The organism is Variovorax sp. FW305-3-2-15-B-LB1 (assembly GCF_058787635.1).
In genome coordinates this window covers 57672-173014 of the sequence record NZ_JBYSZY010000005.1, presented here as the reverse complement: position 1 = coordinate 173014, position 115343 = coordinate 57672, and the positions used below count along the sequence as shown (strand labels likewise).

The window sequence follows — 115343 nt, the reverse complement described above, 5'->3', positions numbered from 1 at the left end:
GCTTCATGATCAGCGCGCCCTACCAGCCGGGCGGGTTCGAAGACTTCGTGCGGCTGGTGGTGCCTGAATTGCAGCGGCGTGGGCTCTACCGCACGGCGTACGAAGGCGGGACCCTGCGCGAGAACCTGGGCCTGGAGCGGCCGGCTGCCGGCGCATGGAAGGAGCGTGCTGCATCGGGCGCCGCTGCGTCCGCAAGGAGGACTGCATGAGACCGAGCGCCGATCAACCGCTCGAAGCCCCGGTGGCGCCTGGCGAGATCGTGACCGTGAGCGCACGAGGCGTCGACGTCTTCGGCCGCTTCCTCGTGAGCGCACGTCACCATCATTTCGTTTCCGACACCAAGGTGGCGGCCGGCGGGCCGGGGGATGCGGTGCAGGCGGGCGAACTGCTACTGGCGTCGCTCGCTTCGTGCGGGCTGGGGTTGGTGCAGAAGACAGCGCGCGAGCGCGACGTGTCGCTCACCGGCGCGGAGGCGACTGTTTCCTTTGAGCGCGACCCGAACGATGGCACCCGCTACACAGCCATCCGGCTGGGGTTCGTACTGGACGGTGTCGACCTGGACACCGCACGCTCGCTGGTAGATGCGTTTACCAGCGCCTGTCCGATCTATAACACCTTAGGAAGGGGTGGCCCGATCGAGACCACCGTCGCGATTCGCTGAAAAATTTGAACGTAGAGGGGCTTCATCGAAATGCCAAGAATGAAGACCGAGGAAGCCTTCGGTGGAATTGCCAGGGTGCTTTTGGCTGCTTCTCCCCTTACTTTAGGGCCGAGATCTCCCGGCTCTTGATGAGGCGCGAACGCAGCACGTTGCGGCTGATGCCCAACAGCTTGGCCGCCTGCACCTGGTTGCGGTGGCAGAATTCGAAGGCGGTGCGCATCACGGCCTCCTCGATTTGCTCGAACAACTGTTCATTCGGTTCGTTGAAGAGGTCGCGCAGCACGGTTTCCAGCGCCTGTTGCGGCGTGGCGCTGCCTCGGGGCTCGGGGGCCGGCGAACGGCGCTGGATGTTCAGCGACGACAGGTGCAGGTGCTCGGCGCCCAGCACGCTGTGCTGGCAGATCAGCAACGCGTGGTGGATGACGTTCTCCAATTCGCGGATGTTGCCGGGCCAGGCATGCTCGGAGAGCTTGTGTTCGGCGTTCGCATCGAGGCGCACGGCGCCATAGCCCAGCCGCTGGCGGTACTCCTCAATGAAATGCCGTGCCAGCGGAAGAATGTCGCCAGGCCGCTCGCGCAGCGTGGGCAGCGCCAGATGCACCACGTGCAGCCGGTAGAACAGGTCTTCGCGGAAATGGCCGGCGGCCACTGCGTCCTGCAGCCGCACGTTGGTCGCGGCCACCACGCGCACGTCGATCGGCACGCTCTTGCGCGAGCCCAGGCGCACCACTTCTCTCTCCTGCAGCACGCGCAGCAGCTTCACCTGGATCGACAGTGGCAGGTCGCCGATCTCATCGAGGAACAGCGTGCCGCCGTTGGCCGCCTCGAACCAGCCCGTCTTGGCGGAGAACGCGCCGGTGAAGGCGCCTTTCTCGTGGCCGAAGAGCTCGCTCTCGACCAGGCTCTCGGAGAAGGCGCCGCAGTTCACGGCCACGAAAGGCTTGCCGCTGCGGTGGCTGAGGTCGTGCACATGCCGCGCGATCAGCTCCTTGCCGGTGCCGGTCTCTCCGATGATGAGTACGTTGGCGTCGCTGGGCGCCACCATGCGGATGCGTTCGAGCAGTGCGGCCGAGCGCGGGTCCTGGAACACCTGGGCGGTGGCGCGGATCGAGGTGGTGAGCTTGCGCGGGTTGGACAGCGTGAGCAGTGTGGACGGCGCGGGGGCATCCCAGTCCTCGTCCGTTGCGGTGGTGGACGCATCGGCCGGCGGCGGCACAGCGAGAGGGCGGGTGTAGGCGGTCATGAGTAGAAGGTCGGTACGGGGTATTGCTGCTTGAGGGCCCATTCGCCGAGCTCGCGCAGCTTGTAGGCCACCGGGTCGTGCAGGGTCTGGGTGCGCAGGTTGCGCCAGTGGCGGTCCAGCCGCAGGCCGCCGTGCGTGGCGCGCGCGCCGGCCACGTCGAACATGCGCGTACAGATGTCCAGCCCCGTGTTCGTGGCCGCGACCTTGGCGGTGGCCACGGCCACGGCCACGTCGCCGCGCTCGTGCTCGGTGAGCGCCGGGCCGCGCCGCCATGCCGCGTCGAGCCGGTCGGCCGCGCGGTCGGCCAGCACCCGCACGCTCTCCAGGCCCACCCAGAAGTCGCCGTAGTGTCCCAGTACGTAAGGGTCATCGTGCATCTGCGCCACATGGGCCGCATGCCAGGGGCGCGACTCGTGCTGCGTGTAGTGCCGTGCATCGTCGAAGGCCGCCTCGGCAATGCCTAAGTAGATATTGGCCAGCACAAGCTGCGACACCAGCGGGCGCAGGCACGCGAACGGGGTCGAGAGCGGCCCCGGGTCGGCCAGCACCTCGTGCTGCTCTACGCGCACCTTCTCGAAGGTCACGCTGCCGCTGTCGGTCTGGCGCTGGCCGATGTTGTTCCAGTCGGGCGCGACGAAGATGCCCGAGCGGGCGGTGGGCACCGCCGCGACGATGAAGGCGCCGCTGCCCGCTTCGCGCGCCGAGGCGATGAGCATCTCGGAGTCGAGCGCGCCCGAGCAGAAGCTCTTCTGCCCGGTGAACTCGCGCCAGCCTTCGTGTGCGCTGGCAACCGTGCGGTCGTCCAGCGGGTTGAGCGCATTGCCCCAGAACCAGCGGCGGCGCGCGGTCTGCTCGAACCACGGTTGCCATTGCGCGGGCCGCGCGAACAGCCGCACGGTGGCCAGCATCAGGTGATGAAAGCCGAACACGTGCGCGATCGAGCTGTCGGCCTGCGCGAGCAGGCGCACGACGTCGAGTGTCTCGCGCCAGTCGGCGCCGCCGCCGCCGAACTCGTGCGGAATGCTCAGCGCCAGCAGGCCACTGTCGCGCAGCGCATCGCGCTCGGCTTTCGGCGTGCCGCCGCGCTCGTCGCGTTCGACCGCGGTCGCGGCGAAGCCTTTCATGAGTTCGCGTGCGATGTCGCGGTGCGATTCGGAAACCGGAATGGAAAGAACGGAACTCACGCAGCCTCTCGGTGATGTGCAGGCAGCACAGTTGCTGCGCCAGCAGCATGTTCGTGGCGAAGGCTTGCCCGACCAACGATGCGATCCGTCTATCGATCCTCGTTTTGCTTCCATGGCAGCAATGCGCTGAGGCCGATGTGTCGCGTGCAGCAGATGTGGTGCTTGGCTGCTGCTGGAGCAGCAGAAATCGCGCGTTTCGGTATGTTCCCGCAGGCAGGGCGACTGGCACGCTAACTGCTGAACTGATGCATGCAACTTTTCTGGTTCCTCCCCACGCACGGCGACAGCCGCTACCTCGGCACCTCGCGCGGCGCGCGCACCGTGAGTCATCGCTATCTGCGGCAAGTGGCGCAGGCCGCCGACGAACTGGGCTACGAAGGCGTGCTGATTCCGACGGGGCGCTCCTGCGAAGACTCGTGGGTGGTGGCCTCGTCGCTCGCGGCGCAGACCGAGCGCCTCAAGTTCCTGGTGGCGATCCGCCCCGGCATCATTTCACCGACGGTCTCGGCGCGGCAGGCCGCGACGCTCGATCGTTTCTCCGATGGCCGGCTGCTTATCAACGTGGTGACTGGCGGCGACCCTGACGAGCAGCACGGGGACGGCAGCTTCCTCACGCATGCCGAGCGCTACGAAGTCACCGACGAGTTCCTGCGCATCTGGCGCGGCGTGGCGGCGGGCGAAACGGTCAACTTCTCGGGCAAGCACCTGCGCGTGGAAAACGCGAAGACGCTCTATCCACCGGTGCAGAAGCCGTATCCGCCGCTGTGGTTCGGCGGCTCGTCGGACGCCGCCATTGCGCTCGCGGGCGAGCAGGTCGACGTGTACCTCACCTGGGGCGAGCCGCCGGCGGACGTGGCCGACAAGATCGCGAAGGCCCGCGCTGCGGCAGCGAAGCATGGCCGCACGCTGCGCTTCGGCATCCGGCTGCATGTGATCGTGCGCGAGACCAGCGAAGCCGCATGGCGCGCCGCCGACGAGCTCATCTCCTATGTGACCGACGACACCATCGCGGCCGCGCAGAAGGCCTTCTCGCGCTTCGACTCGGTGGGCCAGCAGCGCATGGCGGCGTTGCACGGCGGGCGGCGCGACAAGCTGGAGGTGTCGCCCAACCTGTGGGCCGGCGTGGGGCTGGTGCGCGGCGGTGCGGGCACGGCGCTCGTGGGCAGCCCCGAAGAGGTGGCGGCGCGCATCCAGGAGTACGCCGCGCTCGGCGTGGAGACCTTCATCTTCTCGGGCTACCCGCACCTCGAAGAAGCGTACCGCGTGGCCGAACTGCTGTTCCCGCTGCTGCCGCTCGACCATGTGCGCCCGGCGGGGCAGGCCAACATCACGGGCCCCTTCGGCGAAGTGATCGCCAACGACATCGTGCCGTCGTCGTCGAATGAAGCCGTGCGCGAGAAGGCCGCCGCATGAAGCACTTCTCTGCAGAGGCTGGCGACGAAGTCGTGCCGTGGCACGCGACCGCGGAGCGCATCACGCAGACATTGGCACAGACCGCCGTCGAGCGTGACCAGCGCGGCGGCACGCCCAAGGCCGAGCGCGACCTGCTGCGGGCCAGCGGCCTGCTCATGCTCAGCGTTCCGACCGAACTCGGCGGTCTCGGTGCAAGCTGGCAGCAGACGCTCGACGTGGTGCGCGGCTTTGCGCGCGTCGACAGTTCGGTGGCGCACCTGTTCGCCTTTCATCACCTGCTGCTCGCGACCACGCAGCTCTTCGCGCAACGCGCGCAGTGGCAGCCGTGGATCGAGCAGACCCGCGCGCACCGATGGTTCTGGGGCAATGCGCTGAACCCGCTCGAAAAGTCCACGCGCGCGCAGGCGGTCGATGGCGGCTATGTGTTCTCGGGCCGCAAGAGCTTCTGCTCCGGCGCGAGCGACTCCGACATGCTGCTCGCCTCGGCGTTCGATGCAAACGACCGCCTGCTGATCGGCGTCGTGCCCACACAGCGCGCAGGCATTGCGGTGCAGGGCGACTGGGACAATATGGGCCAGCGCCAGACCGATAGCGGCAGCGTGTTGTTCGACAACGTTCGCGTCGACGCGAACGAACTGCTGCTCGACCCCGGCCCGCTCTCGACGCCGTTCGCCTGCCTGCGCCCGCTGCTGGCGCAGCTGATCCTGGCGAACATCTACCTCGGGCTGGGCGAAGGCGCGCTCGAAGAGGCGAAGTCTTTCACGCTGCAGCAAGGCCGTCCCTGGCTGTTCTCGACAGCCTCGTCCGCGAACGAAGATCCCTACGTGCTCACGCACTACGGCGACTTCTGGCTCGCGCTGCAGGGCGCTCGCCTGCTGCTCGACCAGGCGGCTGCGGCCTTCGACCAGGCCTGGCTGCGTGGCACTTCGCTCGACGAGCGCGAGCGCGGCCAGGTGGCTGTGGCGGTCGCTGCTGCCAAGGTCGCGAGCACGCGCGCGAGCCTCGAGGTGGCGCACCGCATGTTCGAAGTGACGGGCGCGCGCGCCACCACCGCGGCACTGCGCCTCGACCGCTACTGGCGCAACCTGCGCGTCCACACGCTGCACGATCCGGTGGATTACAAGCTGCGAGAGCTCGGCGACTGGGCACTCAATGCGCGCGTGCCGCAGCCCAGCTTCTATTCCTGAGCTTCGTCCGTCCGGCTGAAAAACGAAGGGCTTGCGACTTGAGGTCGCAGGCCCTTTGTACTTTCAGGCAGCCGCGGCGGCTGCTGCGTGACAAGCAGTTTCTCCCCTGGGTTGCTGCCTGGCGTTCATTTGGTGTGCGCATACCTATGCGCGCCAAACAACTATGGAGTACGCGCTGCTGCCCCATCAGCAATCCAACCGCAGCCTGCTGCCGATTCAGCATGCGCACAAGCCGTCATCTCGTTCTAACTTGTTGATTCATAAGGAAAAAGAAGGTGGCACGCCATTCGCTTATATCCATTGCCCTGCGAATTGATCGCAGCTTCCAAACAGAGGTCATATCAACATGAGTCGAAAACTGAAAGTCGTTGCCGTTTCCGGCAGCCTGCAACGTCCCTCGCGCACGCTGGTGCTGGTCGATGAGCTGCTGGCCGCGCTCGGCGATGGATTCGCCATCGATGCGCGCGTGATCTCGCTCGGCGAGATTGGTCCGCAGTTCGCGGGCGTGCTGTACCGCAACCAGTTGCCTGCGGTCGTCGAGGAAAGCATTGCGGCCATCGAGTCGGCTGACCTGCTGCTGGTCGCGAGCCCGGTCTATCGCGGTTCCTACACCGGCCTCTTCAAGCACCTGTTCGACTTCGTTCACCACGAGGCGCTGACCGACAAGCCCGTGCTGCTTGCGGCCACCGGCGGCAGCGACCGGCATGCGCTGGTCATCGACCACCAACTGCGCCCGCTCTTCAGCTTCTTCCAGGCGCGCACGCTGCCCATCGGCGTCTACGCGGTCGAGAAGGATTTCGAAGGCTACGAGATCGCCAACCCGGCGCTGCGCGAACGCATCGCGCTGGCCGTGGCGCGTGCCGTGCCGCAACTGCGCGACGCCTCCCCGGCCATCCCGGCCACGACGCCCGCAGCCGCTCGTCGCAGGGCCGTGCCCGTGGCGCTGCCCGCCTGAAGCCCCTTCGACCTTTACAGAGAAAGAGCCTTGCCATGAGCCAAACGCCTTCCACCCCCGCCCCCGTCAAGTTCGCCTACTGGGTGCCCAACGTCAGCGGCGGCCTCGTGGTCAGCACCATCGAGCAGCGCACCGACTGGAGCCTTGAATACAACCAGCGCCTGGCGCTCGCGGCCGAGACGGCCGGCTTCGAATATGCGCTGAGCCAGATCCGCTTCACCGCGGGCTACGGCGCGGAGTACCAGCACGAGTCGGTGTCGTTCAGCCAGGCGCTGCTGCATGCGACCACCAAGCTCAAGGTGCTGGCCGCGATCCTGCCCGGCCCGTGGAACCCGGCCGTGGTGGCCAAGCAGATCGCCACCATCGACCACATCTCTAACGGCCGTATCGCCATCAACGTGGTGAGCGGCTGGTTCAAGGGCGAATTCCAGGCCATCGGCGAGCCATGGCTGGAGCACGACGAGCGCTACCGCCGTTCCAACGAATTCATCCGCGCGCTCAAGGGTATCTGGACGCAGGACAACTTCACCTTCAAGGGCGACTTCTATCGCTTCAGCGACTACACGTTGAGCCCGAAGCCGGTGCAAAAGCCGCACCCCGAAATCTTCCAGGGCGGCAGCTCGCGTGCCGCGCGCGACAACGCGGCCAGCGTGTCGGACTGGTACTTCACCAATGGCAACACGCCCGAAGGCCTGAAGGCACAAATCGACGACATCCAGGCCAAGGCCGCACAGAACGGCCACATGGTGCGCATCGGCGTGAACGCCTTCGTGATCGCCCGCGATACCGAAGAGGAAGCGAAGGCCGTGCTGGCCGACATCATCAAGCACGCGCACGTGGAGGCGGTGCATGCCTTCGGCGACGCGGTGAAACAGGCCGGCAAGGCATCGCCGGAAGGCGAGGGCAACTGGGCCAAGTCGACCTTCGAAGACCTCGTGCAATACAACGACGGCTTCCGAACCAACCTCATCGGCACGCCACTGCAGATTGCCGAGCGCATCGTGGCGCTCAAGGCCATCGGTGTCGACCTGATCTTGACCGGCTTCCTGCACTTCATCGAAGAGGTGGAGTATTTCGGCGAGAAGGTGCTGCCGCTGGTGCGCAAGCTCGAAGCCGAGCAGGGCGCTAATGCCGGCAAGCACAGCAAGCCGGCGCTGGAAGCGGTTGCGTGAGTCTTGTGATGCGCGACGTTCTCTTCGAGGCGGGTCCGGTTTCGCTGGGTGTCGATCCGGTGGCCTTCATGCCGGCGGGCCGCACGGCGCCGGCCGGGGAAGACACCGCGACCTCGGCCGTGCTGCGGCTGGAGGGCATCGACCTGTCATTCGGCGGCGTCACCGCGCTGTCGGGCGTGGACCTCGCGATCGCCAAGGGAGAGATCCGCGCCGTCATCGGGCCCAATGGTGCCGGCAAGAGCTCGCTGGTCAATGTCATCAGCGGGCTGTACCGGCCCGACCGCGGGCGCGTGTGGATCGGTGGGCGCAGCTTCGGCCATGTGCCGACGGCGCGGCTGGCCCGGCTGGGCATCGCGCGCACCTTCCAGAACCTTGCGCTCTTCAAGGGCTTGAGCGTGCGTGACAACATCGTGCTCGGCTGCGTCGATGCGGGGCGCTCCACCTTCATCGAGCAACTGATCGGACTCGGCCGCGCACGCCGTGAACGCGAGGATGCGCGCGCACGGGCCGACGCGATCATCGGCTTTCTCGGGCTGGGCGCCGTGAGCGAGCGGCTGGCCGGCACGCTGGCCTACGGTTTGCAGAAGCGCGTCGAGCTGGCGCGTGCGCTGGTCGCCTCGCCGCAACTGTTGCTGCTGGACGAGCCGATGGCGGGCATGACCGTCACCGAGAAGCGCGAGATGGCGCATTTCGTACGCGCCGCGCGCGACGAGTTCGGCACCACCATCCTGCTCATCGAGCACGACATCGGCGTGGTGCTGGGTTTGTCGGACCGCGTGGCCGTGCTCGACTACGGCCGCAAGATCGCCGACGGAACGCCGGCCGAAGTGCGTAGCGACCCGGCGGTGATCGACGCCTACCTGGGCGTGGCCCACGACGATGCAGAGGGGCAGGGCTGATGGACAGCGCTGACTTCAGCTTCTTCACCGAGGTGCTCATCGGCGGCCTGCTCTCGGGTGTGATGTATTCGCTCGTGGCCATCGGCTTCGTGCTGATCTACAAGACATCGGGCGTGCTCAATTTCGCGCAGGGTGCGCAGCTGCTGTTCGCCGCGCTCACCTTCGTGAGCCTGGTGGAGCGCAACGTGCCTTTTGCACTGGCGCTCGCGCTGACCTTCGCACTCATGGTGCTGCTGGGCCTTGCCATCGAGCGCACCGTGCTGCGCCCGCTGGTCAACCAGCCGCCGATCACGCTGTTCATGGCGACGCTGGGCCTCTCGTACGTGATCGAGGGCGTGGCGCAGCTGGTGTGGGGCACGCAGGTGCATGCGCTGGAACTGGGCATCGCTGACGAGCCGCTGCAGTTTCTCGGCATCATGGTCTCGACCTTCGACCTGTTCGCAGCCGCAACAGCCGGCGTGATGGTCGCGCTGCTCTCGGCGTTCTTCCGCTACACCCGCGTGGGCCTCGCGTTCCGCGCGGTGGCGGACGACACCTATGCAGCGATTGCAGTGGGCCTGCGCCTGCCGCGCATCTGGGCCACGGTGTGGGCTGCGGCTGGTGTCATCGCGTTGGTGGCCGGGTTGCTGTGGGGCGCGCGGCTGGGCGTGCAGTTCTCGCTGTCGCTGGTGGTGCTGAAGGCGTTGCCGGTGCTGGTGCTGGGCGGCTTCGATTCGATCCTTGGCGCCATCGTCGGCGGGCTGGTGATCGGCGCACTCGAGAAGCTGGCCGAGGTGTACATCGGGCCTTTCGTGGGCGGCGGCATCGAGAGCTGGTTCGCGTATGTGGCGGCGCTGGCGTTCCTGCTGATCCGGCCGAACGGGTTGTTCGGGCAGAAGCTGGTCGAGCGTGCCTGAGCCATGCGTACCGTTTACGTGCCTCCATGGACCTTGCCGCTGGTCGTTCTGGTCATCGCTTTCGGTGTCGTGCCATTCGTCGCGTCCGGCTATGTGTTCGACGCGTTGCTGATCCCGTTCCTCGCGTTATCGCTCGCGGCGGTCGGGCTCAACCTGCTGACCGGCTACGCGGGCCAGTTGTCGCTGGGCACGGCGGCTTTCATGGCGGTTGGCGCTTTCGCCGCCTACAACTTCAACCTGCGGGTGGAAGGGCTTCCGCTGCTCGTGAGCATCAGCCTCGCGGGTCTGGCCGCCACGGCCGTCGGGCTGGTGTTCGGGCTGCCGAGCCTGCGGCTGCGCGGCTTCTACCTGGCGGTGTCGACACTGGCCGCGCAGTTCTTCGTGCAATGGGCGCTGACCAAGTTCAGCTGGTTCAGCAACGACAACGCCTCGGGCGTGATCGATGCGCCTGCGCTCGAAGTGGCCGGCGTCGTGTTCGACACGCCGGTGGGCCGCTACCTTTTCTCGCTGAGCATCGTCACCGTGCTGACGCTGCTCGCTTGGCGTCTCGTGCGCACGCAGACGGGCCACCACTTCATTGCCGTGCGCGACAACGAACTGGCCGCGCGCGTCATCGGCGTGCCGGTGCTGCGCACCAAGCTGCTGGCGTTCGCGGTGTCGTCGTTCATCGTCGGCGTGGCGGGCGTGCTGTGGGGCTTCGTGTACCTGCGCACGGTGGAGCCCGCGGGCTTCAACCTCGACCGCTCGTTTCAGATCCTCTTCATCGTGATCATCGGCGGGCTCGCGACGATCCGAGGCGCCTTCTTCGGCGCGGCGCTGATCGTGGTGTTCCCGCTGCTTCTCTCGCGCGTGGGCAGCTTTCTCTTCGGCGGCTGGTTCGATTCGGGCGTGCTCGACATGAGCCAGCGCATCGTGCTGGGCGCACTGATCATTTTCTTTCTCTCCGCGGAGCCGCAGGGGCTGGTCGCCCTGTGGGACCGAGCACGAAAGCGGCTCGCGCCCGCCTGAGCGCACACCACTTCCGATTCCATTTCCTTCTTCCTTCACATCCCAAGAGCCTTCATCACCATGTCCTTCATCAAGCACCTGAAAACCGCGGCCCTGGCCGCCACTCTGTCCTTGGTCGGCCTGCAGTTCGCGCATGCCGACGGCAATGAGCAATTCTTCCCGCTGCAGAGCTACCGCGTCGGCCCCTACGCGGCCGGCGGCACAGGCTTCTTTGGCGGCTTCATCGACTACCTGAACCTGGTGAACACACGGGACGGCGGCGTGGGCGGCGTCAAGCTGACCTGGGAGGAGGGCGAGACGCAATATGAAGTGGAGCGCGGCGTAGAGGTATATGAGCGCCTGAAGCAACGCCCCGGCATCGCGACCTGGAACCCCTTGTCGGTTGGCATCGCCTATGCGCTCATCGACCGCGTGACGGCCGACAAGGTGCCGCTGCTCACCATCAACCACGGCCGCACCGATACCACCGACGGGCGCGTGTTCAAGTACATCTTTCCGCTGCTGCTCAACCCGTACAGCGAAACCTCGGGCATCGTGAACTACATCGCAGGCAAGGAGGGCGGCGCTGACAAGCTCAAGGGCAAGAAGATCGTGGTGCTGTACCACGGCTCGCCCTACGGCAAGGAAACGATCCCGGTCTATGAGCTGCTCGCGAAGAAGTACGGCTTCACGCTGCAGCAGATCGAGGTGCCGCATCCGGGCAACGAGCAGCAGTCGCAGTGGCTCACCATCCGCCGCACCAAGCCCGACTACGTGGTGCTGCGCGGCTGGGGCGTGATGAATCCGGTGGCGCTCAAGACGGCGCAGAAGACCGGCTTTCCGGTCGACCACATCGTGGGCAACGTGTGGTCCAACTCGGAGGAAGACGTGATCCCCGCGGGCGATGCGGCCAAGGGCTATGTGGCGATCACCACCGTGGCGGCGGGCGCGCAGTACCCCGTGCTGCAGGACATCGCGAAGGTCGTGTACGGCGCGGGCAAGGGCAACCTGCAGGACCCCAAGCGCATCGGCAGTGTCTATCACAACCTGGGCGTGCTCAATGGCATCCTGAACGTCGAGGCCATCCGCATCGCGCAAGCGAAATTCGGCAAGCGCACGCTCACCGGCGACGAGATCCGCTGGGGCCTGGAGAACCTGAAGATCGACGAAGCGCGCGCCGCCGCACTCGGCGCCAAGGGCCTTTTCCATTCGATCAACGTGACCTGGGACAACCACGAAGGCGACGGCCGCGTGGCCTTCCAGCAGTGGGACGGCAGCAAGTGGAACGTGGTGTCCGACTGGATCGCGCCCGACTGGAAGCTGCTGCGTCCGATCATCGAGAAGTCTTCGCTGGCTTATGCGAAAGAGAAGAACGTGAAGGTGCGCAAGAGCATCGACGACTGATCCGCAAGCCCACCCGCATCTGAAAGGAAAGCTCATTCCATGTCCGCCGTTCTCCAACCCCCTGCACCCGCACTAGCCGCCGCCAACGATCCCGTGCCCGGCCTGCCACTGTCCGACACGCCCGCGCATGTGATCCGCGACGACGCCGAGGCCATCGCCGTGGCGCACGCGCTGGCCGCCCGGCTGATCGTCGGCGCCTCCGAGCGCGACCGTCTGCGCCGCTGGCCGGTCGAGGAGATCGATGCCTACTCGCAAAGCGGGCTCTGGGCTATCAACGTGCCCAAGGCCTTCGGTGGCGCGGAGGTGTCGTACGCCACGCTGGCCGAGGTGATCGCGATCATCTCGGCGGCCGACCCGTCACTCGGGCAGATCACGCAGAACCACCTGGGTTTCGTTGCCGCGGTGCGCACGGTGTCTGATGCCGCGCAGCAGACACTGTTCTTCGCCGACTTTCTTCGCGGCGTGCGCTGGGGCAATGCGTTCTCGGAGTCGGGTTCGAAGCGCGCGGCCGATTTTGAGACGCGCTTCACCGACGCGGGCGACCACGTGGTGGTGACCGGCAAGAAGTTCTATTCGACCGGTGCGCTGCTCGCGCACTATGTGCCCATCGTGGCCAACGACGAAGCGGGCAACACCTGGTACGTGGTGGCCGATCGCAATGCGCCGGGCCTCACGGTGATCGACGACTGGTCGGCCTTCGGCCAGCGCACCACGCTCAGCGGCACGGTGGTCATCGACCATGTGAAGGTGCCCAAGTCGCACCTGATCCCGGCGTTCAAGGGCTACGACACGCCTTCGGCTGATGGCGCGATCTTCCAGATCATCCAGGCGGCGGTCGATGTGGGTATTGCGCGTGGCACTATTGCCGAGACGGTCGATTTCATCCGCACCAAGACGCGTCCGTGGATCGACAGCCAGCGTGAGCATGCATGGGAAGACCCGTATTCGATCCAGGCCGTGGGCGACCTGCAGATCCGCCTGCATGCGAGCGAAGCGCTGCTGGAGCGCGCGGGCCGCGCCATAGACCGCGCGGTGGCCGCACCCGGTGCCGACAGCGTGGCCGCAGCGCAGATCGCGACGGCCGAGGCCAAGGTGCTCTCCACCGAAATCGCGATCCTGGCGACCAACAAGCTTTTCGAGCTGGCTGGCACGCGCTCGACGTTGGGCCAGTACAACCTGGACCGCCACTGGCGCAATGCGCGCACGCACACGCTGCACGACCCGGTGCGCTGGAAGTACGCCATCGTGGGCAACTACTTCCTCAATGGCGTGAATCCACCGTTCCACGCGTGGAGCTGAGGTGACGGCCCCCTTGTTGCGCATCGAGGCGGTAGCGGCCGTGTATCAGCGCTCGATCGTCGCGCTGCACGGCGTGAGCCTGGAGGTGCGCGTCGGCGAGATCCACGCGCTGCTCGGCGCCAACGGGGTGGGCAAGTCGACCACGCTCAAGGCGGTGTCGAACCTGCTGCCGGCCGAGCGCGGTGAGGTGACGGCCGGGCGCATCGTCTTCGACGGGCGCGACACCGGCCGCACGAGCCCGGCCGACCTCGTGAGGCTGGGCCTGGTGCAGGTGCTGGAGGGCCGCCACTGCTTTCGCACGCTGACGGTGGAGGAAAACCTGCTGACCGGCGCGCTCGGGCGCAGCGCGCGACGCGCGGAAGTCGCCGAAGACCTTGCGCGGGCCTACACGATCTTTCCGAAGCTCAAGGACCGGCGAAAGACCCTGGCGGGCCTAAGCTCCGGCGGCGAGCAGCAGATGACGGCCATCGGTCGCGCGCTGATGTCGCGGCCCCGGCTACTGGTGCTCGACGAGCCGTCGATGGGCCTCGCGCCGCTCGTGGTGCGCGACATCTTCGAGCAGCTGCGGCGACTCAACCGCGAGGAGGGCCTGTCGATCCTCGTGGCCGAGCAGAACTCCACCGTGGCGCTGCAGTACGCGGACCGCGCGACCGTGCTCGATGCCGGCGTGGCGGTCTTGAGCGGTGACGCGCAGGCGTTGCGCCAGCGCGCCGACATCCAGTCTTTCTATTTCGGCGAAGGCGATGTAGCCGGCGCTGTTTCCCACGCCGCGGTCTGAAGGCCCGGCACCTTGTCCCATCCGTTTTATCAGGAGTTCGCACCATGAGCCTCACGCTCGAGCAAGCGCTCAAGACCTCGCCCTGGCAAGGCAAGCCGCGTCCGGCCGACGCACCCCAGTGGCTGGCCCGCGCCGCCGAGGTGGCCGCCATCCTCGCGGTCGACCAGGTCGCGCGCGACCGCCAGCAGGCGGTGCCCACGGCCGAAGTGCAGCTGCTCAAGGACGCGGGCCTTACCACGCTGCTCGGCCCGGTACAGCATGGCGGGGCGGGGCAGTCCTGGGACACGGCCTATAAGGTGATCCGCATCGTGGCCTCGGGCGACGGCTCTATCGGCCAGCTGCTGGGCTATCACTACCTCTGGGCCTGGGCGGTGCACCTGGTGGGTACGTCGGAACAGATCGACGCGGTGGAGGCGCTCTACACGGCCAACGACCTGTTCTTCGGCGGCGCGGTGAATCCGCGCGACGGTGATCTGGTGATCACCGAGGTCGACGGACAGCTGGCCTACAACGGCCGCAAGTCGTTCTCGACCGGCTCGAAGGTCTCGGACCTCACCGTGCTCGAAGGCGTGCTGCAAGGCACCGACAAGCACATCTTCGCGATCGTGCCGTCGAAGCAGGACGGCATCCGTTACCTCGACGATTGGGACCACCTGGGCCAGCGCCTGTCCGAATCGGGCGGCGTGATCATCGAGGACGTGCGCATCGACTGGGCGAGCGCCGCGGGCTATGTCGACAAGGTCTACCAGAGCCGCACCTACGAGACGCTGAACCTGCCGGCGATCCAGCTCGTGTTCGCGAACTTCTACCTGGGCATCGCCGAGGGCGCGCTGAAGACGGCCGCGGGCTACACGCGCGAGAAGACGCGCGCCTGGCCCTACGGCGGGGACAACAAGGAGGCTGCGAGCGATGAGTGGTACATCCTGGAGGCCTACGGCACGCTGCAATCGCGCCTGTGGGCGGCGGAAGAACTCGCCAACTCGGCCGGCGCGGAAATCTCCGCGCTGCTGCACGCCGAGCGCGATGCCCTGACACCCGAGGCCCGCGGGCGCGTGGCGGTGCGCATTGCGGCGGCCAAGCAGGCGGCGGTCGACATCGGGCTGGAGATCGGCACCAAGGTGTTCGAGGTCACTGGCGCGCGCGCCACCTCGAACGCGGTGGGCCTGGACATCTTCTGGCGCAACATCCGCACGCATTCGCTGCATGACCCCATCGCCTACAAGCGGCGCGAGGTGGGTGCCTATGCGCTGAGGGGGCAGATCCCGGAGCCAAGCTGGTATACCTGAGAAGTAGTCATCACCGAGGAGAAGGATGCAAGCGCGTTGTTTGCATGCGAACCAAACGCCGGTTCAACCGGCGATAGCCTGGGATTTCGGCCACTTGTGGGCCGACCAACGAATGGCAACTGGGTGTTTGCGTGCCTGTGGTTATCGCCGGTTGGGCAACAGGCTCATCGTTGGAGCGGACGTGGGTTGCATCAGCGACGCTTCGTTGGGGCAGGGCATGGTCCCACAAGCCGACATACGGTACGTCGCGCGTGTTGGACGGCTGCTTCAGACTGTTCTCGGTCGTTGGCAACGATCCCATCGAACGACAGCTTCGGCGCTGAAAACGGCCAGTCGCGATGACGTCGCAATGGACTGGCTCAATCTGAAGCGCTCGTCGAAACGCTGCCCTCGGATTGCCAGCGGCCTTTTCCAACTTAGACCAAGTACAGGTCCGCGACCAAACTGTCTTGATTGCATTTGCTTAAGCGATCAAGCCCTGATTGAAGACGCCCAAGGCGTACCAGTCCGTCTGAAGATGCGCCATCTTGGTAAAAGAAAGCAATGTTTCCCCACGGAGCGTAGAAGCAAATGTCCCCCGATGACGGCGTATACGAAATCGGGGCGCCTTCAGTTGAAAGCTTGCGCGGCAGATCTGCGATCTTCTCTGTTGCCTCGTAGTCTTGGAAATGCAGCGTCATGGGAAGAAGCGAGGCGAAATCCGCTGCACTTGGACTGGTGTCAAGCTCTCCAGTTGCAACGACAGCACCGTCAACGACGATGTTGAGCTTCATTCCGCTCTTTTGTCTCGTCGAGCCAGAAGAATTAATTGCATCAGGTGGTCTGTCGCTCGGCGTAGTCAAATCAGTTTCTCCGGTGTGATCGGAAGATCGCGCACACGCCTGCCAGTGGCATGAAAGATCGCGTTGGCGATGGCGGCGGGAATCCCCACCATGCCCAGCTCGCCCATGCCCTTCACGCCCAGCGGATTGACGATGGTGTCTTCTTCCTCGACGAAGATGGTTTCGATGGAATGGATGTCGGCGTTCACCGGCACGTGGTAGTGCTGCAGGTTGGCATTCATGATTCGGCCGTAGCGGTGGTCGATCTCGGTCGCTTCTTCCAGTGCCATGCCGATGCCCCAGACCACGCCACCGATCTCCTGGCTGTGGGAGGCGAGCGGATTCAGGATCTTGCCGCAGGCCGTGACCTCGATGACGCGAGTGACCTTTACCGTACCCAGGTCCGGATCGACCTTCACCTCGACGAACTGCGCGCCGTGCGCGAGCGAGGCGTACTTCGCGCGCTCGGGCGACGGTGACGAGTCGTAGGTCTCGGCGATCTCGCTCGTGCCGGTGTGGCGCATGACCTCCGCGATGACGACCGAGCGCGACGGATCGCTCTTGAGGCGCAAGACGCCATCGAGCATTTCCACGTCCGCTGCGTTCGCGCCCTTCAGCGGCGACGCTGCATCCCGGTTCGCAAGATCCAGCAGCTTCGCGACGATGGTGAGCGCCGCACCTCGCACCGCCGAACCCACGCTGGATGTTGTCCACGAGCCGCCCTGCGCCGGCGCCTTCGGCTGCCGCGTGTCGCCTAGCTCGAAATGCACCTGGTCTAGCCGAAGACCGAGGAACTCGGCCGCGATCATGGTCATCACCGTGTAGGTGCCCGGCCCGATGTCGCTGGTCGCGCTGGTCACGCTCGCGGTCCCATCGGCACGGAAGATGACGCGTGCGCTGGCGGGCATCTGCATCGCACCCCACACGCTGGAGGCCATGCCCCATCCCACCAGCAGGCGGCCGTCGCGCATCGAGCGTGGCTCGGCCTTGCGGTTCTTCCAGCCGAACTTCTCGGCACCCAGGCGATAGCACTCGCGCAACGCCTTGCTGGAGAAGGGCTTGCCGCTTTCAGGATCGACTTCGGCGTAGTTGACGAGCCGCAATTCCATCGGATCGATCTTGAGCGTGTAGGCCAGTTCGTCCATGGCGCATTCCAGCGCGAACATGCCGCTCACCGCGCCGGGCGCGCGCATCCACGTCGGCGTGGCCAGATCCGTTGCCGCGACCTTCAGCGGCGCATGAAGATTGGGGCAGGCGTAGAGCTGCCGCGTGAAGCCGGTGGTCGAATCCGAGAACGCCTCGAACGACGAGGTGTTGTGAAACGCCTCGTGGATCATCGATGTCAGCTTGCCGTTGCGGTCGGCGCCCAGCGCGATCTTCTGGATGGTGTTTGGCCGGTAACCGTGTCCGGTGAACATCTGGGTGCGTGTGTAGACCACCTTGACCGGGCGCTTGAGTTCACGCGCCGCCATCGCCGTCAACGACGGGTAGTAGTTCGGCTTGAGCGATGCACCGAAGGCACCACCGACAAATGGCGACACCACGCGAATGTTCTCCGCCGGCACGCCCAAGCTTTCTGCCAGATGCTTCTGCACGCCGAAGACTTCTTGCGTCTTGTCGAAGATCGTGAGCTGATCGCCCTGCCAGAGCGCGATGGCCGCGTGCGGCTCGATCGGGTTGTGGTGGTTGATCGGAATGCGGTACTCCGCCTCGACCTTGACCGCCGCGGCCTGCATCGCGGCGACCGGGTTGCCGCGGGGCGTGCCCTTTGCCGTGGCGGGGTCCGGCTGCGCGCGGTCCAGCACCGTCGAGAAGTCGGTGTTGTGCGACTCGGTCTGGTAGGTCGTTTTGACGAGCCGCGCCGCATACCTTGCCTGTTCGTAGCTCTCGGCCACGACCAGCGCGATCGGCTGGCCGTTGAAGAAAACGCGGTCCGATTGCAGCGGCCACGACCACGCTGGTGCTGCACCGGCCGCGGGTGCCGGACCGAGCCTGCCCGCGTTCAGATGCGTGAAGACACGGATCACGCCGCTCGCCTGTTCGGCTTGGCGCGTGTCGATGGCGGTGATGCGGCCCTTGGCCACCGTGCTCAGCACGATGAAGCCGTAGCTGACATTCGGGATCTGGAACTCTGCCGTGTACTTCGCCTTGCCGGTGACCTTGGCGAGCCCGTCGACGCGGGTCGTTTCCTTGCCTAGATAGCGTGCCATGTGATTTCCCTTCTTCACGCCAGGCGCGAAGCGCGCATCAGCGCCCGCACCACAGAACGGCGACCCAGTTCCACTTTGTGGGCGTTGTGCGCCAGCGGACGCGCATCGCGCAGCGCGGCTTCGGCAGCGCGTTGGAATGTGGCCTCGTCGGCACGCTGGCCCACGAGCACCGCTTCGGCCTCGGCACTGCGCCAGGGCTTGTGCGCGACGCTGCCCAGCACCACGCGCGCCTGCCTGATCCTGCTGCCGTCCATGTCCAGCGCGGCGGCCACGGAGACCATCGCGAAAGCGTACGAGGCGCGGTCGCGCACCTTCAGGTAGTGCGAGTTGCGCGCGAAGTCTCCCGCGGACACGGGTAGCTCGATCGCGACGATCAACTCTCCATGCTCCAGGTTGTTGTCGCGCTGCGGCGTGTCGCCCGGCAGCCGATGGAAGTCGGTGATGGCGATCAGCCGCTCGCGGCCGTCCGGCGCGCGCACACGCACCCTGGCATCGAGTGCGTACAACGCCGTGGCCATGTCGCCGGGATAGGTCGCGACGCAGGCTTCGCTCCAGCCGAGGATCGCGCCGATCTTGTTGAGGCCCTCGCGCGCGCCGCAGCCACTGCCGACCTCGCGCTTGTTGCACGGCATGGATGTGTCGTAGAAGTAGTTGCAGCGCGTGCGCTGCAACAGGTTGCCGCCGTTGGTGGCCATGTTGCGCAGCTGACCCGAGGCGCCCGCGACGATCGCCTGCGTGAGCAGCGGGTAGTTCTCGCGGATCAGCGGGTGGTTGGCCGTTTCTGTGTTGGTGGCCAGGGCCCCGATAGAGAGGCCGGCGCGCGTGCGCTGGATGTCGCGCAGCGGCAGGCGGGTGATGTCGACCAGGCGCGTCGGGCGCTCGACGTCTTCTTTCATCAGGTCCAGCAGATTGCTTCCGCCCGCGAGGTATTTGGCTTGCGGCAGGGCCGACATGGCGGCGGTCGCGGACGTGGCATCCGTTGCCCGCACGTACTCAAACGGTCGCATGGCCGTCCTCCTTGCTGGGTGTCGTGGTCATCGCCAGCTGCGTCTCGGTGGCGAAGCCCCAGGTCTGTGCGGCCTGCCGGCCCGAATGCACCTCCTGAATCGCCGCGACGATGCCCGGATAGGCACCGCAGCGGCAGATGTTGCCGCTCATGCGCTCCTTGATCTCGTCGTGGGTCAGGCGCGTGGTGGTCTTGCCGACGTTCTCGGTGACGTGGCTGACCTGGCCGCGTTGCGCTTCGCCCAGCATGCCGACTGCGGAGCAGATCTGGCCCGACGTGCAGTAGCCGCACTGGAAGCCGTCGTGCTTGATGAAGGCCGCCTGCATAGGATGCAGCTGGTCTCCCTTCGCCAGTCCTTCGATGGTCGTGACCTCCCGGCCCTGCAGCGTAGCGGCCAGCGTCAGGCAGGAGAGGACGCGTTGTCCGTCCACCAGCACGGTGCAGGCGCCGCACTGGCCCTGGTCGCACCCCTTCTTGGAGCCTGTCAGCGCAAGGCGCTCGCGAAGCGCGTCGAGCAGCACGACGCGTGAGTCGATGTCCAGCGCATGCGGTGTGCCGTTGACCAGGAAGCTGACCTTCACGACGTTCTGCGCGACGACGGGCGCGGAGGCCGCGCCGGGCACAGGCGGCATCTGCGCGAGCGCAGATTCGGTCGCCAGCAGGTTGGCGGCGAAGAGGCCGACGCCACCGCCGCCGGTCTGCATCATGAACGTGCGTCGCGCTTGACCCACGTCGTTGAGTGCGGGCATCTCTCGAAGCAGTGCCGCTTCGTCCGCATTGAGTTCGGACGGGAGATCATTCTTGATTTCGTGGGGCATGGACGGTGTCCTTTCAAAATGGGATGCGGTGGCAGTTCGCCAGCTCATCGCGGTGCGTGTTGGCCGGGCCGTGCTTGACCGTGCGCTGCGAAGCCGTCTGCGGGCTTTTTTGGTTGTTCTTTGCCGCGTTCGACTGTGTCAAACACGCCGCGCGTCGACTACGTGACAAATGCTTAATGCCTTTATTACTTCAGCTAATGAATTTCAGGCCGCGGGCTGCGTTGAGTCTTCATTGCCTTGAGAATCCGACCTTGACGCTGCCCTGTCCAAGCGCTTGCGCCAACCCGGCCGGGTCGTCCACCCGACCCAGACGCGTGTACGAATACTGCGAATCGAAGGTCAGATAGAAGACGACTACGGTGCTCGTGCCGTACAGCATGAGGTCGCCGTTGCGGATCGTTCCCGGTCGCCTAGCGTTCGCGGGCAACTCCTTCGCCAAGTCGAACTTCTTTTCGTTGGCGTTGAGATCGGTCATGTCGAGCGTCATCGGCAGTCGCGCAGCGAACGCACGGGCGGCCTCCGTATCGGCCAGGGTCACGGCCATGCGACGTTCGCCGACGGTCATCCACATGCGTGACTCGGCGTGACTGGCACCGACAGCGAGCAGGCCGATGCACAGGCCCGCGAGGTGCAGGCGCCACCGTCTGCGAGGTTTGACCGTCGTGGCGAAAGGAACGAGGCTTTGGGTCATGTCGATTTCGTGCGGTCAGCACGCGCTGTCAAGACAACCAGAAACGCGCCGATCAGCAACAAGCCGGCGCTGAAAACAAAGGTGCTCCGGTAGCCACTGCCGTCGAACAGCAGGCCACCCACCGTGGAGCCGAGCGCGATGGAGAGTTGCACCACCGCCACCATGAGCCCGCCGCCGGCTTCGGCGTCTTGCGGCAGCGTGCGTGCGATCCACAGCCACCAGCCGACCGGCGCTGCGGTTGCCACCAGGCCCCAGACGCCCAGCAGGACCGTCGTGGCAGACACCGAGCCTCCCACGGCGATAAGCGTTACCGCGATCGCGGCCATCAGCACCGGAATGATCGTCAGCGTGCCGTAGAACCCGAGCTTCAGAAACCGGCCGACGACCGTGGTGCCGACGAAGCCAGCGACACCCAGCGTCAGCAGCACCAGCGGCAGCGCTGACACATCGACCTGCGTCACTGTCTCCAGGAACGGCCGCAGGTAAGTGAACAGCGCGAACTGCCCCATGAAGAAGATGCCAACTGCCAACATGCCGAGCACGACCAGCCGGTTCTTGAAGAGCCTGAAGACATTGCCCGAGCCACGCGAACGTGGCTGTACCTTCATGGCCGGCAGGCTGAACCACTGCCAGACGAATGCGATCGCCGCGACTGGCACCAGGCAGAAGAACGCGCCGCGCCACCCGATGACCGAGGAGAGGAAGGAGCCCAGCGGCGCCGCCACGACCGTGGCCAGCGCATTGCCGCTGTTGAAGATCGCGAGTGCACGCGGCACCTTGGACGGTGGCACGAGTTGCATGGCGGTGGCCGCCGACATGGACCAGAAGCCACCGACCACGACACCGATCAGCGCTCTGCCCGCCATGTAGGTCAGGTAGTTGGGTGCGAGCGCGACGATGGCCCCCGAGAGGCACATCAGCGCGGTCAGCGACAGCAGCAGTGCCTTGCGGTCGATCCTCGTGGCGATTGCCGAGATCGACAGGCTGGTGAGCACCGCGAAGGCGCCGGAGATGGCGATGCCCTGCCCCGCCATGCCTTCGGTGACCTTGAGGTCGGTCGCCAACGGCGTCAGCAGGCTGACGGGCATGAACTCCGAGGCGATCAGTGCGAAGACGCACAGCGTCATCGCGAAGACTCCGCCCCAGTGGGCTGGCTGCGCTTCGCTTCGTTCGTCCAAAACGGCGCTGCCGGCCGACGCACCAATGGCTTGTGCCGTCATCAGGCGCTCGCCCCAACGAGGTGCTTGTTGAAGAACGAGGTCAGCTTGTCGAAAGGGATCAGCGTGACGCGGTCGTACAGATCCACATGGCCGGCGCCCGGAACGATGAGCAGTTCCTTCGGTTCGGCGGCGCGCTTGTAGGCGTCTTCGCTGAACTCCCTGGAATGCGCCTGGTCACCAGTGATGAACAGCATCGGCCGAGGCGAGATCGTCTCGATGTCGTTGAACGGGTAGAAGTTCATGAACTTCACGTTGCTGGTCAACGTCGGCATCGTGGTGGTGCGCGCCGATGCGCCCTTGGGGGTGAACTCGCCGCGCGGCGTGCGATAAAAATCGAAGAACTCGCGTTGGATGGGATGCGTGTCGGCTGCCAGCGCGAGCACCGTTCCGCCGGTGTATTGGACAGCGCCGCCGTTGAACTCCGCCTGCCGTTGCTCGGCGGCCGCAGCGATGATCTGCTTGCGCTGAGCGACCGTCTGCGAGTGGTTCAGCGCATCGCGGTTGGCCGAGCCCATGTCGTACATGCTCACCGTAGCGATGGCCTTCATCCGCGGATCGATCTTGGCTGCACTGATGACGAAGCTGCCGCTGCCGCACACGCCGATGGCGCCGATCTGCTGCCTGTCGACGAGCGCCTGGCTGCCAAGGTAATCGACTGCAGCGCTGAAGCTCTCGGCATACATGTCGGGCGAGACTGCATTGCGCGGCTGTCCGTCACTGCCGCCCCAGAACGCGAGGTCCAGCGAAATCGTCACGAAGCCCTGTTCCGCCATCTTGGTCGCGTACAGGTTCGCGCTCTGCTCCTTCACCGCCCCCATGGGATGACCGACGACGATCGCCGGGCTGCGCTTCTTGCGGTCCAGCTTTTTGGGAAGGAAGAGGTTTCCTGCGATGGTCATCTGGTACTGGTTCTTGAAGCTGACCTTTTGCACGGTGACTTCGTCGCTCGTGTAGAAATTGTCTGCGCCGTTTGACAACCGGGTCCTCTTCTTCGGCGCCGCTGCCAATGTGGCGCCAGTCGTCGACAACATGCCGGCGGCAGCGGCGCCGGTGCCAGCCATCTTCAAAAATTCGCGGCGATCGGAAGGGGTGTCTGTTTGGGTTTTCATGGTCGATGTTCCTTTACGGCAAGTCTGCCGATCGACGAGGAAATTGACTAGGTAATGAATGCTTAATACATTTATTACCCTCACTAATCAGTGCACGCCTCGCGAAGACCAACATGCCAAGACGCAATCTCAACGACCTCCTGGCCTTTGTGACGGTGGCCCGCGAAGGCAGCTTCACCAAAGCGGCCGGCACATTGGGCGTTACGCAATCGGCGCTCAGCCAGGCGATCCGCGGCCTGGAAGAAGGCCTGCAGATCCGCCTGCTCACACGCACCACACGCAGCGTCGCACCTACATCGGCTGGAGAGCGACTCATGAAGGCGATCGGCCACCGCTTCGACGAGATCGAGGCCGAACTCGACGCGCTTACCGAATTGCGCGACAAGCCCGCCGGCACCGTGCGCATCACCTGCGGCGACAACGTGCTGCACACGGTGCTGCTGCCCAAGCTCACGCCGCTGCTGCGCGAGTACCCGGAGATCAAGCTGGAGTTCGACATGAACTACAGCTTTCGGGACATCGTGGCCGATCGCTTCGATGCGGGCGTGCGCATGGGCAACACGATCGACAACGACATGATCGCGGTGCCGATCGGGCCACCGTTGCAGATGGCGGTGGTGGCATCGCCCGAATACTTCGCCGTCCATTCCATCCCCAAGACGCCGGCCGATCTGACGAAGCACGCCTGCATCAACCAGCGCATGCCAACATCGGGCGGACTCTATGTGTGGGACTTCGAGAAGCGTGGCCGAAAGGTCAACGTCCGCGTGGATGGGCCGCTGATCTTCAACACCGCGCCTCCGCAGATCGACGCATCGCTGGCCGGGCTCGGCATCTCGCTGCTGCCGGAAGACGAGCTGATGGCGCACATCGACTCGGGGCGGCTGGTTCGCGTGTTGCAGGACTGGTGCCCCAAGTTCGCCGGCTACCACCTGTACTACCCCAGCAAGCGGCAGCCGTCGCCGGCCTTTTCGCTGGTGGTAAAGGCATTGCGCTTCAGCGCTTCGCGGTAAAAGCAGTTCGCTCGGGTTTGCGATACCTGAGCGCCTCGATCACCAGCGCCAACGCCGGCGCGATCTGGCGCCGGTTCGCATAGTAGAGGTGATAGCCCGGAAAGGTCGGCCACCAATCTTCCAGCACCGGAATCAGTCGGCCTGCATCAATGTGTGGCTTCATCAGGTCGTAAGGAACATAGGCAAAGCCCAGGCCGTCGAGCGCTGCCTGCAGCATCAGGGCCGTGCTGTTGAAGATGGTCTGCCCGTCGACCTTTACGTTGACCGACTTTCTACCCTTCTCGAAATCCCACGCGTACAGGTTGCCGCGCGTCGACAGGCGCAGGTTCACGCACCGGTGTTCGGTCAGGTCCTGCGGCGTCTTCGGCGATGTCTTGCCTGCCAAGTACTCAGGGGAGGCAGCCACCGACATCCGCATGTCGGGCGAAATTCGCACGGCCACCATGTCCTTGTCGATGCGGTCGCCGACTCGCACGCCGGCGTCGAAGCGCTGCGCCTCGATGTCGGTGAAGCCGTAGTCGACGCTGAACTCAATCTGGATGTCGGGGTACTGCTTGAGCAAGGGCATCAAGCGAGGCCAGAGCGCGGTGCCGATGGCGTGGTCGTGTGCGGTGATGCGCACCGTGCCGGCCGGTTTGTCGCGCATCGCGCTGAGCTGACCTAGTTCGGCCTCGATCTCCTGCAGACGCGGCGCCACCGTGTCGAGCAGACGCGCGCCGGCTTCCGTGGTCGAAACGCTTCGGGTGGTTCGCGTTAGAAGCCGCACGCCCAGCCGCGCTTCCAGCCCCAACATCGCGTGGCTCAACGCCGAGCGCGAAAGACCAATTTGCGCTGCCGCTCGGGTGAAACTCCGCTCGCGAGCGACCACCACAAATGCTTGCAGATCGTTCAGGTTTTCTTTGGCCATTGGTGATTGTTTTGCACAGGTGCATGCTGATTTTGCAGTCTTCTCAGAAAACCGGCGCAGAAATACAGTGGGGCGAATGCAAAGGCACCTCCTATGAAACTCATCCGTCCCGGCACTCGAGCATCCGCCAAGGGCCCTGCTGAATGCTTCACTGGCTCCGTCCGCATCGACTTGCTGAACAACCCGCCGCCGCCTGCGCGCACGTCGTGCGCCAGCGTCACCTTCGAGCCCGGTGCGCGTTCAGCTTGGCATACCCATCCACTGGGCCAGACACTGATCGTCACAGCGGGCTGCGGGTGGACCCAATGCGAAGGCGAGCCGATCGTCGAGATTCGTGCGGGAGATGTCATCTGGTGCCCGCCCGGCCACAAGCACTGGCACGGCGCGACCGCCACAACTGCGATGACGCACATTGCCGTGCAGGAAGCGCTCGACGGCAAGAACGTTGAATGGCTGACGCACGTTACCGATGCAGAGTATTTCGCAGGCCCGGCGGCCACTGCCACAACGCATGGCTGAGCTATTTCTTTGAGCTGGTTTCAGATCAACAAGGAGTCCCATTTGAACCACCATCTTCGCGCCTTGGGCGCATGTCTTTGGATGGCGCAGGCCTGCGCGGCTTACGCCGTGGAACCCGCCGTGCCCATCACAGCCCAGCAGATTTTTCGCGCGGGAACCACGCCATCCGTGGCTGGTCCTGAGGCGGCCTTCACCGGTCGCGTCAGGGTCGATCAGCTCTGGCCCGCCACCAGCGGGATTACCGCAAGCGGCGGCTACGTTACTTTTGAGCCGGGTGCACGTTCTGCGTGGCACACCCATCCTGCCGGACAGCGGCTGGTCGTCATTTCAGGTGTAGGGCGCACACAGGAGTGGGGCAAGCCCGTTCAGGAACTACGAGCCGGGGATGTCGTCTGGTGCCCGCCGGGTGTGAAGCATTGGCACGGTGCATCGCCTGCAGTGGCGATGACACATCTTGCGGTGACAGGAATGCTCGATGGAAAGAACGTCGAATGGATGGAGAAAGTCAGCGATGAACAGTACACAACACGTTAAGCGCTTCTCGAAGCTTGCCCTCGGCCTGGCAATCGGCGCTGTGGCCATGATGGAGCATGCGCCCTCGCATGGACAGACCTCAGCGGCGACGCAGCGGGAGTCTGCGTCCGATACCCTCTCCATGCGCCAGCAGGCCATCGTTCCGATCGCGGCGTTCGGCGCTTCTGGTGACATGGCCCGGCTCGCTACCGCGCTCAATCAGGGCCTGGACGCCGGATTGACCGTCAACGATGCGAAGGAAGTGCTCATCCAGCTCTACGCCTACGCAGGATTTCCGCGCAGCTTGAACGCTTTGAACGAACTGATGAAGGTCGTCGAAGCACGCAAGCAACGCGGCATACAGGATGCACAAGGGCAGCTGCCTGGAAGGCCCATTCCAACCGGCGAAGCGCTGCTCGCGGCAGGCACCGCGAACCAGACCAAGCTGCTGGGCGGTCCCGCAAAGGGCGCCATCTATGACTTCGCGCCAGTGGTGGATCAGTACCTGAAGAGCCATCTGTTTGGTGCCATCTTTGAGCGCGATAACTTCGATTGGCAAAGTCGCGAACTCGCAACCGTCGGGATGTTGTCGGCGTTGCCGGGGGCTGACGCGCAACTGCAGGCACACATGGGCTTCAGCATGAATGTGGGCATCACGGCGGGCCAGCTGGATCAGTTAACGAAGGTATTGGCCACGAAGGTGGATGGGCAAGCTGCAACGCGGGCTCACGATGCGCTTGCGCGCCAACTGGCGTCGCGGACAAAGAGCTGAGTGAATCGTTGAGGTTGTTTGTAGCAAGGATGGAAATCCTCGCTCTGCGTGCACTACCCCGAGCAGACCGTCATCCACCTTAAAAAGTATCTATCGCGCTTCCCTTTCGCCGGGCGCGTGCAAAGCGTTTAGCTGCAACGGCTGCGTTGCAGGGCGGAGCAGCCTTTCGCTGGCGGACTCCGGACGGTCGCAATCGCTGCGAAGCCGCCATTCGGGTCGGGGTACGACGTTCGTACTCGATGACGGTATGGAGGTCAGCTTGGTGGCGTGGGAGCCGGTGTTTGAGCACCGCCTAGCCTCGCTGAGGCGGCCATTTGGTCCTTTGATCCGAAGACGCGGAGCGATCGGGGTCGCCTTGGCGAATCAACAGCTATTAGTCGCGGTGAGACCATCTCTGCACGCTAGGAAATGACGGATATCGATTCCGTCAACTAGTCGACAGATTCCTCGACACTGGCTCGACCGAATGCGAGACGGCTAAGGAGCACCTTTGGGTCTTCTAAACAAGTGATGCGGCCGTGCCGGATTTCCCGCTACGCACCGAACAATCGAGCACGTGAATCGTGATCGATCGCTTCTCTTCGTCCGACAAACCCGCCTCCAGCATGGCCTGTAGTTCTTCGGGCGTCTGCGGTCGCACTCCCGTCGAGGGCAGTGGAATTCGCTTGGTCTCGCCGAGCCAGAGCACGACGTAGATGCCGTAGCCCTTGGCCCGGGGATCGGCCGCATAGCGCGCCATCAGCTGTGCCCGGGTGGCCGTCCATAGATCCTTGTTGCGATCGTGCTTGATTTCGATGGGCACGCCACCCAGCGAGCCGATGGTGCACCATGCGTCAGAACGCTTGCCGTCGACGTGGTGGGTCTCGGGCAGGCAGTCGACCTCGAAGCGCGCCAGCCGAACGCGCAGTTGGTCTGCGAACGTATTGCGGCAAAGCTCTTCATGTCTCGGATTGGTGGCCTTCTTGTGGTGATCAGCGTTCCAGTAGGCAAGGTTTAGATTCAGGTCGCTGCGGCGGACTTGTTCTTCTAGGTCTTCAATCGTGTCGTTCACGACGGCCGCGATCTCGGCCGGGTTGGAAGGTGCGCCCTGCTGCAGAGCCGTGCAGACCTGCGGCCAGCTGGGCCGCTTGTACGTTGCATCGCGACAGACGACGCGTTGGGCGGCGCGAGCCTCCCGTAGCTTTGCTCCCCATTCAATAAGAGCAGGCAGGCTTTCGAGGCGTTTGAGTTGCTCGGTGCTCTCGGTATCAGGTCTGCCCGCCAAGTCGTTGATGAAGTGTTTGACTAGATCGGCGCGGTTCATCTCAGGGGTAACCCAACCGGAGCCGGCGAGCCGCGTGGGCGCGCAACCGGCGGCAAGATGCTCGATCAGCAATCCCAGCACGTTCGATGGGTACAGAATTCCGTCGCCACCAGCCTCATGGAGGTGGTGAAGGAATTCGGCGAAATGTCGGACAGCCGGAGCGCGGCGTTGCAAGTAGCGGCCCGCTAGCTGCAAATAGTGATCCGGGTCCAGAAGCAAGCCTGCGGCCAGCCAGCATGCGCGCTGCGGCCCGTCCACTTTAGGCGCTTGGACGCGGATTTGGATGAGAGGCAGTAGCTGATTGTGTACAGGAAGCGTCAGTGCCGAGTGAAGCATGTCCGTGAGTGCACTGCGAAGATTGGGGCGTGCACGCAAGGGGAATTGCGCCAAGAGCGGCAGTAAGCACGTCCTTGTCACTTCGGCATATGCCTGTTCGCGAAACAGATGTGTGGCATGTGGGCTTCGGGTCTCCCATTGCATCGCGGCCGTGAAGTAGAAAGTCAGGGCATCAGCCATGCATTTCGGCCGGGATGCGACGGCAGCAGCCACCCAGGTCTCATGGTCCTCGACCGAATGCACCAAGTGGGCCACCAGTGCGGCAACGAGGCGAGTGTCGGATAGCGAGTCAAGAAAGGCATGATCCTGGAGGTAGGCCAGCTCCAGGCTGATCAGCGCTGGGGCGTTCAGCACCATCACCTTGTCCTCGGCGATGGCCGCCAAGGTTTCTTTCACAGACGGCAGGTCTTTTCGTGCGATCGTCTTGCGTAGCGCCGCAAGCGCGGCCTGGACGAGTTCTTCGTCGCTTGCGAACAGGCTTGTGAGCCTTTCGTGGGGCGTGTCGCCGCTGATCTCGTAATGCTTGTGTTCATACAGCTCGGCCACGAGATTCAGGATGTCGAGCGGCACCAGCGGCAGCGCGAAATCAGCTAGCCGCGCGCGATAGGAGTCGCGCCGTTTGGCGGACTCGCGTTCTCGTTCCTGCCGGGTTGTGGCTTCATCCAGTTTCCACTGCCAATGCTCGAAGCTGCTGGTGAGCCTGCCGGCGAGCGACTCCTGCCACCCCCGAAACGCTGCGAGGCTTTCGCACGCGATCAGTATTTCCTCGAGTCCGGGTTCGGGCTCGTTAGGAATGGCATTGAGTGCCTGGACAAAGTACTCCTTTGCCTGAACCTCCTCGGCCATCGCCTGGGCCTTGGCGAGCCACCACGTCGCCTCGTTTGCCGGCGCCTTGGCCCCGTGCAAACGAGCCTTGGCCGACCACATCCGATTTTCCCTTCCCACGTACCGTGCCAAGGCGAGATCCAGCAGCGAGAAGTAACGTTGCGGGCGGGATTGCAGCCACTGCTGGACCAGCGGTTTGTCGTCGTTCTCGAGCAAGCTCTCCGCGTGCTTGCCGCAAGCTGCGTCCAGCCAGTTCAGCAGGCGCTCGTCCAGAACTTGATCCGCGCCATGCTTCAGCACGCGGGTCAGCAGGCCGCTGACGGCCTTCGCGTACTCGCGCAGTCTGTCCCCTTTGTGAAGTTCTGTTCGTGCGGCGAACGCGTCCAGCAGGGCTTGGGCTTTCGCGGCATCGAGCTGGTTGAGATCGCGCCGCCAGAACATCGTGTAGCTACCGATTAAGGTTGCTCTTTTCGGCGAGTGAAGGAAGGCCGGAAGATCCGCGGACGAAAGCGCTCGCGGATACATCGCCTTCAGTAGGGCGCCAAGGAGTTCGTCGTCGCTGTCCGACACCAAGCCAGAGCCGATGTCGTCCAGTAAGGCGCGCAGAGAGAGATCGTTTACATCAACCCTATCTAAATAGATCTTCAATGCACGCCCGCGCACGGCTGGCCATCGAGAAGCATCCCGGACCATGGACAGCAGGGGATGCGTCGCAAAGGCGTCAGGCAACGCGTGGCGTAGTCCTTCCAGTAGGGCGAGCACGACGAGCTGATGGTTCTCGGTTCGATCGGCATCGGCCACCCACAAGTTAACCACCGGCAGCATTTCCGGCGTGACCAAGGCTGCAAACGGCTGGCCTCCCCGTTCGTACCAACGGAAGGACGCTGAAACCGCGATGTCACCGCCAAGCCTAGCCATAAGTGCTGACTTTTCGGCGACTGAGAAGTTTCTCGCGTCGCCATATAGGAGAACACCAAGCGAATCGAGTTGGGTGAATGTGCCCCGCGCCGCAGCGGACATCGAGGCCAGCCAGCCGGACAATCCGCGCATGCTGCTAACGATTCCACCGTCTGAGCCGCAGATCAGTGCTAGCACACGCCGCAGTGTGAGTTTCTCCTGCAGGCGGTCAGTCAAGCAGCGGGCAGTGAGGAATTCCGCCACAGTCCTGTGAACAGGAGCGAACAGATCGCGCCCGACCGATTTGAATAGGCGACTGGCCAACGCTTCGTCCAGTGGAAGCCCCTCGGGGTTGGGCACGGTGTTCAGCCTGATCACCCGCTCTGGAGGGTTTTGCGAGTGCGTGAATCCGGCGAGGTCGGCGATCAATTGAATGGCACAAAGATAACCGGCGGCCTTTTGAAGCCGACCTTCATCCGGCGCCGTCTTCCGGGTAGCGGCGATGTGCTCCTCGTTGTGTTCCTGCACGAGCCGGTCGCACGCCATCTGATAGACGGCCAGTCGAGTTTCGGGCCAGGTGTTGCCCGGGCCGACTGCCGTGGCCAGCATGCCCAGGGTCTGCGGGTTGAACAGGAGGTCTGTCAGCCCGTGCTGTTCGGCCGAGGTGATAAAAGCCTGGGGATCAGAGACACCGTGGTTGGCGGGAAGAATTTCGGCAACGTCAATGAGCGTCAACGGTTGCAGGGTGAACACTTGGACTTGTTCGCCTGCGGGGAGAAGCGACTGGAGTTTGGAAGCATCCGGGTTTCCCAGCCAGTCGGTAGCACGGCATGAAAGGCGGAATCTGCGGCATCCCAGCTGCTTCAGTTTCCTGCGGATATTGTCCAGGGGAACTCGGCCGTCGACGGTGCCTGCCCGTGTTTCGTCAAGACCGTCGATAAACACCGGTGTCGCCAAGTCCTTCAACTCGGGATGATCTAGCGCTAGAAAATCGCCAGCGCTGACGAGAAGGCCGCCTCCAACATCGGCTTCGTGTTTGAAGGCTTCGCTCTTGCCCAAACCGGGATCGCTCAGCAGCACGTACGCCGTCAAAGCACGCGTTTCACTCAACGGCGTCGGATCAATGGGACCATCTTTGGTGTCGGATTGATGCACGCATGTGCGCGAGACCAGCAGCATCTGCCTCCCTTACCGCTCTTGGGTTCGTTTCGCGAAGCCATCGATGTTACTGTGGCGCGCGATGGCCAGCCCATTCCTGACTTCAAATCCATCGCAGATTTTCGCCATACCAATGGAAAGGGCATCCGCAATGTCTACTGTCGCCATCGGCTCGCGCAAGGCTTGCGGGCTATCAAGGTGCAGTTGGAGAATCGGCCGGGCCGCCACCTCTCCAAGGCCCTGATGCCCGCACCACGTACCAGGCCAAAGGCACGACCGAGCTCCTCATACTCAACTAGGTACGCGCAAGCGAAGCTGTAGCCGCCTCTTCCGCCCCATACGCTGCCCCATCCAACAAGCGTTCGTATAGATCCATTGCTCGGCCGCGAAGCGGATCATTGGACCGTTGGAGCGCGACGGCAATGGATACGAAGCTCTCGCCGTACGGCATCCGCACGCGCGACTCATCCTTCGCGAACATGAGTTCCGTACAGCGTTCTGCTACATCGAGAACCAGTTCCTCGAAACCTGGGCTCAGAAGCAGTTCCTGTAAGTCACGCGTGAAGCTCCTGCTGAGACAAACACGCAGCACCGCGGGATTGCTGGAAATAGCGCCCAACATCTCTTTTGTCAATGCGTCTGCCGGCAGCGAATCCCGATGAGACACTGCACCGGCAATCGCCAATGCGTCGGGGCCGTCGGCCTGTGGCGCGAAACGCATCAACACACGGTGCGCCGCTTGCCGCAGCGCACGAGAGTCCTCGTGCCAAACGGTGGACGCGGTGAAGAGTGCGCCTAGACGTTCCGGGGTATCCGGCCCCGCCAGAATCGGCTCCAGCTGCGTGGATGGGGCCTTGTCCTCGGGGTCAAGGAGCACTGTCGCCATCAGGAGCTCGCCTGCGGCTTGCCGGTTTCCGGCGCGGTCGCCTTCCAACCAACGATCCCGTACCGCTTTCATGACCTCGCCAGCTACCAGTTCGCGGTTGCGCCACAGGAAGTTCGCAACATACTTGTCAGCGAACGCGTCCGGGAATCGTTCCCAGATCGCTTGTACGAGTCGTATCGTCCGCGGACGGTCCGCCCAAAACAACGGTTGACCGCGAAAAACTAACAAGGCTGTCCAGATCGCAGGGTCTTCGGAGCGATTCAAATGCCGTTCCAAGGCAGACAACCATCCGTCCTTGTCCGGCTCCGTGCGGTTCAGCAAGCCGGCCGCCATCGCTGCAAGCAAGGTAAAGTTGTCTTGCGGAAGGATGCGCATGCCTCCTGGAACTCGACGGAACACGATTGGTGCTGCGTCAGTCTTGTGATGACTGTTCGCTGCGCGATTGCGCTGTTCCAAGTCGAGCCTTGCCGCGATCCGTTCGTTGGTCCGCTGCAGGTCGTTGATGATCCACGACTCCAGCAACGCGACATCCTCGTCAATCAGGCCCGCGTCACGTTCCGCTAAGCGCTGCAAGGCCCAGGCCGCGTCCCTTCTCCAGGCCTTGCTGGAAAAGCCGTCTCGATGCCATTTCCAGACAAGGGCACGAACACGCTGCGCATCTACATTCGAATCCTCTGCAACGACACGAAGCAACTCGCCCGCAGCGTTTTCGTGCCGACCGAGCAGAAAGCGGGTCTCCGCGATGCGCAAAGCGCGGTCCGAATGAGTCTTGCCAAATGCCGCGAAGGCGCGCGCTAACTCCACCGTACCTCCGTCGCGGCGCAACCCGCGGCGCCCTGGCCGACGATCGGTGTCGTCCGCAACCTCATCGATCATCCTGAACACGTCATCGTCGGAGGCATTGCCCATCTGCTGCTCGGACATTGGTGATCCAACAATAGATGCCATTGTCGGGCCGCGACCGTCGCGGAGATCTGGCTGCGTGGCACGCCATTCCTGAATCTGCCGGTACTGGCGTGGCTCCAGAAGCTGTGCAGGCAATAGTCCCAGCAACTGGAACCGCTTCTCCTGAGCCCAAATGCGACGTTGGCGTCTCGTTGGCGCATCGGAGTCTTCCCGCGCCTCATGCAGGTATGGGTCCCAGGAATTGATGTTGGTCCGAAGACGTTCAAGTTGCTCTGCGCCGAGCTGCGGGACGATGGCGCGCAGAAGTACCTGCGTCGACCACCCATCTACCAGATGATCCACGCCGTCAGCGTCTTGAAGGAAGGCCATACCGACGTGCAGCCGTCGCGAGTCCTTCAGCAAGTACTCGACACCTTCGCTTGCCAGCGTCATGCTTCCGGCGGCGAGGCCTTCAGCAATCAACGCTTGCACTTCCGCTATCTCGACTTCGGCAAACGTCTCGATCAGGCGCAGGAAATCATGCGGGTGCTCGTTAGCGCAGGCAAGGAGCACGGACTTCGTGATCCCGAAGATACCGTCCTCCGCGTGCTCGTGATTCCACCAGTAGGGCAGACTTGTCGAGGACGGATAGGCATCCAGCAGGCCCCGTGATCCATGTGCGTCTCGGCTTGCCACCTGCACGAACCATGACAGGAGGGTGTTCGCATAGGCTCGTACTGATCGTTCCGTGAGCTTTCCCACGCCGTGAAATTGCAATCGGTCTTCGTCGCTGACATCCACGTGATCAAGGTGAAGCTTGAACAGGTCTGCGGCACGGTCGTCGCCCAGATTTTCCGCATAGCCAACGATCATGTAGCCGTCGATTTTCTGCCGCGCGAACACCAGCTGGAGGCGCTCGAAAACTGCAGAAGACCATTGGCCCGATCTGGAAAAAACTTCGAACGCCTCGAGATCGCGTTCGGGCACACCCCAATGCACCGCGATCGACTGAACCACGAAATTGACATCGAGTAGAGCTTCCGCAACCAATAATTGGACGGCGCTCCATCGTAGATCCGCATCGCTCATGATGTCAGGCACTAACGGGAGAAGATGCTCGCGCCAATCCGTCCAATGTGCAGTGATTCGCGCGAGGGCTCGGCGTGCCAATGGCGCATCGCTGCGTACGAGATGCTGCAGCCAGCCACGCTCGCGTGCGGATGGTCGCTGTTGCCCGGCCATCATGTCCACAACGAGATGGCGAAGGTGCCGCCGCGTTTTGACGCTTCCCATCAGCGCGTCGATCGCCTGTTCATAGGCGGATAGATCAAACGCCCTCAGGCGCTGCAAACCCCGCAGCACAGTAGCCCGTGCGAAAAGTCCGTCCTGTCGCTGCCAGGCATAGCTCGCCAGCGATTGGCCGGTTGAAAAATTCTTGGCCTGAAAATCATCCAGCCAAGCTTGGTGGCTGAAGCCCACCAAGCCGTTCTGTCTCACGACGATCCCGGACGCCACAGCGGCCCGGACCGCTTGGGGATCCTGGATTTCGTAGGCATCTGCAGGCCGCCATAGGGACTCACTCTCTGTCATGTCGGAGGCCAGCTTTTCCAAGAAATTGAGCACCTCTCGCCGAATGATGGAGTCGCCAAGGTCCGCGGATGTCAGCCAGGTGTTGAGCAGCTGCGAGGCGATCAGTTCGCGGCCAGGAACGCCCCGACGGAGAATGTCAACGAAAACGCGCAAGGCAAAGGGACGTCGCAGCGTTTCGCTCAATGCTTCTGGGATCTCCTTCACGGAAATGTGCAGACGCTGCAGAAGTGTGTGGACCTGTTCTTGGCTGGGCAACGCCAACTGGACAGCCTTGGCGCCCAGGGACTGAAACCGTGCGTCGTAGTCCGCTTCAAAGGGTCTTGAAGAAACGAGAATGTGTACAGGCGGTGCAACCCCCTCAACGCGCTTCTTATCTTGGAAGTGATGGGCGATCTGAAGCAAAAGCCGCATCCGCTCCGAGGAGCGGTCCATGACCTCGCTGACGGCGTCCAATTGGTCAATCAGGACGACGACCGGGGCGGTCCGTGCCAAAGTTTCGATCTCACCGAGCAAGTGGCCACGCAATCCCAGTGCTTCCGACACATCACTCAGCGTTCTTACGTGGGTAGGAAGAAGATCCGCCTTGATGGCGAAGACGACCACCCCCTGCGATTGCAGGCGCTCGACCAGTTCAGCGAACAGCGCCGACTTTCCTGAGCCAGATTCGCCAATGACCAGAGTGCAAGCGTAGGGGTGCTCACGAATGCGCCGCTGAAGTTCCTCCAGTTCGGGTCGCTCGATATGTTCGCCGCTGATCGTCTGCGGCCAGGACCGGAGCGCTTGGGATGCCACCTTCGCATCGACCCGTGCCTCGTCGATGTCGACCGCATTAGCAACCGTGGCCGGAGTGAGTTGCCTCTTGATGTGGAGAACCGTGGATCGAACCTCTTCGAGAGCTTGATCGCGGATCGGTTCTCGCCAGTGCTTGGATGCGTAGAGGGCCGGACGCAGGCGCGTCAGAAACAGGGAAAATGCGCGCTCCAACTCGTCCTGCCGGGTACGGAACAACTCCGACAAGGTCTCCTCTAGTGAGCGCCCGCGCAGAAAAGGCTCCACGAATCGCTCGATGTAGCGTCGGGTGATCTCTGCCTCGGGGGTGTCGACGGTCAGGTCACGCAGGAAGTGCACTACTGCTGGAGCGACGACGTGATGGACGAAAGTCTCCGAGCGAAAGTCTTCCGCCAGGATTGGCACAGCGGATACCGCGCCGTCCATGGCTTTGTCGATGACTTCAATCAACTCCGCCTTCGCTTCCCTCTCGCTCCACCGGCGCATGAAGGAGCCAGCGGCTGTGTCGCCCACCCTACCTATGGCCCAACCAATGCCCCCTTCAATAATTGCAGTAAAGACTGGCAAATCGTCTCCGTCCTGTTGATCATGTATTTCGGCACAGCGCTGGCTGCCCGTGGGCTCTCAAGGTTGGCATGCGAGCCTGTCAATCTTTGCATTGTCGGAGGCTTGCGGTACGCGTCAGAGTCGACCGTCAGGTGCTCTGAATCTCGCGCGTGCCCCGGCATCCCGCAGAAAATTCCGAGCATCCCCAGAAGGCCTTGCCGGCCGCGACGCCCCGCTTCGCCACCCGCCGCACCATCGGCTTGTCACACTTTGGGCAGAGGGGAGGGGCGGACACGGTCGCCTCCATCGCCTGAGCAACGCCAGCCGATTCACCAGACCTTGCGAATGCCGCCGTTGGCTGCGGCACGGCCGCCTTGGAAGGTGATGAACTTGCCTCAGTCTTGCCGCGCGCTTCGTGCAGGAGCTGCATGAGTGCCGGCCCATCGATGAGCCGGATGTTGCGGCCGTTGGCGAACGCGGTGGCCTCCTGCGTGAAGCGCCCGGAGGTCACGACGAAGCCACCTGCTGCGCCATGCGCGGCCATCACGCCATAAAGCTCCCGCACCGTGGAGGCGCCAACCTTGAAGGCTTTCCACTGTTTGCACTGCACGAAGGTCTTCTCGCCGGTTTGGGTGAGCACCAAGTCCACGCCACCGTCGGCACCGCCGCCTCCAACCTCCTTGACCACATAGCCGCGGCGCCGAAAACCTTCGCCGACCAGCAGTTCAAACTGCTGCCAGGACATTCCCTGCAGCGCATCGGCGCTGCTGCTCGCCGAGGCGGTATCGAACAGGGCGCGCCGTTGCCGGCGGCGCACCGCCGACATGACGGCACCGAAAATGCAGATCAGCGGCAGCAGGTATTGGCCTCCCGTGGCCAGGCCCTGCCAGATGGCTGTCGTGGCCAGCTGCCCGATCTGCTGGGCGGACTGCGCCGCGGGCAGGGGACGCGTGGCAATGGCATGCAGCACCCAGTAGCTGACGAGCGCCAACACCACGCCCGTCCACCAGGGCAGCAGGGCCACCAGATCCATGAGGTCCTCGGCCGTGCTGGATTTGCGCCGTCTTGCCATTGATTCCCCCCGAAACCTTCAAATATAGGTTTGGCGAACATTTTGCAACAACGTTGACGGCCTTCGCCGAGCAAGGCATCTCGCGGATGCCGTCGCGAAGCGCTTGGGGGCCCAGGACGGGCAAGTACCCCTGACGGGGGTCGTAGCCTATTGCCAAACGAAGACCGGGGAACAAAGCGGGGAACAAACTAACAGGTGGGAGATGACCTCTCAATAGACATGGGCGTTTCGGGGGATCATTCAGTAGACCCCAGCAACGACCCAGGGCGTTCACTGAAATTCAGTGAACGCCCTTTTTCATTGGCCAGACGGCTTCGTTTGGACGACCCCCGCGATCCCGTCGATGGGGTTCACTCCACACGCTAGCTAGTCAATCGCGATCTTGTTCTTCTTCACAAGGTCTGCCCAGCGCCGCATGTCGGTGTGGATGTAGTCGGCGGTCTGCTTCGCGCTGCTGGCTTCGGGAAACATGCCGACGTTCTCGAAGCCTTTCATGACCTCCGGGTCCTTCAGGGCTTGTGCCACCGCTTCGTTGAGGCGATCGCTTCGGTCTGCCGGGAGGCCCGTGCGCGCAGCGAGAACGAACCACTGGCTGGCTTCGAAGTTGGCGATGCCCGCTTCCCTGAGTGTCGGCACCTCGGGCAAGGAGGCGGAGCGCGCGGCCGTGGAGACCCCATACGCCTTGAGCTTGCCGGACTTGATGTGCGGGAGCACGGGTGTGATGCCCAGCACGGCCAGGGGGAGCTGTCCACCGATCACGTCGGTCACCGCCTGGTTGCCGCCCTTGTAGGGCACATGCGTCATCGTCACGCCTGTCAGTGCCTGGATGAGTTCTCCGGTCAGGTGTTGGCCGGTGCCGTTGCCGGAAGAGCCGTAGCTGTACTTGTCCGGGTGGGCGGATGCGTCTGAGAGCAGGGCCTTGAGGTCCTTGGGTGCGTCGGGCCGTGCCGGTCCTACGAGAACGGTGGAGCCTTTGGCGAGCATGGCGATGGCGCTCATCTCCTTGCCGATCTGCGGCATCGGGATGCTCGTGAGCACCGGGCCGGGAACCGTCACCAGGGTATAGCCGTCGGCGGGCTGGGTTGCCACGTATCGCAGCGCGAGCGAGCCCGTGGCGCCGGGCTTGTTGTCGACCACGATGGGCTGGCCGAGCGTCGCTTCCAGCTTGCGGGCGACAAGGCGCGTGACGACATCGACGCTGCCCCCGGGTGGGTAGCCGACGACCCAGGTGATCGCTCGAGAGGGGTACTTCTCTTGCGCGAGCGCCGCAGAAGACGCCAGCGCCGTGAGCGCGCAGAAGATCAGAAAGAGGCCTCGGCGGCCGCCTGGATGCTTGGACATGGGGTGAGCCTTCTGGGACGGTGGAGAGATGCTCGAGCGCGTCAGGGATTCCGCGGCCTCAGTCTGGCGCGCCCGGCGCCGTGTGAGGATGTGCTGCCGCACTCTGATGGAAGGCGCGGACCATCCGCTGGATTGGCCCCAGGACCCACGTGTTGTAGACGAGCACATCCGACTCCTCCTTGGGGTCGCGCGTGATGTTGAAGAGATAGGGCGACTCGAGCTTGCCCTTGCCTTCGTTCACCTCGGGCTCCCAGTAGAAATGCAGCTTCCAGTCGCGCCATTTCACTGCGCGCAGTTCGTTCTTGATATGGAAGAGAAAGCCCTCGCGCAAGGATTTCTGTTCGCCGAGGAAGAAGGGCATCTGGTCCATGCCATCGATCGGCCTGTCCTCGGGAATGCGGGCGCCACCCGCGCGTGCCAGCGTGGAGCAGAGGTCGGTGACGTGCACGATCTCGTTGCTCACCCGGCCTGCGGCGATCTTGCCCGGCCAGCGCACGATGCACGGCACGCGCAGGCTGCCTTCCATGGCCGTGTGATAGGTGCCGCGCCAGGGGCCGGCCGTGCCGCGGTACGGAGCGCGGAACTCGGGGCCGTTGTCGCTCGCGAAGATGAAGAGGGTGTCTTCTGAAATGCCGAGGCGCTCGATCTCGTCGATGACCTGGCCCACGCGGTGATCCATCTCGACCATGGAATCGGCGAAGTCGCCATGGCCGGTGCGGCCCGCGAAATCGCGGTGAGGCAGGGTGGGGAAATGCAGGTGCGTGAGCGGCAGATAAAGGAAGAACGGCTTCTGTGCCGCGTGGTTGCGCTGGATGAATTCCAGAGACCGGTTCGTCAGCGTCTCGTCGATGCGCCGGCGCGAATCCAGGTTGTATTCCTCGACGTTCTGCGAAGGCGCACCGGCACGGCCCTGCATGATGTACGGGATGTCCGCCACGCTCGGGTCGTAGCCGACACTGGCCGTGAACTGGCTCTCGTCCGTGGTGCGCGGAATGCCGTACCACTCGTCGAATCCCCGGTCGCTCGGGAAGCGGCCTTCCACATCGCCCAGGTGCCATTTGCCGTAGTGCGCAGTCGCATAGCCCTGTGCCGAGAGCAACTGCGCCAGGGTGATCTCGCGGCGTGCCAGGCCCTGAGGCAGGCCGGGCGGCACCGATTGCAGGCAGCCCGTGCGGATCGGATGCCGCCCGCTCATCAGCGCGGAGCGCGTCGGCACGCAATCGCTCTCGACATTGAAGTTCTGCAGCAGAAGGCCTTGGCTGGCGAGCGCGTCGATGCGTGGCGTGGGCGCGCCCCGCAGCGCCCCGCCGCCGTAGCAGCCGAGCTCGCCCCAGCCGAGGTTGTCGGCAAGGATGAGAACGATGTTGGGTGGGTTCATGGAGGGACTCATTGCGACTGCAGTCTAGGAACGGCTAGGATTCGGGTGTTTCCAATTGGGAAATCTTCGTTGACTTTTATTCATGTCCTTCTCGGCACGCGACCTCGACTACTTCCTGGAAGTGGCGCGCCATGGGCAGCTGGCCCGTGCTGCAACCAGCCTGACGGTGACGGCCGCGGCGCTGTCCAAGGCGATCCGCCGGCTGGAGGACGAGATGGGGCTCGGTCTCTTCGAGCGCTCGGGCCATGGCATGACACTCACGCCCTTCGGCGTCGCGTTCCGCGAACGTGCGCAACGCATGAAGTCAGCGCACGACGAGGCGCTTCGTCATGCGGGCGACGTCCGCGCAGGACGCGCCGGGCTCATCCGTGTGGGCGCGACGCTGGCGGTTCTGGATGCCGTGCTTTCACCGGCGCTTGCGGCGCTGCAGCCCCGTCGCCCGGGCATGCATGTGCGCCTGGAAGTGGCGTCCTCGGACGAGTTGATCGACTGGACGCGCCAGGGCCTGCTCGATGTCGCCGTGATTCCGACCTATGAATCCATGCCGCACGGCCTGGTGCATGAGGATCTGCTGACCGATGCGCTCGTCGCCGTGGCGCGCGTGGGGCATCCGGTCTTCGCGCGTCGCCGTCTCACGATGGGCGATCTGTCGAAATTCCCCTGGGTGCTGCCGTCCGTTCACTCGGCTGCACGCGCGAAGCTGGACGAGGTATTTCGCTGCGCGGGCGCGACGCCGCCGCAAGGCGCGATCGAGGTGCACTTCAATGCGTCCTGGTCGCTGCCGGTGCTTGCAGCGACCGATCTGATGGGCATCGTCCCGATCTCCGTGCTCGCACTGCCCCAGGCGCGTGGTGTCAAGGTGATTCCCGTTGACGCGCTGTCGATTCCGAGGCGCATCTCGCTTTTCTCACGTCCGAATACCTACCGCTCCCCACTCCTCGAGGAGTTCGTGCAGGCGCTCAAGGCACTGGCGCCGGCGCAGCGAAGCAGCGCGGCGCGCAAGGGCTGACGGACGCTCGCTGAGGTCGTCTTCAGTTCGCTGTCGTCGCCTTCACCGGCCAGTCGCGCAGCTTGCCCGGGTTCAGCAAGCCCATCGGATCGAAGCGCTGCTTCACCTCGATGACTTCCGGCGGCAGCGGGCCGCCGGCCTTGCCGTCTTCCACGATGTTCACGTGCGGGTTGTTGATGTGCACCTGGTGCGCACGGTGGATGTCGATGATCTCGTTCAGGCGATCCTCGGTACTGAAGCGCACGAGTTGCAGCCCGCTGCAGGTGAGGAGCCCCGCCGCGTTGCGCAGGAACTCGACGTGCATCATGACCTCGCCGCCCAGCAGTTTCTCCATCTCGATGACCTGCTCGACATGCCGGCCGGGGATGAACCCGCTTTGCAGGTAGGTCAGCGTCGGGTCGATCTTCAGCGCGTGCAGCGTCGTGTGGTTCCAGGTGAACTCCATCAGCGTGCGGTTGCTCTTCTGCACTTCGGCGGCCGTCTTGCGGTAGCCCACGGTGCCGCCGTGCGCCTGCACCAAAAGCATCATGGCCGGCTCGCTCTGCTCGGCCACCAGCGACAGCACGGTGTGGCAGCCCTTGGGCAGGTGCGCCGCCAGTTGTGCGAGGTGGTCGCCGATGGGCGCCGCGAAGAAGGTGACGCCGCGCTTCACGATGCCCGGCGCATGCGCGAGCTTGTCCGCGAAGTTCAGCGCGTTCTCGAAGTCGTCGAAGGTCACCAGCGTCTCGAGCCACGGATGCGCAGGCGCCAGTGCGATCTCCAGCTCCAGCACGAGGCCGTTGGTGCCCCACAGGTGGTGCATGCGCATCGCTTCGGCGCCGCGCAGCTCGATCACCTGCGGCTCGGCCTCGATGGTCATCGCGCGAATGCCCAGCACATTGCCGGGGGCGCCCAGCGGCCCGTAGTTGATCGAGCCCACGCCGCCGAAGCCGCCGCCGAACAGGCCGCCCAGCGTTGCGCTGCGGTAGGTCGAGGGCACGCAGCGCATCTCCTGGCCGGTGGGTTTCGTCTGCTTCTCGAGTTCGCCCAGGCGGATGCCGGCCTGCGCGCGCGCCACGCCGGGCTGCACCCACAGGCAGGCGTTGTAGCCCGTCATGTCGAGCACCACGCCGCCGGCGAGCGGCGTGGTCTGGCCGTAGTTGCCGGTGCCGCTGCCGCGAATGGTGATGGGCACGCCGCGGCGCGCGCAGGCGCCGACCACCGCGCGGATGTCTTCTTCGGTGCGCGGGCGCACCACCACGTCGGCGCGCTTGTCCTTCAGCTGGCGCGTGAGCACCGGGCTGAACCAGGAGAAGTCCTGCGAGAGGCGCGTGACGCGGCCTTCGTCGGTGATCCAGTCGAAGTCGGGGAGTTCGAGCAGCAGTTGTTCGATGGCGGAAGCGGGAGCGTTCATGGTCGATTTCAATCCTGGGAAAGTTCGCTCGCGTGCCACGAGCCCAGCGCCACCTTGGTGAGCCAGGCCATCAGCACGAAGAGCGCGACGCCGGTGAGGGAGATGAGCAGCAGGGCCGCGAACATGCGCGGAATGTTCAGCTGGAAGCCCGCCTGCAGGATCTGGTAGGCCAGCCCCGCGCCGGAGCCGCCCGTGCCGGCCACGAACTCCGCCACCACCGCGCCGATCAGCGCCAGGCCGCTGGAGATGCGCAGCCCGCCGAAGAAGTAGGGCAGCGCGCTCGGGATGCGCAGGCGCACCAGCTGCTGCCAGCGCGTGGCGCGGTTCAGCTTGAAGTAGCTCTGCAGGTCGGGGTCGATGCTGCGCAGGCCCAGCGTGGTGTTGCTGATGATCGGAAACAGCGCCACCAGCGCCGCGCACACCGTCATGGCCGCCACCGGGTTCTTCACCCAGATGATGATCAGCGGCGCCACGGCCACGATGGGCGTGACCTGCAGCAGCACCGCGTACGGAAAGAGGGCGGTCTCGATGCGCTTGCTCTGCACGAACAGGAACGAGATCAGCACGCCCGCCACCGTGGCCAGCGCGAACGACAACACCGTGATCTTCAGCGTGACCAGGAGCGCGCTGCCCAGCGGCGCCCAGTCGGTCACCAGCGTCTGCATCATCAGCCAGGGCGAGGGCACGAGGTAGGGCGGCAGTTCCATGGCCACCACCATCCACTGCCACAGCGCGACCAGCACCACGCCGATGAGCACCGGATAGAGCACGCGCTGCACGCGTGGCTGGCCCAGCAGGGGCGTTGCGGGTTTCGTCGCTGTCTTCATGGCGCGGCCTCCTCTTCTTCTGTGGTGCTGGCGCGCAGCAGGCTGTCCTGCAATTGCTTCGCGTGGCGCGCGAACGCGGGCGTGACCATGAAGTCGGCCTGGCGCGGGTAGGGCTCGTCGATCTGGAACTGCTCGACCACGCGACCCGGCCGCGCGGCCATCATCACCACGCGGCTGGACAGGAACACCGCCTCGTGGATCGAGTGCGTCACGAAGATCACCGTGAGCTTCTTCTTGCGCCACAGCTCGAGCAGGTCGGCGTCGAGCTTGTGGCGCGTGATCTCGTCGAGCGCGCCGAAGGGCTCGTCCATCAGCAGCAGGTCGGGCTGCGTGACCAGGCCGCGCGCGATCGACACGCGCATCTGCATGCCGCCCGACAGCGCACGCGGCAGCGCACTGGCGAACTTCTCCAGCCCCACGAGCGCGAGCGATTCCGTCACCCGCGCATCGGCCTCCTTGCGGGGCACGCCGGCCAGGTCCAGCGGCAGCCGCACATTGGTCTGCACGCTGGCCCAGGGCATCAGCGTGGGCGACTGGAACACGAACGACATCTTGTGCGGGCAGTCGTGCAACTGCGCCACGGGCTTGCGCCACACCAGCAGGCGCCCGTCGCTGGGTTCGAGCATGCCCGCCACCATCTTCAGCAGCGTGCTCTTGCCGCAGCCCGAGGGGCCCAGCAACGTGACGAACTCGCCTTCGGCGATCGACAGGTCCACCGGCAGCAGCGCCTGCGTGCCGTTGGGGTAGGTCTTCTCGGCCGAGAGGATCTCGACGGCGGGCACGGCGGGCGCCACCGGCGGCGCGAGGGTGTGGGGTTCGATGCGGTTCATGGCGCGGCGAGATTCAGGGCAAGACCTTGGCGTCCTTCACGAACTCGGTCGTGTAGGTTTTTGCGAGGTCCACCTTGGCAGGGTCGAGCAGCTTGGAAGCCACCAGGAAGTCGTAGCTCGCCTTGGCGCGCGCATCGGTGATCACGCCGATGCCGAGCTTGGCCGCGTCGCCGCCCGTGACCATGCCCATCTCTTTCAGCTTGGCCACGCTGTAGGCCAGCTGGTCGTCGGTCATGTTGGGGTTGTCCTTCTTGATCAGCGCGTTGGCCGGTGCCGGGTCGGCCAAGTAGCTCTTCCAGCCTTCGGCCGAGGCCTTCACGAAGGCGGCGACCTGCTTGCTGCGCTCCTTCACCGTCTTGTCCATGCACGACACGGTGACGGCGTAGGAGGGATAGCCGTGGTCGCTGAACATCAGCACCGTGCTCTTCACGCCGGCCTTCTGGATGGCGTAGGGCTCGGAGGTCAGGTAGCCCTGCTGCGCGGTGTTCGGGTCGGCCACGAAGGGCTGGATGTTGAAGGTGTAGGGGCGCGTCTGTTCGTCCTTCAGACCGAAGCGGGCCTTGAGCCATGGCCAGTAGCCGCGGTTGGCCTGCGCGCCGATCAGGAGCGTCTTGCCCTTGAGGTCCTCGAATTTCTTGACGTCGTCGTGCGCGATCAGCACCTGCGGGTCCTTCTGGAAGAAGGCCGCCACGTTGACCACGGGCACGCCGCCTTCGCGCACCTGCATCATCTGGATGTCGCTCGATCCCATGATGCAGTCGGCCTGGCCCGCGGCCATCATCTGCGTGATGTTGACCTGCGGGCCGCCCATGCGGATGGTCACGTCCAGGCCGTGCTTCTTGTAGATGCCCTGCGCCACCGCCTGGTAGAAGCCGCCGTGCTCGGCCTGCGCATACCAGTTGGTCATGTAGGTGAACTTGTCCTGGGCCTGTGCGGGTGCAACGGCCGTGAGGAGCGAGAGCGCGGCGGCGCCGGCCAGGGAAAGAGCGAAGGAACGCATGGTGGGGACCTCTCGAAGGCGGGATGAAAAAGAAGAACGAAGCCGTTGCAAGGAGCGCGCCTCAGGCCGGCACGAACGACTGCTGGATGAAGCCCTGCTGGTGGCCGCGCTCCCAGGTGGCTTCCTCGCGCACGACCCAGCGCAGCGCATGAAGCTCGGTCAGCGCCTGCGCCCAGCTGTCCGAGAGCGTGTCCAGGATTTCGAGGCCCTGTTCGCGCGTGGTGCTGGTCGGGTCGCCGATCACGCCGCTCGGGCCGAAGTCGCGCGCGGTCCAGGCGCAGGCCGGGCGGCCGTCGGCCGACAGCAGCTTGATCGGGAAGGGCGGCGGAAAGTTGGCCACCGCGCGTTCCATGTGCACGGTGTCGGGCGCCAGCGCGAGCATCAGCGCGGTCTCGGAATGACCCGCGTGCATCGCGAGCTTCTTCTCCTGCTCGCTCACCTGCCGGCTCGCCGCGCTGGGCAGGCGCGACACGCCGTGCGGCACGATCACGAAGTCGCCGTGGCGCAGGCGCAGTTCGCGCGCCGCCATCTCCAGCACCTGCGGCTGGCCGCCGTGGCCGTTGGCGAACAGCAGCTTGCGAAAGCCCGAGCGGTACACCGACTCGCCGATCTCGATCACGGTCGACAGCAGCGTGGTGCCCGTGAGCGTCACCGTGCCGGGAAAGTGCAGGTGCTCTTCCGACTTGCCGTAGGTGATCGGCGGCAGGGCAAAGGCGCGCACCTCGGCCGGCAGCTTCTCCAGCGCCTTGCCCATCACGCCCGAGGCGATCACGCTGTCGACCGAGCACGGCAGGTGCGGGCCGTGCTGCTCGATCGCACCGCACGGCAGCACGATGACGGTGTTCTCGCGGTCGGGCAGCGCGGCAATTTCGGTCCAGCTCAGGTAGGGCAGGAAGCGGTGGGGCGGGATGTAGCCGTGGAGCATGGGATTCCTTGCTTGTTCTTTATTCGGGGAAGAAAGGCGATGCGTCGCCGTGCGTCACGCGGCCGTCGCGCAGCACCACGCGGGCGGCGCTGCGCGAGGGCCAGCCGTGGCGGTCGGCCTGCGTGAACAGCACCAGGTCGGCTTTGGCGCCGACCAGCGTGGGCGTCGTCGTGGCGGGCGTGCGTTCCAGCCAGTCGCTGCGGCACAGCGCCTGCGACCAGGTGTCGAAGGGGTCGTCGAGCTGTGCCACCAGCGCAGCCGTGCCCAGTGCCTCGACCGGATCGAAGCTGCCGAGGCGGCAGAACGGGTCCTGCACGTTGTCGCTCGCGAACAGCAATGGAATGCCGCGCGCATGCGCTTCCTTGACCAGCGTGATGCCGCGTTGGCGCGGCGTGCGCCCGGTGACGGCGTCCTGCAGCAGCAGGTTGGTGGCGGGCAGCGACACCACGGTGATCGGCGCGCGTGCCACGGCGTCCAGCGTAGCGAAGGCCTGCGCCTCGGGCTGGGCCGCCAGCGCGCAGAGGTGGCCGCAGACCACGCGGCCTTCGTAGCCGATCTCGCGCAGGAGGCGCGCGGTGGTCTGCAGGCCCACGGCCGAGGCGTCGAGTTCCTCGTCCACGTGCAGGTCGATGTCGAGCTCGCAGGCCTGCGCCGCCAACAGCAGGTTGCGCAGCGCGTTCTCGCTCCAGTTGGTGGAGTGCACGAAGCCGCCGAGCAGCGCGTGCTCTCCGGTGGCCTTCACCTGCCGCGCCAGGCGCAGCGCCTGCGACGCGTCTTCGAACAGGGGCAGCTTGATGAGGGCGACCTGCTCCAGCCGCACCCGGCCGGCCCATTCCTGCGCCAGCTCGGCCATGACGGGCCAGGCCGTGGGCAGCGCGTCGGGCTCCCACCAGTCGACGTGCGTGCGCACATGGGCGGTGCCGCATGCCCAGGCCCATTGCAGGCCGCGCGATGCGCGCTCGCGCACGTCGGCGGGCGTCCAGTGCACGCGGTCGGCCAGCATCGCGTCGATCGCGCCGAGCAGGCCGGGCTGCACCTTTTGCATGCGCGCCAGCGTGAACGCCTTGTCCAGGTGCGTGTGCGCGTCGACGAAGGCGGGGAGGGCGAGCGTGCCGGCGAGGTCCCAGCCGGCGCCCGGCGTGATGTCCCTCGCGGGCTGCACCGAGCGGACGCGGCCGGCTTCGATGCCGATGCGTGCGAGTTCGGGCACCCCGTGGCGCTGCGGCCAGTCGGCGGGCAGCAGCCAGCGCGGCAGCCGTGCGTTGTCCAGCAGTGCGGGCGCGTTCATGCGCAACGCGCCCCCGTCGGGCCTGCGGGGGCGCTGGTTTCCATCGACAGACAGCAGGCAACGCGGACGTGCATGAATTTGACCAATCAATCAGAGCAACTGGTCAGGTTATGCAAGCGACGTGCCAGTCCGGGCGCACCGGACTGGGGAGGCGGGCGCGGCCCGCGCTAAGTTACTTAGCTTGCTTGGCGCGGCCAGAGCCGCACCGCCAGCGCGGCGGCGGCCGTGGCGGTCGCCAGCACCGTCACGCCGGCCCAGCCCCAAGAAGCGAGCACCAGCGCGCCCAGCGCCGAGCCGGTCGCCATGCCGATGAACATGCTGGTGAACAGCACGGCGTTGAGCCGGCTGCGCGCACCGGGCTCGATGCCGTAGACGATGGTCTGGTGGGCGATGAGCGCCGCCTGCATGCCCAGGTCGAAGCCGACCGCGGCCAGTGCCAGCAGCCACAGCTGCGCATGCGGCGTCATCAGCGGTGCCAGCCCCATGGCCGCGAACGACACCAGCGCCAGCCCCGCGCCCAGGCGCGTCACCAGCTCCGGTCCGCGCCGGTCGGCCAGCCGCCCGGCCAGCGGCGCCGCCAGCGCGCCCGCCGCGCCGGCCAGGCCGAAGGCGCCTGCGGCCGCGCTGCCCAGGTGGAAGGGCGCGCCGTGCAGCATCACGGCCAGCGTCGACCAGAAGGCGCTGAACCCCACGGCCAGCAGCGCCTGGGCCAGCGCCGCGCGGCGCAGCGTGCCGTGGCGCGACCACAGCGTGCCCAGCGAGCCGAGCAGGGCGCCGTAGGCCAGGTGCGTCGTCGGCCGAAAACGCGGCAGCCCGCGCCAGGCCGCGGCGCCGATGAGCGCGATGCTGGCCGCGGCCGCGATGAACATCGCGCGCCAGCCGAAGTGCTCGGCCACGAAGCCGCTCACCACGCGCGACAGCAGGATGCCCAGCAGCAGTCCCGTCATCACCGTGCCGACCGTCTTGCCGCGCGTGGCGTCCGGCGCCAGCGTGGCGGCGGCGGGCACGAGGTCCTGCGCCATCGTGGCCGCCAGCCCGATCGCGAGGCTGGCCGCGAGCAGCACGCCGATCGACGGTGCCGCGCCGGCCACCAGCAGTGCGGCGCACAGCGCCCCTGCCTTGATCAGCACGATGCGACGCCGGTCGACGCGGTCGCCCAGCGGCGCCAGCAGCAGGATGCCCAGCGCGTAGCCCAGTTGCGTGAGCGTGGGAATGAAGCCCACCGCACGGGTGGAGGCGCCGATGTCGGCGCCCAGCACCCCGAGCATCGGCTGGGCGTAGTAGAGCGAGGCCACCGACAGCCCCGCGCCGGCGGCCAGCAGCAGGATCAGCGAGGTCGGCAGGCCGTGCCCCGGCGCGGAGGCCGGTGCATGCGTGGTTTGAATGGAAGACATGGTGTTAACCCTCGATTATCGAAGCAAGGGTTGGAATGTGCCCGCTGGGGGCTTGGCTTGGTAGTCCTGTGGATCGCACAATGCCCATACGCCAAACGTATAAAAGAGGCCATGTCAACTTCACCTGCCGTCGACCGCATCGAGCTGATGCAGACCTTTCTTCACATCGTCGAGGCCGGCAGCCTGTCGGCCGCCGCGCTCCAGATGGGCGCGACCCAGCCCACCGTGAGCCGTCGCCTGCAGGCGCTGGAGCGCTCGCTGGGCGTGCGACTGCTGCGCCGCTCCACGCACGCCATGAAGCTCACGGAGGATGGCGAGCGCTGCTACGAGCGCGCCCGAGAGCTGATCGCCGACTGGCACGCTTTCGAAGCCGACCTGCGCGGCGTCGGCGACGAGCCCGAGGGCACGCTGCGGGTGGTGGCGCCGCATGCGCTGGGCCAGTTGCTGCTGGTCGGTCCGCTGGCCGAGTACCTGCGCGCCTATCCGCGCGTGTCCGTCGAATGGCTGCTGAACGACCGCCGCCCCGACTTCATTGCCGAAGGCGTCGACTGCGCGATCCAGGTCGGCGAGATGACCGACGCGATGGCCGTGGCGGTCAAGGTCTCGGAGGTTCCGCGCGTGGTGGTCGCCGCGCCCTCGCTGCTGGAGGGCCGCTCACCGCCCGCGCACGCAGCAGAACTGGCCGAGCTGCCGTGGCTCGCGCTGCGCACCTTCTATCGCAACGAGGTGCTGCTCACGCACCGGCCGACCGGCGAGATCGCGCGGGTGCCGATCCGCCCACGCATGAGCACCGACAGCCTCTATGCGCTGCAAAGCGCGGCGCGCATGGGCTTGGGCGCCTGCCTGGGCTCGGCCTGGCTGCTGAACGAAGACATCGCCGCCGGACGGCTGGTGCAGCTCGTGCCGCAATGGCATGTGGCGCCGCTGCCGGTCTACCTGACCTACCCGCACACGCGCTTCCAGCCGGCGCGCCTGCGCCGCTTCATCGAGATGATGCGGCTTGCATTGGCCGACCCGACGGGCCAGGTCTGGGAGGCCCGCGTGGGCTGAGCGAGGCCGGCGCGGAACTCAGGCCTTGATGCCGCAGCCGCCCAGGACGAACGCCACCAGTTCCCGCGCGATCGGTTCGCGGTCGATCGGCGCCTCGGGCGGCAGGCCGAGCATCACGCGCGTCTGGATCGCGTAGTCGGCGTAGCTCTGGGTCATGGCCCAGATGTGCATCAGCAGCAGGCGCGCATCGAGGGGACGCATCTGCCCGCGCGCGATCCAGCCGTTGATGATGTCGACCTTCTTCTGCGTCCACGCCTGCGCGTTGGGCCAGTAGCGGTCGAGGTTGCGTCCGCCGTCGAGCACCTCGCGCGTGAAGATGCGCGAGATCTCCGGGTTGTCGAACGCGTGGTCGAGCTTCTTGCGGATGTAGTCGCCCAGCACCGTGGCCGGGTCGCTGGCGTCCTCGAACGAGAACACCACCTTCCAGGCATGCAGCACCTGCATCAGCAGTTCTTCGTAGAGCTCTTCCTTGCCGGCGATGTAGTAGTGCAGCTGGGGCTTGGTGAGGCCGGCGCGCGCGGCGATGGCCTGGGTGGAGGTGCCCTTCAGGCCGTGCAGGCTGAACTCCGTCACCGCCGCCGTGCGGATGGCCGCCATGATGCGTTCGCGCCCCGGCCTCGCGCGCGACAGCGGGCCGTCGGGGGCGGGCATTTCTTGGGCGATGGCAGGGGGCACAGGGGCGGTGGCGACGGTCATGGGCGTGGGAGGCGCGGCGTGCGCCCGGCCGATGGTAATCCTTGGCCCGTGGCCCTTTCTTGCGATGAATGCGCCTGCGCCTTTCTCGATGGGCGATGAAAGGTGACAGCGGTCGGCATCGAGGCGTTTCCCTGAGCTATTTTTTTCTTCCCCTTGCCTCTACCAGCGCCGAACCGCTGTCGAAACGTAGTGTGCGCAACGCAGGTGAAGTCAGAGTGAAGTCTGTGCAGGCCTTGCGTGAACGGATCAGAGGCCGTCCAGTTCGCCCTTGACGTGCGTGCGCGTGTCGCCGCCGACCCAGACCTGGCCGGCGTCGTCGCGGGTCAGGTGGATGCGGCCCTGCCGACCCAGGCGTGTGCCCTGCGCGGCGACATAGTCGCCCCGTGCCACGCCCGTGGCGAAGAGCCACTGCGCGAGCGAGGCATTGAGGCTGCCCGTGACGGGGTCTTCGACGATGGCGCCCAGATGGTCGGTGAAGAAGGCGCGCACTTCGAAGGCTGCATCGCCGCCCTCGGCATGAGGGCCGACCACGCCGACGTCGATGCGGGTGGGCCAGCGTCGGGCCGGCTCCAGAGACAGCACCTTCTCGGCCGACGCCAGCCGGATTCCTAGCCAGCCGGGGCCGTTGTCGATCCAGGCCGCGTCCTCGATGTCGTCGGCTTCTATGCCCAGCAGCCGCCGTGCATCGTCGAGTTCGACCGGGGTCGGCGCGCCCGAGCGGATCAGCGGCGGCGCGGCGAACGCGAGCCGTCCCTGGTCGCGCCGAATCTGGACCAGCCCTGCGCCGCACTCCTGCGTGATCACCGTGGCTTGTTGCCGGGGCGCGCCCGGGCCTGACAGCCAGGCGTGGCAGCTGCCGAGCGTGGGGTGGCCTGCAAAGGGCATCTCCCGGTCCAGGGTGAAGATCCTCACGCGGTAGTCCGCCTCCGGGTGCGTGGGTGCGAAGACAAACGCGGTTTCCGAGAGGTTGAACCAGCGCGTCAGCTGCTGCATGTCGTGCGTGGCGAGGGCGTCGGCGCCGGTGACGACCGCCAGCGGATTGCCCGAGAGCGGGCCGGCGCCGAAGACGTCGACCATGTGGACGGTGATGCTCATGCGTTCGGTCTTTCGCCGGGATTCATTGGATTCAATTCTGCGAGACCAGCAGCTTGAGCCCCGCGGCCGCGAACACCGCCGAGAGCACGCCTTCGATCCAGCGTCGCAGCCTCGCATACAGCGCGATCATCGAGGCGGTCGAAAAGACGATCGCGTAGCCGCCGAACACCATGATGCCGAGAAGCACGCAGCCGCCCACGATCGCCGGCAACCCACCGGCGGGTGCGTCCTGGCGCACACCGAGCGAGATGATCGCGATCCACGACATGATCGCCTTCGGGTTGCCGATGTGCATGAGCACGCCCTGGCGGTAGAGGGTGCGGTAGCGCAATGCGCCGCGTTCCGCGCTGTTCTTCACCGCGTCGGTGCCGGGTCGCATGGCGGACCGGCCCGCGCGAAAAGCCAGGTACAGCAGGTAGAGGCCGCCAACGATCTTGAGCACGATAAGCGCCTGCGCATACGCGGTCAGGACCGCGGAAACGCCGGTCGCCGCCAGGATCGCCCAGAAGAGCGAGCCCGTGACAACGCCGGCCGCAAGCGCGAGCGCGGGGCGACGGCCGTCACGCATCGCGGTGCCCATGATGGCCATGTTGCTCGGCCCCGGACTGGCGGTGGCGATGAGGTACGTCCCGTAGACGAGTGCGATCTGGCTGACGGCCATGCGGGTGCTCCAAAACCAAGGGTGTCTTCGGCGGCCTGCCTTCCGGAGGCCGAGGAGTGAAAGTTACACTATTGGAATATTCAAAAAGTGTCACATGACACTTTTATTTGCGAGGCCGCGCACGTGCTTCTTCGATCCTCCTGGACGCCCCGTCTGGCCAGCAACGGCACGAATGCCACCGAGCGGGTGGTGCTGGCCCTGGCCGACGACATCGTCGAGGGGCGGCTCGCGGGCGGCGATCGTTTGCCTGCGCATCGGGACCTGGCGAAGACGCTGCAGATCGGCCTGGGCACCGTGACGAAGGCCTATGCCATCCTGGAGCGCAGGGGCCTGACGCGCAGCGTCAAGGGCCGGGGGACGTTCGTGGCGATCCATCAGGCGCACGGCGACCGGCAGGTCGATCTGTCGTCGAACGCGCCGCCGGCCGCGCTCGGTGCGCGCGTGCTGGCGCGCACGCTGGCGGGCATCGCGCGCAAGATCGACGCGGATCACTTCAACCTGTACGCGCCGCCCGGCGGGCACGTGGAACATCGCCGCGTTCTCGCGCGTTGGCTCGAAACGATCGGCCTGGCCGTCGATCCGTCCCAGCTGGTCCTGACCAGCAGCGCACGCCAGGCGCTGTCGCTGGCCTTCGAGCTGGTGTGCGGGCGGCAAGGATTGCTGCTCACCGAGCGGATCACCTACCCCGGCGCCCTCGCGCTGGCCCGGCGCAAGGGGTATCGCATCCAGGGCGTCGAGATGGACGCGGAAGGGATGGTGCCGCAGGCGCTCGCACAGGCGCTCGACGGCGTGGCGCCCGCCGGTGGCACGGCGGTCTACCTCACCCCGACGCTGCACAACCCGACGACGGCCACGATGAGCGCGAAGCGACGGCGGGCCATCGTGGCGGTGTGCCGCCGAGCGGGCGCCTGGATCATCGAAGACGGCGTGTACGCAGTGGCCTCTGACGGCTTGCCCCAGTTGGCCGCATTGGCGCCCGACATCACGTTGCATGTGAACGGGCTCTCCAAGTCGCTCGGGCCGGGGTTGCAGGTCGGCGTGCTGGCACTGCCGCCCGAGCTGTGCGGCCCCGCGCAGGAGCTTCTGCAGGATGTGCCCATGGCGCCGTCAGCGTTCTCCTGCGCGGTGGTCGACGAATGGCTGGCCACCGGCGTGGTCGCCTCGGTCCAGCGCGATCTGCGCCACGAGGCCCGGCGGCGTTCCAGGCTGGCCGTCTCGTTGCTCGGTGCCAGCGAACTGGTCTGGCATCCCGATGCCTACAACGTCTGGCTGCCGATGCGACGCGATGCGGCCGAGGGCATCGTGGCCGCGGCGGCGCAAGCCGGTGTGAAGCTCACCCCGCCGCAGACCCTGATGGCGAACCCGAAGGACAAGGCGAGCGGCCTGCGGATCTGCCTGGGCGGCCCCGGCTTCGACGAGCTGACCGGGGCCCTGGCGCTTCTGGCCACCTTGCTGAAGCGAAGCGCCTGACGCGGCGCGGACCTCAGACCACCGGCGCCGGGGCGCCGTCGGTGGGCACGCTGGCGTGCCGGTCGTCGGGCGGCGCGGTCACGATCGAGTCGAGGGCCGGCTCGGCCTTGCGAAGGCGCGCGAGATCGGGCCGCGGCCGGCGCAGCCGCGGGTCGGGGGCGAAGGCCTGCTCCATCGCCTGCGCAGCCGACAGCAGCGCGAGGTCGCCGCGAAAGCGCCCCACCACCTGCAGGCCGAAGGGCATGCCGCGCTCGTCGGTGCCGCACGGCAGGCTGATCGCAGGGTGGGTGGTCAGCGTCACGACGTAGGTCAGTGCGAGCCAGCGGTAGTAGTTCTCCTGCGGGCGGCCGTCGATCTGCAGCGCATGCGACTGCGTCCAGGCAAAGGGCGAGACCGGTGTCGTGGGCGAGAGCACCAGGTCGTAGTTCTCGAACACCTTCTGGAAGCGCTGGAGGATGCGCGTCTGTTCCGTCTGCGCCCAGGCCGCGTCCGGCAGGCTCATGCGCGCGCCCATCTCGTAGTTGCTGCGCGGGTTCGGGCCCAGGCTCTCGGGGGCGCGTTCGTAGGCTTCGCGCATGCCGGCGACGAAGGCTTCCGCGCGCAGCACGTCGAAGCAACGGTGCACCTCGCCCAGGTCGAAGCGCACCTCGTCGCAGGCCGCAAAGAGCCCGCGCATGGCGGCCATGCGATCGTGCATCGTCCGGCGGATCGACGGGTCGACATCGCACAGGCCGAAGTCGGTGGTCCAGGCCACGCGCAGGCGCGACAGGTCCAGCGGCGCCGGCCGCGCAAAGGCCGACGCCTCCAGCGGATAGCTCAAGGGATCGCCCGGATGCGGGCCCGCCGTGGCCGCGAGCTGGAGGCAGGCGTCGGCCACATCGCGTCCCATCGGACCGACCACCGAGATCGGCGACCAGCCCAGGCTTTTGCGCACGCTGGGCACGATGCCCGGCGACGGCCGCAGGCCCACCACGCCGCACTTGGCGGCCGGGATGCGCAGCGAGCCGCCGGTGTCCGAGCCGGTGCACACCGGCAGCATGTCCAGCGCCAGGGCCGCGGCCGAACCGCCCGAAGAACCGCCGGCGTTGAGGTTGGGGTCGAAGGGATTGCCCGTGGCCCCCCAGACCGGATTGCGGCTGTTGGCGCCGGCGCCCATCTCGGGCACGTTGGTCTTGCCCACCACGATCGCGCCGGCGGCGCGCAGGCGGCGCACCAGCTCGATGTCGTTCGACGGCACATGGTTGCGCAAGGCGGGCGTACCCATGGTGGACAGCAGTCCCGCCGTCGGCTCGAGGTCCTTCACGCCCAGTGGCAGGCCGTGCAGCAGGCCCAGCGGCTCGCCGCTCTTCACGGCCCGCTCCGCGGCGCGGGCCTCGGCGCGGGCGCGCTCGTAGCAGGTGGCGGTCACGGCGTTGACGAAGGGGTTGAGCTGCTCGATGCGCGCGATGCAGGCCTCGAGCAGCTCGACCGGCGAAAGGGCGCGCGTGCCGATCAGCCGTCGCAGTTCCACGGCGGAGAGTTCGACGAGCTCGGAGGAGGAAGAAGAGGAAGCTTGGGTCATGGCTTTCGGAATGTGCCGCACTCAGTCGGCCTGGATGTTGGCGCGCCGGGCGACGGCGCGCATGAGTGGCAGTTCGCGTTCGATCTGCGCGAGCGAGGCGGCGGCGCCGGCGAAGGCCGGCTCCGCGCCCTGGGCCTGCAGGGCCGCCTGGGCCTGGGGCGTGGCGACGATCTTGGCGAGTGTCTTCTCCAGCCGCTCGCGCACCGGCGCGGGGGTGCCCTTCGGCGCGACGACCATGATCCAGGTGTCGGCATCGACCTCGGGGTAGCCCGCCTCGGCGAAGGTCGGGACCTGCGGCAGCTGCGAGGAGCGCTGCCGGGTGGTCACGGCGATCGCCTTGACCTTGCCGCCCTTGAGCTGCGGAATGGCGGCGGTGACGGTGTCCACCGAGAACGGCACCTGGCCGCCGATCAGGTCCGTCATGGCCGGTGCGCTGCCCCGGTAGGGCACGTGCATGATCTTCGCGCCCACCGCCTGCAGGATGATCTCGCCGGTGAAGTGCGAGGACGTGCCCGTGCCGAAGGATGCGTACGAGTACTTGTCCGGCGCCGCGCGCACCGCGCTGGCGAACTCCTTGACGTTGCCGATGGGCACGTTCTTGTTGGCCAGCAGGATCAGCGGAATGCGCGCGACGATCGCGACCGGCTCGAAGCTGCCCAGGGCGTCGTAGGGCAGGTTCGGGCGGATGGCCGGGTTCATCGTGAGGGTCGAGCCCGAGCCGAGCAGCAGCGTGTAGCCGTCGGGCGATGCCTTGGCCACGAACGCGGCGCCGACCGCCGTGCCGGCACCGGGGCGGTTGTCGATGAGCACCGGCTGCCCCAGCTCTTCCGACAGGCGCTGGCCGACCAGGCGTCCCACCGTGTCCGCGCTGCCGCCGGGCGGGTACGGAACCACCAGCGTGACGGGGCGCGTCGGGTAGGCCAATTGAGCCTGCGCCTGTGCCATCGCGGGCAGGGCCGTGCCGAGGCAGGCGGCCAGGCTTGCGAGGACAGCACAGCACCAGCGCCGATGCGGCGCTTGCGAACGGGGAGCGTTCATTGACAGGGTCCTTCCGTAGAGCGAAGAGAAGAGGGGGAGGGGAAATGCTGGGGCACGCCCTGCGGTGTAGCAAGCACAATGATTGGAAGGTTGCGTTGCTGCAGGCGCAACGCAGACCACGCCGATGAAATCTCCCACTTCCAAGTCTCCCGCCCCCGCCCGCAGCGGGGCGCGCACCGAACGCCCGATCAACCAGCGCGTGCTCCAGGAGGAGTCGATGCGCTACTTCCTGGAGGTGGCGCGCGTCGGCTCGGTCACCGAGGCGGCCGTGCGGCTGAACGTGGCGCCGTCGGCCGTGAGCCGCCAGATCGGCCGCATCGAGCGCGAGCTCGACACCCTCCTGTTCGAGCGCCGCGCCCGCGGCATGGCGCTGAACTCAGCCGGCGAGCTGCTGGCGGCGCACGCGCGCCGGGCCTGGCTCGACATCGAGCGCGTGACCGACGACATCCTCGCGTTGCGCGGCCTGCGCAAGGGCGAGGTGCGCGTGGCCGCGACCGAGGGCTTTGCCTACGAGTTCCTGCCGGCCCTGGTGGCTGGGTTCCAGGCGCGCTGTCCCGGCATCCGCTTCTCGCTCGACATGTGCGTGCAGCGCGAGGTGGCGCGCCGCGTGCGCGAAGGCCTGGTCGACCTCGGCGTGACGGTGAGCCTGGGTTCGGAGCACGGCCTGGACGTCGAGATCCGGCACCCCTCGCCCGTGTGCGCCGTGATGGCGCCTTCGCATCCGCTGGCCGAGCGGCGGCAGGTGTCGCTGGCGCAGGTGGTCCACTACCCGCTCGCGCTGCCGGCGCCCACGTCGACACTGCGCCAGCTGCTCAACATCAGCTGCGCCCGCCAGCGCCTGCCGCTCGAGGCGGCACTGACCAGCGACCACCTCTACCCGCTGGTGCACTACGCGGCGCACGGCCAGGCCGTGACCTTCTGCGGCGAGCTCGCGCTGCGCCAGCAGCTCGAGAACGGCACGATCGTGGCGCGTGCCTTGCGCGACCGCGAGATGAACGAGCGGCATTTCGAGGTGCAGAGCATGGCGGGGCGGCGCCTGCCCGATGCGGCGCGCGCCTTTGTCGAGCACCTGCGCGAGGTGCTCAGCGCCTGATGCGCGGCGCGGGGCCGAAGCTCAATCGGCCGTGATGTTGTTTGCCTTCACGACGGCGCCCCACATCTTGTACTGGTCGCGGGTCATCGCGCCGAGCTGCTCGGGCGAGCCGCCACCGGGCTCGTCCCCGCGATCGACGATGCTCTTGACCACGGTCGGCTCCTTCAGTGCCGCGTTCATCGCGCTGTTGGCCTTCTTCACGACCTCGGGACTCAACCCGGGCGGCCCGTACAGGCCGATGAAGGAGATGATGCTGAAGTCCTTGATGCCGCTTTCCGCGGCGGTGGGCACATTCGGCAGCATCGGCGAACGCTTGTCGCTGGTCACCAGCAGGGGCCGCAGCTGACCCGACTTCACGAACGGCGCGACGACGGAGGTCGCGTCGAACATGGCGTCGAGGCGCCCGGCCATCAGGTCGACCATCGCCGGGCTGCTGCCCTTGTAGGGCACATGGTTCATCGCCGGGTTGCCCAGGCGCTCGCGCAGCAGTTCCATGGTGACGTGGATCAGCGAGCCTGCGCCCCCCGTTCCGTAGTCGATGCCCTTGCCGCTCTTGGCACGCGACTTCACCTCTTCGGCGAACTGCGCGTAGGTCTTGATCGGCGACGTGGCGGGCACCACCAGCACCAGCGGCGACTGCAGCATGATGCCGATGGGTGTCATCTTTTGCGGATCGACGATGCCGAGCTTGGTGTACACGTGCGGCATGATCGTCATCGAGCCGTTGCCCACCAGCAGCTTGTGACCGTCCGGTGGCGCCTTCATCAGTTCAACCGACGCGATGTTGCCGTTCACGCCGGCCTTGTTGTCGATGACCACGGGCTGGCCGAGCGCGCCCTGCATGCCGTTCGTCAACACGCGGCCGGCGAAGTCGGTCTGCCCGCCGGGCGGGAAGCCGATCAGCAGCGTGATCGATTTGCTGGGCCAGGCCGTCTGTGCCCACGCGGGGCTTGCCCCGAAGGCGCCCAGGCCGAGTGCCGCGGCACCCAGGCAAAGAAGCAGGCGCCGCGGCGCTGCACGCAGGGGCTGGGTGGCTTGGATCATGAAATCCTCCGATGGGTCGTCTGTGGCACATCGCAGCGCGCCCGCCCGTGGATCGACACACGGGCCGGGGCGCCGCCCTGCGGGCTCAGTTCACGGCGAAGCAGTACATCAGGCCGGCACTGCCGCTTTGCTTGAGCTGGTCGACGCTGCAGCCCCGCGTGCCGTGCGAGGCGTTCCACGAGGCGTTGGCGACCGGGTCGGGGTTGGTGCCCTTCTTGTCGTGGTGGCCGACGATGGCCGAGCCGTCGACGCTGCGCGTCCAGTTGCCGCAGGTGGTGTCCTTGCCGGCGGCGGCCGGCGCGAGCGTGCCGTCGGGGCGCGAGCCGGTGAGGATGTCGTGCCGGTTGACCGGATCGCCGAAGCCCGAGACCACCTCGCCCTTTTCGGTCAGCGAGGTGTCCTTGCCGAGCTTGGCGTTCGCGCTGTGCAGGTCGGCCACGCTGGTGGCCACGACCACGCCCTTGGCGTTGCGCCACGGCCCGGCGCCGATGCGGTCGCGTGCGTTGACGGCCGGCTGGCCGCCCGCTTCGGTGGCGCTCAGGTAGGCGCGCCAGGTCTTGCCCCCCGCACCGGCGCTCGCGGCCAGCGCCTGGCACTGGCGGTCGGCGCCAGCCAGGCCGCCGAGGTCGCCGCCCTTGCCAGGGTTGGCACTCGTGATGAAGAAGCTCATCGGGTTGGCGTCCTTGCCCGAAGACATGGCGCCGCATGCAGCGAGGAGTGCGACCGCCGAGGCCGCGGCACCCCATGACAGAACGGAACGATGGCGCATGCGAGGTCTCCTTGGAGTGGTTGGAGTTGGCGAGGCTACCCGCTTCGCACACGCAGCGTTCCCCTCGACAACCCGCACACACGCTGGCCGTGGGCGAGGTGGTCGAGGGGGCGCGTGCTCAGGGCGTCAGCACCGCGGAGCCCGCGATCGCATTCGCCTCGGCCGCGCAGTCGGCCGCGGGCGGAGCGCTGTCCGGGCGGCTGCGTGCCTGCGCGATCTCGTGCTTCGCCGCGCTCATCTGCGCCGTGAACACCGGGTTGGCATGCAGCCGGCCCACGGTCGCCGCGCCGATCAGGCGTCCCGCTTCGATGTCGCTGCGCCAGTGCACGCCGCAGATGCCGCGGCTTTGCGCGAAGGCGCGGCCGCGCTGCAGCAGCGCATCCGCGCGCTCCGGCGCGAGCTCCGTCAGCACCAGGGCCCAGGCCCACCCCAGCGCCGAGTGTCCGGAGGGGTAGGAGCCGTCCTTGGCCAGGTGCGCCTCTTCCTTCGGCGTGCAGCTGGCGGCCTTCAGTGCCACGAAGGGCCGCGTGCGCTGGTACTTCTCCTTGGCCTTGTAGGTGGCGCCGCCGGCATCGGCCAGCGTGCGCCGCAGCAGCATGTTGAGGTGCGGCGTCTGCTGCTCGGAGATGCGCACGCCCAGCGCGCAGGAGAAGGTGGAGGCCGCCTCCGGAAAGCGCAGGTTGGCATCGCGCACCGCGAGCGCGCCGCGCGGCGAACCCTGCAGCGCGGTGAGGCTGCGGAACGCGGCGACGTCGGCCGCCAGCGCGGCCGAGTTCGCCTCGGGCGGCGGCGGCAGCAGCGCCAGGCTGTCGGGCATCTCGGCCGAGGCCAGGTAGCCCTTGAGATAGCCCGACCCCGGGCGTGTTTCGCCGACGTCGGCGGCCGAGGTGGTCGGCGCGGGCGACGTGGCGCAGCCGCCCGCGAGCAGGGCTGCGATGAACAGCGGCGACAGGTGTTTCAAAGCCATGGGTACCTCCTTTCGCAGGCGCTCAGAACGCGTGGCGGATGCCGAAGTCGTAGCCCATCGACGAGCGCGGCGCCCAGCCCGCGGCCTGCGCGGTGCCGCCCGTGAGGTAGGCGGCCGAGCCGCCGGTGATGGCGCCCATCACGCCGGGGTTGTTCCAGCCGTCCTTGATGCGGATGCGCGACACCGAGGCGTACAGCGCGGTGCGCTTGGACAGGTTGTGCACGTAGCCCAGCGAGATCTGGTTGGCCGTGGTGTCGCGGTTGCCGTTCAGGCCCCACAGCAGGCTGTTGAGGTCGGTGGCAGCGGGCGCGCCGTTCTTGTACTTCACCGACGCGTACGACGCGCGGATGAGGCCCGGGCCCACGGGCACGGTCACGCCCAGCATGTAGCCGTTGTACTTGTCCTTGCGCGTCGTGGTGTTCATGAACGGAACCGTCAGGCCCGGCAGGTTCTGCAGCGTGCCCGTCTCGTTCTTGTCCTGCACGCGCGAGACCTCGGCGAACAGCTTGGCGGGGCCGAAGTTGTACGACGCGCCCAGGTTCAGCGCGTTGATCTTGCGCTCCTGCGTGGCGGTCGCGATGCCCAGCGCGTTGAGCGTGGTGCTGTCGGCGGCCGTGCTCTGGCCGTAGGCGATGGCCATGTCGAGCGGCCCGCTGGCATAGCCCAGGCGGCCGCCCACGTAGCGGCCCTTGGCCGACGGCGTGCCGGGTTGGTCGCTGCGCTTGGTGTTCTCGTGCAGCGTGTATTGCAGCTGGCCGTAGGCGCCGCCCAGGTTCGGCGGCAGGAAGTAGCCGATCGAGTTGCCGGTGCGGATGTAGTTGTCGGTCGCGGCCACGACGGAGCCGGGGCCGGCAATGGCGGCGATGCGGCTGTTGATGTTGGCAATGAGGTTGGTGCCCACGCCGTTGGTGCCGAAGGGATCGAAGACGGTGTCGTTCCAGAAGGTCGCGGCGTAGTCGCGGCCCAGGCGCAGTTCGCCGAACGGGCCCGACAGGCTCATCGTCGAGCGGCGGTTGAAGTTGGTGATGCCCTTGGCGCCGTCGTCGTTGGTGATGCCCGACTCCAGCCAGAAGCTCGCCGCCAGGCCACCACCGAGGTCCTCCGTGCCGCGAAAGCCGACGCGGCTGCCCGCATAGCCCGAGTTCGACAGCGCGGTCTGGCTCGTCTTGGCACTGCCGCCCGCGGCGTTCGCCGGTGGCAGCGCGAAGGGGTTGGGGCTGTGGTACGTGCTCTTGGACGTGTAGCGGCTGATGCCGACGTCGACGATGCCGAACACCGTGACGGAGGATTGCGCCGATGCAGTGCCGGCAGTAGCGAGAAGGGCCAGTGCGGCGAGGGAGTGATGTTTCATGGCAGGTCTTGCTTTGCTTGCTTCTTCAGGGATGAACGAGTCCGCTGGTGCGCATCGCTGCGTTCCAGGGCTCGGGTGTTCCGAAGGGCGGATGCCCTTCGGGGACTTCGGGAAAAAGGGGGGCGGCTTCTAGCCGCGCGCGCAGGGCGTGTGGCCGCGCATCACGGCATTCGCATCGCGTCGCGCGAGCCGCGCATGCTGCGCAGGGGTCTCGTCGTTCGCGCATCGCGTCGCATGGGCGACGCAAGAAGCCGGATCAACGAACGTGCCGCGGTGCTGCAAAACAGCTGCAGGCGTGCAGGCAGGGAGCGTGCATGTCTCACTTAGGGAGTTCCTCGTTGTTCTTTGATTGGCCAGTCCTATGATAGGAATCGCTGCTCTTCGAATCCGTCAACCAGGCAACAGTTTTTGCTGAGTCATCCCATGGAATACCCGCAACCCGTATCGCAGAGCACAAGGGAAGAAATCGAGCACGGGCTGAGCACGTGCGCGGTGTTTCTCGATTGGCCGAAAGACCGGCTGCGCGAGTTGGCGAACGCCGCGCGCGCCAGGCACTACCGGCGCCGCACGCCGCTCGTGAGCCGCGGCAACCACCAGCGGGAGGTGTTCGTGATCGTGTCGGGCTCGATCGAGATCGCGGCCACCAACGCGGCCGGCGACAAGTACATCCTCTCGGTGCTCGGGGCCGGCCAGATCACGCGCATGGTGCATCTCATCGACGACATGCAGCCCATCTTCGCCTTCGATGCGCGCGCCGATTCGCACATCATCCACATCCCCGGTGCCGCCATGCGGCGCATCCTCGATGCGGAGCCGGTGCTGTGGCGCAGCATCGCCCAGACCATGCTGCGGCGCTATCGCATGAGCGCCGAGATCCTGCAGGACCAGGTGCTGGGCTCGGTGCGCCGGCGCACGGCGATCACGCTGCTCAACATGGTGTATCGCTACGGGGACGCGAGCGGCGCGCCGTGCGACACCGAGCTGCGCGTGTCGCAGACCGACCTGGCGAACATGCTGGGCGTGTCGCGCCAGACCGTCGGCAAGGAACTGGCGCAGTTCAAGGACGAGGGCGTGCTCGGCTGCAACGAGGGCTACCGCCTGGTCACCGTGGTCGACCTGCCCCGGCTGCACCGCATCGCCGCGGAAGACTGAGCCGAGGCCTCAGCACGGCGCGCAGGCCAGGCGGTAGGCGTGCGGGCTGGTGCCGGTCCAGCGCACGAAGGCATGCCGGAAGTTCGCGGCCTCGCTGTAGCCCAGACGCTCCGCGATCTCCTCGGTGGTCATGCGGGTCTTGCGCAGGTACTCGATGGCCAGCCGCAGGCGCACCTCGTTGAGGATCGATCGGTACGTGGTGCCATGCGTGGCGAGCCGCCGCCGCAGCGTGCGCGGCTCCAGCGCGAGCGTGCGGGCCATCGACTCGATGCTCGGAAAGCGCCACGGCATCTGCTCCACCAACTTGCGGCGCACCGCCGCGGCGATGCCGCCGGCATGCGCGAGTCCGGCCACGAACTGCTGGCAGCTCTCGCTGGCCATGGCGTGCGTGAGCGGATCGTGCAGGCGCGGCGCGCGCGTGCACCAGGCCTCGTCGAACTGCAGTGCGTTGTCGGGCTGGCCGAACCGCACGGGGCACTGGAACCACGCCTCCCAGACGCCCGCACCGTGTTCGGGCGTGGGGCAGGCCAGGCGCAGGCCCGTGAAGCCGAAGCCATCGCCGTACAGGTCGCGCGCCAGCGTCAGGTGGGCCGCGAAGGTGAAGGCCAGCGCAAAGCGGTAAAGCGGATCGCGCGGGTCGGGCGACACCAGCACCTCGAAGCTGCAGGTGCCGGGCGCGCGCACGGGGTCGTGGTGCATGTCGGCCAGCGGCCCGATGGTGCGGCGGTAGGTGATGGCGAACTCGATCAGTGCGCTGAAGGTGGGGCTGCTCTGCAGCGCGTAGCCCCACATGCCGTAGGCCGTGAGGTGCATGCGCGCGCCGGCGCGCAGCGCCACCGTGGGGTTGCGTGCCAGCGCGAGCGCATTGCGCACCACGGTGACCGTCTGCGCATACGACACGCGCGTGCCGGGCTCGCGCAGCGCGGCCTCGTCGAGCTCGCTGCCGGCCAGGGCCTGTGCGGCGGGGATGCCGTCCGAGGCCAGCGTGGCGACGACCGCGGCGATGCGCTGCGGGGTGTACACCCGGGGTTCGAAATCGGGAGGCGGGTGATGCACGGGTCTCGGCCGGCGGCGCAATCAGTCCAGCGTGACGCCCGTGGCCCGCGTGAGCTTCAGCGACACGGGCAGGAACGCCTTGTACGCCGCCGAGGCTTCGGCCGGCGTGTTGCCGATGGGCTCGGCGCCCATGTCCTCGATGCGGCGCTGCACCTCGGGCTGCTTCACCACGGCTGCGACTTCGCGGCTGAGCTTCTCGACGATGGCGTCGGGTGTCTTGGCCGGCACCAGCAGCGAGGTCGGCGCCATGAGCATGAACATGTCGTCCTTGTAGCCCTGCTCGGCGAAGGTCGGTACCGTGGGCGCCGCCTTGGCGCGCTGCGCGCCCGACACGGCGATGGCGCGCAGCTTGCCGGCCGCGACGTAGGGCTGGAAGGTGCTGATGGAGCCCACGGTCATCTGGATCACGCCGCTGAGCAGGTCGACCGCCATCGGGCTTTCGCCCTTGTAGGCCGCATGCAGCGTCTGGGTGCCGTAGGTCTTGTCCATGAAGACCTGCATCTGGTGCGGCTGCACGCCGGGGCCCCAGGAGCCCATTGCGTACTTGCCGGGCGCCTTGCGCACGGCCTCGACGAGGCCCTTGAAATCCTGCGCCGGCACCGAGGGGTGCACGACCATGATCGTGCGCGTGCTCGCGATGTCCGACACGTGGCGCAGGTCGGTGCGCGGGTCGTAGGGCAGCTTCTTGTACAGCGCCAGGTTCGCGGCGATCGGGCCCGGCACCGACAGCAGCACGGTGTAGCCGTCGGGCGCGCTCTTGGCCACGTAGTCGGTGCCGATGATGCCGCCGGCGCCGCTGCGGTTCTCCACCAGCACGGGCTGCTTCAGCCGCTTGGCGAGCCCGTCGCCCACCAGCCGCGCGAGCGCGTCGGCCGAGCCGCCGGCCTGGTACTGGACGATGATGCGGATCGGCTTGCTCGGGTAGTCGGCCTGCGCCAGGGCGGCGCCGGCCGCCAGGTGGAGCCCGACGATGCACAGGCCGGGCGCGCGCAGTGCGCGGTAGCTGAAACGGTTCATGAAGGTGAGTGCCTTTCGGGTGGGGGACGGTGCTGTCGATGCGGTCGGTTCGGTCAGGGCAGGCGCTTCAGCGCAGGCGGTGCCCAGCGCCCGTCGAGCACCGGCGCCTGCGGCACGTACAGGCGCAGGTTCATGCTGAAGGGGCCGGCGGGCGCGGGCAGCCAGTTCGGGGCCTTGGCCGTGCCCGGCGACGCGTGCTGGATGTGCAGGTCCAGCGAACCGTCGGCGTTGAAGGCGAGCGCGTCGCGGTCGCCGATGGCGTAGCGGTTCAGCGCGTTGTCGACGAAGAACTGGTCGGGGCCGTACAGCGTCAGCGACCAGAACGCATCGGCCGGCGGCAGCTCGTGCGCATCGAAGTGCAGCACGTAGCGCGCGGTGCCCGACAGCGGCTGGCCCTCGCTGTCGCAGACCGAGCGCGGGTACATCGCCTCTTCGCGCGGCAGGGCGCCCAGGCCGGCGTAGGCGACGAAGGCGCGCGCCAGGTAGTCGTTGCCGTAGACGCCCACATTGCTGCCGAGGCTCCAGCCGTTGCGCACCATGCGCATCGCCGGTGCGCGCTCGAGCATGCGCCGGTAGGCATCGGGCGCGGCACGCTCGAGGGCGCGTTGCACCGCCTCGGGTGCTTCGGCCAGTGCGAAGCCGCGGCCGGGGACCAGGCCGATGCGCGCCATGCGCAGCAGCAGCGCACCGTCGGTGGCATGCGGCGGGTTGCGCTGGAGCAGTTCGGCGAAGAGCGCGAAGAAGTCGCCGGCGCCGAGCGCGGCCACCTGCTCGACGGGCGGGCGCATGTCCATCGCTGCATCGACGTGGCCGGCGGGTGGGTCATGGGGCTTGCCCCAGGCCGACAGCGGCACGGCCTCGAAGCCGGCCTGCAGCGTGTGCACGTGGGCGTAGTCGGCCGCGCCGTTGGTCTGGATGCGCCCGACGATCCAGCCCACGTCCGTCGGGCTCACGATGGCGCGCACGCCCTCGGGCAGCGTGCCTTTCCAGCGTGGGCCGACGAGCGCGAAGTGGCCGCCGCCGTTGCCGTTGGTGCGCGTGCCCAGCGTGGCGAACACGTCGGTCCACAGGTCGTAGAACGGAATGACGTGGTAGCGCTCGCCCATGTCCGGCAGCGTCAGCACCAGCGGCTCTTCGCCGACGTCGTACCAGATGTTGGAGTACAGCGTGTCGGCGTTGGGACGCACCACGTCCTTGAAACCGGCGTCGGGGTAGGTGGGCACGTGCACGAAGCGGTTCATCGGCCCGCGCACGCGTGCGCCGTCGGGCTGCGCGACGTTGGTGGCCACGCGGCGCGTCAGCTCCATCACCACCATCGGATAGGCATAGGTGTAGGCCTCGATGCCGATGGCGTAGGCGTCTGCTTCAGTGATGAACGTGCTCACGACTGGGCCTCCGCATAGCGCAGCCAGACGTCGTGGATGCGCCCGTCGAAGCCGAACGGCGCACGCTCGAAGTACTCGGCCGCCACCGGCGAGCCCAGGTCGCAGCCGACGTCGAAGGTCTCGCAGGCCGAGAAGATGGCCGTCACGGTGACCCCGATGTCGCACGTCGCCACCTGCACGCCATCGACGCGCAGCACGGCGCGCGCGGGCCGCTGGGGCGCCGTGCCGTCGCTCATCGTGAACTCGATGTCGATCGCACGGCGTCCGGCGGCGATGCGCGCGGGCGAGCGCGCCTTGAAGCGGTACATGCCGAGCATGTTGTATTCGTAGGCCAGGTGACTGTCGTCCAGGTACAGGCAGATGCCGCCGTTGAAGCCTCCCAGCGCGAACAGCACGCCGCTCGCGCGCTCGCCCAGCGTGGCATCGACGGTGGCGGTGTGGCTGCGCGTCTTGATGTTGGGCGCGCAGTTCTCCGGGATGCGCGTGATGTCGCCGCTGAAGTGCCACGAGGTATGCCGGGGCGCGATGCGGTGCTGCGGCTTCAGTGTCAGGTGGTAGATCGCGCCCAGCGGATAGACGTGGTTGATGCCCGCCTGCACCGCGAACATCTCCTTCATCTGCGCCAGCTTGGCCGGCTGCGCCTGCGCCAGGTCGTGCGCTTGCGCGTAGTCCTTCGCGACGTGGTACAGCTCCCAGACGTCGTTGTCCGGGTCCCAGCTGGCCAGCCCGGGCGCGGCGCCCGCGACCCAGGGAATGCGCGGGCCGAAGACGCCCGCGGTCCAGCCGTCGTGGTGCACCATGCGGCTGCCCGCCACCTCGAAGTACTGCACGCCCTTGCGGCCCTCGGCCTGCGGATGGGCGAAGGTGTAGGCCATCGAGATGCCGTCCAGCGAATCCTGCCGCACGCCGTTGAGCTCGACCGGCGGCGTGATGCCCAGGATGTCGTAGAGCGTGGGCGCGATGTCGTTGACGTGGTGGAACTGCGAGCGCGGCGTGGTGTCGGGCCGGATGCCGCGCGGCCACGACACGACCAGCGGCGTGCGCGTGCCGCCGAAGTGCGCGGCGATCAGCTTGGTGCTCTGGAACGGCGTGGAGCCGGCCCAGGCCCAGCCGGCGTGGTACATGTTGTCGGTCTTGCGTCCGCCCAGTACGTCGAGACCGCCCAGGCCTTCCAGCAGTTCGAGGTGCTGCGATATTTTTGTGGAGATGCGGTTCTGCGCCAGCAGCTCGACCACGGTGCCGTTCTGTCCTTCGGCGCTGCCGCCGTTGTCGCTGAACACGAAGAACACCAGCGTGTTGTCGCGCAGCCCGAGCTGCTCCAGCTCGTCGATGACCTTGCCGATCTGCGCATCGGTGTGCTCCAGGAAGCCCGCGTAGACCTCCATCAGCCGGCGCTGGAACGGGCGCTCGGCCTCGGGAATGCTGTCCCAGCTGGCGAGCGTCTCGGGCCGGGGCGTGAGCTCGGCCGTCTCGGGGATCCAGCCCATCGCCTTCTGGCGCGCGAAGGCGCGTTCGCGGTAGGCGTCCCAGCCGTCGTCGAACTTGCCCTTGTACTTGTCGGTCCATTCCTTGAAGACGTGGTGCGGGCCGTGCACCGCGCCGGGTGCCCAGTACATCAGGAAGGGCTTGTCGGGCGTGATGGCGCGGTGGCGGCGCAGCCAGCCGCAGGCCTTGTCGGCCATGTCCTCGCTCAGGTGGTAGCCCTCGTCGCGCGGTGGCTCGATGAGCGTGGTGTTCTCGACCAGGCGCGGCTCGTACTGCGAGCTCTCGCCGCCCAGGAAGCCGTAGAAGTGGTTGAAGCCGTGGCCGGTGGGCCAGCGGTCGAAGGGGCCCATCTGCGTGGTCAGGTTGGCCGGCGTGTTGTGCCACTTGCCGAACGCGGCCGTGTTGTAGCCCCAGGCCCCGAGCACCTCGGCCATCGTGCCGGCGCTCTTGGGAATGACGCCCACGTAGCCGTCCCAGTCGGTGGCGTATTCGGAGATGTGGCCGTAGCCCACGCGGTGCGCGTTGCGCCCCGTCAGCAGCGACGCGCGCGTGGGCGAGCACACGCCGCAGTTGTGGAAGGCGTTGTAGGTGATACCGCTGCCGGCCAGCCGCGTCAGCGTGGGCGTGTGGATCTCGCCGCCGAAGGTGTCGGGGTGCGCGAAGCCGGCGTCGTCGAGCATCACGATCAGCACGTTCGGTGCGTCGTCGCGCAAGTGCGGCACCGCCTTGCGCCGTTCGTGCGTGGACTCCGACAGCTTGCGCCCCGCGATGCTGGCGCTGGGCGGCGCATCGAAGGGCAGGTGGCTGCCCTGGCCGGGCAGGGTGTTGAAACCGCCGAGGGGCGCGGACGGGGTGGTTTTTTCTTGTGTCATGGGGGTTCTCCGGGACGCGCGGAGGCAGGGCCCCGGCGTCGTGGTGGATCGGGTGTCAGTCCAGCGTGACGCCGATGGACTTGACCAGGGCGCTCCAGTCCTGCAGGTCCTGGCGCAGGACCTCCTTGAACTGCTCCGGCGTGGGGCGCGGCAGGTCGGTGAAGTTGAGTTCGCGCAGGCGCTGGGTCACGGCCGGGTCCTGCAGCGCGCGGTAGATCTCTTCGTTCAGGCGCTTGACGATGGCGGGCGGTGTCTTGGCCGGCACGAAGAAGCCGTACCAGGTGTAGTTCTTGAACGGGAACCCGGCCTGCGTCATCGTGGGCACGTCGGGCAGCATCGGCAGGCGGTCGGGGCCGCTGTAGGCCAGGGCCTTGACCCGGCCGGCCTTCACGACCTCGATGGTGGAGGAGATGTCGGCGAAGCCGGCGTCCACCTGGCCGCCCATGAGGTCCTGCACGCAGGGGCTGCTGCCCTTGTAGGGCACGTGCAGCAGCGAGATGCCGGCCTGTTTCTTCAGGCTTTCCATCGTGAGGTGCCCGCCCGAGCCGTTGCCCCACGAGCAGTAGTTCAGCTTGTCGGGGTGGGCCTTGGCGTGGGCGACGAAGTCCTTGAGCGTGTTCGGCGGCAGGTCCTTGCGCACCAGCAGCAGGTTGCCGCCGCGGCCCACCTGCGCGACGGGCGCGAAGTCCTTGAGCGGCTCGTAGGGCAGCTTCTTGTAGAGCGCCGGGTTGATCACCATCGTGGCGGCGTAGGTGAACAGCACGCGCGTGCCGTCGGCCGGCCCCTTGGCGACGAAGTCGACGCCCAGGATGCCGTTGGCGCCGGCGCGGTTGTCGACGATCACGCTCTGCTTGAAGGCCTTGCCCAGCACGTCGGCGAACAGCCGCGCGATGAGGTCGGTGCCGCCGGCGGGCGGCGTGGGCACGACGATGGTCACCGTCTTGCCCGGGTAGCCGGCGCCGTCCTGCGCCGTGGCCGTGCCGGCGAGGGCGAGAAGGGCCAGCGCGGTGAGTGCCGGCCGCAGCAATGTCCTGTTCACGGAAGTGTCTCCTTGGGAATGGGTCGCGCAGGCCCCGCGCCTCTGGGCGCGTCCCCCGTTGCGACAGGGGGTGGGACTGCGTCTCCATGCTAGGAAACAGCGGCCATCGATTCCGTCAACCAGCCGACAGATTCGCCGACACCGGCTCGGGGAATACCCTCTGGCTCAGCCGGAGGCGGGCCGTATGTCGACCGGCGAGGGCGCGTTGTCGTTCCGTGGTCGCGGGCACCCTCGACGGGGTGCTTTCATGCGCCCAGCTTGCGCGCGATCAGGTCCTTCATGATCTCGCTGGTGCCGCCATAGATGCGCTGCACGCGCGCGTCGGCATACATGCGCGCGATCGGGTACTCGACCATGTAGCCCCAGTCGCCGAACAGCTGCAGGCATTCGTCCAGGGCCTTGCCCTGCTGCGTGTAGGGCTAGGCCGCCAATGCCACCGAATGCTGCTGCCAGTCCCCACGCTCCAGCAAGGCGGTCATCGCGGAGACCGGCGCGTGCTCGCGCACGGCGGGAATGACCTCGTCCGCCTCGTCCGGCGATCCGACCAGCACCGCGCCGACAAGCCGGCCCTCGGCGACCACCAGCTTGCGATAGATGCCCTGCGCAGGCTCGGACTGGGTCAACTCGAATTCGCCGGGCCGCGCGGCGTGCACGGAGCCCGCGGAGCGGACGTCGATGCCCGAGACCTTCAGCGCGGTCACGGGCACATGGCCGCGATAGACGCGCTTGCCGCCCAGCGCATTGACGGCCGCGATCTCTCCCTGCTCGGCCGCCACGGCCCACAGGGGGATCGAGTGGCCTTCGAACTCGGCCACATCGCCCGCGGCGTAGACATGGGGGGCACTGGTGCGCATCTGCGCGTCGACGATGATGCCGCGGCCGAGCGCCAGGCCGGCCGACTGCGCGATGTCGACGTTGGCGCGCACGCCGGTGCACACCACGACCACGTCGGCGGGAAGCTGGCGTCCGTCCTTCAGCACGAGCCGCGCCACGCGGCCCTCGCTGCCCGGCTCCAGCCGGGCGGCGTCGGCACCGGTCATGACATGGATGCCCTGGGTTGCCAGGTGCGCTTCCAGCAAGGCGCTGGCCGGGGTGTCGATCTGCCGGTCCAGGATCTGGCCGCTGTTCGACAGCACCTGGACCTGCGCCCCGAGCTGCGCCAGCGCCTGCGCCGCTTCCAGGCCGAGCAAGCCGGCGCCCAGCACGACCGCGCAGGTGCCGTGGAAGCGCTGCATGTAGTCGCGGATCGCCATCGCATCGTCGGCATCGCGCAGCACAAAGCTGCCTTCGATGCCGTAGCCGTCGAGCGGCGGGACCCACGCCGAACTGCCCGAGCACAGGATGAGCCTGTCGTAGCCCAGCGTCTCCCGGGTCGCCAGCGTGAGCTCGCGACGCTGCGTGTCGACGCCCGACACATGCGTGTTGAGCCACGCGGTGACACGGTGCTCGGCATACCACTGCTCGGGGAGCAGGTGCAGGCCCTGGACACCTGTCGGCATGCTGATCAGCTTGGCAATGGCCATCCGGTTGTAGGCGTTGTGGTTCTCGCGGCCGATGAGGTGGATCTCGCAGTCGGGGTGGCGACGTCGCACATGGTCGGCCGCGGTCAGGCCGGCCACGCCGTTGCCCACGATCACGACGCGGCGGATCGACGCATCGAAGGGCACGACCTCGGGCTTGCGTGTCTCGCGCGCCGCCGGGGTCGCCTCCCGCTTCAGGTCGATGCGGATGGGCCCGGCATTGCGGATGCGCGCCATGCAGGCCAGGCGCGTGCCGTCGGCGCAGCCGAGCCGGGCCAGCGTCGCCCGCTCGTCGCTGCCGATGGGGGCGAGCCGTTCGCCGCCCGCCACGACGGCGATCGGGTCGGCGCCGCACACGCCGGAACGACAGCCGGCGTTGATGGGGGCGCCGCAGTCCTCGAGCGCTTCGAGCAGGGTCTGGCCCTTGCGGATGGGGGTCTTCGTGCCGGTGGGATCGATGCAGAGTTCGGCCGGCTGCGGGGACGCATCCGCCGGCGCGGCCGCAGCGGCCTCGTTCTCCGGCGGGGCTGCAACCGGCGCCTTGCGCGCGGCATCGTTCGGGCCGCGGTGCAGCCGCATCGTCTCGATGACGATCGGCGCCAGCCGGGAACCGTCCCGGACACCCTTGCGCAGTTCACGGCGAAGGAACAGGCGCTCGACATGCAGCGACCGCGCGATCCACGTCAGGCTCGCGATGATCGTCAGGCCGCGCAGCGTGGCGACGACTTCGGGGGCGATGGCCATGCCGCTCAGGTTGCTCAAGGTGCTCACGACCAGCGGGGCGGTGAACCAGTAGTACAGCGAGAACGCGGCCGCCGCGAAGAGCACCGGTGACAGGTTGCGCGTCTTGCTGCCCAGCAGTTCGATCAGGTTGAAGAGCGTCAGGCTGGCGGCCATGTAGACCAGCATCTGCATGACCGTGGAGACCGGGCCGATCTCGGCGGGCGAAGGCACGAGGTAGTAGCCGAGGATCAGGCCCGGAAAGACGCCCGCGAAGAAGCTGCGGAAGTTGCGGTAGGCCGGGTTCGGGTCGTACTGGTCGGCCAGGTAGGCCGCGCCGGGGTTGAGGTCGTAGCAGTTCTTGGCGCAGCCCACGCACGGTTCGCAGTGCGTGTTGGCGATGCGGATGAACGGCGTCTGGCCGTACAGCCGCTGCACCGGCAGCAGGGGGCAGATGCTGCTGCACCAGCCGCTCTTGCCCTTGAACAGCAGGCCGCCGATGAGCGCCGCCCCCATGGCTGCCGCCAGCAGGCCGGCGGTGGCCATGCCGTTGCCGTTGAACAGCAGCTTGCGCGCGACGACCGCGCAGATCAGCAGGCCGATGCCGATCGGAAATGCCGCGCCCTGCGACAGGCGGCGGCTCGTGAGTGCGCGCGTGATGCCGAGCCTGCGGGGGATCTGGTTGATGGCGGCCAGCGGGCAGACGTTGCGCCACAGCCCGGGTGCCAGCATGAACACGAGCGGGAGCGACGGCACGATCAGCCCCCAGAACAAGGGCATCGCGGTGGCGGGCCGCAGCGCCAGCATGACGGCGAGAGCCAGGGCCGAGGCGATGCTCACCACGCGCAGCGCGCGCCACACCGCTTTCGGCACGATGGTCGGCAGCTGCATGAAATTGGCGAAAACGAGAGCGGGAGAGGGCTTGAACATGGTTCGGTGGTACCTGCGTGAGAAGGTGTCGCCATTCATGCCCCGGGGGGACGCTGCGACAGTGGTGGCGCCATCGGTGAGTGATGGGGCTCTGCGAGTGGTGCGATTCTGGCCAGTCGCACGTCTTAAGGTTGCTATCTTGTGTGCGGCACGCTTACGAGTCTGAAGACGACGGGCTCAGGTATTCAGGCGGTAGCCGACCCCGCGAATCGTGCGGATGATCTGCCGCCCGAGCTTGCGCCGCACGTTGGACAGATGCACTTCCAGGGCGTTGCTCGTGGGGGCGCCGTGAATCCCCTGCACCAGCAATTCCACCTGGGCCTTGGGGACCGTGTGATCGAAGCGCAGCGCGAGCGCCTCCACCAGGTTCCATTCCCGCTCGGTCAGCGCGACAGGCATGCCGCAGCGGACCGTCGTCCGGCTGCCCAGGTCGAACTCGACGTCGCCGCACCGCACGCGCGGCGTTGCCAGGCCCGCGGCCCGGCAACGCAGTGCCCGCACCCGCTCGGCCACCAGCTCGGGGCGGCACGGCATCACCACGAAGTCGTCCGCGCCCGCGTCGAGGACCTCGGCCTGCGCGGTCGGGCCGGGCGCTCCCACCATCAGCATCAGGACCGGGGTGGTGATGTGCTGCACCCGCAACAACCGGACCCAGTCGAGTCCCGATCCGTCGGGCAATTGCGAGCTGACGAGCAGCACGTCGTAGGACTCGTTCTCCAGCATGTCGATGTCGCCGAGCCGCTCGACGCTGTCGATCAGGAACCCGTTCTTGCGCAAGTGCGTGAACAGGCCGTCGTCGACCCGCGCGCGATCCTGAAGCAGAAGCAGTCGCATGGCGTCACCTGCATGTTCAGCGCCGTCATGGCCGCGAGCAGTCGCTGGTGCTGTCGGTACGTGCCATGGCATGCCTCGTCATTGGCGAGCCGGCGTTCTCCTGGACACGGAGACGGGCGCCGCGCTGTCGACCGGGGTGCGGCCGTGGGTTGCAAGCGCGGCATCGATGGCGTTCAGGTCCTCGGGCACCAGCGTGCCGTTGGCCTGCCGCAGCTTGAGATTGCCGAGCAGCACCGAATAGCGCGCCACCGCCAGGTCGCGCTTGGTCTGGAACAGCTGGCTCTGCGCGTTGAGCACGTCGATGTTGATGCGCACACCCACCTGGTAGCCCATGCGATTGGCCTCCAGCGCGATCTGGCTGGAGACCTCGGCGGCTTCGAGCGCCTTCACCTGGCCGGCGGCCGACACCAGCCCCAGGTAGGTGGCGCGGGTGGCCTGCGCGACGCCGCGGCGCGTGGCCTCGAGCAGCGAGCGCGACTGGTCTTCGAGCGCCAGCGTTTCCCTGACGCGGTTCTCGATCGCGTAGCCTGCAAACAAGGGCAGGTTGAGGGAGACGCCCACGGTGACGGCCTTGACCCGCGAGCGACCCGGCGTGGTGTTGGTGCCCTGGGGGTTGTTCGTGACGTTGTAGCCCAGGGTCGCATCGAGCGTGGGCAGGTGGCCGGCCTGCGCCTTCTGCACCTCGAGCCCGGCCACGTCCAGGCCCAGCCGGGCCTGCTGGATCGCTGGGTGCCCGGCATCCGCGTGCGAGGTCCAGACCTCGATGTCGGCGGGCGCGAGCGGAGGCAGCATCACGGGCGCCGCCAGCGGCACGGGCACGCTGCCGGTGCTGCCGACGAGCTGGTCGAGCACGATCTTCTTCACCTGCAGGTCGTTCTCGGCCGCGATCTCCTGGGCGATCACCAGGTCGTAGCGGGCCTGCGCTTCGCGCGCATCGGTGATGGTGGTGGTGCCGACTTCGAAGTTGCGCTTGGCCGAGGCCAGCTGCTCGGCCACGGCCACCTTCTGCGCGCGCACCAGGGCCAGGCTGTCCTGGCTGGCGAGCACGTCGAAGTAGGCCTGGCTCACGCGCACGATGAGGTCCTGCTCGGCGATGGTGAGCACCATCTGCGCCACCTCGGCCTGCCGCTGGCCCTGCTCGTAGGCGGCCCAGTTGGCGGGGCGGTACAGCGGCTGCGTGGCGTTGATGCCGACGCTCTGGGTGTTGAACCCGCGCGTCGTCGCGCTGCCTTCCGTCGAGAGGTCTTGCCGGGTGTGCGAGGCGCCGGCCGACAGGCCGACGGTGGGCAGGATGCCGGCCTTGGACTGCGCCGCCCGCGCCAGCGTGGCCTCGTACTGGGCCCGCGCGCCCTGGTAGGTGGCGTCGTAGCCGCGCGCCGACGTGTAGATCTCGACCAGGCTCTGGCCATGGACGGGCCACGCGAAGCTCGCTGCGAGCACGGCGCCCCATGCCGGGACGAGACGCTTCCCGGTGGCTGGGGCCCGTGAGCCCTGTCCACCGGGTGGGGGTCGGCGCAGGCGCTGGTTCAGACCGTGCTCCGAGGGTCGGCCTGCAAGATGGCGCCACCCGCGCGGCGAACCGCGGCCGGGCTGCGATCGACATGCAGGATGGCGGCCACGATCTGCTCGGGCGCCGCCAGCGCCGGCGCCATCGACCAGCGGTCGTAGACGTCGTTGCCGATGCGCACCATGCCGGTGTGGCGATTGATCTCCTTGTCGACCTTCGGGTCCGGGTCGTAGAAGCCCAGGGCAAAGCGCACGAGGTCGATGTTGCTCCGGCTCCCGGTCAGGAAAAGCCAGCCCGGGTTCACGCTGTGCATCTCGGCGTAGTCGGCCAGGTGCTCGACGGTGTCGATCTCCGGGCGGATGGTGATCGAGTACATGAAGATGTCCCGGCCCACCCGAGAGGCCAGGCGCTCCTGCACGCGCAGGAGGTTGTTGGTCATGAGCGGACAGATGCCTTCGCAGTCCGCGTACATCATGTTGATGGCGACGATCTTTCCCCGGACCAGGTCGTCGTAGAAGTTCACCTTCGCCCCGGTGTGGGTCTTCAGTTCGACGTTCGGCATGCGACGCCCCGGGCGTGCAGCCGTTGCCGGTGCCTCGGCGGAGGCGGGCAGGCCGAACGCGTACAAGGACGCGACGCCCAGTCCGGCGATCAAGTGTCTGCGGTGGTTCATGAGAATCTCCTGAAAGTCATCGGCGTTCTTCACACGATGTCGAAGCGAACCATCATTGCGTGGTCCTCGTGGGTGAGGTTGTGGCAGTGCATCAGGTACTTGCCCGAGAAATCGCGGAAGCGCACGAGCACCCTCACGGTCATGAGTTCGCCGACGACGAAGACGTCCTTGCGTCCGCGCTCGTTCACGGGAATGGGCAGGCTCACGCCGTTGACGCTCTTGCTGAGAATCCGTCCTTCTTCGAAGTGCACGTGGATCGGGTGCTGCCAGCCGTTGTCGGGATTGATGAACTCCCAGATCTCGGCGGTGCCCCGGGTGACCCTGGCTCTGGCCGTGAGCGAATCGAAGAACAGCCCGTTGACGTTCCACATGCCGCTGTTGCGCTGGAACACCCAGGTGCGAACCGGCAGGGCCGCGAGTTCGCTGGCACTGGGCAGGTCGCGCAGCGGGCGCAGCACGCTCGGCACCACGCTCAGGTCGGGCGTCGGGGGCTGGCGATCGACGATGAACTTGAGCACGCGCGTGCCCGGCGACTGCACCGGGCCGGGCCGGCGGGTATCGACCTGTGTGAGCTGGTTGACGAGGTAGAGCGTGGTGTTCAGCGGGAATCGCGAGAAGTCCACCACGATGTCCGCGCGCTCGGCCGGTGCGATCCGCACCCTCAGCTGGTTCACGATCGGTGCCGGCAGCAGGTTGCCGTCGCTGGCGATCTGCGTGTACGGGTACACGATGGTGCCGCCCGTGTTCTGCAGCACGAACTCGTAGAAGCGCGACGGCCCGACGTTCAGCAGCCGCAGCCGGTACTTGCGGCGTGCGACGCGCAGCACCGGCTCGATCTTGCCGTTGACCACGATCTTGTCGCCCAGCACGCCCTCGGGGTTGAGCTCGTCGAAGGTCAGCCGGCCGCCCGAGTCGAATCGCTTGTCCGAGAAGCTCAGGGGGTAGTCGTACGCGCCGCTGGGCAACCGCAGCCCTGTGGTCTCGTCGCCGGTGTCGAGTGCGTCGAAGACCATGTAGCGCCCGAACATGCCCTTGAGCACGTTCGGCGCCGTCACGCCTTCCGTGTGGTCGTGATAGAAGAGCGAGCCCAGGGCTTCGCGCGAATCGCCGAGGCCGCCGAACTCGTCGAAGCCGGCGTAGAGGTTGGGGTAGAAGTGGTCGTTGAAGGTCCCCGGCGCGGTCAGCGTCACGCCGCCCTGGACGGCGCTGTAGAAGTCGCTCGCGAAGCCGTCGCTCTCCGACGGCGTGTGCATGTTGTGCAGGTGCGTGCTGATCTCGGGCGAGCCGAATCCCGTGTGGTTCTGCGGCAGCTGGTTGCGGATGCGGCAGATGACCGACTGCCCGTAGCGCGCGTGGATCGTGGGGCCCGGCGTGGTCACCCCCGGCGTGTTGCCTTCGTAGCCCCAGATGGGCTGCGGGGGGTAGTAGGGGTTGTTGCCGTTGAACAGCCAGGCCGGGTTCTCCTTGGCCGTCAGCTGGTACAGCAGCGGCGTGCCGGCCTTGCCGGGCACGGTCAGTTCCGCGTAGCGCTGGTGCGGTGCACGACCGCACTCGCCGCCCGCGATGTTCGCGTTGAGGGTCGGGGCCGGGGTCAGCGTGGCCAGCGGCGTGAGCGGCGTGACCTGGTTGGGCAGGTCCTCGACCCACGGTGTTGTCGGCGGGCTGGGCGGCAGGGGCGTGGGTTGTGCGCGGGTCTTGCCCGGTGTCAGGACCAGGGGGGCGGCCGTGGCTGCCAGCGAGGCCTTGAGGAACGTGCGCCTCTTGCTGTGGGCGACAGGCGTCACGGGGTCGTGGTGGTTGGAATCCTTGCGCATGATGTATTCCCCTCGTTGACAGAGAACAGCCCCGCTACATCTGCCGTCCCGATCGGCGGATGGTGGAGGTGATGGGCTCGATGACGTACTGCAGCGCGGTCTGCGAGACGCCCGCGATGTAGACCTCGGCGGGCATGCCCGCCTGGAGCTTGAAGTCGCCGATGGCCCTGAGCGACTCGGCGTCGGCCAGGATCATCACGCTGTAGTAGGGCAGGTTGGTCTGGCGCTCGATCAACCGGTCGCCGGCGACATAGGTCACCTTGCCCGTGACCATCGAGGTGTTGCGGTACTTGAAGGCGGTGAACTTCACCCGCGCGCGCTGGTTGAGGTGCACGTTGCTGATGTCTTCCGGACGGATGCGCGCCTCGATCATCAGCTGGGCGTCGCTGGGCACGATGTCCGCGATCGCTTCTCCGGGCCCGACCACCGCGCCGGGCGAGGTGAACTTCAGGTCGATCACTTCGCCGCTGGCCGGGGCCACGACGACCTGCCGCTGCGCCGCGTCGTTCGACTTGCGCTGCTCCTGCTCGATCTCGCCCAGGCGCTGGGTGGTGGCCTTGAGCTGGTCGCTGGCGGCCTTCACGTAGTCGTTGCGGATCGACTGGATCTTCAGGTCGATCTCCACCAGGCGCTGGGCGGCGCGCGCCAGCTCCGTGCGCCGCTCTTCGAGCTTGGCCGCGTACTCCATCACCACCGATTCGAGCTGGGAGATCCGGCTCGACGAAATGAAGCCTTCCTGGATCAGGCCGCGGTTGGCCTCCAGGTCCTGGCGCTGCAGGACGAGCGAGTTCTGCGCCTGCGCGATCTGCGCGTGCACGGCAACGATTTCCTGCTGCACGCGATCGCGCTGCGTTCTCATGAGCGAGGCCGCGCTGTCCAGCGAATGGCGCTGGGCCTGGAACAGCGCCGTCTCCTTGAGCAGGGCCTGGCCGATGCGATCGTCCTGCCGGGCCGCGCGCAGCAGGTCTTCGGGGAAGGCGAGCGTCTTGGCGACGGACTGCTCGGCCTCCAGGCGCACCAGCATGGCACGCTCCAGATGGACGCGGTAGCTCAGGCGGTTGCGGTCGGCGTCCACGCGCACGTCGCCCAGGACCAGGATCGGATCGCCTGCGTTCACATGTTGGCCGTCGCGCACCATGACTTCCCGCACGGTGCCGCCTTCCAGGTGCTGCACCGGACGGCGGTTGAGGTCCACCTTGACGAACGCGGGAGCCACCACCGCCATCGAGAGCGGGGCGAGGCCCATCCACAGGCCCAGGGGCAGGATCGCGCCGAGGATGACCCAGCATCCGCTTCGCGCGAGGCGTCGTGCGTGCTCCCGGCTGCTGCGTGGGGCGGCAACGGGAGGCATCGGGAGTGTGGCGGTGCTCATGGTGCGGGGTCCTTGTTCGCAACGGCGGCGCGGCGCTCAGGCGGCCTTCTGGTCCACGATCGCCTGGGCCTGGCGCTGCATGTCGCGCATCACCTCGCTCGCCGGGCCGAACTGCTGGATGCGGCCCGCGGCGAGCACCAGGATCTTGTCGACGTGGGCGATCAGCGACGGGCGGTGGGTGACGACGACCGAGGTCACGCCCGCCTGGCGCAGGCCGCTCATCGCCTGGGCGAGTGCGACTTCTCCTGCGCCGTCGAGGTTGGAATTCGGCTCGTCCAGGATCACCAGCTGCGGGTTGCCGTACAGCGCACGGGCGAGCGCGATGCGCTGGCGCTGGCCCGGAGACAACCGCGAGCCGTGTTCGCCCACCGGCGTGTCGTAGCCCTTCGGGAGGGTCAGGATCATGTCGTGCGCATTGGCGCGCACGGCGGCGGCAACCACCGCTTCGGAGTCCACCTTGTCCAGGCGCGCGATGTTGTCCGCCACGCTGCCGTCGAAGAGCTCGACGTCCTGGGGCACGTAGCCGATGTAGGGGCCCAGTTCTTCGCGCGGCCAGTACGACACGTCTGCGCCGTCGAGGCGGACCTTGCCGCTGCTGGGGCGCCACACGCCCGTGAGCACGCGCGCGAGGGTCGACTTGCCGGCCGCGCTCGGGCCGACGATGGCCAGGGCCTCGCCCGGCGCCAGCGCGAAGACGATGTTCGAGAGCACCAGGGTGTCCGAGCCGGCTGCGCGGTACGAGATGTTCTCCGCGCTCAGGCGTCCTTCGGGGCGCGGCATGGCGACATGCGGCTCGGTGCGCTCGAAGTCCTTCGACAGTTCCTGCAGGCGCCCGTAGGCCGCCCGCGCCTCGATCAGCGTGCGCCAGCTGCCCACGAGCTGCTCCACCGGCTGCACCGCGCGGCCCAGCAGGATGCTGGTGGCGATCATCACGCCGGCGGAAGCCTGCTGGCTCAGCACCAGGTAGGCGCCCAGGGCCAGCATGAGAATCTGGATGGCCTGGCGCGCGGCCTTGGTCCCGGCGGTGAACGCCACGGTGCTGCGGCTGGCGCTGGTCTGCATGGTCGCGATCTGGTCCTGCAGCGCCCGCCAGCGCACCAGCAGGCGCTGTGTCATTCCCAGGGCCTGCAGCACTTCGGCGTTGCGCAAGGAACTCTCGACGTATTGCGCGGCGCGTCGCCCTTCGTTCTGCAGGGTTTCGAGCGACCGGCGGCTGATGCGGTCGTTGAGCCAGGCCAGGCCGAGCATGAGGAGCGCGGAGAACGCAGCGCCCACGCCGAGCGCGGGGTGGAACATCCAGATCACGAACACGTACACGAACACCCAGGGCGCATCGAACACCGCGATCAGGCCATTGGCGGAAAACACGGCGCGAAGCGCGGCCACGTCGCGGATTCCTTCTGTCCTCACGCCGCTCGGAGCGCGTGCGGCGCGCTCCACGATGGCGTTCACCACCGGTGGGGAGAGTCGCTCGTCCACCATGATGCCCACCACGTTCTGCAGCCGGGTTCGCAGGTAGTCCAGCAGCAGCAGGATGAACAGCGCCACGCCGGTCCCGGCGAGCAGCACCAGCAGCGTTTCATGGCTGCTGGTCGAGATGACCCGGTCGAACACCTGCAGGGTGAAGAACGCGGGCACCAGGAACAGCAGGTTGATGAAGAAGGAGAACGCCGCGATGTACAGCAGCAGCGGTCGCAGTTCCATCCACAGGGTTTTCATGTGCGTCTCCTGTGGTTCTGTGGGGCGTTGCTCAGTTGACCTGCTGGTCTTGGGCCGCGGCCTGCGCCGCGGCTTCCAGCGACTTCACCCGCCGCACCAGCCGGTCGATGGTCACCATCTGCGCCGAGTAGGCGCGCGACAGTTGTTGGGTCGCGTCGCACAGGCCCTGGATGGCGACGCTCAGCTCGTCCTTCTTCGCGTTGACCATGCCGATGCGCGACATGATCAACGTCGCCACCTCGCGCGGGTCGGAGATGGAACGAGGGGCCTGCTGCGGGCTTGCGTTGTTTTTCTCGTCCATGTCGTTCTCCGTGGTCAAGGTCGTTGAAACGTTGGCGGTGCTCATGTCGACAGCACGAAATCGGCCTGCGTGATGGTGTTCGTTCCCACCCCGTTCACACCCATCAGCAGGATGCTTTCCAGGCCGTCGAACTCGACCAGCGTGTCGGCGCCCAGGTCGGTGATGGACACGTTGGCGGCAAAGTTGCCGGCGTTGATCCCCATCGCGGAGATGTTCAGCCGGTCCTGCCCGTTGAGCAGGTTCCCGCTGGCATCGAAGCCGAGGATCGTGTCGTTGCCGAACCCCGGCGCGAACACGAAGACGTCGTCTCCCGTTCCGCCGTCCATGGTGTCGTTGCCCGTGCCGCCGGTCAGCCGGTCCGCGCCCGCCCCGGTGCTGAGGGTGTCGTTGCCGCCACCGCCATCCACCACGTTCGCGGAATTCAGGAGGGCCACGGGCGCGAAGCTGATGTTGTCGTTGCCCTGGCTGCCGATCACGTTCTCCACCGAGCTCAGCGTGTCGGTGCCGGTCTCGGCGCTGGTGGCGGAGGTCGGCGTGACCGTGGCACCGGCCGAGGTGGCGGACAGGTCGTAGGTGTCGTTGCCGATGCCGCCGGCGTAGCTGTCGTTGCCGTCGCCCACCGTGGCGATGAAGGTGTCTGCGCCCGCATCGCCGTCCACCGTGTCGCTGTCCAGCCCGCCGGTGAGCCTGTCGTCGCCCGCCTGGCCGTTGATGGTGTCGTTGCCCGAGCCACCCAGCACGATGTCGTCGCCGGCGCCGGCACTGATGGTGTCGTTGCCGCCCTGGCCGTCGATGAAGTTCGCGCCGCCATTGACGACGATGATGTCGTTGCCCTGGCTGCCGATGATGTTCTCCATCGTGTTGAGCGTGTCGGTGCCGATCTGCGCGCTCGTGGCGAGGTTGACCGTCACCGTCGCGCCGGCCGTGGTGGCCGACAGGTCGTAGGTGTCCACGCCGGCCCCGCCGACATAGCTGTCGTTGCCGTCGCCGATCGACGCGACGAAGCGGTCGTCGCCGCCGCCGCCGTTCAGTGCGTTGGCACCGGTGTTGCCGGTCAGCGTGTCGTTGCCGGCGCCACCGGTCACGTTCTCGATGTTCGCCACCGATTCGAAGCCCGTGGCCGTGCCGGTGGCCAGGTTCACGGTGACGGCCGTGGTCGTGGCACCGTAGCTCAGGGTATCGACGCCGCCCTGGAGGTCGGCCGTGACCGCCTCGACGTCGGTGACGGTGCCGCCCGCCAGGGACGCGATCGCCGTTCCCGTCAGCACCACCGCGAGCGTCTGGCCCAGCGCCGTGCCGGCGATGGTCAGCCGGTCGTTGGCACCCGTGCCGCCGTTGATCGTGTCGGCGCCGTCGCCGACGAGGTAGTGGAAGAGGTCGTCCCCCGCGCCGCCGCTGACCGTGTCGTTGCCGGCGCCGCCGGTGAGCGTGTCGTTGCCCTCGCCACCGGTCACGGTGTCGTTGCCGCCGCCGGCGTCGATGACGTCGTTGCCGCCCTGGCCGTCGATCACGTTCGCACCGCCATTGACGACGATGCTGTCAGCGCCCTGGCTGCCGATGAAGTTCTCGATGGAAGACAGCGCATCGGTGCCCGTCTGCGCACCCGTGGCGGTCGTCGGGGTGATCGTCACGCCTGCCGAGATCGCGGACAGGTCCAGCGTATCGGTGCCGCCGCCGCCGGTGTAGCTGTCGTTGCCGTCGTTCACCGTCGCGACGAAGCGGTCGTCGCCGCCGCCGCCGTTGAGCACGTTGGCCAGCGCATTGCCCACGAGCACGTCGGCACCACCGCCTGTCGTCACGTTCTCGATGCCGGCGATCGAGGTGAAGCCCGAGGCCGTTCCGGCCGTGAGGTTCACCGAGATGGCGGCGGCGCTGGTGTAGGTCAGCGTGTCCACGCCGGCCAGCAGGTCGGCCGTGACCGACTCGACATTGCTCACCGTGCCGCCGGCCACCACCGTGAGCGCGGTGCCGTTGTAGCTCACCGCGAGCGCGTCGGCCGCCGCCGTTCCGATGACGTTCAGGGTGTCCAGCCCCGCACCGCCGTCGACGGTGTCCGTGCCTTCGCCCATCGTGTAGTTGATGGTGTCGTTGCCGGCGCCGCCGGCGATGCTGTCGCTGCCCGCGCCGCCGTCGATGAGGTCGTCCTGGCCGAGGCCGTTGATGGCGTCCGCGCCGCCGCCGCCGAAGATCACGTCCTGGCCTTCAGTGCCCGTGAGGACCTGGGCGGCGTTGTTGGCCGCGATGAAGTCGCCCGTGACCACGGTGGCCGCGGAGCGCACCGTCTCGAGCGCGCCCGCATCGTCCGTGAAGCTCACCGTCAGGCGCAGTTCGCGGTTGACCTGGTCGGCGCCCGGCGTGAAGGTCGCCAGGGTGGCGCCCGCGATGGGCGTGAACCCGGCGCCGCCGCCGCCGACGCCCGTGTTGACGGCCTGTTCCCACTGGTAGCTGAAGACGGCGCCCGTCAGCCCGTCCACGTCGCTGATGCCGAGGGTCGATGCCGTCAGCAGCTGGCCTTCGGTCGGCGTGGTGTCGCTGATCGTCGGCTGCCCGGTGGCCGCGGCGTTGAGGGCCAGCGGCGCGGTCGTGGCGGAGTACACGTTCTCCAGCACGTCGTTGGCATCCTTGTAGACCGCCCGCACGCGCAGCGCCAGGCCGAGCTCGAAGGTCCGTGGCGTGAAGCTCGTGCCCGTGGCCCGCGCCACTTCGCCGCCGGCGTTCTCGATCAGGATGTCTTCGAAGATGCCGGGGCGGACCTCGGCCTGCCAGAAGTAGGCGATGGGGCCGGTGATCGCACCGTCGGGGTTGGTCGCGCTGACGTTGTCCGGATCGGTCACGCCCAGGGCCGACACGGTGAGGGTCGCGCCCAGGGTGGGCGTGGTGTCGCTGAGGGTCAGCTGGCCTTCGGGATCGAGGTTGAAGCCTTCTTCCGCAATGAACGCCGCGCCATCGGAGAACTGCAGGCGCTCGATGTTGCGCACCACGTCGATGCCGTCGGCGCCAGCCACGCCGTCCACGACATGGCTGATGCGCCAGACATCGTTCTCCAGGAAGGTGATCTCGTAGTTGCCGAAGACGTCCGAGAAGACGGCCGTGTCGAAGTCCGGCGCATCCGACATCAGGATCTCGCGGGCAATGGTGAGTTGACCCGGGTTGTAGGTGCCGTCGAAGACGCGCCCCTGCAGCTCGAGGTCGGTCATGGTGTCATAGCTCGCGATCTCGGCGCCCGTTCCGTCGGCGTTCTCCCGCACGCTGATGCGCACGTTCAGCCAGGCATCGCCATCGATGATGTCGTTGCCGCCGCGGCCCTCCAGCAGGTCGCTGCCGCCGCCGCCCAGGATGATGTTGCCGGCGAACGAAGTCACCGGTCCGTCCATCTCCATGCCGACACCGAGCACCTGGTCCAGGAGCTCCTGCAGGCCGTCGATGAGTTCGACGTGGGTCAGCACGCTGCCGGTGGTGCCCGACAGCGCCATCGCGGCCGCATCGTTGTCGTCGCCGCGCAGGACGTCGGCATGCGCCGAGCCCGACATGCCCTCGACCGACGTGAACCGCGCCAGCACGGTCGCGTTCGAGATCGGCACGGGCGTTTCGTCGAAGGCACGAAGGAACAGGTCGGCCGTGACGCCGAAGGCGTCGTCCTTGAACCCGGCCCAGTCGAAGCCGGAGCCGCCTTCGTAGCGGTCCACCTGGCCGCCGTTGCCGAACATGATGTCGTCGCCGCCTTCGCCGTCCATCCGGTCGGAGATCGAGTTGCCGATGAAGACGTCGTGGCCCACCACCTGGTCGCGGGCGAAGGCGTCGAAGTTCTCGCCGGCGCTGCCGTCGGCCATGCCTTTCTCGATCCAGTCGTCGCCTTCGTTGCCGAACACGAACTCGTTGCCGCGGGCGCCGAGGATGAAGTCGTTGCCCGTGCCGCCGAACGCCTCGGACGGGTCTTCGCCGGTGACGATGAAGTCGTTGCCGTGGCCGCCCAGGATCAGGTTGATGCCGTTGCCGCCGTGGATGGCGTCGTTGCCGTCGCCGCCCTGCATGTTGTCGTCGCCACCCAGGTCCGTCATGATGTCGTCGCCGGCCCCGCCGAAGACGAAGTCGTTGCCATCCCCGCCTTCGAGCCGGTCATTGCCGGCGTCGCCCCAGAGCGTGTCGTCGCCGATGCTGGAAATGATGGTGTCGTTGCCTGCGGTACCGCCCAGAACGACGTGGTCCTCACCGCTGTACTGCAGGTAGTTCGGATCGGCCGCTTCGGTGCCGGGGTTGTTGCGCAGCACCAGTGGCGTCAGGCTGCCTTCGGCCGTCGGATCGTCGCGCCCGTCGAGCCCCAGGCCCGTGAACTGCCGGGACGGATCCACCTCCAGCGTGAACCCCGGCGTCGTGAAGATGTCGCCGGGCAGGTGCTCGACATCGGTGTTGGCCATCACCAGCCGGGCGAAGGAGTTGTTCTCCAGCTCGGTGAGGAAGTTCAGGCCCTGCGTGCGCTCCAGGTAGTAGAAGCGGTCGCCGTCCTGCAGCTTCTCCATCTGCTCCTCGAAGACGAAATTGAAGGTCGAGCCCAGCAGGCCGCCGAACGGCATCTGCTTTTCGGCCAGGCCGCCGATCCACAGGTCGATGTCGTCGACGCCGGTGGTCGTGATGCCGGCCTCGTCGGCGTAGGCATTGCGTCCGTACAGGAAGTCGAGCCGGTCCTCCGGCGCACCGATGCCGCCGTAGACCAGCGCCACCGCTGCCGCGCGCTTCTCGATCAGGGTGTCGGCGGCGGCCAGGCTGGCGTGCACGCCGTAGGCCGCAATGAAGTTGACCACCGAGGCCTCATGCTTGATGTGCTGCATGAAGTCGACCCAGTTCGCGTAGGGCTTGAGCTGGCTGTCGCCGGTCACGCTGTAGAAGTCGCGCCGCGCGGCGTTGAGTGTCGGCACGCCGGTGTCGCGCCCGCGCACGATGTTGATCGTCGCCAGGTCGAGCGGCAGGCCGAGCAGGTTGTTGCGCAGGGCCTCGGTCACGAACTCGTCGATCTCGTTGCCCTGTTGCCGCGTGAGGCCGCGCGCGAGCGCGCCGGCCGCTTCATCCGCCGTGATGCCGCTGGCGGCGAACGCGAGCGGATTGAGGAAGGCCTCGATCAGCCCGAGCTGCTGCGTGGGGTCGGCCGTGCCGCCGATCACGTTGAAGTCGACGTCGAAGCGGTCCACCGTCTCCGTCAGCATCGAGTGGCCGAAGCGGTACACGGTGTGGGCGAACTCGGCGACGATCGATGGATCGATCTCGGTGTCGTAGACCTGGGTGGCGGCAAAGAAGATGTCGATCTGCGGCTGCACCTTGCGCGCGAACTCCTCGAACACCAGGTGCTGGTACTGCATCTCGGTGCCGAAGCGGGCCGCCTGGAACAGGCGCTCGCCGTCCCACGAGCCATCGGGCAGGTGCCATTCGGCAATGAAGGCCGCGTCGCCCGACGCCATGATCACCGCCTTGGTGTGCTCGACCAGCCGGTTGTGCTCGGCGTGGAACACATGGTGAATGCTGGTCAGCGCGATGTTTTCGTTCACCCGGCCGTCGCCGGCGATGTAGTGCGCATCGAGCAGTTCGTCGTCGTAGAAGCCCGCGGCCGGTGTGCCGCCGATCTGGTCGTCGGCATCGGCCGTCAGCGCGACGCCCTGGCTGTTCACCGGGTTGGCGGTGTGGGCGATGTCGGCCAGGAACACGTGGCCCGTGCGCACGGCCAGGCTCGCATCGATCGGCGCGCCCGGCGAGCCCGAGGCCAGCGTTCCGCCGGCCTGCAGCACGATCTGCGCGAAGCCGGTCACCGGGTCGGGAATGAAGTTGCCGTACTCGTCGGCCGCCAGCAGCGGCAGGTTGAGCGCGTCGGCATTGTCCAGCGCGATGCCCAGCAGGTCGCGCGCCTGCGCCTTGACCACCGCCCAGGTGGCCATGCCGCCCAGCTCGATGTCGTCGGCCGTGCCGAAGAGACCGTCGGCACCGAGGTCGCGGTTGGTGATCAGCCGCCCGGTGGCGACCGGCTTGCCGTCGGCGTTGAGCTCATAGGCGCGCAGGAAGACCTGGTGCGAGGGGTGCGACGTGTAGGTCTGGTTCTGGTCGATGAAAGGCGTCGTGAGGTTCGTGGCCTCGTGCGTGGTGTCGTCCGCGGTGCCCATGACGCCGTCGGCGCCGGGTCCGGCAACCTGGGTGGCGCGCGTCAGCACCAGGAAGTTGCTGTTGCTGCCCGACACATAGAGCGGATCGTCGGGCTGCAGCGGGACGAAGATGGTGCCGTTGCCGCCCTTGGCCACGAGGTCCAGGCCGTGGTCGAAGAACTGGCCGAAGAAGGTCATGAAGGCGTTGAACGGCGCCGACAGGCCTTCGTCCGGCGCGGTGTTCGGAATGACCAGCAGGGTGCCGACGGGAATCGCCACGCCGTCCAGGTCGTACAGCACACCGTCCACCAGCGTGCCCAGGCCCGCGTCGACGAATGCGCTCACCGCCGCCGGGTTGTTGCTCGTCATGTCGACGATCAGGTTGCTGATGATGCGCGGATCGGCGTCCACCACATTGCCGCTGGGGCCGTAGTCCGTGTTGGTGAGCGTGCCCCCCGGGCCGAGGTTGATGCTGTCACCGTCCTGGTCGTTGCGGAACACCGGATCGACCAGGCGCGGGAACACCTGGTCGGCGGCGCCAAAGCCGGACTGGCCCTGCACCAGGTTGTTGTAGGAGCCGTCCACCGTGCGCAGGCCCAGCGGTGCGCGCGCGTTGTCCAGGATGTCGGTCAGCGCCTCGCCGTTCGCGTGTCGCTCCGAGATCTTGATCTGCTCCAGGATGAACTGCAGGTCGGACTGCAGGAAGCGCACGCCCGCGCTGTCGACCAGCGCGGAGGAAGGCGCCGGCGCCGGCGGCACGACGGCCGCCACGCCGGTGACCGCCGCGGTGGGCGCGGAGTACACGGTTTCCAGCACGCCGTCGGCATCGCGGTAGACGGCCCGCACCCGGATGGCCAGGCCGTCGAAGGGCGCGGTGACCCGGAAGGTCGTGCCGTTCACCGTGGCGGGCTGGCCGCCGCCCAGGTCGATGATGTCGCGGAACACGCCCGGCGCGCGCGTCGGGTCGGCCTCGTACTGCCACGTGTAGCTGATCGGCCCGGTGACCGTGCCGCCAGGGTTGTCCGCATCGGTGAGGGCGGCCGACACGCTCAGGAGCTGGTTGATCTGCGGCGTGTCGTCGCTGATCGTGACCGAGCCGCCCGGTGCGTTGTTGCTGCCGGACAGCAGCTGGACGGTGTCGGAGAACTGCAGCCGCTCGATGTTGCGCAGGATGTCGGTGCCGTCGGTGCCGACGTTGTCGGTGACGGTGGTGCGGCCATCGGCGCCGGTGGTGACGGTGTAGTTGGCGCGCAGCCCGGAGAACATCGCGGTGTCGTAGTCGGCGCTGTCGGACATCAGGATCTCGCGCACGATGCTGAGCTGGCCCGGGTTGATCTCGCCCGAGAGCATGCGCGGCACCAGCTCCTTCAGGCTGTCGACGCTGGTGAGGCCGGGCACGCCCGAGACGGCGATGCGCACGTTGAGCCAGGCGTCGCCGTCGATGATGTCGTTGCCGCCGCGGCCCTCGATGAGGTCGCTGCCGTCGCCGCCCAGGATGATGTTGCCCTCGCCGAACGAGGTCATGCCCGCGGGCAGCAGGCCTTGCAGGCCGTCGATCAGCGCGATGTTGGTGAGCACGCTGCCGGTCCAGCCGGCCTGCAGGATCTCGACGGCGTCGGCGTCGTCGCCGCGCAGGAAGTCGGCGAAAGCCGATCCCGACAGGCCTTCGGTGAAGGCGAAGCGGTCCATCATCGCGGCGTTCGAGTTGACCACCGGGGGCACCACGAAGTCGTTGACGATCATGTCGGCGGTCACGCCGTACTTGTCGAACTTGTAGCTGGCCCAGTCGAAGCCGGAGCCGCCGTCGAAGTGGTCTTCGCCGTCGGAGCCGGTGAAGATGTCGTCGCCGCCTTCGCCGATCAGCTCGTCGAAACCGCCGCCGGAGATCAGGACGTCGTTGCCGATGACGCTGTCTTGCACGAGCGGGTCGAAGCTGTCGCCCGTGGTGCCGTCCTGGGTTCCCAGCTCGATCCAGTCGTGGCCCTCGTTGCCGAATGTCGGCAGGTTGCCCTTGCTGCCCAGGACGAAGTCGTTGCCCTGGCCGGCAAAGACCTCGGAAACGTCCTCGCCGGTGATGATGAAGTCGCTGCCGTCCCCGCCGATGATCAGGTTCGCGCCGTTGCCGCCGTGGATGACGTCGTTGCCCTCGTTGCCCTTGAGCACGTCGTCGCCGCCGCGGTCCGTGATGATGTCGTCGCCCGCGCCGCCCTCGACCTGGTCGTTGCCGTCGCCGGACTCGATGCGGTCGTTGCCGCCGTCGCCGTAGATGGTGTCGTCGCCGATGCTGGCGATCAGGGTGTCGTTGCCGGCGGTACCGCCGAGCACCACATGCTCGTCGCCCGTGTAGCGCAGGTAGTTGGTCTCCACGCCCGCCGTCGTCGGATCGTCCCGTATCACCAGCGGCGTGAGTTCGGTTCCTCCTTCCGTCGGGTCGCCATGGCCGTCCACGCCGATGCCGGTGAACTGGCGCGACTGGTCGATCTCGAGGATCAGGCCCGGGGTCGAGAAGATGTCGGCCGGAAGGTGCGTGGCGTCGGTGTTGAGCATCACCAGCTTGGCGAAGGTGTTGTTCTCCAGTTCGGTGAGGAAGTTGAGGCCGGCCAGACGCGAGAGGTAGTAGAAGCGGTCGCCGTTCTGCAGCGCCTCCATCTGCGATTCGAAGACGAAGTTGAAGGTCGAGCCCAGCAGGCCGCCGAAGGGCATCTGCTCTTCGGCCAGGCCGCCGATCCACAGGTCGATGTCGTCCACGCCCGTGGTGGTGACACCGCCGACCATCGCGTAGATGCCCGTGCTGTTCAGGAAGGCGAGCCTGTCTGCTTCGTCTGCAACGAAGCTGCGCTCCGCGGCCGTGCCGGCGTTGAGAACCACGGTGCCGCCGAAGACGAGTGCGGCCGCCACGGCCCGCTTCTCGGCCATCGTGTCGACGTCCGTGGCGGTCAGCGCGCCATGCGTGCCGTACGCCGCAATGAAGTTGATGACGGAGGCCTCGTGCTTGAGATGCTGCGTGAGGTCGACCCAGCTCGTATAGGGCTTGAGCTGCGGGTCCGCGGTCGAGGTGTAGAACTCCCGGCGCGCTTCGTTGAGCGTGGGAATGCCGGTGTCCCGCCCGCGTGCGATGTTGATGGCGGCGAGGTCCAGCGGCAGGCCCAGGAGTTGGTTGCGCACTGCGTCGGTGACGAACTCGTCGATCTCGTTGCCCACCTGCCGGGTCATGCCGCGCACGATGGCGCCGGCCGCCTGCTCCGGCGTCAGTGCGCCGTCGTTGTTGAACCCGATCGGGTTGAGGAAGGCATCGACCAGCGCGAGATCGCTCGACAGGAAATTGGGGTCCAGCCGGTCCACGGTCTCGGTCAGCATCGTGTGGCCGACGCGGAAGACCGCGTGTGCGAACTCGGCGACGATCGCCGGGTTGATCGTCGTCTGGTAGTTGGTTTCGGCCAGGAACTCGTCGACGGCCGGCTGCATCTTGCGCGCGAACTCTTCGAACACCAGGTGCTGGTACTGCATCTCCGTCGCGAAGCGCGCGGCCTGGAAGATGCGCTCGCCGTTCCATGAACCGTCGGGCAACTGCCATGAGGCGATGAACGCAGCGTCGCCGGTGGCCAGGACGGTGGCCTTGATCTCTTCGGCCTGCCGGTTGTGCTCGGAGTGGAAGACGTGGTGGACGGAGGTCAGGGCGATGTTCTCGTTGCCGCGGCCGTCGCCGGTGATGAAGTGACGGTCCAGCAGCTCGTTGTCATAGGTGCCGGGTTCCGAGAGGCCGACGGCCGAGTCGCTGTCGGGCGCCAGCACGCCGCCCACGAACACGGGCGCCGCGGCATGCGCGATGTCGTTCAGGAAAGCATGGCCGGTGCGAACGCCCACGCTGGCATCGATGGGCGCGCCGGGCGTGCCCGAGGCGAGCCCGTTGCCGTCCGGGTCCAGCGGCCCGCCGACGTCGGCGGCGCGCAGCACGATCTGCGCGAAGCCGGTCACGGGATCGGGGATGAACTTGCCGAACTGGTCCGTCGCCAGCAGGGGCAGGTCCAGCACGTCGGCGTCGTCGAGTTGGATGCCGAGCATCAGCGCCTGCGCCTTGACCTGGGCCCAGTTGGCAAGACCGCCGTCGGCGCCATCGAGCAGGCTGCCCGTGGCCACCGGACGGCCGTTGGCGTCGAGCACGTACTCGCGCAGGAACACCTGGTGCGAGGGATGCGAGGTGTAGGTCTGGTTCTGATCGACGAAGGGCGTGGTCTGGTTGGTCTGGTCGCCGTTCGCATCGCGCGTGGCGCGCGACAGGATCATGAAATTGGGGGCGCCGGGGGCCGTACTGAACAGCGGATCGTCCGGCTGCAGCGGCATGAAGATCATCTCGGTGCTGCTCTTGTTGACCAGGTCGAGGCCGTGGTCGAAGAACTGGCCGAAGAAGGTGAACCATGAATTGAAGGGCGCCGACAGGCCTTCGTCGGGGCTGGTGTTCGGAATCTCCAGCAGCGTGCCGGGGGGAATGACGACGCCCTGGAGGTCGTACAGGACGCCGGCTGCGTCGAGCGTTCCGAGGCCCGCGGCCACGAAGGCGCTCACCGCCGCGGGGTTGTTGCTGGTCATGTCGGCGACCAGGTTGCTGATCAGCCGCGGGTCGGCATCGACCACGTTCCCGGCGCTGCCGTAGTCCGTGTTGGTGATCCCTGCGAAGGCGTCGTCCTGCTCGTTGCTGTAGGTCTGCGGCACCAGCTGCGGGAACGGGTTGTCTGCGGAGCCGTAGTCGCTCTGGCCCGGCATCAGGTTGTTGTAGGACCCGTCGACCGTCCTGAGGCCGAAGGGCGCAAAGGCGTTCGGGACCAGGCTGGCGGGGTCTGCTCCCGCTGCTTGTGCTTCCGCAATGAGAATTTGTTGAAGAATGAATTCGAGATCGGACCTGATCAGCGTGGCCATTTCTATTCTCCTCAAGACGAACGACTTTCAATGCAGCCCCGGTCCCGCCTACATGGCGAAAAGGCTCATGTAGCGTGGCTCAGGAGTGACCGCGCGCCTGGAATTGCCAGCCGCGGGTTTTTCGAGGAAGTGATGCAGCGCGTGACCCGGTGGCGGTCACGCCTGGGGAGCGGCTAGGGTCGTCGTCGGCCGCTCAGGCACCGCAGCGGGGCGGTGCAGCAAATATCCATTGCGCGATGCCGGTCAGACGCGATGCCGGCATGGAGATGAAGCCCGCATTTGATGCGGACCTTGATTCGACACTTGTTCATGCGATACCCCCACCATGGATCCTGTCAAAAAGAATCTAGGTCGGCGCGCCGAAAGTCGTTGCCGCTTGTAAGCGGACGGCAACCGGTGGTCGATTGGTTGTCTTCGAAAACGAAGGTGCTAATTATGAGAGGCCATCTTCAGGAATGCAACTTTCTCACATACAAATTAACTGACGAGAACCTGACTACGCGCGCCAGAGCCAAAAAAAAACAGCGACCGCGGCGACACCGGCCGAAATCAGGGCGATCAGCGCCATTTCCGCATGGCCGCCATTGCTTTTTTGGGACGTCGCAGCGAAAGCGGGAGGGCGTTCATTGCCGTGTGGCGGGCTCGCGAAGGGGCTGTAGACGGCGGAGCCGGGACGATCCGGGTCACCGCTTCCTGTTGTGGCCGCCGGATGGTCGGGAGAGGCCGTCACCGCGGCCGCGTCGCTTGCGACTTCGCCGTCCGCAACGCCGCCATCCGGGTTCTCGTGCGCCGCAACGGCGGCCGACGTCGCTTCCGTCGCGATCGCCAGGTCGGCGCACATGACCTGCGTGGCCCAGGCCGCGACAAGCATGGCCTGAACGAAGGGCCGCCTGTCGAGCGCGCGACGAGGGCGCGATCCGGCGGCGAAGGGGCAATCGATCGGGGTCATGGGGTCGCTGCCCTTCAGATCAGGCCCGTGTGAACGGCGAAGTTCACCGCCTGGGCGCGCGAATGCACATGCAGCTTCTTGTAGATGCTCTTGATGTGCACATTGACGGTCTGGCCCGTGATGCCGAGCTTGGCGCCAATCTCCGCGGAGACGTAACCCGAGGCCACGCAACGCAGGACCTCGCTCTCTCGCGGCGTCAGTGTCATGTCGCGCGACGGCGGTCTCGGCGGCGATGGCGCCTTGTCGGCGACGGGCTCGCGGGGGTGGTAGTCCAGGCGGTGCAGCAGGCGCCGCGTGAGTCGGGGCGTGATCGCGGCCCCGCCGTTCACCACGTGCAGCACGGCATCGGCGAAGCTTTGCAACCAGGCGTTCTTCAGGAGGTACCCCATGGCACCCAGTTCGAAGGCGCGCAGCACGTGGGCATCGTCCTCGAGCGAGGAGATCACGATGACCTCGCTGCTGCGGTGCAGGCGGCGTGCCTCGGTGATCAGCTCGAAACCCATCTCGTCGCCCAGCTGCAGCTCGAGCATCAGCACGTCGAAGGTGTGCGTGGCCAGCAGCCGGCGTCCCTCGCGAACGCTGTCGGCCTGGCCTTCGAGCTGGATGCGCAGGTCCGACAGCAACTCCTGGGCGATCACCCGGCGCATGTACTCGTCGTCGTCGACGAGCAGCACGCGCACCGGCGATTTTTCCTGGCCGATCAGGAAGTCCGGCCACAGCCTCGCGGCGGGCGCGCAGACACCGACGGAGGCCTTCTCGCCAGAGCTGATGAGCCGGTGATCAAGCATGTGCCTGCCCCGGTTGGCGTGAGCGACGCAGGCCGGTCGTTGCGAGCGTGGGCGGGGAGACGCAAAGGTCGTCCATCGAGCGCTCCGGGGCCACTTTCCCCATCGGCGGCAAAGCAGTTTGGGGTTTCATACATTTTCAAGAGAAAAATGGAAAGCAAGTGCCGAATTGGATTTTTTCTGCGAGTTTTAATTGAAATTCAATTCAGCCCGAGGCTTGCGCAATCCTATGAACTTGACGGGACGGTTGCGCGGGTCTTTTGCTCCTGTTTGTGGAAAGACATGAGTGTTTCAAAATGGAACTACCTGAACCATGACGTTCGATATACCTAATTTCTATGTTTTTGAGGCTGATCGTGAAAAACGACGCATTGTTCGCCAGGTGAGCAATGCTGGTTGAAAAGTGGAATGGGTTTATTTATGCGGGGAAATTTCGAAAAGAATGAAATTAATCAAATATGAAATTCATTTCTGATTGGGTATTTGGTGTTCGATGAAATAAAATAGTCAAAAAACCAATTGAAACCGAGGAAATAATTTGATTATTGAAATTCCGATGATATTTGAATTGAATGAAATCTTCTATTAACCAAACTGTCTGCTATTCGATTTTTATTTTTGGAATTTATTCTCTCGATTGACCATGATTTTTAAATTCAATTGAAATTCAATTTCTTTGAGGTGGCACGAAATACGGTGCCGAATCTTTTCCTCCTCTGCCAGCGCGGTGCGCTCCCGCACGCCAGCTGATCGCAGCAAGCGGGGATCGGAAAAGCGGGGAAATGGCGGGTCCCGGAGGGGCAGCCGACGCTGAGCGGCCCGCAGTGGGCGCCCCGAAGGACGGGGGCGGGCAGGGCGCTGTCAGTGCGCCATGGCGTCGAGGTGGTGCTTGACGGCGTAGATGTAGAGCTCGAGCCGGTTCGTCACGCCGAGCTTCTGGTAGATCGACGTGAGGTGGTTGCGCAGCGTGTGCTCGGTGACGAAGGCCTGCCCGGCCAGCGTCTTGTTGGAGGCGCCGCTGCCGTGCACCACGGTGCGGACGATGTCGCGCTCCTTCTGGGTCAGGCTGGCCTGCCTGACGGACTCGGGGTCGGCTTTCGGCGGCTTCTTCACCGAGGTGAGCTCCGAGAGCACGCGGCCCATGGTCGGGGCGTCGACGCAGAGCTCGCCGTGGTGCACGCGCTCGATCGCATCGAGCACCTGCTCGGCCGAGGCGTCCTTGCGCATCACGCCGCGCGCGCCGCGCAGCACCGCAAGGTCCAGGGTGCGCTGCTCGCGTTCGCCGGTCAGCACGACGACGCGCGAGACCTCGTTCGACAGCAGCTGCGGCAGGATGTCCAGGGCGCAATGGCCGTCCAGGTCGAGGTCGAGCACGATGACGTCGGGGGCCAGGCTCTGCGTGTGCGCCACGGCCTCTTCGCAGCAGCTGGCGGTGGCGACGACCTTCATGCGCGGCTGTTCGCCGTCGATCAGCCGGGACAGGCCCCACAGCATGGTCTGGTGATCGTCCACCAGCAGGACGCCGATGGGATGGGCTTCGGTTTGCATGAGGGGCTCCTCGGACTGTTGTCGTGCTTTTGGGGGCTCAGATGGGGATTTCGATCAGCACCTCGGTGCCGCCGCCCCGGCACCGGCTGACCTGCGCGCGGCCTCCGAGCGCCGCTGCGCGGTCGCTGAGGGAGCGTGGCCGGAAGGGCGCGAAGTTCTCTTCGTCGCCTTCGTTCTCGATGCGCAGGTGCAGGCAGCCATTGCGGCAGCCGATGCGCACGCTGCCGCGGCGGGCCTGCGTGTGCTTGCAGATGTTGTTCAGGCCTTCGCCCACCATCTGCAGAACCTCCGCGGTCATGCGGTCGTCAAGACGCACGTGGCCTTCGACGTTCACCGAAATCTCGATGCCGTAGAGGCCCTGGATGCGGGCGGCCTGGCTGTACAGCTGGTGCAGCACGAGGCCGCACGAACTTTCCGGGCCGTCCTTGACCGCGCCCGCGAAGCGCCGCAGGTCGGCGATCACGCCGCTCGCCACCTCGGCGAGCTTGTCCAGGTCCTCGAGCAGCGGGTTGTCCGCGGCGGCCTTCTTGCGCAGGGCGCACAGGCCCATGCGCAGCCCGATGTAGGGCTGCACGGCGGTGTCGTGCAGGTCCAGCGAGATCTTCAGGCGCTCGGTCGCGGCCGCTTCGGAGGCCATGCGGTCGAGCACCTCGATGGTCTCGATGACCGGGAAGATCTGTTCCATGAGGTGCGCGAGGAACAGCGCGTCGGACTTGCTGAAGTGGCCGTTGCGCGAGGAGATGAACACGCGCCCCTCGCCCAGGCGCAGCGGCAGCGCGGCGCTGATGAACGCGCGGGCCTCGAGCATGGCAGCCACCGCGGCACTGCGCTTGGCGCCGTCGCGGCCCTCGGGGCGCCAGCCGATCGCGCCGGGGCCGTGCATGTGGCTGCGCGCAAAGAAGAGGTTCAGGGGCCAGGGCAGGCGGTTGCTCAGCACGGTGTGCGGGTGTTCGAGCGCCATCAGCGGCGACTCGGCGATGCCGCCGAGCGTCTCGACGCCGACGTGCTCGCAGGTGTCGTCCTTGCGCAGCGTGCGCAGGGTCCAGTTGCCGGTGGCGGTGTCCCGCGTCATGAGGATGCAGTGGCTGGCCTTGAAGAAGGCCAGCGTCTTTTCCATCGTGCGGGCGATGGTGCGGCCCGCGCCGAAGCGCGGGTTCGACAGCTGGCTGATGTCACCCAGCAGGGCCAGGCGCCGCTGCAGGATGAGCTTGGAGCCGCCCCAGTGCACGATCATGTGCCCCAGCGCCAGCAGGAAGGTCGTGCGCATCAGCAGCTGCGGCGCGTCGTCGCCCGTGCTCGTGCCGAGCCCGCAGGCGGCGAACGACGCAACCGAGACGATCGTCACGCGGGCGCCTTCCTCGAAGCCCCAGCGGAACGAGGAGGTCAGGATGGCGAAGAAATAGAACAGGAAGAAGAGGCTGTGCACGCCGCCCGTCACGAAGACGATCAGCGTGAACCACATCACGTCGGACCAGTGGACCGCCTTGCCCTGGACATGGCGCCAGCCGCCCTGCGTGCAGGCGTGCACCAGCACGCTGTGCAGGAGGTATCCGCAAAAGGCCAGCCAGACCGCGCTGGCCACCGGTTGCCGCGTGGGCCCCGCATCGACCGCCATGGCCAGCACCGCCGAGATCGACAGCACCAGCCGCATGCGGGCGGCCATGAGCGCATCCGTCGACAGGCTGCTGTCGAGGCTCGGGGCGGAGACGGGGGCGCGCATGGCAAGACATCCTTCGCATGAACTGTTTCATGCACGGCAGGGGCCGACGTTCGGTGGTAACAGCCTGGCGTTCATTTCTTCGTGCCAATAACGCGGTGTATGTGAAGGTTTCACATTACTTCTTTGGTACTCGAAAGGAACCTTGTGGGCGATCTGTGACGTCTGTTGCACTTGGTTTCAATTGTGTCGTGGGCAGGCTTTTTTCATCGCTGTACGAGGCGCTTTCCCTCGGCCGGGGGCAGCCGCACGGCAAACGGGTACCCGATTCATGGAGGTGTGGGGCAAGGGGAACGCGAGGGGCGGTGTTCGTGCGCGCCGGACGCACCGATCCCGGCGCGCCAGGGCTGGCACGCCGGGCGTTCGACCCGAACCCGGACTCAGCCCCGCCGTGGCACCAGCGCCGTCCGTCCCAGGGGCGTGACCCGCAGGACGGTGGCCTGGCGCAGCTTCTGCCGGGCGCGGCAGATCGGGGGGAGGGTGGCCTCCACCATGCCGGCGGCTTCCAGGACCGCCACGGAGTTGATCTCCGACGGGTCCTCGGTGTGCAGGGGAAAGGTCGAGTTGCCGATCCTGCGCAGGTAATCGAGCGGCATGACGCTCCATTGGGGGCGTTCTTCATGCACCGAAGCGCCGTTGCCGCAGAGCGTGGCGATCTCCGCGTGCCCCTCGTCCGTGATGGCAAAGACCTGGGCGCTTTCGTACCGCTGGTAGCCGAAGTTGTCGACATGGAACTCGGCTTCGATGAGTCCGGTGGCGACCAGCACCGAGGCATGCCGGATGTCCGCGTCCGCCGTCAGCATGACCGGAAAACGCTTGTTCATGAGCCGAAGAAGAAGGACGAGCGGCATGCGGTACTCCTCGCAATGTCAGCGGTGCCGGCTGGCCCGGCGACGAACAGGCACCCGATGCGCAGCCCCGCACAGGGAGGCATGCGTCAGGCGTGGGCCTGCGATGCCAACGGGGAGCAACGGTCGCACTGAACTCGCGGGGACAGACACGGAAGCCACCAATGTAAGAAATGTGATTTTTTCACTTTAGTCCCTTTTTCGTACTTTCGCCACGGGTTTGGAGATAGATGGCCGAAGGTGCTATCCGGCCCGCGTGCGCGCAGGCCCGCCGCGATGCGGCGATATCGAGCTGGATGTGTGCGAAAGCCCGGCGTCGCCTGCCGCCAGAAGGGCGGGCGATGCAACCGGACGGCGGGGCGCTGCGCCGCCGCTTCAGGTCAGGGGTTGAATGTCACCCGTTGGGCGATGAGAACGCCGTCGACCACCCGGTCTCCCACGACGGTCACGCGCTGGCCGTTGGCCAGGTTCGCGGCGGTACCGTTCTCGAAGGTGGTACCCGGTCCGCTGGCGTCCACCGGCTGGCCCTGGACCCTGAAACTGGCAGGGGACACGTAGCCGCCGATGGCGCCGATGAGCGTGAACGAGGCCGGCCCGCCCGTGCCCGGCACATGGCGGATGCGCAGCTTCTTGACGACCAGCACCCCGCCGGACATGAAGCCGTCGACCTCGACCTTCACGCCGTTGCCGAGCGAACCGACGGGGCCGCCCGTGATCTGCGCATTGGTGGCGTCCACTGGCGTGCCCAGCACCTTGAAGGCGCCGCGCGAGACGAAGTCGGTGATGTCTCCCGCGAGTTGCAGTGCGATGCCGTTGCTCGTCGGTATCGCGTACCAGCCCTGCACCTGGGTCGCCGTGAACGCGTTGCCGATCGGCGCGGCCGTGCCGCGGGCGCGCACGATGACACCGTTGGCCAGCGACGAGGCGTCGATGCCCGCGAAGCTGGCGCCGCCATAGCTGACCGTCAGCTGGCCGAGCATGAAGGTCTGGTTCGTCGTGTTGAGGTTCTGGATGGCGCCCGTGACCAGCGGGGCGGTCAGCGTGGGTGCGGTCTGCACGCGGGTGGCGCGCAGCGTTCCCGGCGCACCGGGCAGGCCCCACACCTGGATCAGGCTGCCGTCGGCCACATTGGCAAGCCCGTTCGCGTCGGCCCAGACCGTGGCCGCATCGATGGTCACGTTGATGCCCATGACGACGAAGCTGCCGGCGCCCACGTCGATGCGCGAGACGGCGCCGCGCAGTTCGGCCGCCGACACGACCTGCGTCGCGATGCCGCGGGTGAAGTCGGGGTCGACCTTGCCGGCGACCCGCGCGCTCATGCCGATCTGGAGTTCGGTGGCGTCCTCGACGGTGATGGTGGCCGTGTCCGTGGTGTAGCGCAGGCCGTTCAGGATGATGCTGCCCAGGCCGTCCGCGGCGCCGATGCCGGCGGCGTCCGCAGTCACGCCGGTGCCGCCCGAGCCGACACCGGAGCCGTCGGTGTTGCCGTTGCTGGCGGTGTCGCCGGAGCCGCCCGTGCCGGCGTTGCCCGAGCCGGACCCGGTCCCATCCCCGCCTGTGCCCGTGCCCGCGCCGCCGGGGTTGTCACCGCCGATCGCGGTGCCGGTGCCCAGGCCCAGGTTCCCGGTCGAGGCACCACCGCCGCCTCCGCAGGACATCAACAGGGCCATGAGGCTGGCGCAGAACAGGCCCAGCAGGAGGCGGCGGGGTGTTTGGATCGTGCTCATGAGGGGCGCTCGCTTTCAGAGGACGCGGGCGGGGGCGGCGTGCCCTCGTCCTCGTAGTACGTGTAGATGCCGACACGGATTCGTCCTTCGGCGCGGGCCGGCGCGCGGCTGACCGCCTGTGCCATTTCCTGCGCGAGCTCGTGGTGCAGGGCGGACCAGCGGTCGCGCACCAGGCGGTGGATCTGTTCGCAATCGTTCAGCGACAGCCCGCGCGCGTACACCGCGCGCTCGAGCATGCGGGGCTGCTCGCCCAGCGTGTTGGCGACGGCCGCCAGCAGGTGGTCCCGGCCGTTGTCGCCCAGGAAGGCCAGCATCGATTGCAGGTCCTGCACGGGCACGAAACCGTCGGCGGTGAGTTCGGCCATGCCCTCGTTTTCGGTCACCATGTTCAGCCGGATCAGCTCGTCGAGGATGGTGCGGTGGTGGACGTTGCCGCGGCTGCTCAGGCGGGCGACCGCTTCGAACGAGGGCGCCGTGTGGCCCGATGTGACGGGCAGGCGCCGGAACGAAGCGTCTTCGGTCAGCATCTGCAGCCACAGCGTGAACGTCTTGGCTGCGGCCGACAGTTCGGTGTGGGGCAGGGGGTCGACGGTGGAGCGGACCTTGGCGGTCACGGCCTTGCGGTTCAGGCCGGTGGTGACCGACAACTGGCTCAGGTTGGGCTTGGGAACGCCCTGGCTGCGCCAGGAGTGCTGCGCCTCCTCGATCAGCAGGTCGCGCAGCAACTCCTCCAGGTGGGGGTGCTTGACCCCCATCGCGAGGGCGAGCTTCACCACGGGTCGAAGGATGCGTGAGCAGGCCGCGAGGGCCCATTCCAGCCGTTGTTCCATGACGCGACGTGTGTAGTCCTGAAAGTGCGATGCCGACAGGATCGGAGGCGGCGCCCCGACCACCATCAACGCCCCATTGTCCTGCGCACCGCGCTGCAGTGAAAGCTTTGGACTGCGGTTTGACGGCCAGTGAGCCAAAGTTTCATGTTCAGGCGCGGGGCGACCGTCCGGCCGGTGGTGCCAAGGCCGATCGGCCGACGGGCCGGCCAGGTTGCCTATGTCGCCCTGCAGCGTGCCCGCCGCAGGGCGCGCGCGGCCTGGACGACACCCAGGGTCGGCCCTTTCCCACATGCGGGCCCCGCGCCGGGGGCGACAAAGACACCTCTGTTTCTTTGCATGTCTCAAGGAGCCGAGATGGCCAATGCGAACCCCCGAAAGAACGACGCGGCCGGCACGACCGCCGTCACGCACCGCACGGTGCAGATCGATGGCGTCGAGGTCTTCTATCGCGCGGCCGGTCCGGTGGGGGCCCCGGTGCTGTTGTTGCTGCACGGCTATCCGTGTTCTTCGTTCCAGTACCGCGCGCTGATGCCGGCGCTGGCGGACCGCTGGCGCGTGGTGGCGCCCGATTTCCCGGGCTTCGGCTACAGCGGCACGCCCGAGGAGAACTTCGTGTTCGATTTCGATGGCTACGCGCACTTCCTCGACCGCTTCACCGCCGCGCTCGCGCTGCGTCGCTACGCGCTGTACCTGCACGACTACGGTTCGCAGATCGGCCTGCGCCATGCGATGCGGCGAGCCGGGCGGGTGACGGCGCTGATCGTCCAGAACGGCGACATCTACGAAGACACGCTGGGGCCGAAGTACGCGGCGATCCGGGCGTACTGGAACGACCCGAGCGAGGCCCATCTCGCGGTGCTGGAGCGCGCCGTGAGCGAAGAAGGCTTTCGCGACGAGTTCATCGGCGAGGTGTCGTCGCGCGTGGCCCCGCGGCTCGCGCCCGATCTCTGGCGCCTTCACTGGCCGTTGATGGACACGCCCGTGCGGCGTGGCATTGCGCTCGGTCTCATGAAGGGGCTGAAGGAGAACCTGCGGTGGTTCCCGCGCTACCAGGACTACCTGCGCACGTACCGCCCGCCCACGCTGATCCTGTGGGGACCGCAGGACGGCTACATGCCGATCGAGGCCGGCCGTGCCTACCTGCGCGACCTGCCCGACGCCCAGTTCCACGCGTTCGACGACGGGGGCCACTGGCTGCTCGAGACGCACCTGGCCGAGGTGCTGCCGCCGCTGCGCGATTTCCTGGGGCGGCACTTGCCGGTGCCGGCGTCTGCATCCACCCGGACGATCGAAGGCGTGCCGGTATGAGCGTCGCCACCATCGCGCGCATCTGGCGCGGCCGCGTCACGCCCGATCGCGCGGAGGCCTACGAACGCTACCTGCTGGCTGAAGGCATTCCGCCGTTGCGCAAGACGGCGCTCGCGGTGCAGCTGTTCCGCGAAGACCGCGCCAACGAGACCGAATTCGTCACGACCTCCTACTGGCCCGACGTGGCCGCGATGAGCGCGTTCACCGGCGGCGACCCGAATGGAGTGCACCACCTGCCGCGCGATGCGGAGTTCCTGATCGAGCTGCCCGCGCGCGTCGAGGTGCTGCGCATCGTCGTCGACACGTGGACCTGAAGCGTCAGGCCGCCGAACCTGCCTCGAGCCCCGTCGGAAAGTGCACGCCCGCGCGCTGCGCGGCCTGCACGATGTGCTGCGTCATCGCCTGCTGCGCCAGCGCCGGGTTGCCTTGCGCGAGCGCTTCGATGATCGCCATGTGCTCGTCGTAGGTGGCATGGCGCGCGCCGCGCTTGTAGAAGGGCAGGCGCTGGCTCTCCTGCATGACCTCGGCGCTGTTGCGCAGGATCTCCGCGATGGCCTGGTTGCCGGCGATGCCGATGATCTGCATGTGGAAATCGAAGTCGAGCTGCGTGGCCTGCGTGAAGTCGCCGGCGTCGATGCACTCGCGCATGGCTTGCGCGTTGGCGCGCAGCGCCGCCAGGTCGTCCGCTTCGATGACCAGGCAGGCCAGCCGCGCGGTGAAGTTCTCGACCGCGAAGCGCAGCTGGTACACGTCCTGCAGCGAATGCGAGGTGGCGAACTTCCAGGCCGGGGAGGCGGCCGGCGCTTGTTGTCCGCCGTCCTCGGCCACGTACATGCCCTTGCCGGGACGCGGAATGACGAGGCCCGTGCCCTGCAGCGTCGACAGCGCCTCGCGCAGCGAGGTGCGGCTGATGCCGAGTTGCTCGGCCAGGTCGCGCTGCGAAGGCAGCAGCCCGCCGGCCGCATAGGTGCCGTCCGCGATCCGCTGCTGGATCAGGCGGGCGGCGGTGGCGGCGACGGCGGGGGAGGCGAGCATGGGCGGTTTTCGGTGCGAAGTGCGGCAGTGGCGGGAGCTGGAAATCTTACTGTGGCCGCACCCCGGGCCTTCCCTACTTGTTGACCAGCTTGGCCGGCACCGTCCAGGTGAGGAAGGCGCCAAACAGCAGCACGCCGGCCAGCACGAACAACGCGATGTCGGTGCTCTTCGTGGCGTCCTTGATCAGGCCGATCATGTACGGGCTCACGAAGCCCGCCAGGTTGGCGAACGAGTTGATGAGCGCAATGCCCGCCGCCGCGCCCGCGCTCGACAGGATGGCTGTCGGCAGGCTCCAGAACAGCGGCGACGTCGCCAGGCTGCCGCCCGCGGCCAGGGCCAATGCGGCCAGCGAGAGGTACACGTTGTTGCTGAAGATGGCGCTCAGCGTGAGGCCCAGCGCGCCGCAGCAGAAGGGCACGATCAGGTGCCAGCGGCGCTCGCGCATGCGGTCGGAGCTGCGGCTCACCAGCAGCATCGAGACGATGGCCACGGCAAACGGAATCGCCGTGAGCAGCCCGATGTTCAGCGCGCCCGACACGCCCGACTGGCGCACCAGCGTGGGCAGCCAGAAGGTCAGGCCGTACTGGCCCATCACCGTGCAAAAGCAGATCAGCGCCATCTTCACGATGCGGCGGTCGGCGAACAGCGCGCGCAGCGTCATGTGGCTGGTGCCGCCCTTGGTGGCGTTCTCGGCGGCGATGTTGCGTGCGAGCACGGCCTTTTCTTCGGCGGTGAGCCAGCGTGCGGCCTGGATGCTGTTGTCGAGGTACACGATGACCAGCAGGCCGATCACCAGCGAAGGCAGCGCCTCGATGAGGAACAGCCACTGCCAGCCGCGCAGCCCGCCCATGCCGTGCATGGCGTCCATGATCAGGCCCGACAGCGGCCCGCCCAGCACGCCCGACACCGGAATCGCGCACATGAACACCGCCACCATCTTGGCGCGGCGGTGCGAGGGAAACCAGTAGGTGAGGTACAGGATCATCCCCGGGTAGAAGCCGGCCTCGGCCGCTCCGAGCAGGAAGCGCAGCACGTAGAACTGCGTGGGCGTGGTCACGAACATCATCGCGGCCGAGATCAGGCTCCACGTGATCATGATGCGCGAGATGGTGGCCTTGGCGCCGATGCGGTGCATCAGCAGGTTGCTCGGCACCTCGAAGAAGAAGTAGCCGATGAAGAACAGCCCCGCGCCCAGCCCGTACATGGCTTCGCTGAACTGCAGGTCGCTGAGCATGTTCAGCTTGGCGAAGCCGACGTTCACGCGGTCCAGGTAGGCGGCCACGTAGCAGAGCATCAGGAAGGGCATGAGTCGCCATGCCACTTTCTTGTAGAGCGCGTTCTCCGCTGCAGCAGAGGTGGTGGCCGGCTGCAGCGGCGCATGAAGGGTGGTGGTTGACATGGCGGTCCTCGAAGGCGTCGATGGGGTGGATTAACTGGTATTACCGGTATGATTTAACGCGACCGAGACCTTAAGGCCTCATGCGCCATTGGACACTAGCGATTTCCCTGACGCCGGGAGATTGACTGGGTGGATGTATCGCAAGGATACTGGTAATACCAGTTGGACCAAAAGCCGAGGAGTTTCTGTTGACGATTGCCAGCCCCACTTTCCTGCCCCCGGCGCCGGGCACGCCCGCGGCGCTCGCGCTCGTTGCGCAGCCGCTGACGCGCGAGGCGTTCGCCGCGTTCGGTGACGTCATCGAGAGCGCGCACGCACGGTCGATGCCGATCAACGCGGGCATGACCACGCGCTTTCACGACCTGGCGCGCGTGGACCCGGGCCCCGGCGACAGCCGCGTGCTGGTGAACATTTTCGAGACCCAGCCCTACGCGCTGCCGCTGCAGGTGGGCATGCTGGAGCGCCACCCGCTGGGCAGCCAGGCCTTCGTGCCGATGGACGGCAGCCGCTTTCTCGTGGTGGTGGCGCCGGCGGGCGACACGGTGCGCGTGGAAGACATCCGCGCCTTCGTCACCGACGGGCGGCAGGGCGTGAACTATGCGCGCGGCGTCTGGCACCACCCGCTGGTGGTCACGCAGCAGCCGGCCAGCTTCGTGGTGATCGACCGCGGCGGGGCCGGGCCGAACTGCGACGAGATTCTGGTGCCGCCGGCGTGCGTGGTGCGCGTCAGTCTGGCGGGCTGAGCGCGCGCCATCCCTGCGGCCATCGCCCGGCGGCTGCGCCAGCGTCGCAGGCACCGCGACGCCGACTTGCGGCCATTGGCGAAAGAGGCCTACACCACCGGGAACGCCCCGGTGAAACCTTCGGGCCATGGGTGAACGCCATGCGCAATCCAACGAAATCGATGTTTGCCGGAAGCCTCGCTGTCGGGGTCATCAGCGTCGCGGCGCTCCTCGCCGGGCCGGCTGCCGCGCAGTCGGCCGACAAGACACCGCCGGTCAAGCCGCAAGCGCAACCTGGGCCCGACCCCGAACTCCTCGTGAAGCCGCCGCCCCATGGCCATCCGCGGCTGGTGAAGCCCGCGCCGCCCGACCGCGACCCCGGTATGGTGAAAAAGCCACCGGCGGACGCGAAGCGGGCCGGCGAAGACAAGCCCCGCGTGGACGACCCCGGCGCGCCCTCGCGCCAGGATGACTGCCGGGGCACCGCCGAGGACTGCAGGCAGAACTCCCCGCGCTGACGTTTCGAACGGAAGGACACGCCTCGCCATGAAATGGTCGAGTCGCCGGGCTACCTGCGCAAGACCTGAGATCGCGAGAGCGGGTTGGCGCTCATCGACGTCGACGCCTGAGCGGTGCGGCCGGGCGTCAGCCCTGCGTGATGAGGTGGCCTACTGGCACTGGAACAGCACGCCGGATTCGGCCGGTGCCTTGCCGAGCCACTTCGGCTCCTGGCTCTTGGCGCTGCAGTAGTCCGAAGCCTGGGTGTAGGTCATGGCACGCAGCACACCGTCGCGGAAGGGAACGATCTGGTTGGGCGGCGTCGAGCAGCCGGCAATGACCAAAGCCAGGGGAAACAGTGTGATGCGCCAGTTCATCGGGCCATTCTAAAGAGGTCGTGCAAGCGCATGAGCCCGCGGCCAGGGCAGGCCGGGTCGACCCGCGCCGGCTTCTTTTTGCGAGGGCACGGGGCTATAGTCTGCGAGCACTGCTGCAGCCCCTTCCGATCCCCAAAGGACGTTCGTGCCGGACTCTCTGACTTCCACGCTCACCAGTTACTACGATGCGGTGCCCTACGACTCGCACCCGTTTCCCCAGTCCGCCGTGGAGCACCTGGAAGCCCTGGCCTTCCTGTTCGGGCTCGAGGCGCCGCCGCCGCAGAAGGCGCGCGTGCTTGAGCTGGGTTGCGCCGCCGGCGGCAACCTGATCCCGTTCGCGGCGCGCCATCCGCAAGCCCACGCGGTCGGGGTCGACCTGTCGCGCGTGCAGGTGGCTCAGGGCGCTGCGGCGCTCGACCAGGCGGGGCTGTCGAACATCGAGCTCAAGGCCTTCAACATCGCCGACATCGACGCCTCGTTCGGCCTGTTCGACTACATCGTCTGCCACGGCGTCTACAGCTGGGTGCCGGGGCCGGTGCAGGACGCGATCCTGCGCGTGTGCGCCGAGAACCTGGCGCCGGGCGGCGTGGCCTACCTGAGCTACAACGTGTACCCGGGCTGGAAGGCGCGCGAGATCGTGCGCGACGCGATGATCCTGCGCGGCGGCCCGCGCGACACGCCCGAAGAAAAGCTGTCGTACGCGCGCGGCATGCTCGAGTTCCTCGAACAGTCGGCCCGGCCCGACAGCGTGCTGCGCAAGACGCTCGAAGAGACGATGCCGATCGTGCGCAACTCCGGCAACTACTACCTGCTGCACGAGTTCCTCGAGCCCTGCAACGAGCCCTGCTATTTCAAGGAGTTCGTCGCGCGTGCCGAGGCGCGCGGGCTGGCCTACCTGTGCGACGCCGAGCCCTCGACCATGTTCGTGCAGAACTACGGCGAGAAGGTGCGCGACCCGCTGCTGCGCGAGTGCGGCGGCAGCCAGGTGATGATGGAGCAGTACCTCGACTTCCTGGTCAACCGCACCTTCCGCCAGACGCTGCTGGTGAAGCAGGGCAATGCCGCGAACATCCGCTACCGCCTCGAAGTTCCCCGCCTGCGCGCGCTGGAGTTCGCCGGCGTCTTCCGCGTCGACGGCGGCGAGGCCCTCACGATCGACGCCCGCGAGCAGCCCTGCACCGCGCTGCGCGACCTGAAGGTCACGTTGCGGCTGCCGGCGCACAAGGCGGTGGCGCAGGCGCTCGACGCGAGCTATCCGTGTTCGATGTCGACCGAGGCTTTGCTCGCGGCCGTGGTGACGCTCACCGGCGAGTCGCGCGCGGCCGTCGAACCCATCGTGCTCGCCATGCTCGAGGAGCTGCTGATCCTCGGCGCGCTGCGCATCCGCCGCACGCCGGTGTCGGCGGCTGCGTCGGTGTCCGCGCTGCCGCAGGTGCTGGCCCCGGTGCGCCGCGCGCTGGCCGGTGTGCCCGCATCGCAGGCGACGGCCGTGCTCTGCAACCAGTGGCACGAGCCGGTGTCGCTCACGGTGCTCGAACGCAGCCTGCTGCCGCTGCTCGACGGGGCGCACACGCACGAGGCGCTGGCCGCCTTCCTGCTCGACGAGGTGCGCGCCGAACGCCTGCGCTTCCTCAAGGACGAGCAGCCGCTCACCGACCCGTCGGCGCTGCACGCCTTCGCGCAGGAGCAGGTGGCGCAGGCGCTGCAAAGCCTGCGGCGCAAGGCGCTGCTCACGGCCTGAAGGCCCACACCATTCACCCCTCCCTCATTCTTCATCCAACGCACAGAGGAGACTTTTCCATGCAGCACTTCAAGTGGACCCCCACCCTGCGCGCCGCCGTCGCGGCCGCGCTCACCCTGGCGGCGGCCGGCGGCTCGCAGGCCGCGTCGCAGGCGCCGGTGGCGGCCGAGCACGGCATGGTCGTGAGCGCGCAGCACCTGGCCAGCAAGGTCGGCGTCGATGTGCTCAAGCGCGGCGGCAACGCGGTCGACGCGGCGGTGGCCGTGGGCTATGCGCTGGCGGTGGTGTACCCGGCGGCCGGCAACCTCGGCGGCGGCGGCTTCATGACCGTGCAGCTGGCCGACGGCCGCAAGACCTTCCTCGACTTCCGCGAGAAGGCACCGCTGGCCGCCACGGCCAACATGTACCTCGACAAGGACGGCAACGTCGTCAAGGGTCTGAGCACCCACGGCCACCTCGCCGTCGGCGTGCCGGGCTCGGTGTCGGGCATGGAGTACGCACGCGAGAAGTACGGCACGATGAAGCGCGCCGACCTCATCGCCCCCTCGGTCCAGCTGGCCGACAAGGGCTTCGCGCTGGAGCAGGGCGACATCGACATGCTGCTCACCGCCACCAACGACTTCAAGAAAGATCCGGTCTCCGGCGCGATCTTCCTGAACAAGGGCGAGCCCTTCGCGGTCGGCCAGAAGCTGGTGCAGAAAGACCTCGCCAAGACGCTGAAGGAAATCAGCGCCAAGGGCACCGACGGCTTCTACAAGGGCTGGGTCGGCAAGGCCATCGTGGCGTCGAGCCAGGCCGGCAAGGGCATCATCACGCAGGCCGACCTCGACCAGTACAAGACGCGCGAACTCGCGCCGGTCGAGTGCGACTACCGTGGCTACCGCGTGGTGTCGGCGCCGCCTCCGAGTTCGGGCGGCGTGATCATCTGCGAGATGCTCAACATCCTGGAGGGCTATCCGCTCAAGGACCTGGGCTTCCGTTCGGCGGAGTCGGTGCACTACCAGATCGAAGCCATGCGCCACGCCTACGTGGACCGCAACAGCTACCTGGGCGACCCCGACTTCGTGAAGAACCCGCTCGATCGCCTGCTCGACAAGGGCTACGCCGCCAAGATCCGCGCCGCCATCGACCCCAAGAAGGCCGGCGTCTCCAAGGACATCAAGCCCGGCGTCGCGCCGCATGAGGGCAGCAACACCACCCACTACTCGATCACCGACAAGTGGGGCAACGCGGTCTCGGTCACCTACACGCTGAACGACTGGTTCGGCGCCAAGGTCACGGCCGACAAGACCGGCGTGCTGCTGAACAACGAGATGGACGACTTCACCTCCAAGATCGGCGTGCCCAACATGTACGGCCTGGTGCAGGGCGAGGCCAACGCCATCGCCCCGGGCAAGCGCCCGCTGAGCTCGATGAGCCCGACCATCGTGTCGAAAGACGGCAAGCCGGTCTTCGTGGTCGGCACGCCGGGCGGCAGCCGCATCATCACGGCGGTGCTGCACACCATCCTGAACGTGGTCGACTACGGCATGAACGTGCAGGAGGCCGTCGATGCGCCGCGCTTCCACCAGCAGTGGCTGCCCGACGTGACCAACGTCGAGACCTTCGCGATCAGCCCCGACACCCGCAAGATCCTGACCGACATGGGCCACAACCTGGGCGTGCCGCAGCCGGCCAACCACCTGGCGGCGATCATCGTCGGCGCGCCCTCGCTGGGCGGCAAGCCGGTGGGTGCCAACCGCTTCTACGGCGCCAACGATCCGCGCCGCAACACGGGCCTGGCAGCAGGCTACTGAACCTGCGGCACACTCGAAGGCGGTCGTGCCCCTGTCGGCACGGCCGCTTTTTTCATTTTTCATGCACCTGCAAGACATCCTCTATACCCAGGGCTTCGGCACCCGCCGCGTGTGCGCGGGGCTGGTCCAGCAAGGCCACGTGAGCGTCGCCGGCGCGGCCGTGACCGACCCTTTTGCCGACTTCGACCCCGAAGGCCTGCTGTTCACCGTGCAGGGCACCGAGTGGGCCTGCCACGAGAAGGCCTACCTGATGCTGCACAAGCCGGCCGGCACCGAGTGCTCGCAGAAGCCCTCGACCTACCCGAGCATCTACACGCTGCTGCCGTTGCCGCTGCGCCTGCGGCCCAACAAGGGCGCGGTGCAGGGCGTGCAGGCCATCGGCCGGCTCGACCAGGACACGACCGGCCTGCTGCTGCTGACCGACGACGGCCAGTTCATCCACAAGATGGGCTCGCCCAAGCACCATGTGCCCAAGGTCTACGAGGTGACGGCCAAGCACCCCATCGACGAGGCGCAGATCGCCAAGCTGCTGGCCGGCGTGGTGCTCGACGACGATCCGAAGCCCGTGCGCGCGGCCGCCTGCGAGTCCGACAGCCCGCTGCACCTGCGGCTCACGCTCACCGAAGGCAAGTACCACCAGGTCAAGCGCATGCTGGCCGCGGTCGGCAATCGGGTCGAGGGCCTGCATCGCTCGCGCATCGGCGGCCTGGCGCTGCCGGAGGACCTGGCGCCGGGGCAATGGCGCTGGCTCACGGCCGAGCAGGTGGCCCAGCTGCGCGCGCCCGTGCCCCGGGCCGCTTGACATAGGTCAAGGCGCCGGGCGCAACAGCGGGTGAGGGCGCGCCGGCGGTCAGCTGTTTGTCGGGTTCGACCGTTAAGATTGTTAACCCTCTCCCGGAACCTTCCCTTGCGACTCCCTGCCCGCCCGAACGGCCGCATCGCGGCCTTCCTGCTGTCCTGCCTGTGCCTGACAGCCCTGGTGACCCTCCCCGCCGCGGCGGCGCCGCCGGCCCCTCCACCGGTTTTTGTGCTCAATTCGCTGGACGCCAGCGTGAGCGTGATCAACCCGGTCGACTGGACCGAGAAGCAGCGCATTCCCACTGGCAAGGAGCCGCACCACATCTACATGACGCCCGACGAGAAGTCGGTCATCGTGGCCAATTCGGCGGGCGATTCGCTCACCTTCCTGGACCCGCGCACGGCCGAGGTGCAGCGCGTGGTGTACGGCATCATCGATCCCTACCAGCTGCAGTTCTCGCGCGACATGAAGTGGTTCGTCACGGCGGCCAACCGCCTGAACCACGTCGACGTGTACCGCTGGGACGGCAAGGACCTGAAGCTGGCCAAGCGCATCGCCACCGGCAAGACGCCCAGCCACATCTGGATCGACAACACCAGCACGGTGGCCTACGTCACCATGCAGGACAGTGACGAGCTGATCGCGGTCGACCTGCCGACGCAGACCATCCGCTGGCGCATGGCCACTGGCGCCATGCCGGCCGACATCTTCGGCGCCCACAACGACAAGACGCTGCTCGTGGGCCTCACGGGCAGCGACGGCGTGCAGGTGTTCGACGTGGCCGGCGCCCAGCCCAAGCTGGTCGGCAAGATCCCCACCGGCAAGGGCGCCCACGCCTTCCGCTCGGCCGGCGACGGCAAGACCGTGTTCGTGAGCAACCGGGTCGCCAACACCATCAGCCGCATCGACCTGACCACGCTGAAGGTCGTCGCCACCTACAACGTGCCCGGCGGCCCCGACTGCATGGACGTGTCGGCCGACGGCAAGACGCTGTACGTGACCTCGCGCTGGGCCAAGAAGCTCACGGTGGTCGATCTCGCGAGCCAGAAGGTCGTGCGGCAGATCAACGTCGGCCGCTCGCCGCACGGCGTCTGGACCCTCGACCATGCCAAGCGCATCTGAGCGCGTGCGCGGCCTGCGCACCGCCGGGGTGGCCTTCGCCGTCGCGGCGCTGGCCTGCGTCACCGTGCCGGCGGCCGGTGCACAGGAAGCCGCCGCCTGCGACAAGCCGGTCTACCTGACGCTGGACACCGGCCACATGGGCATCGCCCCGCTGGTGGCCGACGTGCTCAAGCGCCAGGACGTGCGCGTCACCTTCTTCGCCGCCGCCGAGCGCACCCAGACCGACGGCGACAGCCTGGACGACCACTGGGCGCCGTGGTGGAAGGCGAGGGCGGCCGAGGGCCACGAGTTCGGTTCGCACACCTACGACCACGCCTACTGGCGCGGCGACGTCAAGGGCACGCCGCCCAGCTTTCGCATCAAGCCGTCGGCCGGCCCGCAGACCGGCAAGGAGTCGGTCTGGAGCGCGGCCCAGTACTGCGCCGACATCCGCAAGTCGTCCGAGCGTCTGGCCGCCATCACCGGCAAGAAGCCGCTGCCGCTGTACCGCGCGCCGGGCGGCAAGACCTCGCCCGCTCTATTGGCGGCCGCCAGGGACTGCGGCTACGCGCATGTGGGCTGGTCGCCCGCCGGCTTCCTGGGCGACGAGCTGCCCAGCGAGGCGTTCAGCAACCAGAAGCTGCTGGCCCAGGCGCTCGCGGGCATCCGCCCCGGCGACATCCTGCTGGCGCACCTGGGCATCTGGTCGCGCAAGGACCCGTGGGCGCCCGCCAACCTGGAGCCGCTCATCGTCGGCCTGAAGGCCAAGGGCTTCTGCTTTCGCACGCTGCGCCAGCACCCGGACTACCGCGCCTGGATCGCCTCCCACTCTTGATTTCTGAGTTTTCGCCGTGATCGACTGGTTGACCGACGTTTTTTCCGCCATGCAGGGCTGGCTCTTCGAGACCGCCGTGCAGCCGCTGGTGTACGCCATCGGCCTGGGCGGCTGGGCCGAGGACGCCTTCGACGCCACCGGCTGGCTGCTGGTCGGCGTGATCCAGATCCTCGTGCTGCTGGCCGTGATCGGCCCGCTGCAGCGCTGGCGCGCGGTCGAGCCCGTGACCGACCGCCGCGCCATCCGCATCGACGTGCTCTACACACTGATCCACCGGCTGGGCCTGTTCCGGCTGGCGCTGTTCTTCACGCTGCAGCCGCTGTTCGACGACCTGCTCGGCAGCCTGCGCATGGCCGGGTGGGGCACCTTCCACCTGGACGAGGCATGGCCCGGCGTGACCGACGTGCCGTGGGTGGCTTTTGCCATCTACCTCGTGGTGCTCGACTTCGTCGGCTACTGGATTCACCGCGGCCAGCACCAGTTCAACTGGTGGTGGAGCCTGCATTCGCTGCACCACTCGCAGCGCCAGATGACGATGTGGAGCGACGACCGCAACCACCTGCTGGACGACGTCATCCACGACACGCTCATCGTCATCGTGGCGCAGCTGATCGGCGTGGCGCCGGGCCAGTTCATCGCCGTCGTGGCCTTCACCCAGCTCAGCGAGAGCCTGCAGCACGCCAACCTGCGGCTGAGCTTCGGCGCCATCGGCGAGCGGCTGTGGGTCAGCCCGCGCTTTCACCGGCTGCACCACAGCATCGGGCTGGGGCATGAGTCGCACGGCCGGAGCACGCTCGGCGGCCACAACTTCGGCGTGCTGCTGCCCTGGTGGGACATGCTCTTTCGCACCGCCAACTTCGAGAACCGCTACGACCCGACCGGCATCCGCGACCAGGTCGAGCCCGGCGCCGACGGCCGCCCGCGCGACTACGGCCAGGGCTTCTGGTCGCAGCAGTGGCTGGGGCTGAAGCGGCTGTTCGGCCGCGCCTGATCCGCCCGCGGGCCCGGCGGCTGGCGGGCCGGGGCCTTGCGCTATCCTCGAACCTCATGCGCCTGCTCCTCGACTCCTTCTGGCGCGCGGTGGCCTATTGCATGCTCCCGCGCGTGATCGTGCTGTCGCTCCTGCCGCTGGCGCTCATGGTGCTGCTGGCCGCGGGGCTCGGCTACTTCTACTGGGACGCCGCCGTCGCCTGGACGCGCGAGGCCCTCGACGCCTGGCCGCTGCTGTCCAGCTTCTGGGCCTGGATCGGGCGCCTCTTCTCCAGCGACGTCACGGCCGCGCTGGCGCCGCTGGTGGTGGTGTTCGGCGTCACGCCGCTGATCGTGGTGCTGTCGCTGCTCATCGTGGCCGGCTTCATGGCGCCGGCGCTCACCAAGCTCGTGGCCGAACGGCGCTTTCCGACGCTCGAGCAGAAGAAGGGCGCCTCCTTCTTCGGCAGCGTGCTGCGCTCGCTCGGCGCCACCGTGCTGGCGCTGATCGCGCTGGTGGTGTCGATGCCGCTGTGGCTCATTCCGCCGCTGGTGCTGATCCTGCCGCCGCTGATCTGGGGCTGGCTGACCTACCGGGTGATGAGCTTCGACGCGCTGGCCGAGCACGCCAGCCCCGAGGAACGCACCGCGCTGCTGCGCGCCCACCGGCTGCCGCTGCTGTGCATCGGCGTGCTGTGCGGCTACCTGGGCGCCGCGCCGAGCATCGTGTGGGCCTCGGGCCTGCTGTTCGCCGCCGCCTTCTTCGTGCTGGTGCCGATCGCCATCTGGATCTACACGCTGGTCTTTGCCTTTTCTGCGCTCTGGTTCGCGCACTACTGCCTCGACGCCCTGACCCAGCTGCGCGCCCAGCGCGCGGCGCAGCAGCCCGCGGCCGGCAGCGGCGACGCGCAGCAGACGCTCGAGGCGGCCGAAGCCACCGAGGCCAACAAGGCCGCTCTTTCTCAATGGAGTTCTCCATGACACGCGCATTCGGTCTCATCGTCGTCGGCGACGAGATCCTTTCCGGCAAGCGGGCCGACAAGCACATGGCCAAGGTCATCGAGCTGCTGGCCGCGCGCGGCCTCCAGCTGGGCTGGGCCGAGTACGTGGGCGACGAGCCCACGCGGATCACCGCGGCCCTGATGCGCGCCTTCGCCTCGGGCGACATCGTGTTCTCGACCGGCGGCATCGGCGCCACGCCCGACGACCACACCCGCCAGTGCGCCGCCCAGGCCCTGCGCGTGCCGCTGGCGCTGCACCCCGAGGCCGAGGCGCTGATCCGCGAGCGCATGCAGGACACGGCCCTGGAGCAGGGCGTGCCCTACGAGCCCGACCGGCCCGACAACATCCACCGCCTGAACATGGGCGTGTTTCCGCAGGGCGCGTCGATCATCCGCAACCCGTACAACAAGATCCCGGGGTTCAGCGTCGAGCACGTGCATTTCGTGCCGGGCTTTCCGGTCATGGCCTGGCCCATGATCGAGTCGGTGCTCGACAGCCGTTATGCCGATCTGTTCACCCGCAACGCCATCGCCGAGAAGTCCGTGATCGTTTTCGGTGCGATGGAAGCCACCCTCACGCCCCTGATGCAGGCCATCGAGCAGGCCCATGCCGGCATCAAGGTGTTCAGCCTCCCCAGCGTGGATCACCCGCAGTACGGGCGCCACATCGAGCTCGGCGTCAAGGGCGACCCTGCGAAGCTCGATGCCGCCTATGGCCAGCTGATCGAAGGTCTGCACACTTTCGATGCGAAGCTTGGCCCTGAATTGGTGCGTTAATCTGCGCTGCACCAATTTGGTGATTTTTTCCTTTTCCGGCAGCCCCTGGGCCGTCACCCGGGCCTCATCCGGCGGGGTGACAATGGCACAGAAACTGCATCCTCCCGTCCCTGTATTCCTAACCACCATCCAACTCAGGAGAAACTGATGGCAAAGACCGTCGCCGATGTACTCAAGCTCGTCAAGGAAAACGAGGTCAAGTTCGTCGACTTGCGCTTCACCGACACCCGCGGCAAAGAGCAGCACGTGACCGTGCCCGTGTCGCACTTCGATGAAGACAAATTCACCTCGGGCCACGCGTTCGACGGTTCGTCCATCGCCGGTTGGAAGGGCATCGAAGCCTCGGACATGCAGCTCATGCCCGACCCGAACACCGCCAACATCGACCCGTTCTTCGAAGAAACGACGCTGATCCTGACCTGCGACGTGATCGACCCGGCCGACGGCAAGGCCTACGAGCGCGACCCGCGCTCGCTCGCCAAGCGCGCCGAGGCGTACATGAAGGCTTCCGGCCTGGGCGACACCGCCTACTTCGGTCCGGAACCCGAATTCTTCGTGTTCGACGGCGTGCGCTGGAAGAACGACATGTCGGGCTGCTTCGTGAAGATCGAGTCCGAAGAAGCCTCGTGGAACACCGACAAGGAATTCGAGCACGGCAACAGCGGCCACCGTCCCGCAGTCAAGGGCGGCTACTTCCCGGTGCCCCCGGTCGACAGCTT

At 67.0% G+C, this 115343-nt stretch carries 90 protein-coding genes and 1 pseudogene (2 of these 91 cut by a window edge); 35 read left to right on the top strand and 56 right to left on the bottom strand.

What is annotated here, in order from left to right; translation table 11 throughout:
- Together AC3WQR_RS05335 and AC3WQR_RS05330 are read left to right on the top strand one after the other, a co-directional pair.
- Positions 1-209, top strand: the end of a protein-coding gene (locus tag AC3WQR_RS05335; protein ID WP_492741339.1) for an LLM class flavin-dependent oxidoreductase. 1177 nt of this gene lie to the left of the window's left edge; only the last 209 of its 1386 coding nucleotides appear in the window; the start codon falls outside the window, past its left edge; it ends in the stop codon at positions 207-209.
- Positions 206-661 (top strand): OsmC family protein, encoded by a 456-nt coding sequence (locus tag AC3WQR_RS05330; protein ID WP_492741338.1) that lies wholly within the window; start codon positions 206-208, stop codon positions 659-661. The genes AC3WQR_RS05335 and AC3WQR_RS05330 overlap by 4 nt, the downstream gene beginning before the upstream one ends.
- A 97-nt stretch (positions 662-758) precedes the next feature.
- On the opposite strand, the gene AC3WQR_RS05325 is transcribed toward AC3WQR_RS05330, so the two are convergent.
- Both AC3WQR_RS05325 and AC3WQR_RS05320 read right to left on the bottom strand, forming a co-directional pair.
- A complete protein-coding gene (locus AC3WQR_RS05325) occupies positions 759-1904 on the bottom strand; it encodes a sigma-54 interaction domain-containing protein (RefSeq protein ID WP_492741337.1) in 1146 nt (381 codons plus the stop codon).
- On the bottom strand, positions 1901-3028 hold the full coding sequence (locus AC3WQR_RS05320; protein WP_492741359.1) for an acyl-CoA dehydrogenase family protein: 1128 nt from the start codon (positions 3026-3028) through the stop codon (positions 1901-1903). Before AC3WQR_RS05320 ends, AC3WQR_RS05325 begins: the two co-directional genes overlap by 4 nt.
- 309 nt (positions 3029-3337) lie before the next feature.
- Here AC3WQR_RS05320 and ssuD point away from each other — a divergent pair, with 309 nt between their 5' ends.
- From ssuD to AC3WQR_RS05265, 11 genes are all read left to right on the top strand, one after another.
- Entirely contained in the window at positions 3338-4501 is a 1164-nt protein-coding gene (ssuD, locus tag AC3WQR_RS05315; protein WP_369631410.1) for an FMNH2-dependent alkanesulfonate monooxygenase, read from the top strand.
- Entirely contained in the window at positions 4498-5688 is a 1191-nt protein-coding gene (locus AC3WQR_RS05310) for an acyl-CoA dehydrogenase family protein (RefSeq protein ID WP_492741336.1), read from the top strand. The genes ssuD and AC3WQR_RS05310 overlap by 4 nt, the downstream gene beginning before the upstream one ends.
- Before the next feature lie 346 nt (positions 5689-6034).
- A complete protein-coding gene (gene msuE, locus AC3WQR_RS05305; protein ID WP_492741335.1) occupies positions 6035-6643 on the top strand; it encodes an FMN reductase in 609 nt (202 codons plus the stop codon).
- A gap of 35 nt (positions 6644-6678) precedes the next feature.
- Entirely contained in the window at positions 6679-7815 is a 1137-nt protein-coding gene (gene sfnG, locus AC3WQR_RS05300; RefSeq protein WP_492741334.1) for a dimethylsulfone monooxygenase SfnG, read from the top strand.
- A gap of 68 nt (positions 7816-7883) precedes the next feature.
- Complete coding sequence (locus AC3WQR_RS05295) at positions 7884-8714, top strand: ABC transporter ATP-binding protein (protein ID WP_492741358.1); 831 nt, start codon at positions 7884-7886, stop codon at positions 8712-8714.
- Complete coding sequence (locus tag AC3WQR_RS05290) at positions 8714-9610, top strand: branched-chain amino acid ABC transporter permease (RefSeq protein ID WP_492741333.1); 897 nt, start codon at positions 8714-8716, stop codon at positions 9608-9610. Before AC3WQR_RS05295 ends, AC3WQR_RS05290 begins: the two co-directional genes overlap by 1 nt.
- A gap of 3 nt (positions 9611-9613) precedes the next feature.
- Positions 9614-10618 (top strand): branched-chain amino acid ABC transporter permease, encoded by a 1005-nt coding sequence (locus AC3WQR_RS05285; RefSeq protein ID WP_492741332.1) that lies wholly within the window; start codon positions 9614-9616, stop codon positions 10616-10618.
- Positions 10619-10678: 60 nt separating this feature from the next.
- Positions 10679-12001: an ABC transporter substrate-binding protein gene (locus AC3WQR_RS05280; protein ID WP_492741331.1), complete on the top strand. Its 1323-nt coding sequence runs from the start codon at positions 10679-10681 to the stop codon at positions 11999-12001.
- A 39-nt stretch (positions 12002-12040) separates the two neighbouring features.
- On the top strand, positions 12041-13300 hold the full coding sequence (locus AC3WQR_RS05275) for an SfnB family sulfur acquisition oxidoreductase (protein WP_492741330.1): 1260 nt from the start codon (positions 12041-12043) through the stop codon (positions 13298-13300).
- Between the two features lies 1 nt (position 13301).
- Complete coding sequence (locus tag AC3WQR_RS05270; protein WP_492741329.1) at positions 13302-14078, top strand: ABC transporter ATP-binding protein; 777 nt, start codon at positions 13302-13304, stop codon at positions 14076-14078.
- A gap of 44 nt (positions 14079-14122) precedes the next feature.
- Positions 14123-15364: an acyl-CoA dehydrogenase family protein gene (locus AC3WQR_RS05265; protein ID WP_369631420.1), complete on the top strand. Its 1242-nt coding sequence runs from the start codon at positions 14123-14125 to the stop codon at positions 15362-15364.
- Positions 15365-15780: 416 nt separating this feature from the next.
- On the opposite strand, the gene AC3WQR_RS05260 is transcribed toward AC3WQR_RS05265, so the two are convergent.
- The 7 genes from AC3WQR_RS05260 to AC3WQR_RS05230 form a co-directional block, all read right to left on the bottom strand.
- Positions 15781-16137: a cyclophilin-like fold protein gene (locus AC3WQR_RS05260; RefSeq protein ID WP_395322657.1), complete on the bottom strand. Its 357-nt coding sequence runs from the start codon at positions 16135-16137 to the stop codon at positions 15781-15783.
- A gap of 65 nt (positions 16138-16202) precedes the next feature.
- Entirely contained in the window at positions 16203-18395 is a 2193-nt protein-coding gene (locus tag AC3WQR_RS05255) for a xanthine dehydrogenase family protein molybdopterin-binding subunit (RefSeq protein ID WP_492741328.1), read from the bottom strand.
- Between the two features lie 14 nt (positions 18396-18409).
- Positions 18410-19402, bottom strand: coding sequence for an FAD binding domain-containing protein (locus AC3WQR_RS05250; RefSeq protein ID WP_395322589.1), 993 nt, complete (start codon positions 19400-19402; stop codon positions 18410-18412).
- A complete protein-coding gene (locus tag AC3WQR_RS05245; protein WP_395322587.1) occupies positions 19389-20219 on the bottom strand; it encodes a 2Fe-2S iron-sulfur cluster-binding protein in 831 nt (276 codons plus the stop codon). The genes AC3WQR_RS05250 and AC3WQR_RS05245 overlap by 14 nt, the downstream gene beginning before the upstream one ends.
- Before the next feature lie 229 nt (positions 20220-20448).
- Positions 20449-20910: a cyclophilin-like fold protein gene (locus AC3WQR_RS05240; protein ID WP_395322585.1), complete on the bottom strand. Its 462-nt coding sequence runs from the start codon at positions 20908-20910 to the stop codon at positions 20449-20451.
- On the bottom strand, positions 20907-22037 hold the full coding sequence (locus AC3WQR_RS05235; RefSeq protein WP_492741357.1) for an MFS transporter: 1131 nt from the start codon (positions 22035-22037) through the stop codon (positions 20907-20909). Before AC3WQR_RS05235 ends, AC3WQR_RS05240 begins: the two co-directional genes overlap by 4 nt.
- Before the next feature lie 92 nt (positions 22038-22129).
- Positions 22130-23161: an alpha/beta hydrolase gene (locus tag AC3WQR_RS05230; RefSeq protein ID WP_492741356.1), complete on the bottom strand. Its 1032-nt coding sequence runs from the start codon at positions 23159-23161 to the stop codon at positions 22130-22132.
- 191 nt (positions 23162-23352) lie between these two features.
- Between AC3WQR_RS05230 and AC3WQR_RS05225 the strand changes: the two genes are divergently transcribed.
- On the top strand, positions 23353-24252 hold the full coding sequence (locus AC3WQR_RS05225) for a LysR family transcriptional regulator (RefSeq protein WP_395322581.1): 900 nt from the start codon (positions 23353-23355) through the stop codon (positions 24250-24252).
- On the opposite strand, the gene AC3WQR_RS05220 is transcribed toward AC3WQR_RS05225, so the two are convergent.
- Positions 24236-25159, bottom strand: a complete 924-nt coding sequence (locus AC3WQR_RS05220) for a LysR family transcriptional regulator (protein ID WP_492741327.1) — start codon at positions 25157-25159, stop codon at positions 24236-24238. The two genes, AC3WQR_RS05225 and AC3WQR_RS05220, sit on opposite strands and share 17 nt — an antisense overlap.
- Positions 25160-25252: 93 nt before the next feature.
- On the opposite strand from AC3WQR_RS05220, the gene AC3WQR_RS05215 reads away from it, so the two are divergent.
- From AC3WQR_RS05215 to AC3WQR_RS05205, 3 genes are all read left to right on the top strand, one after another.
- On the top strand, positions 25253-25678 hold the full coding sequence (locus tag AC3WQR_RS05215) for a (R)-mandelonitrile lyase (protein ID WP_395322577.1): 426 nt from the start codon (positions 25253-25255) through the stop codon (positions 25676-25678).
- Positions 25679-25759: 81 nt separating this feature from the next.
- Positions 25760-26212, top strand: a complete 453-nt coding sequence (locus AC3WQR_RS05210) for a (R)-mandelonitrile lyase (RefSeq protein WP_395322655.1) — start codon at positions 25760-25762, stop codon at positions 26210-26212.
- Between the two features lie 49 nt (positions 26213-26261).
- Positions 26262-26963, top strand: a complete 702-nt coding sequence (locus AC3WQR_RS05205) for a carboxymuconolactone decarboxylase family protein (protein ID WP_492741355.1) — start codon at positions 26262-26264, stop codon at positions 26961-26963.
- Between the two features lie 499 nt (positions 26964-27462).
- Here AC3WQR_RS05205 and AC3WQR_RS05200 read toward each other — a convergent pair whose 3' ends face one another.
- The 5 genes from AC3WQR_RS05200 to AC3WQR_RS05180 form a co-directional block, all read right to left on the bottom strand.
- Positions 27463-31503 (bottom strand): NACHT domain-containing protein, encoded by a 4041-nt coding sequence (locus AC3WQR_RS05200; RefSeq protein WP_492741326.1) that lies wholly within the window; start codon positions 31501-31503, stop codon positions 27463-27465.
- Between the two features lie 274 nt (positions 31504-31777).
- Positions 31778-36082 (bottom strand): AAA family ATPase, encoded by a 4305-nt coding sequence (locus tag AC3WQR_RS05195; protein WP_492741325.1) that lies wholly within the window; start codon positions 36080-36082, stop codon positions 31778-31780.
- 244 nt (positions 36083-36326) lie between these two features.
- Positions 36327-37250, bottom strand: coding sequence for a restriction endonuclease (locus AC3WQR_RS05190; protein WP_492741324.1), 924 nt, complete (start codon positions 37248-37250; stop codon positions 36327-36329).
- A 366-nt stretch (positions 37251-37616) separates the two neighbouring features.
- Positions 37617-38591, bottom strand: a complete 975-nt coding sequence (locus AC3WQR_RS05185) for a tripartite tricarboxylate transporter substrate binding protein (protein ID WP_492741323.1) — start codon at positions 38589-38591, stop codon at positions 37617-37619.
- Positions 38592-38649: 58 nt separating this feature from the next.
- Positions 38650-39969, bottom strand: coding sequence for an arylsulfatase (locus AC3WQR_RS05180; RefSeq protein WP_492741322.1), 1320 nt, complete (start codon positions 39967-39969; stop codon positions 38650-38652).
- Positions 39970-40051: 82 nt separating this feature from the next.
- Here AC3WQR_RS05180 and AC3WQR_RS05175 point away from each other — a divergent pair, with 82 nt between their 5' ends.
- Positions 40052-40978 carry a LysR family transcriptional regulator gene (locus tag AC3WQR_RS05175; protein WP_492741321.1) on the top strand — a complete coding sequence of 309 codons (927 nt, stop codon included), beginning with the start codon at positions 40052-40054 and terminating at the stop codon, positions 40976-40978.
- 22 nt (positions 40979-41000) lie between these two features.
- Here AC3WQR_RS05175 and AC3WQR_RS05170 read toward each other — a convergent pair whose 3' ends face one another.
- The 7 genes from AC3WQR_RS05170 to AC3WQR_RS05140 all read right to left on the bottom strand — a co-directional run bounded on the left by AC3WQR_RS05170 (position 41001) and on the right by AC3WQR_RS05140 (position 48635).
- Entirely contained in the window at positions 41001-42371 is a 1371-nt protein-coding gene (locus AC3WQR_RS05170; protein ID WP_492741320.1) for an FAD-binding oxidoreductase, read from the bottom strand.
- Between the two features lie 8 nt (positions 42372-42379).
- Positions 42380-43198: an ABC transporter permease gene (locus AC3WQR_RS05165; RefSeq protein ID WP_369644177.1), complete on the bottom strand. Its 819-nt coding sequence runs from the start codon at positions 43196-43198 to the stop codon at positions 42380-42382.
- On the bottom strand, positions 43195-44028 hold the full coding sequence (locus AC3WQR_RS05160; RefSeq protein WP_492741319.1) for an ABC transporter ATP-binding protein: 834 nt from the start codon (positions 44026-44028) through the stop codon (positions 43195-43197). Before AC3WQR_RS05160 ends, AC3WQR_RS05165 begins: the two co-directional genes overlap by 4 nt.
- 13 nt (positions 44029-44041) lie before the next feature.
- A complete protein-coding gene (locus AC3WQR_RS05155) occupies positions 44042-45028 on the bottom strand; it encodes an ABC transporter substrate-binding protein (protein ID WP_095744428.1) in 987 nt (328 codons plus the stop codon).
- A 61-nt stretch (positions 45029-45089) separates the two neighbouring features.
- Positions 45090-45953 (bottom strand): creatininase family protein, encoded by an 864-nt coding sequence (locus AC3WQR_RS05150; protein WP_492741318.1) that lies wholly within the window; start codon positions 45951-45953, stop codon positions 45090-45092.
- A 19-nt stretch (positions 45954-45972) separates the two neighbouring features.
- Positions 45973-47241 carry an amidohydrolase family protein gene (locus AC3WQR_RS05145; RefSeq protein ID WP_492741317.1) on the bottom strand — a complete coding sequence of 423 codons (1269 nt, stop codon included), beginning with the start codon at positions 47239-47241 and terminating at the stop codon, positions 45973-45975.
- Between the two features lie 176 nt (positions 47242-47417).
- Complete coding sequence (locus AC3WQR_RS05140; protein ID WP_492741316.1) at positions 47418-48635, bottom strand: MFS transporter; 1218 nt, start codon at positions 48633-48635, stop codon at positions 47418-47420.
- 111 nt (positions 48636-48746) lie between these two features.
- Here AC3WQR_RS05140 and AC3WQR_RS05135 point away from each other — a divergent pair, with 111 nt between their 5' ends.
- Positions 48747-49685: a LysR family transcriptional regulator gene (locus AC3WQR_RS05135; protein ID WP_492741315.1), complete on the top strand. Its 939-nt coding sequence runs from the start codon at positions 48747-48749 to the stop codon at positions 49683-49685.
- Between the two features lie 18 nt (positions 49686-49703).
- Here the strand turns inward: AC3WQR_RS05135 and AC3WQR_RS05130 are convergent, their stop codons facing one another.
- From AC3WQR_RS05130 to AC3WQR_RS05120, 3 genes are all read right to left on the bottom strand, one after another.
- Entirely contained in the window at positions 49704-50336 is a 633-nt protein-coding gene (locus AC3WQR_RS05130) for a TetR family transcriptional regulator C-terminal domain-containing protein (protein WP_062470962.1), read from the bottom strand.
- A gap of 291 nt (positions 50337-50627) precedes the next feature.
- Positions 50628-51476, bottom strand: a complete 849-nt coding sequence (locus AC3WQR_RS05125) for a PhzF family phenazine biosynthesis protein (RefSeq protein ID WP_492741314.1) — start codon at positions 51474-51476, stop codon at positions 50628-50630.
- Between the two features lie 31 nt (positions 51477-51507).
- Positions 51508-52137, bottom strand: coding sequence for a LysE family translocator (locus AC3WQR_RS05120; RefSeq protein WP_492741313.1), 630 nt, complete (start codon positions 52135-52137; stop codon positions 51508-51510).
- A 123-nt stretch (positions 52138-52260) separates the two neighbouring features.
- On the opposite strand from AC3WQR_RS05120, the gene AC3WQR_RS05115 reads away from it, so the two are divergent.
- Complete coding sequence (locus AC3WQR_RS05115; protein WP_492741354.1) at positions 52261-53607, top strand: aminotransferase-like domain-containing protein; 1347 nt, start codon at positions 52261-52263, stop codon at positions 53605-53607.
- Between the two features lie 13 nt (positions 53608-53620).
- Here AC3WQR_RS05115 and AC3WQR_RS05110 read toward each other — a convergent pair whose 3' ends face one another.
- Both AC3WQR_RS05110 and AC3WQR_RS05105 read right to left on the bottom strand, forming a co-directional pair.
- Positions 53621-55168 carry an amidase gene (locus AC3WQR_RS05110; protein ID WP_492741312.1) on the bottom strand — a complete coding sequence of 516 codons (1548 nt, stop codon included), beginning with the start codon at positions 55166-55168 and terminating at the stop codon, positions 53621-53623.
- Between the two features lie 21 nt (positions 55169-55189).
- Positions 55190-56206, bottom strand: coding sequence for a Bug family tripartite tricarboxylate transporter substrate binding protein (locus AC3WQR_RS05105; protein ID WP_492741311.1), 1017 nt, complete (start codon positions 56204-56206; stop codon positions 55190-55192).
- 187 nt (positions 56207-56393) lie between these two features.
- Between AC3WQR_RS05105 and AC3WQR_RS05100 the strand changes: the two genes are divergently transcribed.
- Positions 56394-57299 (top strand): LysR family transcriptional regulator, encoded by a 906-nt coding sequence (locus AC3WQR_RS05100; RefSeq protein WP_369647749.1) that lies wholly within the window; start codon positions 56394-56396, stop codon positions 57297-57299.
- A gap of 21 nt (positions 57300-57320) precedes the next feature.
- On the opposite strand, the gene AC3WQR_RS05095 is transcribed toward AC3WQR_RS05100, so the two are convergent.
- The 4 genes from AC3WQR_RS05095 to AC3WQR_RS05080 all read right to left on the bottom strand — a co-directional run bounded on the left by AC3WQR_RS05095 (position 57321) and on the right by AC3WQR_RS05080 (position 61430).
- Entirely contained in the window at positions 57321-58343 is a 1023-nt protein-coding gene (locus AC3WQR_RS05095) for a Bug family tripartite tricarboxylate transporter substrate binding protein (RefSeq protein ID WP_070059833.1), read from the bottom strand.
- Between the two features lie 85 nt (positions 58344-58428).
- Positions 58429-59112 (bottom strand): hypothetical protein, encoded by a 684-nt coding sequence (locus tag AC3WQR_RS05090; protein WP_095744436.1) that lies wholly within the window; start codon positions 59110-59112, stop codon positions 58429-58431.
- Between the two features lie 118 nt (positions 59113-59230).
- On the bottom strand, positions 59231-60079 hold the full coding sequence (locus AC3WQR_RS05085; RefSeq protein ID WP_492741310.1) for an acid phosphatase: 849 nt from the start codon (positions 60077-60079) through the stop codon (positions 59231-59233).
- Positions 60080-60101: 22 nt separating this feature from the next.
- The gene (locus AC3WQR_RS05080) at positions 60102-61430 is read right to left on the bottom strand and encodes a porin (protein ID WP_492741309.1); all 1329 of its coding nucleotides are present in this window, start codon (positions 61428-61430) and stop codon (positions 60102-60104) included.
- A gap of 492 nt (positions 61431-61922) precedes the next feature.
- Between AC3WQR_RS05080 and AC3WQR_RS05075 the strand changes: the two genes are divergently transcribed.
- A complete protein-coding gene (locus tag AC3WQR_RS05075) occupies positions 61923-62582 on the top strand; it encodes a Crp/Fnr family transcriptional regulator (protein WP_062470825.1) in 660 nt (219 codons plus the stop codon).
- A 9-nt stretch (positions 62583-62591) separates the two neighbouring features.
- Here AC3WQR_RS05075 and AC3WQR_RS05070 read toward each other — a convergent pair whose 3' ends face one another.
- The 22 genes and pseudogenes from AC3WQR_RS05070 to AC3WQR_RS04965 all read right to left on the bottom strand — a co-directional run bounded on the left by AC3WQR_RS05070 (position 62592) and on the right by AC3WQR_RS04965 (position 100266).
- Positions 62592-63638 carry an AraC family transcriptional regulator gene (locus AC3WQR_RS05070; protein ID WP_492741308.1) on the bottom strand — a complete coding sequence of 349 codons (1047 nt, stop codon included), beginning with the start codon at positions 63636-63638 and terminating at the stop codon, positions 62592-62594.
- A 21-nt stretch (positions 63639-63659) separates the two neighbouring features.
- Positions 63660-64655, bottom strand: a complete 996-nt coding sequence (locus AC3WQR_RS05065; RefSeq protein WP_492741307.1) for a Bug family tripartite tricarboxylate transporter substrate binding protein — start codon at positions 64653-64655, stop codon at positions 63660-63662.
- A 53-nt stretch (positions 64656-64708) separates the two neighbouring features.
- On the bottom strand, positions 64709-66040 hold the full coding sequence (locus tag AC3WQR_RS05060) for a DUF1254 domain-containing protein (protein ID WP_492741306.1): 1332 nt from the start codon (positions 66038-66040) through the stop codon (positions 64709-64711).
- Positions 66037-68397, bottom strand: coding sequence for an arylsulfatase (locus AC3WQR_RS05055; protein WP_492741305.1), 2361 nt, complete (start codon positions 68395-68397; stop codon positions 66037-66039). Before AC3WQR_RS05055 ends, AC3WQR_RS05060 begins: the two co-directional genes overlap by 4 nt.
- A gap of 55 nt (positions 68398-68452) precedes the next feature.
- Positions 68453-69436, bottom strand: coding sequence for a Bug family tripartite tricarboxylate transporter substrate binding protein (locus tag AC3WQR_RS05050; protein ID WP_492741304.1), 984 nt, complete (start codon positions 69434-69436; stop codon positions 68453-68455).
- A gap of 245 nt (positions 69437-69681) precedes the next feature.
- Positions 69682-69846: pseudogene (locus tag AC3WQR_RS05045) on the bottom strand (acyl-CoA dehydrogenase family protein); the annotation flags it as partial.
- Positions 69847-69855: 9 nt separating this feature from the next.
- Complete coding sequence (locus tag AC3WQR_RS05040) at positions 69856-72567, bottom strand: FAD-dependent oxidoreductase (RefSeq protein WP_492741303.1); 2712 nt, start codon at positions 72565-72567, stop codon at positions 69856-69858.
- A 216-nt stretch (positions 72568-72783) separates the two neighbouring features.
- Positions 72784-73440 carry a winged helix-turn-helix domain-containing protein gene (locus tag AC3WQR_RS05035; protein WP_062470843.1) on the bottom strand — a complete coding sequence of 219 codons (657 nt, stop codon included), beginning with the start codon at positions 73438-73440 and terminating at the stop codon, positions 72784-72786.
- A 78-nt stretch (positions 73441-73518) separates the two neighbouring features.
- Positions 73519-74880 (bottom strand): TolC family outer membrane protein, encoded by a 1362-nt coding sequence (locus AC3WQR_RS05030; RefSeq protein WP_492741302.1) that lies wholly within the window; start codon positions 74878-74880, stop codon positions 73519-73521.
- An 86-nt stretch (positions 74881-74966) separates the two neighbouring features.
- Positions 74967-75620: an SCO family protein gene (locus AC3WQR_RS05025; protein ID WP_070059880.1), complete on the bottom strand. Its 654-nt coding sequence runs from the start codon at positions 75618-75620 to the stop codon at positions 74967-74969.
- A gap of 29 nt (positions 75621-75649) precedes the next feature.
- Positions 75650-77434, bottom strand: a complete 1785-nt coding sequence (locus tag AC3WQR_RS05020) for a multicopper oxidase family protein (RefSeq protein ID WP_492741301.1) — start codon at positions 77432-77434, stop codon at positions 75650-75652.
- Between the two features lie 34 nt (positions 77435-77468).
- The gene (locus tag AC3WQR_RS05015) at positions 77469-78806 is read right to left on the bottom strand and encodes an HlyD family type I secretion periplasmic adaptor subunit (RefSeq protein ID WP_070059823.1); all 1338 of its coding nucleotides are present in this window, start codon (positions 78804-78806) and stop codon (positions 77469-77471) included.
- Positions 78807-78842: 36 nt separating this feature from the next.
- The gene (locus AC3WQR_RS05010; RefSeq protein ID WP_354347818.1) at positions 78843-80525 is read right to left on the bottom strand and encodes a type I secretion system permease/ATPase; all 1683 of its coding nucleotides are present in this window, start codon (positions 80523-80525) and stop codon (positions 78843-78845) included.
- A 31-nt stretch (positions 80526-80556) separates the two neighbouring features.
- The gene (locus AC3WQR_RS05005; RefSeq protein ID WP_157627276.1) at positions 80557-80826 is read right to left on the bottom strand and encodes a hypothetical protein; all 270 of its coding nucleotides are present in this window, start codon (positions 80824-80826) and stop codon (positions 80557-80559) included.
- A 41-nt stretch (positions 80827-80867) separates the two neighbouring features.
- Complete coding sequence (locus AC3WQR_RS05000; protein ID WP_492741300.1) at positions 80868-91862, bottom strand: peroxidase family protein; 10995 nt, start codon at positions 91860-91862, stop codon at positions 80868-80870.
- Between the two features lie 496 nt (positions 91863-92358).
- A complete protein-coding gene (locus tag AC3WQR_RS04995) occupies positions 92359-92811 on the bottom strand; it encodes a hypothetical protein (protein ID WP_492741299.1) in 453 nt (150 codons plus the stop codon).
- Positions 92812-92825: 14 nt separating this feature from the next.
- The gene (locus AC3WQR_RS04990) at positions 92826-93599 is read right to left on the bottom strand and encodes a LuxR C-terminal-related transcriptional regulator (RefSeq protein ID WP_139703584.1); all 774 of its coding nucleotides are present in this window, start codon (positions 93597-93599) and stop codon (positions 92826-92828) included.
- Between the two features lie 858 nt (positions 93600-94457).
- Positions 94458-95144 carry a response regulator gene (locus tag AC3WQR_RS04985; protein WP_095950012.1) on the bottom strand — a complete coding sequence of 229 codons (687 nt, stop codon included), beginning with the start codon at positions 95142-95144 and terminating at the stop codon, positions 94458-94460.
- 37 nt (positions 95145-95181) lie between these two features.
- Positions 95182-96864 carry a sensor histidine kinase gene (locus AC3WQR_RS04980; protein WP_492741298.1) on the bottom strand — a complete coding sequence of 561 codons (1683 nt, stop codon included), beginning with the start codon at positions 96862-96864 and terminating at the stop codon, positions 95182-95184.
- A gap of 377 nt (positions 96865-97241) precedes the next feature.
- Positions 97242-97712, bottom strand: coding sequence for a hypothetical protein (locus AC3WQR_RS04975; RefSeq protein WP_062470870.1), 471 nt, complete (start codon positions 97710-97712; stop codon positions 97242-97244).
- A 377-nt stretch (positions 97713-98089) separates the two neighbouring features.
- On the bottom strand, positions 98090-99436 hold the full coding sequence (locus tag AC3WQR_RS04970) for a DUF5666 domain-containing protein (protein ID WP_492741297.1): 1347 nt from the start codon (positions 99434-99436) through the stop codon (positions 98090-98092).
- Positions 99433-100266 carry a DUF6502 family protein gene (locus AC3WQR_RS04965; protein ID WP_095950009.1) on the bottom strand — a complete coding sequence of 278 codons (834 nt, stop codon included), beginning with the start codon at positions 100264-100266 and terminating at the stop codon, positions 99433-99435. Before AC3WQR_RS04965 ends, AC3WQR_RS04970 begins: the two co-directional genes overlap by 4 nt.
- A 354-nt stretch (positions 100267-100620) precedes the next feature.
- Between AC3WQR_RS04965 and AC3WQR_RS04960 the strand changes: the two genes are divergently transcribed.
- Positions 100621-101574 carry an alpha/beta fold hydrolase gene (locus AC3WQR_RS04960; RefSeq protein ID WP_492741296.1) on the top strand — a complete coding sequence of 318 codons (954 nt, stop codon included), beginning with the start codon at positions 100621-100623 and terminating at the stop codon, positions 101572-101574.
- Positions 101571-101888 carry an antibiotic biosynthesis monooxygenase family protein gene (locus AC3WQR_RS04955; protein WP_492741295.1) on the top strand — a complete coding sequence of 106 codons (318 nt, stop codon included), beginning with the start codon at positions 101571-101573 and terminating at the stop codon, positions 101886-101888. The genes AC3WQR_RS04960 and AC3WQR_RS04955 overlap by 4 nt, the downstream gene beginning before the upstream one ends.
- A gap of 4 nt (positions 101889-101892) precedes the next feature.
- Here the strand turns inward: AC3WQR_RS04955 and AC3WQR_RS04950 are convergent, their stop codons facing one another.
- Together AC3WQR_RS04950 and AC3WQR_RS04945 are read right to left on the bottom strand one after the other, a co-directional pair.
- Positions 101893-102609, bottom strand: coding sequence for a FadR/GntR family transcriptional regulator (locus AC3WQR_RS04950; RefSeq protein WP_492741294.1), 717 nt, complete (start codon positions 102607-102609; stop codon positions 101893-101895).
- A gap of 73 nt (positions 102610-102682) precedes the next feature.
- Positions 102683-104008 carry an MFS transporter gene (locus tag AC3WQR_RS04945; RefSeq protein WP_095950005.1) on the bottom strand — a complete coding sequence of 442 codons (1326 nt, stop codon included), beginning with the start codon at positions 104006-104008 and terminating at the stop codon, positions 102683-102685.
- A gap of 185 nt (positions 104009-104193) precedes the next feature.
- Between AC3WQR_RS04945 and AC3WQR_RS04940 the strand changes: the two genes are divergently transcribed.
- Both AC3WQR_RS04940 and AC3WQR_RS04935 read left to right on the top strand, forming a co-directional pair.
- On the top strand, positions 104194-104751 hold the full coding sequence (locus AC3WQR_RS04940; protein ID WP_062470974.1) for an ureidoglycolate lyase: 558 nt from the start codon (positions 104194-104196) through the stop codon (positions 104749-104751).
- Positions 104752-104891: 140 nt separating this feature from the next.
- Entirely contained in the window at positions 104892-105248 is a 357-nt protein-coding gene (locus tag AC3WQR_RS04935; RefSeq protein ID WP_354347828.1) for a hypothetical protein, read from the top strand.
- 150 nt (positions 105249-105398) lie between these two features.
- Here AC3WQR_RS04935 and AC3WQR_RS04930 read toward each other — a convergent pair whose 3' ends face one another.
- Positions 105399-105605 carry a hypothetical protein gene (locus AC3WQR_RS04930; RefSeq protein WP_062470893.1) on the bottom strand — a complete coding sequence of 69 codons (207 nt, stop codon included), beginning with the start codon at positions 105603-105605 and terminating at the stop codon, positions 105399-105401.
- Between the two features lie 145 nt (positions 105606-105750).
- Between AC3WQR_RS04930 and AC3WQR_RS04925 the strand changes: the two genes are divergently transcribed.
- The 9 genes from AC3WQR_RS04925 to glnA all read left to right on the top strand — a co-directional run.
- Entirely contained in the window at positions 105751-107346 is a 1596-nt protein-coding gene (locus AC3WQR_RS04925) for a class I SAM-dependent methyltransferase (RefSeq protein ID WP_492741293.1), read from the top strand.
- Between the two features lie 59 nt (positions 107347-107405).
- Positions 107406-109142 carry a gamma-glutamyltransferase gene (gene ggt / locus AC3WQR_RS04920; protein WP_095950003.1) on the top strand — a complete coding sequence of 579 codons (1737 nt, stop codon included), beginning with the start codon at positions 107406-107408 and terminating at the stop codon, positions 109140-109142.
- A gap of 61 nt (positions 109143-109203) precedes the next feature.
- The gene (locus tag AC3WQR_RS04915) at positions 109204-109944 is read left to right on the top strand and encodes a pseudouridine synthase (RefSeq protein ID WP_492741292.1); all 741 of its coding nucleotides are present in this window, start codon (positions 109204-109206) and stop codon (positions 109942-109944) included.
- A 105-nt stretch (positions 109945-110049) separates the two neighbouring features.
- Positions 110050-111063, top strand: a complete 1014-nt coding sequence (locus AC3WQR_RS04910) for a YncE family protein (protein WP_492741291.1) — start codon at positions 110050-110052, stop codon at positions 111061-111063.
- On the top strand, positions 111047-111877 hold the full coding sequence (locus AC3WQR_RS04905; protein WP_492741290.1) for a polysaccharide deacetylase family protein: 831 nt from the start codon (positions 111047-111049) through the stop codon (positions 111875-111877). The genes AC3WQR_RS04910 and AC3WQR_RS04905 overlap by 17 nt, the downstream gene beginning before the upstream one ends.
- Positions 111878-111893: 16 nt before the next feature.
- Positions 111894-112868: a sterol desaturase family protein gene (locus AC3WQR_RS04900; protein WP_070059806.1), complete on the top strand. Its 975-nt coding sequence runs from the start codon at positions 111894-111896 to the stop codon at positions 112866-112868.
- A gap of 56 nt (positions 112869-112924) precedes the next feature.
- Positions 112925-113827, top strand: a complete 903-nt coding sequence (locus AC3WQR_RS04895) for an EI24 domain-containing protein (RefSeq protein ID WP_492741289.1) — start codon at positions 112925-112927, stop codon at positions 113825-113827.
- Positions 113824-114624 carry a competence/damage-inducible protein A gene (locus tag AC3WQR_RS04890; RefSeq protein WP_167394999.1) on the top strand — a complete coding sequence of 267 codons (801 nt, stop codon included), beginning with the start codon at positions 113824-113826 and terminating at the stop codon, positions 114622-114624. The genes AC3WQR_RS04895 and AC3WQR_RS04890 overlap by 4 nt, the downstream gene beginning before the upstream one ends.
- 147 nt (positions 114625-114771) lie before the next feature.
- On the top strand, positions 114772-115343 hold the 5' portion of the coding sequence (gene glnA, locus AC3WQR_RS04885; protein WP_062470904.1) for a type I glutamate--ammonia ligase. The gene runs 844 nt beyond the window's last position; the window shows 572 of its 1416 coding nt (coding positions 1-572); its start codon is at positions 114772-114774; the stop codon falls past the right edge of the window.

Excerpts from the sequence above, each read along its gene's own strand:
- AC3WQR_RS05125 (WP_492741314.1), bottom strand. The coding sequence starts at position 51,476 with ATGAGCATCACCGTCCACATGGTCGACGTCTTCGGCGCCGGCCCGCTC.
- AC3WQR_RS04970 (WP_492741297.1), bottom strand. The coding sequence starts at position 99,436 with ATGAGCACGATCCAAACACCCCGCCGCCTCCTGCTGGGCCTGTTCTGC.
- AC3WQR_RS05025 (WP_070059880.1), bottom strand. The coding sequence starts at position 75,620 with ATGAACCACCGCAGACACTTGATCGCCGGACTGGGCGTCGCGTCCTTG.
- AC3WQR_RS05065 (WP_492741307.1), bottom strand. The coding sequence starts at position 64,655 with ATGAACCGTTTCAGCTACCGCGCACTGCGCGCGCCCGGCCTGTGCATC.
- AC3WQR_RS04985 (WP_095950012.1), bottom strand. The coding sequence starts at position 95,144 with ATGCAAACCGAAGCCCATCCCATCGGCGTCCTGCTGGTGGACGATCAC.
- AC3WQR_RS04995 (WP_492741299.1), bottom strand. The coding sequence starts at position 92,811 with ATGACCCCGATCGATTGCCCCTTCGCCGCCGGATCGCGCCCTCGTCGC.
- AC3WQR_RS05130 (WP_062470962.1), bottom strand. The coding sequence starts at position 50,336 with ATGCCCGCCCCCGACGGCCCGCTGTCGCGCGCGAGGCCGGGGCGCGAA.
- AC3WQR_RS05180 (WP_492741322.1), bottom strand. The coding sequence starts at position 39,969 with ATGAACCCACCCAACATCGTTCTCATCCTTGCCGACAACCTCGGCTGG.
- AC3WQR_RS05280 (WP_492741331.1), top strand. The coding sequence starts at position 10,679 with ATGTCCTTCATCAAGCACCTGAAAACCGCGGCCCTGGCCGCCACTCTG.
- AC3WQR_RS05145 (WP_492741317.1), bottom strand. The coding sequence starts at position 47,241 with ATGAACGCGCCCGCACTGCTGGACAACGCACGGCTGCCGCGCTGGCTG.
- AC3WQR_RS05215 (WP_395322577.1), top strand. The coding sequence starts at position 25,253 with ATGAAACTCATCCGTCCCGGCACTCGAGCATCCGCCAAGGGCCCTGCT.
- AC3WQR_RS04905 (WP_492741290.1), top strand. The coding sequence starts at position 111,047 with ATGCCAAGCGCATCTGAGCGCGTGCGCGGCCTGCGCACCGCCGGGGTG.
- AC3WQR_RS05330 (WP_492741338.1), top strand. The coding sequence starts at position 206 with ATGAGACCGAGCGCCGATCAACCGCTCGAAGCCCCGGTGGCGCCTGGC.
- AC3WQR_RS04965 (WP_095950009.1), bottom strand. The coding sequence starts at position 100,266 with ATGGAACAACGGCTGGAATGGGCCCTCGCGGCCTGCTCACGCATCCTT.
- AC3WQR_RS04950 (WP_492741294.1), bottom strand. The coding sequence starts at position 102,609 with ATGCTCGCCTCCCCCGCCGTCGCCGCCACCGCCGCCCGCCTGATCCAG.
- AC3WQR_RS05035 (WP_062470843.1), bottom strand. The coding sequence starts at position 73,440 with ATGCGACTGCTTCTGCTTCAGGATCGCGCGCGGGTCGACGACGGCCTG.
- AC3WQR_RS05105 (WP_492741311.1), bottom strand. The coding sequence starts at position 56,206 with ATGAACGCTCCCCGTTCGCAAGCGCCGCATCGGCGCTGGTGCTGTGCT.
- AC3WQR_RS05155 (WP_095744428.1), bottom strand. The coding sequence starts at position 45,028 with ATGCGTTCCTTCGCTCTTTCCCTGGCCGGCGCCGCCGCGCTCTCGCTC.
- AC3WQR_RS05325 (WP_492741337.1), bottom strand. The coding sequence starts at position 1,904 with ATGACCGCCTACACCCGCCCTCTCGCTGTGCCGCCGCCGGCCGATGCG.
- AC3WQR_RS05320 (WP_492741359.1), bottom strand. The coding sequence starts at position 3,028 with ATGAAAGGCTTCGCCGCGACCGCGGTCGAACGCGACGAGCGCGGCGGC.
- ssuD (WP_369631410.1), top strand. The coding sequence starts at position 3,338 with ATGCAACTTTTCTGGTTCCTCCCCACGCACGGCGACAGCCGCTACCTC.
- AC3WQR_RS04895 (WP_492741289.1), top strand. The coding sequence starts at position 112,925 with ATGCGCCTGCTCCTCGACTCCTTCTGGCGCGCGGTGGCCTATTGCATG.
- msuE (WP_492741335.1), top strand. The coding sequence starts at position 6,035 with ATGAGTCGAAAACTGAAAGTCGTTGCCGTTTCCGGCAGCCTGCAACGT.
- AC3WQR_RS05190 (WP_492741324.1), bottom strand. The coding sequence starts at position 37,250 with ATGGCAAGACGGCGCAAATCCAGCACGGCCGAGGACCTCATGGATCTG.
- AC3WQR_RS05310 (WP_492741336.1), top strand. The coding sequence starts at position 4,498 with ATGAAGCACTTCTCTGCAGAGGCTGGCGACGAAGTCGTGCCGTGGCAC.
- AC3WQR_RS04930 (WP_062470893.1), bottom strand. The coding sequence starts at position 105,605 with ATGAACTGGCGCATCACACTGTTTCCCCTGGCTTTGGTCATTGCCGGC.
- AC3WQR_RS05110 (WP_492741312.1), bottom strand. The coding sequence starts at position 55,168 with ATGACCCAAGCTTCCTCTTCTTCCTCCTCCGAGCTCGTCGAACTCTCC.
- AC3WQR_RS05120 (WP_492741313.1), bottom strand. The coding sequence starts at position 52,137 with ATGGCCGTCAGCCAGATCGCACTCGTCTACGGGACGTACCTCATCGCC.
- AC3WQR_RS05295 (WP_492741358.1), top strand. The coding sequence starts at position 7,884 with ATGCCGGCGGGCCGCACGGCGCCGGCCGGGGAAGACACCGCGACCTCG.
- AC3WQR_RS05255 (WP_492741328.1), bottom strand. The coding sequence starts at position 18,395 with ATGGCACGCTATCTAGGCAAGGAAACGACCCGCGTCGACGGGCTCGCC.
- AC3WQR_RS05175 (WP_492741321.1), top strand. The coding sequence starts at position 40,052 with ATGTCCTTCTCGGCACGCGACCTCGACTACTTCCTGGAAGTGGCGCGC.
- AC3WQR_RS05285 (WP_492741332.1), top strand. The coding sequence starts at position 9,614 with ATGCGTACCGTTTACGTGCCTCCATGGACCTTGCCGCTGGTCGTTCTG.
- AC3WQR_RS05140 (WP_492741316.1), bottom strand. The coding sequence starts at position 48,635 with ATGTCTTCCATTCAAACCACGCATGCACCGGCCTCCGCGCCGGGGCAC.
- AC3WQR_RS04890 (WP_167394999.1), top strand. The coding sequence starts at position 113,824 with ATGACACGCGCATTCGGTCTCATCGTCGTCGGCGACGAGATCCTTTCC.
- AC3WQR_RS05235 (WP_492741357.1), bottom strand. The coding sequence starts at position 22,037 with ATGACGCTGTGCGTCTTCGCACTGATCGCCTCGGAGTTCATGCCCGTC.
- AC3WQR_RS05220 (WP_492741327.1), bottom strand. The coding sequence starts at position 25,159 with ATGGCCAAAGAAAACCTGAACGATCTGCAAGCATTTGTGGTGGTCGCT.
- AC3WQR_RS05055 (WP_492741305.1), bottom strand. The coding sequence starts at position 68,397 with ATGACACAAGAAAAAACCACCCCGTCCGCGCCCCTCGGCGGTTTCAAC.
- AC3WQR_RS05085 (WP_492741310.1), bottom strand. The coding sequence starts at position 60,079 with ATGGCTTTGAAACACCTGTCGCCGCTGTTCATCGCAGCCCTGCTCGCG.
- AC3WQR_RS04960 (WP_492741296.1), top strand. The coding sequence starts at position 100,621 with ATGGCCAATGCGAACCCCCGAAAGAACGACGCGGCCGGCACGACCGCC.
- AC3WQR_RS04990 (WP_139703584.1), bottom strand. The coding sequence starts at position 93,599 with ATGCTTGATCACCGGCTCATCAGCTCTGGCGAGAAGGCCTCCGTCGGT.
- AC3WQR_RS04955 (WP_492741295.1), top strand. The coding sequence starts at position 101,571 with ATGAGCGTCGCCACCATCGCGCGCATCTGGCGCGGCCGCGTCACGCCC.
- AC3WQR_RS05230 (WP_492741356.1), bottom strand. The coding sequence starts at position 23,161 with ATGTTGTCGACGACTGGCGCCACATTGGCAGCGGCGCCGAAGAAGAGG.
- AC3WQR_RS05010 (WP_354347818.1), bottom strand. The coding sequence starts at position 80,525 with ATGAAAACCCTGTGGATGGAACTGCGACCGCTGCTGCTGTACATCGCG.
- AC3WQR_RS05095 (WP_070059833.1), bottom strand. The coding sequence starts at position 58,343 with ATGATCCAAGCCACCCAGCCCCTGCGTGCAGCGCCGCGGCGCCTGCTT.
- AC3WQR_RS05250 (WP_395322589.1), bottom strand. The coding sequence starts at position 19,402 with ATGCGACCGTTTGAGTACGTGCGGGCAACGGATGCCACGTCCGCGACC.
- AC3WQR_RS05225 (WP_395322581.1), top strand. The coding sequence starts at position 23,353 with ATGCCAAGACGCAATCTCAACGACCTCCTGGCCTTTGTGACGGTGGCC.
- AC3WQR_RS04945 (WP_095950005.1), bottom strand. The coding sequence starts at position 104,008 with ATGTCAACCACCACCCTTCATGCGCCGCTGCAGCCGGCCACCACCTCT.
- AC3WQR_RS05165 (WP_369644177.1), bottom strand. The coding sequence starts at position 43,198 with ATGAAGACAGCGACGAAACCCGCAACGCCCCTGCTGGGCCAGCCACGC.
- AC3WQR_RS04980 (WP_492741298.1), bottom strand. The coding sequence starts at position 96,864 with ATGCGCGCCCCCGTCTCCGCCCCGAGCCTCGACAGCAGCCTGTCGACG.
- AC3WQR_RS05205 (WP_492741355.1), top strand. The coding sequence starts at position 26,262 with ATGGAGCATGCGCCCTCGCATGGACAGACCTCAGCGGCGACGCAGCGG.
- AC3WQR_RS05135 (WP_492741315.1), top strand. The coding sequence starts at position 48,747 with ATGTCAACTTCACCTGCCGTCGACCGCATCGAGCTGATGCAGACCTTT.
- AC3WQR_RS05150 (WP_492741318.1), bottom strand. The coding sequence starts at position 45,953 with ATGCTCCACGGCTACATCCCGCCCCACCGCTTCCTGCCCTACCTGAGC.
- AC3WQR_RS05245 (WP_395322587.1), bottom strand. The coding sequence starts at position 20,219 with ATGCCCCACGAAATCAAGAATGATCTCCCGTCCGAACTCAATGCGGAC.
- AC3WQR_RS05185 (WP_492741323.1), bottom strand. The coding sequence starts at position 38,591 with ATGTCCAAGCATCCAGGCGGCCGCCGAGGCCTCTTTCTGATCTTCTGC.
- AC3WQR_RS05240 (WP_395322585.1), bottom strand. The coding sequence starts at position 20,910 with ATGACCCAAAGCCTCGTTCCTTTCGCCACGACGGTCAAACCTCGCAGA.
- AC3WQR_RS05080 (WP_492741309.1), bottom strand. The coding sequence starts at position 61,430 with ATGAAACATCACTCCCTCGCCGCACTGGCCCTTCTCGCTACTGCCGGC.
- sfnG (WP_492741334.1), top strand. The coding sequence starts at position 6,679 with ATGAGCCAAACGCCTTCCACCCCCGCCCCCGTCAAGTTCGCCTACTGG.
- ggt (WP_095950003.1), top strand. The coding sequence starts at position 107,406 with ATGCAGCACTTCAAGTGGACCCCCACCCTGCGCGCCGCCGTCGCGGCC.
- AC3WQR_RS04935 (WP_354347828.1), top strand. The coding sequence starts at position 104,892 with ATGCGCAATCCAACGAAATCGATGTTTGCCGGAAGCCTCGCTGTCGGG.
- AC3WQR_RS05210 (WP_395322655.1), top strand. The coding sequence starts at position 25,760 with ATGGCGCAGGCCTGCGCGGCTTACGCCGTGGAACCCGCCGTGCCCATC.
- AC3WQR_RS05015 (WP_070059823.1), bottom strand. The coding sequence starts at position 78,806 with ATGAGCACCGCCACACTCCCGATGCCTCCCGTTGCCGCCCCACGCAGC.
- AC3WQR_RS05040 (WP_492741303.1), bottom strand. The coding sequence starts at position 72,567 with ATGCAGCTGCCGACCATCGTGCCGAAAGCGGTGTGGCGCGCGCTGCGC.
- AC3WQR_RS05170 (WP_492741320.1), bottom strand. The coding sequence starts at position 42,371 with ATGAACGCTCCCGCTTCCGCCATCGAACAACTGCTGCTCGAACTCCCC.
- AC3WQR_RS05160 (WP_492741319.1), bottom strand. The coding sequence starts at position 44,028 with ATGAACCGCATCGAACCCCACACCCTCGCGCCGCCGGTGGCGCCCGCC.
- AC3WQR_RS04915 (WP_492741292.1), top strand. The coding sequence starts at position 109,204 with ATGCACCTGCAAGACATCCTCTATACCCAGGGCTTCGGCACCCGCCGC.
- AC3WQR_RS05265 (WP_369631420.1), top strand. The coding sequence starts at position 14,123 with ATGAGCCTCACGCTCGAGCAAGCGCTCAAGACCTCGCCCTGGCAAGGC.
- AC3WQR_RS05200 (WP_492741326.1), bottom strand. The coding sequence starts at position 31,503 with ATGCTGCTGGTCTCGCGCACATGCGTGCATCAATCCGACACCAAAGAT.
- AC3WQR_RS05090 (WP_095744436.1), bottom strand. The coding sequence starts at position 59,112 with ATGCGCCATCGTTCCGTTCTGTCATGGGGTGCCGCGGCCTCGGCGGTC.
- AC3WQR_RS05275 (WP_492741330.1), top strand. The coding sequence starts at position 12,041 with ATGTCCGCCGTTCTCCAACCCCCTGCACCCGCACTAGCCGCCGCCAAC.
- AC3WQR_RS05000 (WP_492741300.1), bottom strand. The coding sequence starts at position 91,862 with ATGGCCACGCTGATCAGGTCCGATCTCGAATTCATTCTTCAACAAATT.
- AC3WQR_RS05290 (WP_492741333.1), top strand. The coding sequence starts at position 8,714 with ATGGACAGCGCTGACTTCAGCTTCTTCACCGAGGTGCTCATCGGCGGC.
- AC3WQR_RS05020 (WP_492741301.1), bottom strand. The coding sequence starts at position 77,434 with ATGCGCAAGGATTCCAACCACCACGACCCCGTGACGCCTGTCGCCCAC.
- AC3WQR_RS04975 (WP_062470870.1), bottom strand. The coding sequence starts at position 97,712 with ATGCCGCTCGTCCTTCTTCTTCGGCTCATGAACAAGCGTTTTCCGGTC.
- AC3WQR_RS05005 (WP_157627276.1), bottom strand. The coding sequence starts at position 80,826 with ATGGACGAGAAAAACAACGCAAGCCCGCAGCAGGCCCCTCGTTCCATC.
- AC3WQR_RS05260 (WP_395322657.1), bottom strand. The coding sequence starts at position 16,137 with ATGAAGCTCAACATCGTCGTTGACGGTGCTGTCGTTGCAACTGGAGAG.